This window comes from Caulobacter sp. X (genome assembly GCF_002742635.1).
In the GTDB taxonomy this organism is placed as follows: domain Bacteria; phylum Pseudomonadota; class Alphaproteobacteria; order Caulobacterales; family Caulobacteraceae; genus Caulobacter.
This window is the reverse complement of sequence record NZ_PEGF01000002.1, coordinates 107,645-216,094: the sequence shown is the minus strand read 5'-3', so window position 1 is coordinate 216,094 and position 108,450 is coordinate 107,645. Positions and strand designations below refer to the sequence as shown.

118 protein-coding genes, 3 pseudogenes and 1 riboswitch (2 of these 122 only partly in view) are annotated in these 108,450 nt (G+C 68.4%); of the genes and pseudogenes, 44 read left to right on the top strand and 77 right to left on the bottom strand.

Features of this window, described 5'->3' with window-relative positions:
* The 11 genes from CSW60_RS13440 to CSW60_RS13390 form a co-directional block, all read right to left on the bottom strand.
* Positions 1-597 carry the 5' portion of a response regulator gene (locus CSW60_RS13440; protein ID WP_099537861.1) on the bottom strand. 6 nt of this gene lie to the left of the window's left edge, so only the first 597 of its 603 coding nucleotides appear in the window; its start codon is at positions 595-597; the stop codon falls past the left edge of the window.
* A 5-nt stretch (positions 598-602) separates the two neighbouring features.
* Positions 603-983, bottom strand: a complete 381-nt coding sequence (locus tag CSW60_RS13435) for a chemotaxis protein CheU (RefSeq protein WP_099537860.1) — start codon at positions 981-983, stop codon at positions 603-605.
* A 4-nt stretch (positions 984-987) separates the two neighbouring features.
* The gene (locus CSW60_RS13430) at positions 988-1,557 is read right to left on the bottom strand and encodes a chemotaxis protein CheD (protein WP_066683076.1); all 570 of its coding nucleotides are present in this window, start codon (positions 1,555-1,557) and stop codon (positions 988-990) included.
* Positions 1,554-1,943, bottom strand: a complete 390-nt coding sequence (locus CSW60_RS13425; protein WP_007675655.1) for a response regulator — start codon at positions 1,941-1,943, stop codon at positions 1,554-1,556. Before CSW60_RS13425 ends, CSW60_RS13430 begins: the two co-directional genes overlap by 4 nt.
* Before the next feature lie 4 nt (positions 1,944-1,947).
* Positions 1,948-2,976 (bottom strand): chemotaxis response regulator protein-glutamate methylesterase, encoded by a 1,029-nt coding sequence (locus tag CSW60_RS13420; protein ID WP_099537859.1) that lies wholly within the window; start codon positions 2,974-2,976, stop codon positions 1,948-1,950.
* On the bottom strand, positions 2,976-3,848 hold the full coding sequence (locus CSW60_RS13415) for a protein-glutamate O-methyltransferase CheR (RefSeq protein WP_099537858.1): 873 nt from the start codon (positions 3,846-3,848) through the stop codon (positions 2,976-2,978). Before CSW60_RS13415 ends, CSW60_RS13420 begins: the two co-directional genes overlap by 1 nt.
* Positions 3,848-4,315 (bottom strand): chemotaxis protein CheW, encoded by a 468-nt coding sequence (locus CSW60_RS13410; RefSeq protein WP_099537857.1) that lies wholly within the window; start codon positions 4,313-4,315, stop codon positions 3,848-3,850. Before CSW60_RS13410 ends, CSW60_RS13415 begins: the two co-directional genes overlap by 1 nt.
* A 3-nt stretch (positions 4,316-4,318) precedes the next feature.
* Positions 4,319-6,646 (bottom strand): chemotaxis protein CheA, encoded by a 2,328-nt coding sequence (locus CSW60_RS13405; RefSeq protein WP_099537856.1) that lies wholly within the window; start codon positions 6,644-6,646, stop codon positions 4,319-4,321.
* A 67-nt stretch (positions 6,647-6,713) separates the two neighbouring features.
* A complete protein-coding gene (locus CSW60_RS13400) occupies positions 6,714-7,079 on the bottom strand; it encodes a response regulator (protein WP_013080817.1) in 366 nt (121 codons plus the stop codon).
* Positions 7,076-7,360 (bottom strand): STAS domain-containing protein, encoded by a 285-nt coding sequence (locus CSW60_RS13395; RefSeq protein ID WP_099537855.1) that lies wholly within the window; start codon positions 7,358-7,360, stop codon positions 7,076-7,078. The genes CSW60_RS13400 and CSW60_RS13395 overlap by 4 nt, the downstream gene beginning before the upstream one ends.
* The gene (locus CSW60_RS13390) at positions 7,360-9,333 is read right to left on the bottom strand and encodes a methyl-accepting chemotaxis protein (protein ID WP_099537854.1); all 1,974 of its coding nucleotides are present in this window, start codon (positions 9,331-9,333) and stop codon (positions 7,360-7,362) included. The genes CSW60_RS13395 and CSW60_RS13390 overlap by 1 nt, the downstream gene beginning before the upstream one ends.
* 345 nt (positions 9,334-9,678) lie before the next feature.
* Here CSW60_RS13390 and CSW60_RS13385 point away from each other — a divergent pair, with 345 nt between their 5' ends.
* Positions 9,679-9,990 carry a hypothetical protein gene (locus CSW60_RS13385; protein WP_066686217.1) on the top strand — a complete coding sequence of 104 codons (312 nt, stop codon included), beginning with the start codon at positions 9,679-9,681 and terminating at the stop codon, positions 9,988-9,990.
* A 150-nt stretch (positions 9,991-10,140) separates the two neighbouring features.
* Here CSW60_RS13385 and CSW60_RS13380 read toward each other — a convergent pair whose 3' ends face one another.
* The 5 genes from CSW60_RS13380 to CSW60_RS13360 form a co-directional block, all read right to left on the bottom strand.
* Positions 10,141-11,763, bottom strand: a complete 1,623-nt coding sequence (locus CSW60_RS13380) for a globin-coupled sensor protein (RefSeq protein ID WP_099537853.1) — start codon at positions 11,761-11,763, stop codon at positions 10,141-10,143.
* A 248-nt stretch (positions 11,764-12,011) separates the two neighbouring features.
* Positions 12,012-13,160, bottom strand: a complete 1,149-nt coding sequence (locus tag CSW60_RS13375; protein WP_099537852.1) for an acyl-CoA dehydrogenase family protein — start codon at positions 13,158-13,160, stop codon at positions 12,012-12,014.
* A gap of 99 nt (positions 13,161-13,259) precedes the next feature.
* A complete protein-coding gene (locus CSW60_RS13370; protein WP_099537851.1) occupies positions 13,260-14,684 on the bottom strand; it encodes an amino acid permease in 1,425 nt (474 codons plus the stop codon).
* A gap of 66 nt (positions 14,685-14,750) precedes the next feature.
* Positions 14,751-15,752 carry a putative sulfate exporter family transporter gene (locus CSW60_RS13365; protein ID WP_099537850.1) on the bottom strand — a complete coding sequence of 334 codons (1,002 nt, stop codon included), beginning with the start codon at positions 15,750-15,752 and terminating at the stop codon, positions 14,751-14,753.
* On the bottom strand, positions 15,749-16,006 hold the full coding sequence (locus CSW60_RS13360; protein WP_099537849.1) for a DUF6356 family protein: 258 nt from the start codon (positions 16,004-16,006) through the stop codon (positions 15,749-15,751). Before CSW60_RS13360 ends, CSW60_RS13365 begins: the two co-directional genes overlap by 4 nt.
* A 123-nt stretch (positions 16,007-16,129) precedes the next feature.
* Here CSW60_RS13360 and CSW60_RS13355 point away from each other — a divergent pair, with 123 nt between their 5' ends.
* The 3 genes from CSW60_RS13355 (at position 16,130) to CSW60_RS13345 (ending at position 18,388) form a co-directional block, all read left to right on the top strand.
* Positions 16,130-16,597, top strand: a complete 468-nt coding sequence (locus CSW60_RS13355) for an Lrp/AsnC family transcriptional regulator (protein ID WP_099537848.1) — start codon at positions 16,130-16,132, stop codon at positions 16,595-16,597.
* A 63-nt stretch (positions 16,598-16,660) separates the two neighbouring features.
* Positions 16,661-17,761 carry a histidinol-phosphate transaminase gene (locus tag CSW60_RS13350; protein WP_099539121.1) on the top strand — a complete coding sequence of 367 codons (1,101 nt, stop codon included), beginning with the start codon at positions 16,661-16,663 and terminating at the stop codon, positions 17,759-17,761.
* A 54-nt stretch (positions 17,762-17,815) separates the two neighbouring features.
* Positions 17,816-18,388 (top strand): hypothetical protein, encoded by a 573-nt coding sequence (locus CSW60_RS13345; RefSeq protein WP_143324182.1) that lies wholly within the window; start codon positions 17,816-17,818, stop codon positions 18,386-18,388.
* Positions 18,389-18,390: 2 nt separating this feature from the next.
* Here CSW60_RS13345 and CSW60_RS13340 read toward each other — a convergent pair whose 3' ends face one another.
* Entirely contained in the window at positions 18,391-19,020 is a 630-nt protein-coding gene (locus tag CSW60_RS13340) for a TetR/AcrR family transcriptional regulator (protein ID WP_099537846.1), read from the bottom strand.
* A gap of 274 nt (positions 19,021-19,294) precedes the next feature.
* Here CSW60_RS13340 and CSW60_RS13335 point away from each other — a divergent pair, with 274 nt between their 5' ends.
* Both CSW60_RS13335 and CSW60_RS13330 read left to right on the top strand, forming a co-directional pair.
* Positions 19,295-20,125, top strand: coding sequence for a UDP-2,3-diacylglucosamine diphosphatase (locus CSW60_RS13335; protein WP_099537845.1), 831 nt, complete (start codon positions 19,295-19,297; stop codon positions 20,123-20,125).
* Positions 20,125-21,216: a glycosyltransferase family 1 protein gene (locus CSW60_RS13330; RefSeq protein ID WP_099537844.1), complete on the top strand. Its 1,092-nt coding sequence runs from the start codon at positions 20,125-20,127 to the stop codon at positions 21,214-21,216. The genes CSW60_RS13335 and CSW60_RS13330 overlap by 1 nt, the downstream gene beginning before the upstream one ends.
* Before the next feature lie 559 nt (positions 21,217-21,775).
* Here CSW60_RS13330 and CSW60_RS24040 read toward each other — a convergent pair.
* Positions 21,776-21,886: a hypothetical protein gene (locus CSW60_RS24040; protein ID WP_236634279.1), complete on the bottom strand. Its 111-nt coding sequence runs from the start codon at positions 21,884-21,886 to the stop codon at positions 21,776-21,778.
* A gap of 197 nt (positions 21,887-22,083) precedes the next feature.
* Between CSW60_RS24040 and CSW60_RS13320 the strand changes: the two genes are divergently transcribed.
* On the top strand, positions 22,084-22,434 hold the full coding sequence (locus tag CSW60_RS13320; protein ID WP_099537843.1) for a YciI family protein: 351 nt from the start codon (positions 22,084-22,086) through the stop codon (positions 22,432-22,434).
* Positions 22,435-22,436: 2 nt separating this feature from the next.
* Positions 22,437-23,663 carry an RNA polymerase sigma factor gene (locus CSW60_RS13315; RefSeq protein WP_099537842.1) on the top strand — a complete coding sequence of 409 codons (1,227 nt, stop codon included), beginning with the start codon at positions 22,437-22,439 and terminating at the stop codon, positions 23,661-23,663.
* A 141-nt stretch (positions 23,664-23,804) separates the two neighbouring features.
* On the opposite strand, the gene CSW60_RS13310 is transcribed toward CSW60_RS13315, so the two are convergent.
* Both CSW60_RS13310 and CSW60_RS13305 read right to left on the bottom strand, forming a co-directional pair.
* Entirely contained in the window at positions 23,805-25,139 is a 1,335-nt protein-coding gene (locus CSW60_RS13310; protein WP_099537841.1) for a dihydroorotase, read from the bottom strand.
* A 63-nt stretch (positions 25,140-25,202) separates the two neighbouring features.
* Entirely contained in the window at positions 25,203-26,363 is a 1,161-nt protein-coding gene (locus CSW60_RS13305) for a glycosyltransferase family 9 protein (RefSeq protein WP_099537840.1), read from the bottom strand.
* A 109-nt stretch (positions 26,364-26,472) separates the two neighbouring features.
* Here CSW60_RS13305 and CSW60_RS13300 point away from each other — a divergent pair, with 109 nt between their 5' ends.
* From CSW60_RS13300 to CSW60_RS13290, 3 genes are all read left to right on the top strand, one after another.
* On the top strand, positions 26,473-27,264 hold the full coding sequence (locus CSW60_RS13300; protein WP_099537839.1) for a folate-binding protein YgfZ: 792 nt from the start codon (positions 26,473-26,475) through the stop codon (positions 27,262-27,264).
* A 41-nt stretch (positions 27,265-27,305) separates the two neighbouring features.
* A complete protein-coding gene (locus CSW60_RS13295) occupies positions 27,306-27,902 on the top strand; it encodes a DNA-3-methyladenine glycosylase I (RefSeq protein ID WP_099537838.1) in 597 nt (198 codons plus the stop codon).
* 191 nt (positions 27,903-28,093) lie between these two features.
* Positions 28,094-29,062 carry a DUF6624 domain-containing protein gene (locus CSW60_RS13290; RefSeq protein ID WP_143324181.1) on the top strand — a complete coding sequence of 323 codons (969 nt, stop codon included), beginning with the start codon at positions 28,094-28,096 and terminating at the stop codon, positions 29,060-29,062.
* Between the two features lie 98 nt (positions 29,063-29,160).
* On the opposite strand, the pseudogene CSW60_RS23685 reads toward CSW60_RS13290, so the two are convergent.
* The 3 genes and pseudogenes from CSW60_RS23685 to CSW60_RS13275 all read right to left on the bottom strand — a co-directional run.
* A pseudogene (locus tag CSW60_RS23685) lies at positions 29,161-29,235 on the bottom strand (helix-turn-helix transcriptional regulator); the annotation flags it as partial.
* Positions 29,236-29,469: 234 nt separating this feature from the next.
* A complete protein-coding gene (locus CSW60_RS13280) occupies positions 29,470-30,012 on the bottom strand; it encodes a hypothetical protein (RefSeq protein ID WP_099537836.1) in 543 nt (180 codons plus the stop codon).
* A 90-nt stretch (positions 30,013-30,102) separates the two neighbouring features.
* The gene (locus tag CSW60_RS13275; RefSeq protein WP_099537835.1) at positions 30,103-31,002 is read right to left on the bottom strand and encodes a glycoside hydrolase family 16 protein; all 900 of its coding nucleotides are present in this window, start codon (positions 31,000-31,002) and stop codon (positions 30,103-30,105) included.
* Between the two features lie 65 nt (positions 31,003-31,067).
* Between CSW60_RS13275 and CSW60_RS13270 the strand changes: the two genes are divergently transcribed.
* Both CSW60_RS13270 and ccrM read left to right on the top strand, forming a co-directional pair.
* Entirely contained in the window at positions 31,068-31,715 is a 648-nt protein-coding gene (locus tag CSW60_RS13270) for a ribonuclease HII (RefSeq protein WP_099537834.1), read from the top strand.
* Positions 31,716-31,803: 88 nt separating this feature from the next.
* Complete coding sequence (ccrM, locus tag CSW60_RS13265; RefSeq protein ID WP_099537833.1) at positions 31,804-32,880, top strand: adenine-specific DNA-methyltransferase CcrM; 1,077 nt, start codon at positions 31,804-31,806, stop codon at positions 32,878-32,880.
* 101 nt (positions 32,881-32,981) lie between these two features.
* Here ccrM and CSW60_RS13260 read toward each other — a convergent pair whose 3' ends face one another.
* A complete protein-coding gene (locus CSW60_RS13260; RefSeq protein WP_161495644.1) occupies positions 32,982-33,500 on the bottom strand; it encodes a hypothetical protein in 519 nt (172 codons plus the stop codon).
* Positions 33,501-33,642: 142 nt separating this feature from the next.
* The gene (gene mutY, locus CSW60_RS13255) at positions 33,643-34,707 is read right to left on the bottom strand and encodes an A/G-specific adenine glycosylase (protein ID WP_099537831.1); all 1,065 of its coding nucleotides are present in this window, start codon (positions 34,705-34,707) and stop codon (positions 33,643-33,645) included.
* Positions 34,708-34,755: 48 nt separating this feature from the next.
* Between mutY and CSW60_RS13250 the strand changes: the two genes are divergently transcribed.
* From CSW60_RS13250 to smc, 4 genes are all read left to right on the top strand, one after another.
* Positions 34,756-35,298 (top strand): DUF721 domain-containing protein, encoded by a 543-nt coding sequence (locus CSW60_RS13250; protein ID WP_099537830.1) that lies wholly within the window; start codon positions 34,756-34,758, stop codon positions 35,296-35,298.
* A 138-nt stretch (positions 35,299-35,436) separates the two neighbouring features.
* The gene (locus CSW60_RS13245) at positions 35,437-36,054 is read left to right on the top strand and encodes a DsbA family protein (protein WP_099537829.1); all 618 of its coding nucleotides are present in this window, start codon (positions 35,437-35,439) and stop codon (positions 36,052-36,054) included.
* A complete protein-coding gene (locus tag CSW60_RS13240; RefSeq protein WP_099537828.1) occupies positions 36,054-36,668 on the top strand; it encodes a thioredoxin domain-containing protein in 615 nt (204 codons plus the stop codon). The genes CSW60_RS13245 and CSW60_RS13240 overlap by 1 nt, the downstream gene beginning before the upstream one ends.
* Before the next feature lie 19 nt (positions 36,669-36,687).
* Entirely contained in the window at positions 36,688-40,131 is a 3,444-nt protein-coding gene (smc, locus tag CSW60_RS13235; RefSeq protein ID WP_099537827.1) for a chromosome segregation protein SMC, read from the top strand.
* Positions 40,132-40,258: 127 nt separating this feature from the next.
* Here the strand turns inward: smc and CSW60_RS13230 are convergent, their stop codons facing one another.
* A complete protein-coding gene (locus CSW60_RS13230) occupies positions 40,259-41,038 on the bottom strand; it encodes a TSUP family transporter (RefSeq protein ID WP_099537826.1) in 780 nt (259 codons plus the stop codon).
* A gap of 66 nt (positions 41,039-41,104) precedes the next feature.
* Entirely contained in the window at positions 41,105-41,494 is a 390-nt protein-coding gene (locus CSW60_RS13225; RefSeq protein ID WP_099537825.1) for a DUF6481 family protein, read from the bottom strand.
* A 359-nt stretch (positions 41,495-41,853) separates the two neighbouring features.
* Between CSW60_RS13225 and CSW60_RS13215 the strand changes: the two genes are divergently transcribed.
* From CSW60_RS13215 to CSW60_RS13190, 6 genes are all read left to right on the top strand, one after another.
* Positions 41,854-42,237, top strand: coding sequence for an AtpZ/AtpI family protein (locus tag CSW60_RS13215; protein WP_099537824.1), 384 nt, complete (start codon positions 41,854-41,856; stop codon positions 42,235-42,237).
* Positions 42,238-42,242: 5 nt separating this feature from the next.
* A complete protein-coding gene (locus CSW60_RS13210; protein ID WP_099537823.1) occupies positions 42,243-43,004 on the top strand; it encodes a F0F1 ATP synthase subunit A in 762 nt (253 codons plus the stop codon).
* A gap of 47 nt (positions 43,005-43,051) precedes the next feature.
* The gene (locus tag CSW60_RS13205; RefSeq protein ID WP_004615714.1) at positions 43,052-43,276 is read left to right on the top strand and encodes a F0F1 ATP synthase subunit C; all 225 of its coding nucleotides are present in this window, start codon (positions 43,052-43,054) and stop codon (positions 43,274-43,276) included.
* Between the two features lie 125 nt (positions 43,277-43,401).
* The gene (locus tag CSW60_RS13200) at positions 43,402-43,941 is read left to right on the top strand and encodes a hypothetical protein (protein ID WP_099537822.1); all 540 of its coding nucleotides are present in this window, start codon (positions 43,402-43,404) and stop codon (positions 43,939-43,941) included.
* A gap of 10 nt (positions 43,942-43,951) precedes the next feature.
* Positions 43,952-44,461, top strand: coding sequence for a F0F1 ATP synthase subunit B (locus CSW60_RS13195; protein WP_099537821.1), 510 nt, complete (start codon positions 43,952-43,954; stop codon positions 44,459-44,461).
* A gap of 169 nt (positions 44,462-44,630) precedes the next feature.
* Positions 44,631-45,077: a hypothetical protein gene (locus CSW60_RS13190; protein ID WP_099537820.1), complete on the top strand. Its 447-nt coding sequence runs from the start codon at positions 44,631-44,633 to the stop codon at positions 45,075-45,077.
* Between the two features lie 62 nt (positions 45,078-45,139).
* On the opposite strand, the gene CSW60_RS13185 is transcribed toward CSW60_RS13190, so the two are convergent.
* The 6 genes from CSW60_RS13185 to gcvT form a co-directional block, all read right to left on the bottom strand.
* Complete coding sequence (locus CSW60_RS13185; protein WP_099537819.1) at positions 45,140-45,583, bottom strand: hypothetical protein; 444 nt, start codon at positions 45,581-45,583, stop codon at positions 45,140-45,142.
* On the bottom strand, positions 45,580-45,999 hold the full coding sequence (locus CSW60_RS13180; RefSeq protein ID WP_099537818.1) for a hypothetical protein: 420 nt from the start codon (positions 45,997-45,999) through the stop codon (positions 45,580-45,582). Before CSW60_RS13180 ends, CSW60_RS13185 begins: the two co-directional genes overlap by 4 nt.
* Before the next feature lie 131 nt (positions 46,000-46,130).
* A complete protein-coding gene (gcvPB, locus tag CSW60_RS13175) occupies positions 46,131-47,708 on the bottom strand; it encodes an aminomethyl-transferring glycine dehydrogenase subunit GcvPB (protein ID WP_099537817.1) in 1,578 nt (525 codons plus the stop codon).
* Positions 47,705-49,051: an aminomethyl-transferring glycine dehydrogenase subunit GcvPA gene (gene gcvPA, locus CSW60_RS13170; RefSeq protein WP_099537816.1), complete on the bottom strand. Its 1,347-nt coding sequence runs from the start codon at positions 49,049-49,051 to the stop codon at positions 47,705-47,707. The genes gcvPB and gcvPA overlap by 4 nt, the downstream gene beginning before the upstream one ends.
* A 53-nt stretch (positions 49,052-49,104) precedes the next feature.
* Complete coding sequence (gene gcvH, locus CSW60_RS13165; protein ID WP_099537815.1) at positions 49,105-49,470, bottom strand: glycine cleavage system protein GcvH; 366 nt, start codon at positions 49,468-49,470, stop codon at positions 49,105-49,107.
* Between the two features lie 22 nt (positions 49,471-49,492).
* On the bottom strand, positions 49,493-50,602 hold the full coding sequence (gene gcvT / locus CSW60_RS13160; RefSeq protein WP_099537814.1) for a glycine cleavage system aminomethyltransferase GcvT: 1,110 nt from the start codon (positions 50,600-50,602) through the stop codon (positions 49,493-49,495).
* A 150-nt stretch (positions 50,603-50,752) separates the two neighbouring features.
* Positions 50,753-50,843: riboswitch (glycine riboswitch) on the bottom strand.
* 170 nt (positions 50,844-51,013) lie between these two features.
* Between gcvT and CSW60_RS13155 the strand changes: the two genes are divergently transcribed.
* A complete protein-coding gene (locus CSW60_RS13155; protein WP_099537813.1) occupies positions 51,014-52,855 on the top strand; it encodes a methyl-accepting chemotaxis protein in 1,842 nt (613 codons plus the stop codon).
* Between the two features lie 3 nt (positions 52,856-52,858).
* Here CSW60_RS13155 and CSW60_RS13150 read toward each other — a convergent pair whose 3' ends face one another.
* Together CSW60_RS13150 and CSW60_RS13145 are read right to left on the bottom strand one after the other, a co-directional pair.
* Positions 52,859-54,661 (bottom strand): arginine--tRNA ligase, encoded by a 1,803-nt coding sequence (locus CSW60_RS13150; protein ID WP_099537812.1) that lies wholly within the window; start codon positions 54,659-54,661, stop codon positions 52,859-52,861.
* Positions 54,658-55,350, bottom strand: a complete 693-nt coding sequence (locus CSW60_RS13145) for a Tat pathway signal sequence domain protein (RefSeq protein ID WP_099537811.1) — start codon at positions 55,348-55,350, stop codon at positions 54,658-54,660. Before CSW60_RS13145 ends, CSW60_RS13150 begins: the two co-directional genes overlap by 4 nt.
* Before the next feature lie 143 nt (positions 55,351-55,493).
* Here CSW60_RS13145 and ispH point away from each other — a divergent pair, with 143 nt between their 5' ends.
* From ispH to CSW60_RS13120, 5 genes are all read left to right on the top strand, one after another.
* Positions 55,494-56,453, top strand: coding sequence for a 4-hydroxy-3-methylbut-2-enyl diphosphate reductase (ispH, locus tag CSW60_RS13140; protein ID WP_099537810.1), 960 nt, complete (start codon positions 55,494-55,496; stop codon positions 56,451-56,453).
* A gap of 41 nt (positions 56,454-56,494) precedes the next feature.
* On the top strand, positions 56,495-57,448 hold the full coding sequence (thrB, locus tag CSW60_RS13135; protein WP_099537809.1) for a homoserine kinase: 954 nt from the start codon (positions 56,495-56,497) through the stop codon (positions 57,446-57,448).
* Complete coding sequence (gene rnhA, locus CSW60_RS13130) at positions 57,445-57,891, top strand: ribonuclease HI (protein ID WP_099537808.1); 447 nt, start codon at positions 57,445-57,447, stop codon at positions 57,889-57,891. Before thrB ends, rnhA begins: the two co-directional genes overlap by 4 nt.
* A gap of 77 nt (positions 57,892-57,968) precedes the next feature.
* Positions 57,969-59,171, top strand: a complete 1,203-nt coding sequence (locus CSW60_RS13125; protein WP_099537807.1) for a hypothetical protein — start codon at positions 57,969-57,971, stop codon at positions 59,169-59,171.
* 4 nt (positions 59,172-59,175) lie between these two features.
* Entirely contained in the window at positions 59,176-60,279 is a 1,104-nt protein-coding gene (locus CSW60_RS13120) for a glycosyltransferase family 4 protein (RefSeq protein ID WP_099537806.1), read from the top strand.
* Here CSW60_RS13120 and CSW60_RS13115 read toward each other — a convergent pair.
* Positions 60,276-60,722 carry a helix-turn-helix domain-containing protein gene (locus CSW60_RS13115; RefSeq protein WP_099537805.1) on the bottom strand — a complete coding sequence of 149 codons (447 nt, stop codon included), beginning with the start codon at positions 60,720-60,722 and terminating at the stop codon, positions 60,276-60,278. The two genes, CSW60_RS13120 and CSW60_RS13115, sit on opposite strands and share 4 nt — an antisense overlap.
* Positions 60,723-60,800: 78 nt before the next feature.
* Between CSW60_RS13115 and CSW60_RS13110 the strand changes: the two genes are divergently transcribed.
* Positions 60,801-61,658 (top strand): SDR family oxidoreductase, encoded by an 858-nt coding sequence (locus CSW60_RS13110; protein ID WP_099537804.1) that lies wholly within the window; start codon positions 60,801-60,803, stop codon positions 61,656-61,658.
* A gap of 88 nt (positions 61,659-61,746) precedes the next feature.
* Positions 61,747-62,220 carry a recombinase family protein gene (locus CSW60_RS13105; protein WP_099537803.1) on the top strand — a complete coding sequence of 158 codons (474 nt, stop codon included), beginning with the start codon at positions 61,747-61,749 and terminating at the stop codon, positions 62,218-62,220.
* Here CSW60_RS13105 and CSW60_RS13100 read toward each other — a convergent pair.
* From CSW60_RS13100 to CSW60_RS13080, 5 genes are all read right to left on the bottom strand, one after another.
* Positions 62,217-62,978, bottom strand: a complete 762-nt coding sequence (locus CSW60_RS13100) for an ABC transporter permease (protein ID WP_099537802.1) — start codon at positions 62,976-62,978, stop codon at positions 62,217-62,219. The genes CSW60_RS13105 and CSW60_RS13100 overlap by 4 nt on opposite strands.
* Positions 62,975-63,901 carry an ABC transporter ATP-binding protein gene (locus CSW60_RS13095; RefSeq protein ID WP_099537801.1) on the bottom strand — a complete coding sequence of 309 codons (927 nt, stop codon included), beginning with the start codon at positions 63,899-63,901 and terminating at the stop codon, positions 62,975-62,977. Before CSW60_RS13095 ends, CSW60_RS13100 begins: the two co-directional genes overlap by 4 nt.
* Before the next feature lie 112 nt (positions 63,902-64,013).
* Entirely contained in the window at positions 64,014-64,475 is a 462-nt protein-coding gene (locus CSW60_RS13090; RefSeq protein ID WP_099537800.1) for an NfeD family protein, read from the bottom strand.
* Between the two features lie 4 nt (positions 64,476-64,479).
* Positions 64,480-65,466: an SPFH domain-containing protein gene (locus CSW60_RS13085; protein WP_201723056.1), complete on the bottom strand. Its 987-nt coding sequence runs from the start codon at positions 65,464-65,466 to the stop codon at positions 64,480-64,482.
* 31 nt (positions 65,467-65,497) lie between these two features.
* Entirely contained in the window at positions 65,498-65,923 is a 426-nt protein-coding gene (locus CSW60_RS13080) for a TIGR02301 family protein (protein ID WP_099537799.1), read from the bottom strand.
* A gap of 167 nt (positions 65,924-66,090) precedes the next feature.
* On the opposite strand from CSW60_RS13080, the gene CSW60_RS13075 reads away from it, so the two are divergent.
* Complete coding sequence (locus CSW60_RS13075) at positions 66,091-66,300, top strand: hypothetical protein (RefSeq protein ID WP_066684114.1); 210 nt, start codon at positions 66,091-66,093, stop codon at positions 66,298-66,300.
* Positions 66,301-66,368: 68 nt separating this feature from the next.
* On the top strand, positions 66,369-67,127 hold the full coding sequence (locus tag CSW60_RS13070) for a Crp/Fnr family transcriptional regulator (protein ID WP_099537798.1): 759 nt from the start codon (positions 66,369-66,371) through the stop codon (positions 67,125-67,127).
* Between the two features lie 28 nt (positions 67,128-67,155).
* Here the strand turns inward: CSW60_RS13070 and CSW60_RS13065 are convergent, their stop codons facing one another.
* From CSW60_RS13065 to CSW60_RS13025, 9 genes and pseudogenes are all read right to left on the bottom strand, one after another.
* Entirely contained in the window at positions 67,156-68,121 is a 966-nt protein-coding gene (locus tag CSW60_RS13065) for a nitronate monooxygenase family protein (RefSeq protein WP_099537797.1), read from the bottom strand.
* A 76-nt stretch (positions 68,122-68,197) separates the two neighbouring features.
* Positions 68,198-68,385, bottom strand: a pseudogene (locus tag CSW60_RS13060) (hypothetical protein).
* A gap of 88 nt (positions 68,386-68,473) precedes the next feature.
* Positions 68,474-69,256, bottom strand: coding sequence for an SDR family NAD(P)-dependent oxidoreductase (locus CSW60_RS13055; protein WP_099537796.1), 783 nt, complete (start codon positions 69,254-69,256; stop codon positions 68,474-68,476).
* Between the two features lie 62 nt (positions 69,257-69,318).
* A complete protein-coding gene (locus CSW60_RS13050; protein WP_099537795.1) occupies positions 69,319-70,080 on the bottom strand; it encodes a site-2 protease family protein in 762 nt (253 codons plus the stop codon).
* 169 nt (positions 70,081-70,249) lie between these two features.
* On the bottom strand, positions 70,250-70,672 hold the full coding sequence (locus tag CSW60_RS13045; RefSeq protein WP_099537794.1) for an NUDIX hydrolase: 423 nt from the start codon (positions 70,670-70,672) through the stop codon (positions 70,250-70,252).
* Positions 70,669-71,730: a patatin-like phospholipase family protein gene (locus tag CSW60_RS13040; RefSeq protein WP_099537793.1), complete on the bottom strand. Its 1,062-nt coding sequence runs from the start codon at positions 71,728-71,730 to the stop codon at positions 70,669-70,671. The genes CSW60_RS13045 and CSW60_RS13040 overlap by 4 nt, the downstream gene beginning before the upstream one ends.
* A gap of 9 nt (positions 71,731-71,739) precedes the next feature.
* Positions 71,740-72,537: a 3-hydroxybutyrate dehydrogenase gene (locus CSW60_RS13035; protein WP_099537792.1), complete on the bottom strand. Its 798-nt coding sequence runs from the start codon at positions 72,535-72,537 to the stop codon at positions 71,740-71,742.
* A gap of 97 nt (positions 72,538-72,634) precedes the next feature.
* Positions 72,635-73,402 carry a peroxide stress protein YaaA gene (yaaA, locus tag CSW60_RS13030; RefSeq protein WP_099537791.1) on the bottom strand — a complete coding sequence of 256 codons (768 nt, stop codon included), beginning with the start codon at positions 73,400-73,402 and terminating at the stop codon, positions 72,635-72,637.
* A 50-nt stretch (positions 73,403-73,452) separates the two neighbouring features.
* Complete coding sequence (locus CSW60_RS13025) at positions 73,453-73,851, bottom strand: DUF1801 domain-containing protein (protein ID WP_236634278.1); 399 nt, start codon at positions 73,849-73,851, stop codon at positions 73,453-73,455.
* Between the two features lie 72 nt (positions 73,852-73,923).
* Here CSW60_RS13025 and CSW60_RS13020 point away from each other — a divergent pair, with 72 nt between their 5' ends.
* A complete protein-coding gene (locus CSW60_RS13020) occupies positions 73,924-74,238 on the top strand; it encodes a hypothetical protein (protein WP_099537790.1) in 315 nt (104 codons plus the stop codon).
* Here CSW60_RS13020 and CSW60_RS13015 read toward each other — a convergent pair.
* The 4 genes from CSW60_RS13015 to CSW60_RS13000 all read right to left on the bottom strand — a co-directional run bounded on the left by CSW60_RS13015 (position 74,213) and on the right by CSW60_RS13000 (position 78,564).
* Positions 74,213-75,622 (bottom strand): FAD-binding oxidoreductase, encoded by a 1,410-nt coding sequence (locus tag CSW60_RS13015; RefSeq protein ID WP_099537789.1) that lies wholly within the window; start codon positions 75,620-75,622, stop codon positions 74,213-74,215. The two genes, CSW60_RS13020 and CSW60_RS13015, sit on opposite strands and share 26 nt — an antisense overlap.
* Before the next feature lie 24 nt (positions 75,623-75,646).
* Positions 75,647-76,624 carry an L-threonylcarbamoyladenylate synthase gene (locus tag CSW60_RS13010; RefSeq protein ID WP_099537788.1) on the bottom strand — a complete coding sequence of 326 codons (978 nt, stop codon included), beginning with the start codon at positions 76,622-76,624 and terminating at the stop codon, positions 75,647-75,649.
* The gene (locus tag CSW60_RS13005; protein WP_099537787.1) at positions 76,555-77,859 is read right to left on the bottom strand and encodes a cytochrome b/b6 domain-containing protein; all 1,305 of its coding nucleotides are present in this window, start codon (positions 77,857-77,859) and stop codon (positions 76,555-76,557) included. Before CSW60_RS13005 ends, CSW60_RS13010 begins: the two co-directional genes overlap by 70 nt.
* Before the next feature lie 72 nt (positions 77,860-77,931).
* Entirely contained in the window at positions 77,932-78,564 is a 633-nt protein-coding gene (locus CSW60_RS13000; protein ID WP_099537786.1) for a YceI family protein, read from the bottom strand.
* 184 nt (positions 78,565-78,748) lie between these two features.
* On the opposite strand from CSW60_RS13000, the gene CSW60_RS12995 reads away from it, so the two are divergent.
* Positions 78,749-80,506 (top strand): acyl-CoA dehydrogenase, encoded by a 1,758-nt coding sequence (locus tag CSW60_RS12995; protein ID WP_099537785.1) that lies wholly within the window; start codon positions 78,749-78,751, stop codon positions 80,504-80,506.
* 79 nt (positions 80,507-80,585) lie between these two features.
* Here CSW60_RS12995 and CSW60_RS12990 read toward each other — a convergent pair whose 3' ends face one another.
* Together CSW60_RS12990 and CSW60_RS12985 are read right to left on the bottom strand one after the other, a co-directional pair.
* Positions 80,586-81,560: an alpha/beta fold hydrolase gene (locus tag CSW60_RS12990; RefSeq protein WP_201723054.1), complete on the bottom strand. Its 975-nt coding sequence runs from the start codon at positions 81,558-81,560 to the stop codon at positions 80,586-80,588.
* Between the two features lie 226 nt (positions 81,561-81,786).
* Positions 81,787-82,269 carry a peroxiredoxin gene (locus CSW60_RS12985; RefSeq protein ID WP_099537784.1) on the bottom strand — a complete coding sequence of 161 codons (483 nt, stop codon included), beginning with the start codon at positions 82,267-82,269 and terminating at the stop codon, positions 81,787-81,789.
* A gap of 148 nt (positions 82,270-82,417) precedes the next feature.
* Between CSW60_RS12985 and CSW60_RS12980 the strand changes: the two genes are divergently transcribed.
* Positions 82,418-83,008, top strand: coding sequence for a YqgE/AlgH family protein (locus tag CSW60_RS12980; protein ID WP_099537783.1), 591 nt, complete (start codon positions 82,418-82,420; stop codon positions 83,006-83,008).
* Positions 83,009-83,140: 132 nt separating this feature from the next.
* Here CSW60_RS12980 and CSW60_RS12970 read toward each other — a convergent pair whose 3' ends face one another.
* The 12 genes from CSW60_RS12970 to coxB all read right to left on the bottom strand — a co-directional run bounded on the left by CSW60_RS12970 (position 83,141) and on the right by coxB (position 94,849).
* On the bottom strand, positions 83,141-84,808 hold the full coding sequence (locus tag CSW60_RS12970; RefSeq protein ID WP_099537782.1) for a bifunctional diguanylate cyclase/phosphodiesterase: 1,668 nt from the start codon (positions 84,806-84,808) through the stop codon (positions 83,141-83,143).
* A gap of 35 nt (positions 84,809-84,843) precedes the next feature.
* The gene (locus CSW60_RS12965; RefSeq protein WP_099537781.1) at positions 84,844-85,416 is read right to left on the bottom strand and encodes a GNAT family N-acetyltransferase; all 573 of its coding nucleotides are present in this window, start codon (positions 85,414-85,416) and stop codon (positions 84,844-84,846) included.
* A gap of 17 nt (positions 85,417-85,433) precedes the next feature.
* A complete protein-coding gene (locus tag CSW60_RS12960; RefSeq protein ID WP_099537780.1) occupies positions 85,434-86,705 on the bottom strand; it encodes a pitrilysin family protein in 1,272 nt (423 codons plus the stop codon).
* Between the two features lie 149 nt (positions 86,706-86,854).
* Positions 86,855-88,252: a threonine synthase gene (gene thrC, locus CSW60_RS12955; RefSeq protein WP_099537779.1), complete on the bottom strand. Its 1,398-nt coding sequence runs from the start codon at positions 88,250-88,252 to the stop codon at positions 86,855-86,857.
* Complete coding sequence (locus CSW60_RS12950; RefSeq protein WP_099537778.1) at positions 88,252-88,938, bottom strand: SURF1 family protein; 687 nt, start codon at positions 88,936-88,938, stop codon at positions 88,252-88,254. The genes thrC and CSW60_RS12950 overlap by 1 nt, the downstream gene beginning before the upstream one ends.
* Entirely contained in the window at positions 88,931-89,293 is a 363-nt protein-coding gene (locus CSW60_RS12945; protein WP_099537777.1) for a DUF983 domain-containing protein, read from the bottom strand. Before CSW60_RS12945 ends, CSW60_RS12950 begins: the two co-directional genes overlap by 8 nt.
* 70 nt (positions 89,294-89,363) lie before the next feature.
* Positions 89,364-90,236: a cytochrome c oxidase subunit 3 gene (locus tag CSW60_RS12940; RefSeq protein WP_099537776.1), complete on the bottom strand. Its 873-nt coding sequence runs from the start codon at positions 90,234-90,236 to the stop codon at positions 89,364-89,366.
* Positions 90,237-90,303: 67 nt separating this feature from the next.
* Positions 90,304-90,978, bottom strand: a complete 675-nt coding sequence (locus tag CSW60_RS12935) for a cytochrome c oxidase assembly protein (protein ID WP_201723053.1) — start codon at positions 90,976-90,978, stop codon at positions 90,304-90,306.
* Positions 90,959-91,117, bottom strand: a complete 159-nt coding sequence (locus CSW60_RS23680) for a hypothetical protein (RefSeq protein WP_099537775.1) — start codon at positions 91,115-91,117, stop codon at positions 90,959-90,961. The genes CSW60_RS12935 and CSW60_RS23680 overlap by 20 nt, the downstream gene beginning before the upstream one ends.
* Entirely contained in the window at positions 91,114-92,127 is a 1,014-nt protein-coding gene (locus CSW60_RS12925) for a heme o synthase (RefSeq protein ID WP_201723052.1), read from the bottom strand. Before CSW60_RS12925 ends, CSW60_RS23680 begins: the two co-directional genes overlap by 4 nt.
* Before the next feature lie 109 nt (positions 92,128-92,236).
* Entirely contained in the window at positions 92,237-93,898 is a 1,662-nt protein-coding gene (ctaD, locus tag CSW60_RS12920) for a cytochrome c oxidase subunit I (RefSeq protein WP_099537774.1), read from the bottom strand.
* Positions 93,899-93,919: 21 nt separating this feature from the next.
* Complete coding sequence (coxB, locus tag CSW60_RS12915) at positions 93,920-94,849, bottom strand: cytochrome c oxidase subunit II (protein WP_099537773.1); 930 nt, start codon at positions 94,847-94,849, stop codon at positions 93,920-93,922.
* A 378-nt stretch (positions 94,850-95,227) separates the two neighbouring features.
* Between coxB and CSW60_RS12910 the strand changes: the two genes are divergently transcribed.
* From CSW60_RS12910 to tldD, 4 genes are read left to right on the top strand one after another with little or no spacing between them, the layout of a single operon-like run.
* A complete protein-coding gene (locus CSW60_RS12910) occupies positions 95,228-95,554 on the top strand; it encodes a PadR family transcriptional regulator (RefSeq protein WP_099537772.1) in 327 nt (108 codons plus the stop codon).
* Positions 95,551-96,114: a DUF1700 domain-containing protein gene (locus CSW60_RS12905; protein WP_099537771.1), complete on the top strand. Its 564-nt coding sequence runs from the start codon at positions 95,551-95,553 to the stop codon at positions 96,112-96,114. Before CSW60_RS12910 ends, CSW60_RS12905 begins: the two co-directional genes overlap by 4 nt.
* Positions 96,115-96,134: 20 nt before the next feature.
* Complete coding sequence (locus CSW60_RS12900) at positions 96,135-96,932, top strand: GIN domain-containing protein (RefSeq protein WP_099537770.1); 798 nt, start codon at positions 96,135-96,137, stop codon at positions 96,930-96,932.
* Between the two features lie 55 nt (positions 96,933-96,987).
* The gene (gene tldD / locus CSW60_RS12895) at positions 96,988-98,424 is read left to right on the top strand and encodes a metalloprotease TldD (protein WP_099537769.1); all 1,437 of its coding nucleotides are present in this window, start codon (positions 96,988-96,990) and stop codon (positions 98,422-98,424) included.
* Here the strand turns inward: tldD and CSW60_RS12890 are convergent.
* From CSW60_RS12890 to CSW60_RS24370, 3 genes and pseudogenes are all read right to left on the bottom strand, one after another.
* On the bottom strand, positions 98,421-98,918 hold the full coding sequence (locus tag CSW60_RS12890) for a GNAT family N-acetyltransferase (protein ID WP_099537768.1): 498 nt from the start codon (positions 98,916-98,918) through the stop codon (positions 98,421-98,423). The genes tldD and CSW60_RS12890 overlap by 4 nt on opposite strands.
* Positions 98,919-99,239: 321 nt before the next feature.
* Positions 99,240-101,108, bottom strand: a complete 1,869-nt coding sequence (locus tag CSW60_RS12885; RefSeq protein WP_099537767.1) for a peptide MFS transporter — start codon at positions 101,106-101,108, stop codon at positions 99,240-99,242.
* Between the two features lie 79 nt (positions 101,109-101,187).
* Positions 101,188-101,258 (bottom strand): annotated as a pseudogene (locus tag CSW60_RS24370) (hypothetical protein); the annotation flags it as partial.
* A 93-nt stretch (positions 101,259-101,351) separates the two neighbouring features.
* On the opposite strand from CSW60_RS24370, the gene CSW60_RS12880 reads away from it, so the two are divergent.
* Entirely contained in the window at positions 101,352-101,879 is a 528-nt protein-coding gene (locus tag CSW60_RS12880; protein ID WP_099537766.1) for a DUF427 domain-containing protein, read from the top strand.
* A 109-nt stretch (positions 101,880-101,988) separates the two neighbouring features.
* Positions 101,989-102,132 (top strand): hypothetical protein, encoded by a 144-nt coding sequence (locus CSW60_RS23675; RefSeq protein ID WP_099537765.1) that lies wholly within the window; start codon positions 101,989-101,991, stop codon positions 102,130-102,132.
* A gap of 3 nt (positions 102,133-102,135) precedes the next feature.
* Here the strand turns inward: CSW60_RS23675 and CSW60_RS12870 are convergent, their stop codons facing one another.
* Entirely contained in the window at positions 102,136-103,497 is a 1,362-nt protein-coding gene (locus CSW60_RS12870) for a glutamate--cysteine ligase (RefSeq protein ID WP_099537764.1), read from the bottom strand.
* A gap of 135 nt (positions 103,498-103,632) precedes the next feature.
* Complete coding sequence (locus CSW60_RS12865) at positions 103,633-104,349, bottom strand: 16S rRNA (uracil(1498)-N(3))-methyltransferase (RefSeq protein ID WP_099537763.1); 717 nt, start codon at positions 104,347-104,349, stop codon at positions 103,633-103,635.
* A gap of 46 nt (positions 104,350-104,395) precedes the next feature.
* Here CSW60_RS12865 and ppk2 point away from each other — a divergent pair, with 46 nt between their 5' ends.
* Positions 104,396-105,157, top strand: a complete 762-nt coding sequence (gene ppk2, locus CSW60_RS12860; RefSeq protein ID WP_099537762.1) for a polyphosphate kinase 2 — start codon at positions 104,396-104,398, stop codon at positions 105,155-105,157.
* Positions 105,158-105,169: 12 nt separating this feature from the next.
* Here the strand turns inward: ppk2 and CSW60_RS12855 are convergent, their stop codons facing one another.
* Both CSW60_RS12855 and CSW60_RS12850 read right to left on the bottom strand, forming a co-directional pair.
* The gene (locus CSW60_RS12855; RefSeq protein WP_099537761.1) at positions 105,170-105,958 is read right to left on the bottom strand and encodes an SDR family oxidoreductase; all 789 of its coding nucleotides are present in this window, start codon (positions 105,956-105,958) and stop codon (positions 105,170-105,172) included.
* Positions 105,955-106,248, bottom strand: a complete 294-nt coding sequence (locus CSW60_RS12850; RefSeq protein ID WP_236634277.1) for a nuclear transport factor 2 family protein — start codon at positions 106,246-106,248, stop codon at positions 105,955-105,957. The genes CSW60_RS12855 and CSW60_RS12850 overlap by 4 nt, the downstream gene beginning before the upstream one ends.
* Positions 106,249-106,350: 102 nt before the next feature.
* Here CSW60_RS12850 and CSW60_RS12845 point away from each other — a divergent pair, with 102 nt between their 5' ends.
* Positions 106,351-107,334: a LysR family transcriptional regulator gene (locus CSW60_RS12845; RefSeq protein WP_236634276.1), complete on the top strand. Its 984-nt coding sequence runs from the start codon at positions 106,351-106,353 to the stop codon at positions 107,332-107,334.
* A gap of 14 nt (positions 107,335-107,348) precedes the next feature.
* Here CSW60_RS12845 and CSW60_RS12840 read toward each other — a convergent pair whose 3' ends face one another.
* On the bottom strand, positions 107,349-107,732 hold the full coding sequence (locus CSW60_RS12840; protein ID WP_099537758.1) for an iron chaperone: 384 nt from the start codon (positions 107,730-107,732) through the stop codon (positions 107,349-107,351).
* 64 nt (positions 107,733-107,796) lie between these two features.
* On the bottom strand, positions 107,797-108,450 hold the end of the coding sequence (locus CSW60_RS12835; RefSeq protein ID WP_099537757.1) for a S10 family peptidase. Its footprint extends 855 nt past the window's final position; the window shows 654 of its 1,509 coding nt (coding positions 856-1,509); its start codon lies off the right edge, out of view — the gene reads right to left on this strand; it ends in the stop codon at positions 107,797-107,799.

The following is a 108,450-nucleotide window of genomic DNA, read 5'->3' as shown; positions in this document are numbered from 1 at the left end:
CTGCACCTTGGCTGGGCGCATCAGGTTTGCGATTTCGTCGTCGGACATGTTGGGCGTCTGCGCCTCGCCCACCTCCGGCGGAAGGTCGTCCTTGCGCCGCCCATCCGTCCCCGGCGGCGGCCCCTCGTGCTTGAAGCGCCGATCGGGTCCGACATAGGTGTCGCATTCAATAAAGGCGCGATCCTCGCGGGCCACCCAGAAGATGCGCTCCAGCAGCACCTTGGGGGTGATCGGCTTGGCCACCATGAAGTTGGCGCCGGCGTCGCGGACCTTGAAGATCTGCGAGGTGCGGGTGTGGCCGGTGACCAGGATGACGGGGATGTAGCGATTGGTCTCGCCGCCTTCGCGGCGGAGCCACTGGATGAATTCGATGCCGTCCGTGGTCGGCATCTGCACGTCGCTGATGATCAGGTCGAAGGTCTTGGTGCGGACCAGGCTCTGGGCGTCGGCGACACTTTCGGCGCGTAGCAACTGCTTGACGCCGAAGCCTGAGACCACCTGCGACAAAATGTCCAACGAGGGACCGTTATCATCCAGTACGAGCACCGTCGCCCGCTCGAGATTGATCCGCGTCGAGGGGAGAAGCGCGTCGCTCATCGGCGCTAGAAAAAGTCGAGTTCGCCGGCGACCGGACGCTCTTGGGTCTGCTCCTCGGCGCGCAGACGCTGGGCCATGTCGGCCAGGCCAAGACCGTTGAGGACGGGCGTGATCGACATGCTCCATTCGCCCGAGGCGTGATGGCCGATCCGTTCGAGAACTTCCGACAGGCCATGCAGCCTTTGGCTCAGCTCGTCGAGAGCTTGCAGACGGGCCAGGTTCTCGACCGTGGCGCCGCCATTGGCGAGATCGCCGGCCAGATGCTCACAGTCCCGGCAGATCGCCGCGGCGGAGGCCAACTCCACCGCCAGACGCCGCGACAGTTCACTGACCGGCAGATGCTCGGTCGTGTCAGTCGTCGGCGAAGGCAGCGGCGAAGGTTGCATACGATCAGAACAGATCCACGTCGCCGCTGGAGGCGGCGGGCATCGGGACGGGAGCGGGACGACGGACATCCTGCGGCGCGTTGTCGACGGCGACCAGGCGCTGGCGCACGCGGCCCGAGGCCGGCCAGAACTCGACCCGGCGAGCCGACACGCCGCCCGTGCTGGACGAGACGATCGGAATGCCTTCGTCGCGCAGGAAGCGCTCGGCGAACGCGGAGTTGCTGGCGCCGACGTCCGAGAGGCCGTCGAACAGCTTGGCGCCGCCGAAGATCTTGGCTTCCAGCCGCTCGCGGCGGGCGCCCTTCTTCAGCAGTTCGTTGATGAGCAGTTCCATGGCGTAGGCGCCGTAGCGAACCGCGTCCCCGCCGGTCCCGCGGCCGTCGCCGGCGTCGGGAAGCAGGAAGTGGTTCATGCCGCCGACGCCCGACTGCGGATCGCGGATGCAGGCGGCGATGCACGATCCCAGCACCGTGGTCATCACCACGTTGGGATCGGTCGTCACGTGGCTTTCGCCCTGCGTGACGTGCACCTTGATCGCGCGCTCGGTGTCTTCGGGAGGGTTGTGATGCGTCATGTCAGCTGTCCGAACACCTGTTCGATCTTGTCGCGCAGTCCCTGGACGGTGAACGGCTTGACGCAATAGTTGTTGACGCCGAACTGCACCGCGCGCTGGACCAGTTCACGGTCCGCGCGACCGGTCAGCATGACGAAGGCCGTCTGGCGGATCGGCGGGTGCGAGCGCACCGCGCGGAGCAACGCCAGACCGTCCATCTTCGGCATGTTGAAGTCCGAGATGACAAGGTTCGCCGGCTTGGCCAGGAGGTTCTTCAGAGCCTCCTCGCCATCGGGCGCTTCACGGATGTCCTTGAAGCCGATCTGCTGCAGAGCATTGCGGATCAGGGCCCGCATGGTCAGCTGGTCGTCGACGACGAGAACGGAGATGGTGCTTGCTTGTGGCATGGGTTCAGCGCCTCGCCGAGGCCAGATCGAGAATGGACTGGCCCATGGAGGACAGGGAAACCTGCTTCTCCACCGCGCCAAGTTCGTAGGCGGCTCTGGGCATGCCGTAGACGACGCAGCTGGACTCGTCCTGGCCGAGCGTCCGGGCTCCCGCCTTGCGCATCGCCAGCAGCCCCTGAGCGCCGTCGCGGCCCATGCCGGTCAGGATGACGCCGACGGCCTTGTCGCCCAAAGTCTGGGCGACCGAGTTGAACAGCACGTCCACCGACGGGCGGTGACCGCTGACCGGGTCGCCCTGGATCAGGCGGCAGCGCAGACCGGCCGAGCGCACGACTTCGAGGTGCGTGGCGCCGCCGGGCGCGACATAGACCTTGCCAGGCTCCAGCACCGCGCCGTCCGAGGCTTCCGCCACCTTGGCCCCGCTGGCGCGATCCAGGCGCGCGGCGAAGCTGGCGGTGAAGGTCGCCGGCATGTGCTGGGTGATCACCGTGGGCGGGCAGGTGTCGGGGAATTGCTGAACGATCGACAGCAAGGCCTCGACGCCGCCGGTCGACGAGCCGATCGCGACCAGGTCGCCCGAGGGCATGTAGTCCTTGCGGGGCGCCCGGGCCGGCGCCGCGTCGGCCTTGGTGCGGACCGAGGCGCGCGCCGCGGTCTTCACCTTGGTCACGATCTCGGCCAGCGCCTCCTGGGTGCCGGTCGCATCGGCCGGCTTGCCCACGCAATCCACCGCGCCCAGTTCCAGGGCCCGCAGCGTCATTTCCGCGCCGGCCTGGGTCAGGGTCGAGACCATGACCACCGGCATCGGCCGCAGGCGCATGATCTTCTCGAGGAACTCGATGCCGTTCATGTTCGGCATCTCGATGTCGAGGGTGACGACGTCGGGGTTCAGGGCCTTGATCATGCCCCGGGCTTCGAAGGGGTCGCCCGCGCCGCCGACGACCTCGATCTCGGGATCGCGGTTCAGGGCGGCGGAAATCAGGCTCCGCATCGTGGCGGAGTCATCGACGACGAGTACGCGGATCTTAGCCATTAGCGGCCCACCTTTCTGTAGGCGGTTAGACCGCAGCTTTCGAACGCGGTCACGGAAGCGCCAACGCGCTCGGAGTGGCCGACATAGAGTCGGCCGCCAGGGGCGACGAGCGGCGCGAAGCGGCTCCAGACGCGTTCCTGGGTAGGTTCATCGAAGTAGATCACGACATTCCGACAGAAGATGGCGTCGAACGGACCTTTCATAGGCCACGACGGACCGTTGAGATTTAGTTCCCGGAAAGCCACGAGGCTGCGGGCGGCCTCGCAGACGCGCCAGGCGCGACGATCGTTCGCATCGCGTTCGAAGAACTGGCTGCGGGTCGCGGCGGGAATGCCTTCCAGCAGCGCCTCGTCGTAGACGGCGGCGCGGCCGGTCGCCAACACGTTGGTGTCGATGTCCGTGCCCAGGATCCGGATGTCCAGGTCGGCGGCGTTCGGCCACACCGACAGCACGGTGAAGGCCATCGAGTACGGCTCCTGCCCCGAGGAGCAGGCGGCCGACCACAGGCGCAGGCGGCGACCCGCGCGCACCTGATCGGCGACCGGCTCCAGCACGTTGACGCGAAGGTCCTCGAAATGGTGCGGCTCGCGGAAGAAACGCGTGACGTTGGTGGTCAGCGCCCGGAGCATCTCTTGGCTCTCGTCCACGCCCTTGTCGCTGGCCACGAAGGCGCAGTAGTCGGCGAACGAGCGCAGACCCAGGGCGCGCAGGCGCTTGGCCAGGCGGGAGTAGACCAGCGTCGCCTTGCTGTCGGGCAGGCTGATGCCCGCCAGATCGTACAGCAGCGCGGCGATGCGCTTGAAGTCCTGGTTGGTGAAGGCGAACTCGCCATCGACGATGGCGTCTCGCTCGGTGAGGGCTGCGGCGGTCATTAGGCGGCCATCGCCTCCCGTTCCGGCAGGATGCGGTCCAGCGAGATTTCGCTGATCATCCGCCCCTCGATGGAGATAATGCCGCGCACGAAGCTGCGAACCGCGTCGCAGGCCACGTCGGGCGTCGGTTGGATCATGTCGTCGTTGACCGAGAGGATATCGGACACCGCATCGACCAGCAGGCCGACGGTGCGATCGCCCGCCTTGACCACGATGAAGACGCTGCGGACGGTCGGCTCCAGAACCGGCATGCCCAGGCGGCAAGCCAGGTCCATGATCGGCAGGACGGCGCCGCGCAGGTTGATCACGCCGCGCATGTAGCCGGGCGACTGCGGAAGGGTGGTCGCCGGGCTCCAGCCGCGGATTTCGCGGACGGCCATGATGTCGACGCAGTACTCCTGGTCGCCCACGCGGAACGAGATGAGTTCACGGCGATCAGCGCCGATGGCGGTGGCATGTTCGTCCATGACTTACTCCGCGGCGATGAGGGTGGGTTCGGTGGGACGGGGCGCGCCGCCTTCGCGGCGACGCAGATTGATCGTGGCGTCGACATCGAGGATCAGGGCCACGCGGCCGTCGCCCAGGATGGTCGCGGCGGCGACGCCCTCGACCTGCTGGTAGTTCTGCTCGAGCGACTTGATGACCACCTGGCGCTGGCCGTGGATGGCGTCGGCGACCAGGGCCGCGCGCGAGCCGTCCTCGCCCTCGACCAGCAGCACGACGCCGTCCGTCGGCGGCGGGCTCTCGTCGCGGTAGCCGAGCGTCAGGCCGACGTCGATCAGCGGCACGAAGCTGTCGCGGACGGCCAGCACCGAGCCGACCGGGCCCAGCGGACGAACCTCTTCCGGCTTCGGACGCAGGCTCTCGACGATGGCGGCCAGCGGCACGACCAGGGTCTCGCCAGCGACGTCGACCACCATGCCGTCCAGGACGGCCAGGGTCAGCGGCAGGCTGAGCGTGAAGGTCGAGCCCTGACCCGGGCGCGAGGTGATCGAAATCCGACCGCCCAGGGCCTGAACCGAGCGCTTGACCACGTCCATGCCGACCCCGCGGCCCGACACGTCCGAGATCTTGTCGGCGGTCGAGAAGCCCGGGAGGAAGATCAGGTTGTCGATTTCTTCGTCGGTCAGCTGCAGGTCGGGCGCGATCAGGCCCTTCTTGACGGCGATCGAGAAGACGCGTTCGCGGTTGATGCCTTTGCCGTCGTCCGAGACCTCGATGACGATCCGGCCGCTGCGGTGCAGCGCGGCCAGGCGGACCATGCCCTCGGGGTTCTTGCCGGCCGCCTTGCGCTCATCGGGGCTTTCCAGCCCGTGGTCGATGGCGTTGCGCAGCATGTGGGTGATCGGTTCGGCCAGACGCTCGATGACCGTCTTGTCGACTTCGGTGTTCTCACCGTCCATCACCAGACGGGCCTGCTTGCCCGTCATGTTGGCGACTTCGCGGACCAGACGCGGCATGCGCTGGAACACCGACTTCACCGGCTGGGCGCGGATGGCCATGACGCTGTCCTGGATCTCGCGCGTCAGCTGTTCCAGCTCGTCGAGGCCCATGGCCAGGTTGGAGGACGGGGCGATGCCGTATTCGCCGACGCGTTGCGCCAGCATGGCTTGGTTGATGACCAGCTCGCCGACGAGGTCGATCAGGCGGTCGATCCGCTCGGGATCGACGCGGATGACCGATTGGCCGGGACCGGGCACTTCGACCTGGGCGGCCTTGGCCGGCGCGGCGGCGGGCGCGGCCGGCGCCGCGGGTGCGGGGGCCTTCGGAGCCTCGGCGACCGGAGCGGGCGCGGGAGCCGGCGCGGGCGCTTCAGCGGGCTTGGCTTCGACGGACGCCGGCGCGGGCTCTTCAGCCACGACGGGCTCAGGCGCCGGCGGCGGGGTTTGAACCTCGGCGGCCGAAGGCTCGGTGGCGCTGATCAGCGCGGCGAGCTGCTCGACCGTGGCCTCGCCGCGGATGATGTCAAGATCGCAGTCGCCGTCCACGAATTCGAAGACTTCGCGGATCGCGGTCTCGTCTTCGTCGGTCTCGACGCGGACGTTCCAGGTGACGTAGGCCGCTTCGGGGTCCAGCTCGTCCAGCTCGGGAAGGTGGCGATCGTCCAGGGTGGCCTTGATCGGGCCAAGGCGGCTCAGCTCACGCAGCAGCAGAGCCGTCTCGTTGGCCTTGCGATACAGGTCCGACTTCGGACGGATCGACACCGTCCAGACGTTCTCGGGCGCCAGTTCGGCGTCGGCCGCCTGGGCCTCGACCGTGATGGTCTGGGGCACGAAGACGAAGCCGAGGTCGTCGTCGTCCATGGAGTCGTCGTCCGCGGGCGCGGCGGCGACGGGAGCGGCGGCGGCTTCGACAGACGCTTCGGCGGCGGGCGCCTCGGCGACCGGCGCGGCGGCGGGCGCGGGGCTGGCGTTCGGGTCGGTCCAATGCTCCAGCTCGGTCGCCATGGCGGCCGAGGCGGCCATGTCGACATCGCCCAGGCCGCGCGCGGCGCTGACGTGGTCGGCCAGGATGTCGGAGGCGCGCAGCAGGACGGCGGCCAGCTCGATCGTGCTGGGCACGGCGCCGGAGCGCACGGCGTCCAGCAGCGTCTCGAACACGTGGGCGAAGCGCACCAGCGGCTCAAGGCCGAAGGCGCCGGCGCCGCCCTTGATCGAGTGGACGGCGCGGAACACGGCGTTGACCGTCTCGAGGTCGCCGGACCCTTCCTGCATGGCCAGGAGACCGCCTTCGAGGTCGGCGAGGAGCTCCTCGCATTCCTGGAAGAAAGTGACCTTGATGGCCTCTAGCTCGTCCATTTCCCGTACGTCCTAATTCGCGTCTAGCAACGGGTAGTCAAATCAAAGCGGCGGAGTACTCGCCCGATCAGGCGGCGACGCGGCGAATGGCGTCGACCAGCTTTTCGGGATTGAAGGGCTTCACGATCCAGCCCGTGGCGCCGGCCTCGCGGGCCCGCTGCTTCTTGGCCGGGTCGCTTTCCGTGGTCAGGACCAGGATCGGGATGGCGCGATAGTCGTCGTCGACGCGCACCGCCTCGATGAAGCCGAAGCCGTCCAGCTTGGGCATATTGATGTCCGTGATGATCACGTCCGGACGGTGGGCCGAGAGGACCTCGAGCCCGTGCTCGCCGTCGACGGCCTCGACCACGTTGAAGCCCGCCCCGGCCAAAGCCATGCGAAGCATGTCCCTCATGGTGCGGGAGTCATCGACCGTAAGAACCGTCTGCGTCACGATTCAGCTCCTTGGAATTCCGCCGACAGGAGCGCCTTTTCGGCGCCGAACAGACGGGTGGTTTCTACGAAGGCCTCGGAAGGCCCCTTGATGGAAAAGGGTTGACCGTCGCGGTCCCAGGCCTTGCGGGCCGCCAGGAGGACCTGCAGGCACAGACCGCCGAAGCGGCGCACCTGGTCGGCCTCGATCTCGATCGGCGCGCCGCGGCGCGCCAGGAGCGCGGCCTTCAGCGGCGCAGCGGCCTTCAGGTCCAGATTTTCAGGCAGCGCAATGGCGGCCATTAGAATTCCTCCCAACCTTCCGTGACGGGGGCTTGAGCGACCGCCGCCGAACCGCTGCTCCGGCCCGGACGGGCGAAGGTGTTCAGACGGGCCTGCTGCTCGGCCACCGGGTTGCGCGCCGGAGCGTGCTGAGTCGCGTCGGCGGGGGCCGGACGCGAATAGGACGAGGCGGCCGCGCCCACTTGGAAGCGGGCCATCAGGCGAACCAGCTCGGCGGTCTCGCCCTTCAGCGAGTGCGTCGCGGCGGTCGACTGCTCGACCATGGCGGCGTTCTGCTGAGTGACTTGGTCCATCTGGTTCACGGCCGTGTTCACTTCGTTCAGACCGGTCGCCTGCTCCGCGGCGGAGGCCGCGATCTCGGTGACCAGGGCGTCGATCTCACCAACCTTCGCCACGATACGCTGCAGCGCTTCGCCGGTCTGGCCGACCAGGCTGACGCCTTGGCTGACCTGCTGGGTCGACGAGGAAATCAGGGTCTTGATCTCCTTGGCGGCCTCGGCCGAACGTTGGGCCAGAGCACGAACTTCCTGAGCCACGACGGCGAAGCCGCGACCCGCCTCGCCCGCCCGCGCCGCTTCGACGCCGGCGTTCAGGGCCAGAAGGTTGGTCTGGAAGGCGATCTCGTCGATCACGCCGATGATCTGGCTGATCTGGCCCGAGCTCTTCTCGATCTCCCCCATGGCGGAGACTGCCTGATGCACAACCTGGCCGGAATGCGTCGCTTCGCCACGGGTGGTTGAGACAACGTCCGAAGCCTGGCGCGCGCCCGAGGCTGTGCGACGAACAGTCGCGGTCAGCTGGTCCAGAGCGGCGGCGGTTTCTTCCAGGCTGGCGGCCTGTTGTTCGGTGCGGCGCGACAGGTCGTCGGACGCATGGGCGATCTCGTCGGCGCCGGTGCGCAGGCCGTCGGTCGAGGCGGCGATGACCTTCATCGTCTCCTGCAGCGAGCCCATGGCGGCGTTGAAGTCGTCCTTCAGCTTGCGATAGTCGCCGGGGAAATCGGCGCTGACGCGGAAGGTCAGGTCGCCCGAGGCCAGCTTCTCCAGGCCCTCGGCCAGGCTGGTGACCACCAGCGCGCTTTCCTGGGCGGCGGCGGCGGCGGCGGCTTCCTTGGCGCGGCGCTCGTCCGCGGTCAGGGCGGCCGACTTCTCCTGCTCGGCGCGCAGCTGCTCGAGGTGCAGCTGGTTGTCGCGGAAGACCTTCAGGGCCGACACGATGGCGCCCAGTTCGTCGCCGCGCGTCATCTTTTCCAGATCGATGCTGTTGTCGCCCTTAGAGAGCTTGTCGGTGGCGCCGGCGATGTCGTTGATCGACTTGCGGGTCGTCATCACGGTCAGGAACGCCAGGGCGCCGACGGCGGCCAGGGTGACCAGCGACAGGATGATGGTGACGCTCATCGCGGCGGTGGCTTCGGCCTGACGCTTGGCGGTCTCGTTGGCGACGCGCGTATTGGCCGCGGCGACCACCTGGTCGAGGATGCCCGTCATCTTGGCGTACTGTTCTTCGAACGGAGCGATGAAGCCGACAGCCATGTTGAAGTCGACGCCGATCATGCCGCTGACCGTGTCGATGGCGCTGTGGCACTCGTCGAGCGACTTGATCAGCTCGTTGATCTTAGGCTGTTCGGCGGCCGGCAGCTTGGCCTTCAGAGACATGAGCTCTTTCTTGACCGCGTCCGTCTCGGTCAGGATCGCCGCCATGCGGGCGTCGTTCTTGGCCACGTCGATGTTGCCCGCCTTGTGGGTCAACACGGTGTAGAGCTCGCCGTTGATGTTCGAGATGCGCTTGGAGATCTTCTGGATCTCCATGTTCTGGCGCATGTCGCTTTCGACGACCTGCTTCAGCGCAGCCGACTGGCTCTTCTGAACAATGATGGCTCCGCCGGCCATCAGGGCCAGCATGAGCAGCGCGAAAGCCGGCGCGAAGCCGATCTTAATGATCAACGGCAGATCGACGAGACGAAGGCGTTTCATCGTAGGTCCCCTCCAACCAGCGTCCCCGTGCCCACGGGTCGCCAAACTGAAGGGAGATAATCCAGATAGAGTCCTAACAGACTCTGACTTGGTTAAAAGGAATTCGAGATAAATACGCCCGAAAGCCTCGAAATGGGCGTTTGGTCGCAGCGTCCGCGAGCGGGATTCTAAGGAGTATCCCAACTAGCAAAGGCTCTCAGCCCCTCGACCGCCATGGTTACCTGGAAGTAAATCTCGAATATTCTTATGAGACTTAGAATATATTAACTGCCTTCTGAGAGTCTGCTCCTGCGTCCAGTTGGCGCATCGTCCACAGGACGTAGAAACACTACTAGGAGCAGCGGGATGAAATATCCGATCGCTATTGCCGCGGGAATCGCCGGCAGCTTTTTCGTCGCCCAGGCCGCTTCGGCCGCAGGTGGTTTCGAAGACCAGATGGGCCGTTGCCTGCAGCAGTTCGCGAACACCCGCGACGCCGCCCAAGTGATGCTGGAATGCAACGCCGCCGACGGCAAGCTGTCGGACTGCAAGGTCGTCGACAACAGCGCCGCCGGCAAGGGTTTCGACAAGGCCGCCATGTGCATCGCTGAAAAGCTGCCGATGGGCGCCAAGACCGGCACCGTGAAGGTTCCTTTCCGCTTCCCGGGCGGCGCGTAAGCGTCGCCGAGTTGGCGAGCAGATACTCAAGTCCTCGCCACCAAGCTGGAAATCAGAACGCCCTCGCCGATCGCTCGGCGAGGGCGTCTTATTGCGCGGACCAGAGCGCGGAACAGGCAAGACCTCTTCCGCGCCGGCGTCGCGCTCCCCCTAGAACTCTTCCCACTCGTCCTTGACGGCCACCGCGGCCACGCCGCGCGAGACAGGGGCTGACGCGCCTGGGCGGCTGGCTGGACGCGGAGCAGGCGCGGCGCGTGGCGTTGAGGCCGGGGCCGGGGCCGGGGCCGGGGCCGGGGCTTGCGCGGCTGGAGCCGAAGCGCGACCCGAGATCGAGAAGGTCGCCACCTGGCGAGACAGTTCCGCCGTCTGGCTCTTCAGCGAATGGGTCGCGGCCGTTGTTTCCTCGACCATCGCGGCGTTCTGCTGGGTCACCTGGTCCATCTGGTTGACGGCCGTGTTCACCTCCGAAAGCCCGCGCGCCTGGTCCTGGGACGAGGCCGAGATCTGGACGATCAGCTCGTCGATTTCGGCGACCTTGCCGACGATGCCTTTCAGCGCGTCGCCCGTCTGGCCCACCAGCCCCACGCCGGCCTCGACCTGCTTGGTCGAGGCGCCGATCAGAGCCTTGATCTCCTTGGCCGCCTCGGCCGAGCGCTGGGCCAGGGCTCGCACCTCCTGCGCCACCACCGCGAAGCCCTTGCCGGCCTCACCGGCGCGCGCGGCTTCCACGCCGGCGTTCAGGGCCAGCAGATTGGTCTGGAAAGCGATCTCGTCGATCACCCCGATGATGTTGCCGATCTCGCGCGAGCTGGTCTCGATCTCGCCCATGGCCGCGACGGCCTGGTCGACCACGATCCCGGACCGCTCGGCCTCGGACTTGGCGCCGGCGACCACGTCCTGCGCCTGCTTGGCGCCGTCGGCGGCCCGGCGGACGGTCTGGGTGATCTCGTCCAGCGCCGCGGCGGTCTCTTCCAGGCTGGCGGCCTGCTGCTCGGTCCGGCGCGCCAGATCGTCGGCGGCGATGCTGATCTCCTCGGTGCCCGAGCGAATGCCGTCCGTCGCCGCGCTGACGCCGCCCATCGCCTGATCCAGCAAGGTGACCGCGTTATTGAAGTCGTCTTTCAGCTTCTGGAAGTCCGGCTTTACGTCGATGTCCAGACGGGCCTGCAGGTCGCCCCGCGCCAGACGATCGAGAGACTCGCCCAGGGCCGCGACCATCTGCGCCTGGCACGCCTGGCTTTCCTGGCGCTCGGCCTCCAGCCGCTGGCGCTCCTTGTCGATGGTCTCCAGATAGATCGAGATGGCGAAGTCCATGTCCAGCAAAACAGCCTTCATCAGGGCGCTGAGCGCCTCGCCGGCCTGGGCCACGCCGCCCTTGCTCATGAAGCCCTTGGGCCAGACCGACTCCAGGACGGAGCGGATCAGATGGTCGCTAACCACCGCGTAGCCGCCGATATACCAGCGCGGCTCAAGGCCGATGCGGGCGTGGGTCTCGCCGATGGCGCGGACGGCCCGGACATAGTCGTCGCTGAATTCGGCCTGGACGATTCCGTCCCAATGGCTTTGCTGGCGCGCGTTGGCGGCCGCCATATGCTGGTCGTCCTTGAAGAACTTCCGCGTCTCGGGCGTCGCCGCCACCTTCGCATAGAAGCTCGCCAAGGCCGGTCCAATCGCCTTGGCGACGACGGGTCTGAGATCGCGCAAGGCGTCTCGCGCCCTGCCATCGATCCCCATGAACGCCACTCGCTCGTTGATCGCGTAATCGTGGCTCATCGCCGCTCATCCACTTGCTGGGGTGAAGCGGAAAGGCTCGCGGTCGCGTGCTTAATAGCGCCTTAAATATACCCGTCAGGCGTGCGTCAGCTTGCCGCGCTCGCCACACCCCGAAACCCGATGCGGGGACCGAAGTTCGATGCTCGCCAAGGCAGGCTTGGCAACGATTCCATCGGTCTCCATGCGGCGGGACGACGCAGGCTTGGCGGCGCGGGGCCCGCGACAAACCGCCACGCGTCCGAAAAGGCTCAGCCGCCCTGCTTGAGCGTTTCGCGCGCCACGATCAGCTGCTGAATCTGGGTGGTGCCCTCGTAGATCCGGAAGATCCGGACGTCGCGATAGAGCCGCTCGATTCCATAGTCGGCGACATAGCCGGCGCCGCCGAAGATCTGCACCGCGCGGTCGGCGACCCTGCCGACCATCTCCGAGGCGAACAGCTTGCTGGCCGCCGCCTCCAGCGTCACGCCAACGCCCGCGTCGCGCTTGCGGGCGGTCTCAAGGACCAGGGCCCGCGCGGCCAGCGCCTCGGTCTTGCTGTCGGCGATCATCGCCTGGATCAGCTGGAAGTTGGCGATCGGCTGGCCGAACTGCTTGCGCTCTGACGCATAGGCCACGCAGTCGGCGATCAGCCGCTCGGCCACGCCCACGCAGACGGCGGCGATGTGCAGACGGCCGCGGTCCAGCACCTGCATGGCGACCTTGAAGCCCTCGCCTTCCGCGCCCAGTCGGTTCTCCACCGGCACCCGCACGTTGTCGAAGGTGACGTCGTGGATGTGGGCGCCCTGCTGGCCCATCTTCTTCTCGGGCTTGGAGACCGACAGGCCCGGCAGGTCGCGCGGAACGAGGAAGGCCGACACGCCCCCGCCGCCCTTTATGTCGGGATTGGTGCGGGCCATCACCGTGAACAGCGAGGCCTTGCCGGCGTTGGTGATGTAGCGCTTGGCCCCGTTCAGGACATAGGCGTCGCCGTCCAGCGCGGCCCGGGTTTGCACCGCGCCGCTGTCGGAGCCGGCCTCGGGCTCGGTCAGGGCGAAGGACGTGACCACCTCGCCGGACGCGATCCCTGGCAGCCACTTGGCTTTCTGGGCGTCGTCGCCGAACATGACGAGGCCCTGGCTGCCGATGCCGACATTGGTGCCGAACACCGAGCGGAAGGCCGGCGAGGCGCGGCCCAGCTCGATGGCCACCAGCGTCTCGTCCTCCATGCCCAGGCCCAGGCCGCCGTATTCCTCCGGGATCGAGAGACCAAAGAGGCCGAGGGCCTTCATCTCCTCGACGACGTCGGCGGGAACGGCGTCGTCCTCGGCGACCTTGGCCTCGATCGGCCGCAGCCGCTCGGCGACGAAGCGAGCCACCGTGTCGAGCAGCTGCTCGCGGGTCTCCAGGTCGAGGGCCATGCGCTTTCTCCCGTTGTCCGGCCCTCGCTGGTCGCGAGGGGAGACGTCAAACACTTGTTTTGACCGAGACTGTAGCGATGGCCCCCGAGAATGGAAGCCTTACCCTGCGGCCTTCTCCTGCTGAGCCAGCACGCTCTTGCGCACGCCGTAGGCCAGGTAGATCGCCGCGCCGATCAGGTGCGCGTAGAGGAAGTAGACCTGGGTCTTCACCGGCAGGCTGATGAACAGATAGAGGCAGCCTAGGATGCCGGCCGGCGCCACGACCTGCCAAACCGGCGTCGAGAAGACGCGCGGACGATTGGGCTCGCGCAGGCGCAGCAGGATCACCGAGGCGCCGACGGCGATGAAGGCCCACAGTGTGCCGGCGTTGGCCAGCTCGGCGATGTCCTTCAGCGACAGCAGGCCCGACAGCACCGCCGACAGCGCGCCGGTCAGCAGCGTCATCAGCACCGGGGTGCCGGTCTTGGCGTTCACCCGCGACAGGGCGCGCGGCAGCAGGCCGTCGCGGGCCATGACGAAGAAGATCCGGCTCTGGCCGTACATGAAGGCCAGGATCACGGTCGGCAGGGCGATAACCGCCGCCAGGGCCACCAGCTGGGCGACCTTGGGATGGCTGAGGCTCTCCAGGATGAAGACCAGCGGCGCCTCGCTCTTGGAGAACACCTCGGCGCGCGAGGCGCCGATCGAGACGGCGGCGACGATCATGTAGATCGCCGTGCAGGCGGCCATCGAGCCGACGATGCCGATGGTCAGGTCGCGCTTGGGGTTCTTGGTCTCCTCGGCGGCGGTCGAGACCGCGTCGAAGCCGTAGAAGGCGAAGAAGATCAGGCTGGCCGCGGCCATGACGCCGATCTTCACCCCATCGGGGCCGGGCGTGGCCGAGAAGCCGTTGGGCATGAACGGCGTGAAGTGGCTGGCGTCGAAGGCCGGCAGGCACAGCACCACGAAGACGATCAGGGCCACGATCTTCACCGCCACCAGGACCATGTTGACCACGGCGCTCTCACGGGTGCCGATCGCCAGCAGGCCGGCCACCGCCATCGAGATGATCACGGCCGGCAGGTTGATCAGGCCGCCCGCGTGCGGGCCGGCCAGCAGCGCGTCCGGAAAGCCCATGAGCTTGAACAGGCCGTGCGCGTGGGCCGACCAGCCGACGGCGACGGCCGCGCAGACCAGGGTGTATTCCAGGATCAGGCTCCAGCCGACGAACCAGGCCACCGGCTCGCCCATGGCCGCGTAGCTGTAGGTGTAGGCGCTGCCCGCCGCCGGCATCAGGGTCGACAGCTCGGCGTAGCAGAGCGCGGCGCAGGCGCAGACCGCGCCGGCGATCAGGAACGACAGGATGACGCCCGGACCGGCCAGGCCCGCGCCGATGCCGGTCAGGGTGTAGATGCCGGTGCCGACGATGGCGCCGACGCCCAGGGCGACCAGATGCGGCCAGCTCAGGGTCTTCTTCAGCTGATGGCTGTCCGCGTGTCCCGCGGTGATGGTGTCGATGGCCTTTCGGCGCGTCCAGAAGCTCACTTGGGGTCCCTCCGACTCATGGACGCGACCATGGAGTCGGTTTCGTGCTCCGCCAAGCCTTGATCTTTAGAAGAATATTCTCGTCAGGGCGTAGGCCAGGACCGCGACGGCCACTGTGACCGTTCCCAGCATCACGGCCAGGCGCGGCTTGACCTGCAACAGGGCCTTGGGGCCCAGCTTGGCCGAAATCGCGCCGACGCCGGCCAGTAGCAGGAAGCTGGAGCAGGCGGCCAGGACCCCGACCAGGGCCGGCGGGATCAGGTTCAGGCCGCGCGCGGCCGCCAGGGCCGCGAAGCCGATTACGAAGGCCGGCGGCGCTTGCAGGCCCGAAACGCGTCCGCCCTCAGGGCTGCGGGTCAGGGCCAGGCCGATCAGCACCACCGCCGGACCCAGCCAGACGATCCGCGCCAGCTTGGCCAGGGCCGCCGTGCTGGCGGTCTCCGGCGACACCGAGGCGCCGGCGCCGGCCACCTGGGCGACGTCGTGGATGGATAGGCCGAAGAAGACGCCGGCCTGGTGCGCCGTCAGGCCCAGCGCGTGAGCCAAGGGCGGATAGGCCAGCATGGCGACGGTCGAGAGCAGGTTCACCCCGACGATGACCAGGGCCGTCGTGCGCTGATTGGCGGGGCTGGCCGGCGCGGCTTGCGAGGCGGCCAGGGCAGCGGAAGCGCCGCAGATCGAGCAAGCGGCGGCCGCGATCAGGGCCTCGGCGAACGGCAGTCCCAGCGCCAGACCAGCCGCAGCGCCGATGGCGAGGCCGCCCAGGACCACGACGCCGCTGGCCAGGATGGCGGGACCGCCCAGGGCGGCGAATTCGGCCCAGCTGATCTGGGCGCCCATCATGGCGACGCCCAGGCGCAGGCCGGGCTTGGCGAAGATGTCGAGACCCGCGCCCAGCTGAGCCTGCAGACCCATGGCGCCGAGCATCATGCCCAGCACCACGGCGATCAGCGGCGCGGGGGCGTGCAGGGTCTGGGACAGCAGCTTGGCGAGGATGGCGAGGCCCAGGCCGGCCGCCAGCCCCGGCGCCAGCTTGCCGGCGCTGAGACGCAGGGCGGCGGCCGTCATCCGCGGACGGTCTCGCCCGTGATCGGCGCGGCGGCGAAATGGGCGTCGGCGCGGGCGCAGCGGTTGGAGAGGCGCTCGTTCAGCTGGCGCACCGTGCGGCTGCCCGTCCGCTCGAAGGCGAAGGGCAAAAGGCCGTGCACGAGGCAGGCGAGACCGGCGCCGATCAGGGTGAAGCCGAAGCCCCAAGCCACGCCCATGTGCTGACCATAGCTTTCGCCGACCGAACGGGGATGACGGGTAAAGGACGCCAGCATCGGAACCTCGCGACTGTGCAGAGGCCCCTTAGGATGGCGAGGATTCGGGGAAAGGCATTACTGGATTACGCGCCAATCCGCGCGTAGAGAGAATTTCATTCTCGATCAACGCGGAAGGCGGAGATGATTGATCTCGATCATATCGATCGGCGCCTGCTGGCGATCCTGCAGGAAGACGCCACCGTTCCGATCGCCGATCTGGCCGAGCGCGTCGGCCTGACCCAGACCCCGTGCTGGAAACGGATCAAGCGCCTGCAGGAGTCCGGCGTCATCACCGCGCGCGTCGCCCTTCTGGACCGAGAGGCCCTCGACCTGCCGCTCACTGTCTTCGTCGCCGTGAAGACCGGCCGCCACGACGAGGACTGGCTGAAGCTCTTCGCCGAGGGAGCGAAGGCCCTGCCCGAGGTGGTCGAGTTCTACCGGATGAGCGGCGAGGTCGACTATCTGCTGAAGGTCGTCGTCAAGGACATCGCCGCCTATGACCGCTTCTACAAACGCCTGATCGCCACCGCGCCGCTCAGCGACGTGTCGTCCAGCTTCGCGATGGAGCAGATCAAGTTCACCACCGCCCTTCCCGTCGCCCCGACCTGAACCCTGTCTTGAGCCTGTCATCGACGGCGCTCTACTAGGCGCAGTTTTTTGATGGAGGCGTTCATGGACGCGACGCGGCGCGGACTTCTGATCGGTGGCGCGGCCCTGGCGCCAGGCTTGGCGCTGGCGGCCGAGACCTCGGTGGATCCGACCGCCCCGCCGGCGATCCGCGCCCACCTGGGCGTCACCGAGAACCCGTTCGGACCCTCCCCCGCCGCGCGCAAGGCCGCCGCCAAGGCCCTGGCCGAAGCGCCCTATTACGGCTGGGAGCTTGAGCCGCCGCTGGTCAAGCTGATCGCCGAGCATGACGGCCTCAAGCCCGAGCAGGTCGGGCTGTGCAACGGTTCGCTGGAGGCGCTGTCGCTGCTGTCGACGGCCTTCTCCAAGTCCGGCCCGGTGGTCTCGCCGCAGCCCAGCTACGCCACGCCCCTGCTCTACGCCCAGCGGCAGGGCGCCAACCTGGAGTGGGTCCAGCTGGCCGCCGACCAGCAGATCGACCTCCCCGCCCTCGCCGAGCGCGCCAAGGCCGTGAAGGCCGGCTGCGTCTATGTCTGCAATCCCAACAATCCCACCGGCCTGCTGCTCGACGCCGACGCCCTGCGCGCCTTCTGCGTCGAGGTGTCCAAGACCTGCCCGGTGATCGTCGACGAGGCCTATATCGAGATCAGCCCCGATCCCGTCCGAAATTCGATGATGGACCTGGTCCGCGCCGGCCATGACGTGATCGTCGCCCGCACCTTCTCGAAGGTCTACGGCATGGCCGGCCTGCGCGTGGGCTTCATCGCCGCCCGGGCCGACCGCGTCCGGACGCTGAAGAGCCTGATCCCGACCCACAAGGGCCGCCCGGGCCTCGCGGCGGCCGCCGCCTGCTATGGCGACCAAGCCTATCTCGCCGGCGCGAAGGCTTACCTGGAGGGCTGCCGCAAGAAGATCTACGCGATCTGCGAGGCCAACGGCCTGAACTACCTGCCGTCCTTCGGGACCTATGTCTTCGTCGACTGCGGCAAGCCCAATCTGGCGTTCCAGAAGACGCTGGCTTCGCTGGGCGTCGAGGTGAGGGTGTTCGACAGCCCCCGCCATCCGACCTGGATCCGCGTCGGCACGGCTAGTCCGGCCGAACTCGACTATTTCGCCAGCGCGCTGCCGAAGGCGCTGAAGGCCTGAGACGTCCAGAATGCGCGCTTGACGATGGACGAGGCGGCGGCTCAACCTCCGATCATGACCTCCAGACGTTTCCTCTTGCCGCTTTTCGGCGTCGCCGTCTTGGCCGGCGCCGCTCTGGTCCATGCTCGCGAGAACTCTGAACCGCCTCCGGTCTATGGCAGCGCGTTGGCGGCGTTCGAGGACGCCTGCGTCCGTCCATCCAGTCATGACGTGATCATGAGGAAGGTGCGAGCCACGCGATGGGAGCGTCTGGAGGGCGACTCCGCGCCGGCTGTGGTGAGCGGAAACGGCGCGGTTCGCTATGCCGAGGTGCGGCGCGGCGAAGTGGCGGGCGCTCCGGTGATACTGGCCATCGGCGAGTTCAGCGGCACGTCGTTCTGCCGGGTCTACTTCCGCGCCGTCGACACCGCGGAGATGCGTGGACGCTTGCGGGCGATGAACGTCTTGGGGGCCCCACTCGGCGAGCCAGACTTCGATGACAAACTTATCTCGCCCGATGGCTGGAAGGCGATCGGCTGGCACAAGTCTGTCAACGACCAATGGCGAGCGCTGCACTACAGCTTCGACGCTACGGGCCAAGGCCCCGATGCGGCTTGGCAGTCGATCGAGATCACCCGGAAGGCCTAAGCCTATTCCGGCCAGAGGTCCTGGATGTCGCCCTTGCGGTTCAGCATGTGCGTGGCGCGCTTGATCACGGCCAGCAGGCGATCCTTCCGGCCGTCCTTGTCGTAGGTCAGGGTCGTGCGGGCGAGGCCCTCCAGCATGAAGCGGGCGAGGTCGCGGCTGGCCTGGAAGCGGGGGCCGGCGCCGGCGTGCAGGATCTTCAGGAAGTGGTCGCCGGCCTGGGCGCGGTCGAACTCGGCCTGGGCCGGCGTCAGCAGCGCCTGGATGGCAGGGTCGGTGCGACCAGCGGCCTCCAGCTCGGCGAAGGCCTGGAACGGAACGCTGTGCAGCAGATCCCAATAGCTGTCGATCGCGTGCTCGGTGACGTCCGCGCCCGGCGGCAGGCTGTCGGCGGCGGCGCGAAACAGGGTCGAGCGCTCGGCCTGGATATGGGCGACGGCCGCCTCGACCAGGGCCTCGCGGGTCGGGAAGTGGTACAGCATCGCCCCGCGCGTCAGGCCCGCGGCGTCGGCGATCGCCGGGTTGGTGGCCGCGTGATAGCCGATCTCGGCGAACAGATGCATCGCGCAGTCCAGAATCCGCGCGCGGGTCTTCTGGGACTTGGGGGTATCCTTGGCGAGGCGGGCGGCGTCCATCGGCGTGATCTAGTGCGAGCGATGCTGCGCCGCAACAGGCTGGACAAGCCCATGCCCGCAAAGGCCTAGCTTGAGCGCCCAGATTTTTGACAAATGCGCCGAAAGTGGTCAATCGGCGGGCTGACCCTGCGTAACCCGAGACAGGTCGCGCCGGCCTAACAACCCTGCCCGCTTCATCAAAGCGACATGCAATCAGCTTAATCGCCTGCCGTTGGCCGCTGTCGCGCCGATCCGGGGACGGAGCGATCTTGCGGCGCCTAACGGGGGTACGACCATGAGCGCCGACATCGCCGTCCGCCGCTATCGTTCCGTCTTCATCAGCGACCTGCACCTGGGCACGCGGGGGTGCCAGGCCGAGCTGCTGCTGGACTTCATCCGCCATATCGAGTGCGACAAGCTCTATCTCGTGGGCGACATCATCGACGGCTGGAAGCTGCGCAGCGGCTGGCACTGGCCCCAGGCCCACAACGACGTCGTCCAGAAGATCCTGCGCATGGCCCGCAAGGGCACCGAGGTCATCTACGTCCCAGGCAACCACGACGATCGCGTCCGCGAGTTCTGCGGCGTCCACTTCGGCGGCGTGGTGGTGGCTCGCGACATCATCCACGAGGCGGCCGACGGCAAGCGCTATCTGGTTGTCCACGGCGACGAGTTCGATGGCGTCGTCCAGCACGCCAAGTGGCTCGCCTTCCTCGGGGATTGGTCCTATAGAACCATCCTCATGCTGAACACCCTGGTGAATCGCGCGCGTCGCCGCCTGGGGTTCGGATACTGGAGTTTTTCGGCCTATCTGAAGGTCAAGGTGAAGAACGCTTTGCAGTTCATCGAGAACTTCGAGGCCGCTGTGGCCGACGAAGCTCGACGTCGAGGGGTGGACGGCGTGATCTGTGGTCATATCCACAAGGCCGAGATGCGCGACATCGACGGCGTCGCCTATGTCAACGACGGCGACTGGGTCGAAAGCTGCACGGCCGTGGCCGAGCACGCCGACGGTCGCCTCGAGATCGTCGAATGGGCCAAGGTGCGCTCGTGGTCGGTCATCGACCGCGGCCGCAAGCTGCCGAGCCCGACCGAAGAGTCGCTGCCGGAGCCCGCCGTCGCCTGATGCGGATACTGCTTGCTACCGATGCCTGGGAACCGCAAGTCAACGGCGTGGTTCGCACCCTGACCCGGGTGGTCGACGAACTGCGCGCCATGGGCCACATCGTCGACGTCGTCAGCCCTGACCAGTTCCCGACCTTCCCGCTGCCGACCTATCCGGAAATCAAGCTGGCCATCGGCGCCTATGAGCCGGTGCAGGAGCGCTTCAAGCTGTTCGAGCCCGAGGCGATCCACATCGCCACCGAGGGCCCGATCGGCCTGGCCGCCCGCCGCATATGCCTGGAGTGGAAGCTGCCCTTCACGACCAGCTACCACACCAAGTTCCCCGAATACGTCTCGGCCCGCCTGCCGCTGCCGCTGGCGGCCGGCTACACCTACATGCGCTGGTTCCACAAGCCGTCGGGCCGCCTGATGGTGGCGACGCCGACCATGCGCGACGAGCTGGCCAAGCACGGCTTCCGCAACCTCTCGCCCTGGTCGCGCGGCGTCGACACCGACATCTTCAAGCCGCGCCAACCCGGCGATCCCGACATCTTCGAGGGCCTGGCCCGCCCGATCTTTCTCAATGTCGGCCGCGTGGCCGTCGAGAAGAATATCGAGGCCTTCGCCAGCCTCGATTTGCCCGGCACCAAGGTCGTGATCGGCGACGGCCCTCAGCGCGAGGAGCTGGCCGAGAAGTACCCCGAGGTGAAGTTCCTGGGCGCCAAGTTCGGCGAGGAGCTGGGCCGCTACTTCGCCGGCGCCGACGTCTTCTGCTTCCCGTCCCTGACAGACACCTTCGGCCTGGTGATCCTGGAGGCCATGGCCGCCGGCGTGCCGGTGGCGGCGTTCTCGGCCCCGGGTCCGGTGGACATCATCCCGGGCTCCAACGCCGGCGTCCTCGCCCCCGGCCAGACCGATGGGCTGAAGGAAGCCTGCCTGGCGTGCCTGGAGCTCGACCGGACGGTGGTGCGCAAGTTCGCCGAGAAGTTCTCTTGGCGCGCCTGCGCCGAAGAATTCTTCCGCAACCTGCAGCCCTATCCCGAGCCCGAAAAGACCCGTTTCTGGCGCCGGCTGCGTCGGCTGGCGCGGCTGCGCAAGAAGACGGCGGCTTAGGCTCTATTCACGGTTTCAAGTCGACACGGCGTCTCGGCTTCACGCGGCTGGCCGCTGAAGGCTCATGGGGAGGCGACGGAGCGGCCGGGCGAACCCGGTGACCGTAGGATTTGATTGCGTTTCGGCTCGACTGTCCGCTCCGCCAGGCTGTTCTTGCCCGTGAGGATGGGGGGCGTGAGCGTGTTTCAGCTCGGGACCCCACTAGCCCCCGGACGGGCGCGGACCAACTGGAGCGGCTACTTCCGTGTCCAGCCCGACGATCCGCGATAGGCGGCTTATACGATCACCGCCCTGTCGCTCCGCTTTCGACCTTGGTCCCGACCGTCCCGCCCACCCACGCGCGCTCCTAAAGAGTAAGCTGCGCGGCCTGCCGAAACGGACGGGGACCGAAAGCGGCCCCGCTCAACCTATCCCCGCCGCCGCATTGGGCCGGATCCATACGCCCTCCCCCGCGACGGGGATGGCTATGATTGTGCGCGCGGTTTCAACGCGGATCACAGAGCGGCGTGTAAAAGTGGGAAGTCGCTGAAAACGCTCACTTCGATTCCGGATACGCGGATCATAGAGCGCCGCGAACGCTCGTAGTCCTCTCTCTCCTCCCCCTCTGGGGGAGGGGGACCGCCGAACGGCGGTGGAGGGGCCAGCCGCGCCCGCCGCCATCACCGTCCATCAACCGTCCGACCACAGGATATACCCCCGCCTCACAGGGCCCCTCCACCAGCTTCGCTGGTCCCCCTCCCCCGGAGGGGGAGGAGAGGATTTTCGCCCCCCTCGACATTTTTCCGCGCCCGCTGTCGAATCCGCCCGAGCCGGCGCGTCTCTGGGTCGGAGCGCGCGATGGTCGCGGGCTCGCCTGGAGCAATCGCCATGAAATACGCCCTGCTGATCTTCGAAGACGAGAACGCCTTCCGCGACGAGCGCGGCCGCGCCTGGGAAGAGATCCTGGCCGCCCACGGCGCCTTCGCCGGCGAACTGGCGTCCAAGGGCATCCTCAAGGGCGGCGCGGGCCTGAAGACCAGCGACACCGCCACCTCTGTCCGCAAAACCTCGGGCCAGTACGCCCTGCACGACGGCCCCTATGCCGAGGCCCGCGAGCAGCTGGGCGGGTTCTACATCGTCGAGGTCGACAGCCTGGACGAGGCGCTCGCCCTGGCCAAGCGGGTGCCCCTGGCCGGCGACGGCTCGGTCGAAGTTCGCCCCCTGATTGACGAGGACTAGTCCTGGCGTCGCTCGACCAGACGTTCCGAGAGACCGGAGGCCGGATCGTCGCCGCCCTCGCGGCGGCGTTCCGCGACCTCGACATCGCCGAGGAGGCCTTCGCCGAGGCCTGCGCCAAGGCGGCGCAGGTCTGGCCGAGCGCGCCGCCGCTGGATCCCGCCGCCTGGCTCTACGCCACGGCGCGGCGCCGGGCTCTCGATATGATCCGTAAACGGACTATTAGGCGTCGCCTGGCGCCCGAGGCGCCCTTAGCCGAGCCTTCGGCCGAGGACATGCTGGTCTCCGACGCCCGCCTGATCCCCGACGAGCGGCTGCGGCTGATCTTCGTCTGCTGCCACCCGGCCGTGGCGCCGGAAGCCCGCGCCGCCCTGACCCTGCGCTTGGTCTGCGGGCTGTCCGCCCAGGAGATCGCCCGCGCCTTCTTGGTGTCGGAGCCCGCCATGCTGCAGCGCCTGACGCGCGCCAAGCGGAAGATCGCCGAAGCGGGCGTATCGTTCGAGGTTCCCGGTCCCGAGGCCTGGCCCGAGCGCTTGGCCGCCGTGCTGGCCACCCTGGAGGTCGCCTACGCCCGCGCCCACGAGGACGCCGCCGGCGCCGGGCCGCACGCGGGGTTCGCTCGGGAGATGCTGGGCCTGACCGCCGTGCTGGCGGAGCTGCTGCCGAACGAGGCGGACGCCTTGGCCTTCGCCGCCCTGGTCCGCTACGCCGAGGCCCGCAGGCCGGCGCGGCTCGACGCCGAAGGGGTCATGGTTCCGCTGGACCGCCAGGATCCGGCCCTGTGGCGCGGCGACCTGGTCGCGGAGGGCGAGGCCTTGCTACGCCGCGCGGGGAGCCTGGGACCGCCGGGGCCGATCCCGCTGCGCGCCGCCCTGCACAGCGCCTGGTGCGCGCGAGAGACCCTGGATGAGCCGCCGCCCTGGCCGGCGATCCTATCACTGTACGATGCGCTGCTGAGCTTCCGCGACGATCCGTTCGTCCGGATCAACCGCGCGGTGGCGCTGGCCGAGGTCTTCGGACCGGCGGCGGCGCTGGCGGACCTGGAGGCGCTGGACGCCGCGCGGCTGGCCGGCTTCCAGCCTTTTCATGCCGTGCGCGCGGACCTCCTGGCGCGTCTGGGACGGCGCGCAGAGGCCCTGGCGGCCTATGATCAGGCCCTGGCGCTGGGGCCAGCGGAGGCGGAACGGCGTTGGTTGGCGCGGAGGCGGACGGAACTGGGGAGGGGCGGTTGAGCGCCCCCTCCGTCACGATGCGCATCCGCATCGCGCCACCTCCCCCGCTGCGCGAGGGAGGATGAAGTTTTCCTCCTCACCCGTGAAACGGGGGAGGTGGATCGGCGCCGCCAGGCGGCGAGACGGAGGGGGCGCTCCCCCCTACCCCGCCAGCGTCTCCAGGAACCGCACCGGCTCCCCGCGCCCCTCGGCGATCACCTCGTCGTCGCGCATGACCACGATCCCGCGCACGATCGTCGCCTTGGGCCAGGCCTTGGCTTCGAAGCCGTCGAACGGGGTCCAGCCCGAGCGGGTGGCCATCCAGTCGTGGGTGATCACGCGGCGGGCCTTCATGTCGACGATGGTGAAGTCGGCGTCGAAGCCCTCGGCGATGCGGCCCTTGTCGGCCAGGCCGAAGATGCGGTTCACGCCGTGGCTGGTCAGGTCGACGAAGCGCTCCAGGGTCAGCTTCCCGTCGACCACATGGGTCAGCATGATCGGCACCAGGGTCTGGACGCCGGGCATGCCAGACGGCGAGGCCGGGTAGGGCCGGGCCTTCTCCTCGCGGGTGTGGGGCGCGTGGTCGCTGCCCAGCACGTCGGCGACGCCGGTGTCGACGCCGCGCCAGACGCCCGCCACGTGCTCGGCGTCGCGGATCGGCGGGTTCATCTGGGCAAAGCCCTTCAGGCGCTCATAGGCCTCCGGCGCGACCAGGGTCAGGTGCTGCGGCGTGACCTCGACCGAGGCGACGTCCTTGTTCTGGGCCAGGAAGTCGATCTCTTCCTTGGTCGTGACGTGCAGCACATGGATGCGCTTGCCGAGAGACTTGGCGATGCGGACCAGGCGGTGGGTCGACTGCAGGGCGGCCTGGGCGTCGCGCACCTCCGGGTGGCTGGTCCAGTCGCCGGGACGCGCCAGCGAGCGGCGCTCGGCCAGGCGGTACTCGTCCTCGGAGTGGAAGGCCGCGCGGCGATTGACGTGGCGCAGCACGTTCTCGACGCCCTCATCGTCCTGCACGAGGAGCGAGCCCGTCGAGGCGCCCATGAACACCTTGACGCCGCAGCAGCCGGGCAGGCGCTCCAGTTCACCCAGGAAGGCGGCGTTCTCGTGGGTGCCGCCGACATAGAAGGCGTGGTCGGTGTGCATCCGGCCCTTGGCGCGCGAGAGCTTGTCGGCCAGGGCGTCGGCGTCCGTGGTGGTCGGCTCGGTGTTGGGCATCTCGAAGACGGCGGTGACGCCGCCCAAGGCCGCGCCGCGCGAACCGCTTTCCAGGTCTTCCTTCCACTCCAGCCCTGGCTCGCGGAAGTGGACCTGGCTGTCGATGACGCCCGGCAGCACCGTCAGGCCCGCAGCGTCGAACACCTCGCCGGCGCTGGCCTGGGAGAGGTCGCCGATGGCGACGATCTTGCCGCCGCGCACGCCGATGTCGGCGAAGCCCCGGCCGGCGTGGTTCACCACCTCGCCGCCACGCACGATCAGGTCGAAGGTCTGGGTCATCGGGCGGCTCCTCGGAATGTTCGAGGCGATCTAGGACCGGTCCGCGCCCGAGGCAACCGGGAACTAGCCGGCGTCGCGCTTGGCCGTCCGCTTGCGGGCGGGGGGCTTGGCGGCGGGCTTGACCGCCGGCGCTTCGGCGGCGGCCTCGGCCGGGGCTTCCGAAAGGGCGTCGACGTCCTCGATGGGCTCGCCCCACGGCGAGGTCTCCGGCTCGGCCGCCTCGACCACCGCCTCGGGCTCGGAAACCTCGGCCGGCGGCGCAACGCGCGCCAGCAGCTCCTTGGCCGCCCGAACCACGGTGGGCACCGGCAGGTCGCTCATGTGGCGGATGGCCTGGGAAAGCTCGGGATCGACGGCCAGGAACTGCTGGAACGTGCGCGGGCCGCGCACGGCCACGGTCTTGTCGCCCCAGGGGCCATAGCGGCGCTCGTCCGAGGGGCCGAACAGGCCCACGGTCGGGCAGCCGGCCGCGGCGGCGATGTGCATCAGACCGGAGTCGTTGCCAATGAACAGGCTGGCGCGCTTCAGGCAGGCATAGGCCGTCAGCAAATCCACCTTGCCGGTCAGGTCGATGGTGCGGCCGCGCGCCGAGGCCATGCGCAGCTCCTCGACCATGCGGGTGTCTTCCGGCCCGCCCAGGATCAGCAGCCGACCGCCGGCCAGAGGTCCGTCCTTGTCAAGCAGCTGGGCGGCCGTCTGGGCGAAGCGCTCGATCGGCCAGACCTTGCCGATCCAGTTGGCGGCGGGGCCCACGGCCAGGATCGGACCTCCGGCGCCGAGCAGCTCGTCGGCCAGGGCCTCGACCTCGGGGGTGATGTAGAGATACGGCGCGGGCGGCTCGCCCTCGAGCTTGAGGGTGCGGGCGGCGTCGACGACCTTGTGCACCGGCTCGCCGGGCGTCTTCTTCCAGATGGCCCGCTTGTCGCGGCGCAGGAAGAGGGCGGTGGCGCTGCCCCGCAGGTCGACGACCAGGCCCCACTTCCTGTGGCGCACCTGGTTCCACAGCTTGAACCAGTGGCCCTTGCCCTTGCCCTTCTCCATCACGATCACCCGGTCGAGGCCGGGCACGTGCGCGAACAACGGCGCGGCCAAGGGTCCGGCGACGATCGTGAAGCGCGCGTTGGGGATTTGATCAGAGAGAAGTTTGATCAGGCCGGACGAAAGCACCGCGTCACCGATGCGCGTCGCCGTGATGAAGAGAATCGGGAAGGCCCGCTGTGTCATCGGTCCATGTATAGGGCCGTCGGCGAGTCGGCGCATCCCACGTTAACACTTCAGCTTTCCGCGATGTTCGGGACTGGCGCGAGCGTCGCCTCGGCGCCACATCTGGCCCATGACCACCCCGACCGTCGCCCGCCTGTCCTCCCGCGCCGTCATCGCCGTCTCCGGTCCCGACTGGCGAAGCTTCCTGCAGGGCCTGCTGACCCAGGACGTCGAGACCCTGGCGCCGGGCGAGCTGCGCTTCGCGGGCCTGCTGACGCCGCAGGGCAAGCTGCTGTTCGACCTGTTCGTGGCGGGAACCGAGGACGGGGCGCTGATAGACGTCCAGGCCGACCAGCGCGACGCCCTGCTGCAGCGCCTCTCCATGTACCGCCTGCGCGCCAAGGTGACGCTGGAAGCCAGCGATCGCCCGGTGCTGGCGGTGTTCGGCGGACAAATCACGGGCGACGGCCTCTACGCCGATCCGCGCCTGCCGGCGCTGGGCGCGCGCGCCTATGACGATCGTCCGGCCAACGCCGACGAGGAGGCCTACGAGGCGCATCGCCTGGCCCTGGGCGTGCCCGGCCCCGCCGACTGGGGCCAGGAGCGGACCTATCCGATCGAGGCCAATTTCGACCTCTTGGCCGGCATCGACTTCAAGAAGGGCTGCTTCGTCGGCCAGGAGACCACCAGCCGCATGAAGCGGCGCGGAACGATCAAGACCCGCATGCTGCCGATCACCTTCGACGGCCCGCCGCCGGCCTTCGGGGCCGAGGTGCTGGCGGGCGAGCTGCGCGCCGGCGAGGTGCTGGCCGGTCGCGACGGCCGGGCGATGGCCCTGCTGCGCCTGGACCGCATCGACGGCGCCGACCTGACGGTCGAAGGCCGACCGGTCCGGGTCGAGCGACCCGACTGGCTCGTTTGAAAGGGGCTTTTGTTCTCGAAAAGTTCTGCTAGCGTCAGCGTATGACCGAACCGACGCGATGCACCTGGCGCGGCATGAACGGCGATCCGTTCTACGAGGCCTATCACGACCACGAATGGGGCGTGCCCGAGTGGGACAGCCGCGCCCTCTGGGAGAAGCTGGTGCTGGACGGATTCCAGGCCGGCCTGTCGTGGATCACCATCCTGCGCAAGCGCGAGGCGTTCCGCGCCGCCTTCGCGGGCTTCGATCCGGAGAAGGTCGCCCGCTTTGGCGAGACCGACCGCGCCCGGCTGATGGCTGACGCCGGCATCATCCGTTCGAACGGCAAGATCGACGCGGCCATCGCCGGGGCGCGCATCTATCTCGACATGCGCGAGCGGGGCGAGGATCTCTCGACCTTCCTGTGGGACATCGTCGGCGGCGCGCCGATCCAGAACGCCTGGGAGCACGGCGGCCAGGTCCCGGCCCAGACGCCCCTGGCCGTCGACATGGCCAAGGCGTTGAAGGCCAAGGGCTTCAAGTTCTGCGGCCCAGTGATCGTCTACGCCTTCATGCAGGCCACCGGCATGGTCAACGACCACTTCGTGACGTGCTTCCGCCATGAGGCGTGCAAGGCGTTGGGGCATGGGCGCGGCTGAGGCGGCTATGGGTGGGAGCAGACATGCCTCAACCGAGCGGCGCTCGTGCCACAACATGCCCGGCTTGCGGAACCAAGCGCGCTCAAACTTCGGCCTCGATGAGTGAGGCGATCGCATCTTAGAATAAATTACAACTTGCATCACGCCTCACCACAATCACAATCTTGAATTGATTCATCAGGAGCGGGCGTGTGGCGGTGGTGAAATCTGCGATGGCTTTGGCGCTGGCCGTGACGGCCAGCTTGGGACCGGCCGATTTCCCCTTGCAGCAGTTGCTCAAGGATCCTGAAGCCGCCCGCACATTCGACTATTGGCGACTTCGGGAGGGCCGGGGCGCTGAAGCCATCCCTCCGCTACGCACCTTGTCCTACGCGACCATGGGGTTGAAGGAGGGCGCGCCTCTGACGCGCTGCTTCACCGACGCCGAGATGGAGGTGCAAGCGGGCCTGAAAGGCGTCGAGAGCGCCGCCTCAGCGCGGCAATGGCGAGAGGATCGCGATGCCGCCGCCGGGGCGGTCCGGCGGCTGGATCAAGCTCTAGCCGCCCTGATGGCTGGCGGTTCCAGCGGGGATGCCTCGCTGGATCGGGCGATCCGGCCCTTTCTCGACCGCTCCAAGACCGACAAGTCGGCGCGCGGTCGAGAACTGGCTTTTCGCGCCGCGAAGGATCAGGCCATCCGCCGAGCCTTCGGGAACGAGAGCCTGCTTGGCCCGCTTTCGCCTTTGGCAATGCTCCTGACGAACCGACGGATAGCCGCTCGCGCCTGCCGGATCGACGCCGATAACGTCGCGTGGATCAAGCGCGAGGTGCGTAGCCGTGGCTGGTTCGAGATTTCGCGCTACGGACGCGAGGCCGAGAAGGACGCTTGGCTACTGGCCCAGCACGCAGACGAAGACATCGCCTTCCAGACCGAGATCTTGGCGCGGCTCGACGCGCTGCGGACCAAGGGCGAGACCGATCCAAAGAACTACGCCTATCTCTATGACCGGGTCGCCATCAATAATGGGCGCCCGCAGCGCTATGGCACCCAGGGCGGATGTCGCGATGGCAAGCGCTTCACGTTCCCGCTCGAAGCTTCTGCCAATGTGGATCAACTACGGGCTGAAGTCGGCTTGACCACACTGGCCGAGTATAACTCTCGCTTCACCTGTCGCGACTGAATGGCGCCCAGCGGAGCGCGTGCGCCTTATTGTCTGGGTCCGGTCTGCCTGCCACCCAAGATGGAATGGGAATGTCCGCCAAGGATCGAAAGCCGCACCTACCCCGCCTCGACCAACTCCTCCATGAACAGCGCCATCAGCGCCGACTGTGACTCCACGCCGGCCAGGGCGTAGCCGACCCAGACGTGCGCGTCCGAGCCGTCCTCGGTGATCAGGCCGTTGGCGAGGATCGCCGCGACGACCGTCCAGTGGGTCAGTTTGACCACCGGATCTCAGCGGCGCGGCGAAGCAGTGTCGGTCGGCGTGGTCATTGCGGCGCCTCCCGTGCTGATGACGGGAAAAGCTGCGCCGCCCCATAGGCCGCGACCATTGGCGGGCGGCTTACAAGAGCCGGGATAAGCCCCTGCTTACAGCGCCCGCGCCTCGACGACCTGGCAGGTCCAGCGATCCCAGGGGCCGGCGGCCTGACCCAGGTTGATGGCGGCGAAGATCAACTCGCCGCCGACCGGAATGGTCCCCTCCACCACGGCCGAGACGGTCCCCGCCGCCGCGCGGCCCTTGGCCATCCGACAGGACAGGCGCGGGTCGGCGATCGGCAGGCCCGAGACGTTGGTCGCGCCGCCCGTCAGCAGGACGTCTCCCGCCTTGTTGCGGTCGGCCCTGACGCCGTCCAGCACGATGAACCGCTCGGGATGGGCGCGGACCTGGACCGGATCGGGCAGGGCCCGCGCGGCCGGCGCCAGCGGGGGCTTGGGCGGCGGAGCCTCTTCCTTGGGCCGCGAGACCGCCACCAGGACCGCGCCGCCCAGGAACATAGCCAGGAAGACCGCCAGGGCTCGCGCCGGGGTCGCGACGACGGGCCAGCGGGCGATCGGCCGGAACACCAGGGCGAACGCGGCGACCGAGGCGAGCAGCCAAAGCAAAGGCAAGGCGTTGGTCACGAACCCCATCGGAAATCCCTTCCGGCCTCGCTCGGCCGCCAGGCATGTAGAGCAAGCCCGCGCCCCTTTCCAAGCCCCGGAAAGAGGGGACGGCCGACGCTAACGCTGGCTGACCCGCACCCAATCGACCTCCATCGTCGCCGGCAGGGCCGTCTCATCGAAACCCTTGGCGTTGGCGCCTTCCGGCCAGCGGCCGCCGAAGGCGAGGTTCAGGATCAGGTGGAAGGGACGGTCGAACGGCGCGGGGCCGGCGTCGGCGTCATCGCGCTTCCAGTCCTTCTGGGCGGCGCGGGCGTATTCGCGGCCATCCACGGACCAGGTGATCGCCTCGGGCGTCCATTCGACCGCATAGACGTGGAAGCCGTCCGGCGAAGCGGGCATGGCGGTGCTCCCGCCCGCCTGGCGGTGCGCCCCGGCGGCGTCGGCGGCGAAGTGGATCGTGCCGAACACCCGGTTCTCCCGGCCGCCTTCGCAGATGTCGCCCTTGGCCTCGCAGGGCGCGCCCAGGTTCACCGTCTCGAGGATGTCGATCTCGCCGGACTTCGGCCAGCCGCCGTAGGTCGACAGTTCGGGCATCATCCAGATCGCCGGCCACACGCCCTGGCCGCCCGGAACCCGCGCACGGGCCTCGATCCGTCCGTAGAGCCAGCTGGCCTTGCCCTGGGTGACGATCTTGCCCGAGGCGTAGTCGCCGGTCTTCATCGGACCCGTCGGCCCCGCCCAGGGATTGGCCAGCCCCCGGGTCTTGCGCTTGACCGCCGTCAGGCGAAGCATGCCGTCCTGGACCGAGATGGCGTCGGGATCGGCGACGTAGCATTGGCGCTCGTCGTTGCCGCCGCCCCCGCAGTCGGCGGCCGGGGTCCAGCGGGTCAGGTCCAGCTTGTCGCCGTCGAACTCGTCCGCCCAGACCTGTTTCCATTCGCCCGTCTGGGCGAGCCCCACGGTCGGCGCGAGGCAGAGCGCCAGGACAAGAGCGAGGGTCGATCGGGAAGCATACATGGCGAGAGCCTAGTCCGGCCCGCCGGACATTCCCATCCCGCGCGAACCGGCTTAAAGACCGGTCCATGCCGTCCGGACCCGACATGATGCTGGAGCTGGCCTGCGGTCAGGGACCTGTCTGCGGGGTGGACGAGGCTGGGCGCGGGCCGTGGGCCGGCCCGGTCAGCGCCGCGGCGGTGATCCTGGATCCCGACCGGGTGCCCAAGGGCCTCAACGACTCCAAGAAACTCTCGGCCAAGGCCCGCGCCGCCCTGGAGGAGGAGATCAAGGCCGTCGCCATCGCCTGGTGCGTCGACATGGCCTCGATCGAGGAGATCGCCGAGTACAACATCCTGCACGCCACCGGCCGCGCCATGTGCCGGGCCATCGAGGGCCTGTCGGTGACGCCCGCCATCGCCCTGGTGGACGGCAACTATCGTTTCCCGCTGCCGTGCGACGTTAAGACGGTGGTCAAGGGCGACTCTCTGTCGTGCTCGATCGCCGCCGCCTCGATCCTGGCCAAGGAAGCCCGCGATCGGCTGATGATCGAGATGGACGCGGTCTATCCCGGTTACGGCTTCGCCAGCCACAAGGGCTACCACGCGCGGATCCATGTCGAGAGCCTGATCCGGATGGGCCCATCGCCCATTCACCGCTTGGGATGGGCGCCGGTGAAGGCCGCTCTGGCCGGCGAACTGACGCTGGAATTGCCCTTCGACGAGGCGGCCGAATAGCGGCGTTTACGTCTCGCTAACCACGTCCATACACACCGCGTTTACTAGAAAGACTCATGATTCCGTTCTCTTTCTTGAGGACGCGGACATGACCTTCGGGCCGGAAACCATCATCCTGGGCGACTGCATCGAGCAGATGAACGCCCTGCCGGAGAAGTCGGTCGACCTGATCTTCGCCGACCCGCCCTACAATCTTCAGCTGGGCGGCGACCTGCTGCGTCCCGACAACTCCAAGGTCGACGCGGTCGACGACCACTGGGACCAGTTCGAGAGCTTCGCCGCCTACGACAAGTTCACCCGCGAGTGGCTGAAGGCCGCCCGCCGCGTGCTGAAGGACGACGGCGCGATCTGGGTGATCGGCAGCTATCACAACATCTTCCGCGTCGGCGTGGCGGTGCAGGACCTGGGCTTCTGGATCCTGAACGACATCGTCTGGCGCAAGTCCAACCCCATGCCCAACTTCAAGGGCACCCGCTTCGCCAACGCCCATGAGACCCTGATCTGGGCCTCCAAGAGCCAGAACGCCAAGCGCTACACCTTCAACTATGACGCCCTGAAGATGGCCAATGACGAGGTGCAGATGCGCTCGGACTGGACCATCCCGCTGTGCACCGGCGAGGAGCGCATCAAGGGCGCCGACGGGAACAAGGCCCACCCGACCCAGAAGCCGGAAGCCCTGCTCTATCGGGTGATCCTGTCGACGACCAAGCCGGGCGACGTGATCCTGGACCCGTTCTTCGGCGTCGGCACCACCGGCGCGGCCGCCAAGCGCCTGGGCCGCAAGTTCATCGGCATCGAGCGCGAGGCCGAATATCTGGAGCACGCCAAGGCGCGGATCTCCAAGGTCACGCCGATCGCGCCCGAGGACCTGGAGGTCATGGGCAGCAAGCGCGCCGAGCCGCGCGTGCCGTTCGGCACGATCGTCGAGGCCGGCCTGCTGTCGCCGGGCGACACCCTCTACTGCGCCAAGGGCGAGCGGGTGGCCAAGGTGCGTCCGGACGGCTCGATCACGGTCGGCGACCTGTCGGGCTCGATCCACAAGATCGGCGCCCTCGTGCAATCGGCGCCGGCCTGCAACGGCTGGACCTACTGGCACTTCAAGACCGACAAGGGCCTCGCCCCCATCGACGTCCTGCGCGCCCAGGTCCGGGCGGGGATGAACTAGGACGCTTTGTGGGGAAGGGCGTCGGCTTAACTCGACGGCCGGGCGGCTTGGGAAGGTCGCCTGGCTGATCCGCTCGGCGGATCGCCTCCCCGCCGAGGCCTCTAGTGAACCGTCTCGGCGCGAAACGCATCGAACTCCGCCATCAGGCCGGCGAAGGGCTTGCCCTGGACGACGGCCCCTGCGGGCTCGATGTCGACACGTCCCAATCCCGTCATGACATCGTACTCGCCAAGGGCTTGGTCGAGCATCAGGAAGCCGATCATGTTCCGCTCGCGCTCATCCCAGTCCCCGCGAAGGTAGAGGGTCAGATCCAGCCTGCCGTCGCCGCCGTCCTCCGCGACGTAGCGGAGGTCTTCCATGCCAATATGAGCGTCGTAGATGCCAAGGCCTGGCTTGGACCAGCGCCGCCTGAAGGCGGTGAAGAGAAAGCCCTCAAGGCGCGGCGCGGCCCTGCTCAGGGCCAGAACGCCCGGAATGTTGGAGCGCATGCCGTCGGCGGAGAGGATGAGCTCTACAGTGTTGGCGTCAAATCGCCCGATCTCATGCATCACGCCGGGCGCGGCCTTTCCGATCCGGTCGCCCAGTTCATGGATGATGACCTTCTGATCCTGGCGGTTCACGGCCTTCGTGATGCGGCCAGCATTCTTCTCGAACCAGGCCCAGAACGCCTCGACCTCGTTTCGCTTCCGGAATAGGCCGAACATCCTGCCTCCACCCTGGATTGAGCATCTGAAGCATAGCCCTTGCGCCCGGCGCAAGCGGTCAGAGCAGGCGTTCGGCGGCCCGCGCCGCTTTCAGGAACACGCTCGGCAGGGCCGAAAGTCCGGCTCGCGAGGTCCAGACGAAATCGCCATCGTTCGCGCCGTCAGCCGCGAACACCCGCAGCGTCAGCGAGAAGTGCGTGAAGACATGCTCGACCGCACCAAGATCCCGCCAGGCGGCGGCGACCGGGGCGGCGGCGACCGCCTCGGCGTCGCCATAGGCCGTCGCGCGCCACGCCGAGGTCGGCAGGCCCAGCATCCCGCCCAGCAGGCCCTTGGGCGGACGGCGCACCAGAGCCACCGCGTCGCCGCGCGTCAGGACATAGGCGACGCCATGACGCCGAGGCCGATCGGCCTTCTTGGCCTTGCGCGGATAGGTCTCCGGCGCGCCGCCCTTGAAGGCCGCGCACCAGGTCGAGACCGGGCAGAGGTCGCACAGCGGCGCCTTCGGCTTGCAGACTGTCGCGCCCAGATCCATCAGCGCCTGGGCCCAGTCGCCGGGGCGCTCGTCGGTGACGAGGTCGCCGGCCAGCGCTTTGAGTTCGGGCTTGGCGTCGGGCAGCGGCGTCTCGACGGCGAACAGCCGCGACATCACCCGCTCGACATTGCCATCGACGACGTTGGCCGGCCGGTCGAAGGCGATCGCCGCCACCGCCGCGGCGGTGTAGGCCCCGACGCCCGGCAGAGCGCGAAGACCTTCCTCGGTGTCGGGAAAGATCCCGCCATGTTGGCCGGCCACCGCCCGGGCGCAGGCCAGCAGGTTGCGGGCGCGAGCGTAGTAGCCGAGCCCCGCCCAGGCCGCCATCAGGTCGCCGTCGTCCACGGCCGCGAGATCCGAGACCGTCGGCCAGCGCTCAGTGAAGCTCAGGAAATAGGGCGTGGCGTGCGGCACGGTGGTCTGCTGCAGCATCACCTCCGACAGCCAGACGCGGTAGGGATCGGGGCGGACGCCCGCGCGGCGGTCCTGTGGCGAGACCCGCCAGGCCAGGGTCCGGGCCTGGCGGTCGTACCAGGCCAGCAGGCTTGAGCGGAGGGCGGCCCAATTAGGAGGGATGCTGGGTTTCATCGCCCTCTCGCCTACCGCAAGCGGGCGCCCTCGTGCTAGCTTTCCGTCATGGCCCGCCGCCCCCTGCCCACCGCCGAAGAAGCGATCGCGATCCTTCGCCAGAAGCGGACCAAGCCGCAGCGCCGCCCGCCGCCCCCGGCCGGCAAGAGCCTGGCGCCGCTGCTCAAGGACCTGGAGAACCGCTTTGGCCAGGGCCCGGCCGCCCTGCAGACCCGCTGGCGCGAGATCGTCGGCGACACCCTGGCGCGGCGCACCGAGCCGGTCCGCATCATCAAGGGCCGCAACGGCGAGGGCGGCGCGCTGGAGCTGCGCGTCGATGGCCCCATGGCCTCGCTGATCCAACACCAGGCGCCGCAGATCACCGCGCGGCTGGACATGCTGCTGGGCAAGGGCGTGGTCACCCGCCTGCGCATCGTCCAGGGCCCCGTGAAGGCCGCCGCCGCGCCCGTCCCTCAGAAGCCTCGCCGCAAGCCGCCGCTGGACGCGGCGCTTGAGAAGGAATTGGCCGACAGCTTGGCCGAACAGCCCGACGGCGGGCTGAAGCAGGCGCTGCTGAAACTGGGCCGAGGGGTGCTGGCCTCCAACCGCTGAAACGCCATCGCCGGGCCCGGGCGAGGCCATTGACAACCACCGCCCGGTCGCGCTCTTGCCGTAGTCCGCGTCCAGCCCTTTTCCCTTCGAAACGAGAATCGGGCTTAAGTTTCCAATCGACCGCCGAAGGGCCATTTGATGCGTTCGCTGATCAGCCGAGTCACCCTTGTCGCCGCGCTCGCCGCCGGCCTCGCCAGCTGCGGTCCCAAGGGCGAGACCGTCACCGCCGACGACATGACCCAGGGCAACCCGAACGCCAAGGTCACGGTGGTCGAATACGCCTCGGCTTCGTGCGTTCACTGCGCCCGCTGGAACAAGGACGTCTATCCGGCCTTCAAGGCCAAATACATCGACACGGGCAAGGTCAACTACGTCTATCGCGAGATTATCACCCCGCCGAACGAAGTGGCCGCGGCCGCCTTCCTGATGGCCCGCTGCGCCGGCAAGGATAAGTACTTCCAGGTCGTGGACTCGGTCTATCGCGCCCAGGAGCAGATGTTCCAGACGGGCCAGTTCCGCGAGGGCCTGCTCAACGTCGCCCAGTCGGCCGGCATGACCGAAGAACAGTTCAACGCCTGCGTAACCAACGAAAAGGCGCTGAAGGACCTCAACGCCCGCGTCGAGAAGTACGGCAAGGAAGCCAAGATCCAGGGCACGCCCACCTTCGTCGTCAACGGCAAGAAGGTCGGCGCGGAAGAGGGCGGCGAGCGCACCCTGGCCGAGCTGGACGCGGCCATCGCGGCGGCCTCGAAGTAATGACCTTGGACCGGCGCGCCCTGATCGTTTCCGGCCTGGCCGTCACGGGATCGACGTTGGCGGCGCCGGCGCTCGCGCGCGCCGCGCCCCTGCCGCCGGTTCCGGGCGAGATGGTGCTGGGCTCGCCCAAGGCGCCGGTCCAGTTCGTCGTCTACGCCTCGGCCAGCTGCCCGCATTGCGCCCACTGGTGGGCCGACGTCCTGCCGCAGGTCCGCAAGGGCTTCATCGACACCGGCAAGGCGCGCCTCGTTTTCCGCGAGTTCCTGACCCCGCCGCCCGAGTTCGCCGCCGCGGGCTTCATCCTGGCGCGCCGGATTCCGGGCAAGTATTTCGAGGTCTTGACGACCATCTTCGAGAAGCAGGCGGCGATCTACGACAGCGAGAAGCTCTGGGAGGGACTGGAGGCGATCGGCAAGCAATACGGCCTGACCGCCCAGCAGTTCGCCGAGACCCTGCGCGATCCCAAGGCGCTGGAGGCCGTCAACGCCCGCTTCGCCCGCGCCCAGACGGACGGGATCGAGGGGACGCCGACCTTCTTCGTGAACGGCGCGCAGGTCGACGGCACGGATTTCACCGCCCTGTCGCGCGCCTTCGCCGTCGCGGCGAAGGGCTGAGGACGAAGGGGACCGCCTCGTGCAGTTCCAGCGCCTTCGCCTTTCGGGCTTCAAGTCCTTCGTCGAGCCGACCGAGTTCCGGATCGAGCCGGGCCTGACCGGCATTGTCGGCCCGAACGGCTGCGGCAAGTCGAACCTGCTGGAAGCCCTGCGCTGGGTGATGGGCGCCAATTCCGCCAAGGCGATGCGGGCCGGCGGCATGGACGACGTGATCTTCGCCGGCAGCGGCGCCAGGCCGCCGCGCAACCACGCCGACGTCGCCCTGACGATCGACAACGCCGACCGCACCGCACCGGCCCAGTTCAACGACGATCCCGTCCTGGAGGTCGTGCGCCGGATCGATCGCGGCTCGGGCTCGACCTACAAGATCAACGGCCGCGAGGTGCGGGCCCGCGACGTCCAGCTCTTGTTCGCCGACGCCTCGACCGGCGCCAATTCGCCCGCCCTGGTCCGCCAGGGGCAGATCAGCGAGCTGATCGGCGCCAAGCCGCAGAACCGTCGCCGCATCCTGGAAGAAGCCGCCGGCGTCTCGGGCCTGCATACGCGCCGGCACGAGGCCGAGCTGCGCCTGCGCGCGGCCGAGGCCAATCTGGCCCGCCTGGACGACGTGGCCCGTGAACTCGAAACGGCCCTGAACCGCCTGAAGCGCGAGGCCCGCCAAGCCGAGAAGTACAAGCGCCTTTCGGCCGAGATCCGCGCCGTGCAGGGCGCGGTGCTCTACACCCGCTGGACCGAGGCCCGCGACACGCTGGAGCGCACCCAGCGCGAGGCGACCGAGGCCGCGCGCCTCGTCGAGGAGACCGCCCGCGCCAGCGCCGCCGCCCAGGTGGCGATCACCGAGGCCGAGACCGCCATGCCGCCGCTCCGGGAGGAGGCGACGATCGCCCAGGCCATCCTGGGCCAGCTGGCCATCCAGAAGGACCGCGCCGAGCGCGAGGCCGAAGCCGCCGCCGCGGAGTTCGAACGCCTGAAGAACGACCTCGCCCGCATCGAGGCCGACCGCGCGCGGGAGAGCCAGGCCAAGGACGACGCCGCCGCCGCCCTCGCCCGCATCGACGCCGAGCTGGAGGAGGTCCGCGCCCTGGTCGCCGCCGCGCCCGAGCGCGGTCCCGAGCTGGAGGCCGCCGCCAAGGCCGCCGAGGCCGCCCGCGCCGCCGCCGAGACCCAGGTCGAGCAGCTGGCCGCCCGGGTCGCCGCCGAGGAAGCGCAGTTCCGCGCCGCCGCGACCCGCCTCTCCGAAGCCGACGCCCGCGCCAGCCGCACCAACCGCGCCCTCGACCAGGCCAAGGCCGAGCGCGCCGCCATCGGCCCCGAGGTCGATCCCGCCGCCGCCGACGCTCGCCAGCGCTTCGAGGGCGCCGAGGCCGCGCTCGCCGCCGCCCGCGCGGCGCTGGAGGAGGCCGAGGCCGAGCGCGTCAAGGCCGCCGAACAGGAGGCCCAGGCTCGCCAGCTGGCGCGGAGCGTCGAGGACCAGCTGGGCCGCCTGCGCACCGAGGCCCGAGGCCTGGCCCAGCTCACGGCCCCGCGCGCCAAGAGCGGCCATGCGCCGGCGCTGGATAGCGTCTCGCCCGACAAGGGCTATGGCGCGGCCCTGGCCGCCGCGCTGGGCGATGATCTCGACGCCGCGCTTGATCCCAAGGCGCCCTCCTACTGGGGCGGGGCGCAGGTCTCCTCGCCGGTGTGGCCCGAAGGCGCGCAGCCGCTCGTACCGCTGGTCAAGGCGCCGCCGGAACTGGTCGCCCGCCTCTCGCACGTGGCCGTGGTCGCCCGCGCCGACGGCGACCGGCTGCAAAAGGCGCTGAAGCCCGGCATGCGCCTGGTCTCGATCGAAGGGGACCTCTGGCGCTGGGACGGCTTCGTCGCCCGCGCCGACGCGCCCAAGCCCGCCGCCATCCGCTTGGAGCAACGCACCCGCCTGGCCGAGGTCGAGGCCGAGATCGACGTCCTGGCCCCGCGCGCCGAGGCTACGGCCGCCGCGCTGAAGGTCGCCGCCGACCGGATGCGCGCGGTCGAGGACCTGCTGCGCGACAGGCGCCGGGGGCCGCCGGACGCCGAGCGCCTGCTGACCCAGGCCCGCGAGCAGGTCGCCAGGTTCGAGCGCGAGCAGGCGCTGCGGGCCGCCCGCGCCCAGTCCCTGGACGACACCATCGCCCGCTTCGAGGCCGAGAAGGCCGAGGCCGACGCGGCCCTGGCGGAGGCCCGGGAAGCCCACGCCGCCGCCCAGACCTCGGGTGATCTGCAGCCCCAATTGACGGAAGCCCGCCAGGAGGCGGCCAAGGCTCGCGAGGCCGCCAGCGCCGCTCGCACCGCTCTCGACGTCGAGACCCGCGAACGCGCCGGCCGCCAGCGCCGCCTGGAGAGCCTGGAGCGTGACCGGACCGACTGGGCCAAGCGGGCCGAGACCGCCGCCAAGCGGGCGGAATCTCTTGAAGGCGACCGCGTGAAAGCCGCGGCCGCGCTTGAAGCGGCGCGCGAGGCGCCGACGGTGCTGCAGGAGAAGCTGGTCGCCCTGCTGGACGAATTCGCCGCCGCCGAGGCCCGCCGCGCCAAGGCCAGCAACGCGCTGGAGGCGGCCGAGACCAACCGCATCAACGCCGACCGCGCCGCCCGGGCCGCCGAACAGGCCGCCGGCGAGGCTCGCGAAAAGCGCGCGGCCCTGGTCGCCCACCTGGACGGCGCCCGCCAGCGCTACGCCGAGGTCGCCACCGCCATCCGCGAGCAGGCTCGCATGGAGCCCGAGGAGCTGGGCCGCCACGTCGCCGGCGAAGCCGTGGCCGTGCCGAAGGACGCCGCCGGGGTCGAGGCTCACCTGTTCGCCCTGGAGCGCGAGCGGGACGCCATCGGCCCGGTGAACCTGCGCGCCGAGGAAGAGGCGCAGGAATATGCCGGCCGCCTGGAGATCATGCGCACCGAGCGCGCCGACCTGTCGGGCGCCGTCACCAAGCTGCGCGCCGGCATCGAGGAGCTGAACGCCGAGGGCCGTGAACGGCTCTTGGCCGCCTTCGACGTGATCAACGCCAACTTCCAGACCCTCTTCCAGGCCCTGTTCGGCGGCGGCCAGGCCGAGCTGAAGCTGATCGAGAGCGACGATCCGCTGGAGGCGGGTCTGGAGATCTACGCCTGCCCGCCCGGCAAGCGCCTGGCCAGCATGAGCCTGATGAGCGGCGGCGAGCAGGCCCTGACCGCCAGCGCCCTGATCTTCGGTGTGTTCCTGGCCAATCCGGCCCCGATCTGCGTGCTGGACGAAGTCGACGCGCCGCTCGATGACGCCAATGTCGACCGCTACTGCAACATGCTGGACGAGATGCGCCGCCGCACCCAGACGCGTTTCATCGCCATCACCCACAACCCGGTGACCATGAGCCGGATGGACCGCCTGTTCGGCGTCACCATGGCCGAGCGCGGCGTCAGCCAGCTGGTCAGCGTGGACCTGAGCACGGCCGAGAAGCTGGTGGCGGCTTAGGCGGCGTAAATCCTCCCCCTCGCGGGGGAGGTGTCGGCTCGAAGAGACGACGGAGGGGGAATAGGCAAGGTCAGCAAGTCTTCCCCCTCCGGCGCTTCGCGCCACCTCCCCCGCTAGGGGGAGGATTTTAGAAGCCGATCGCCTGGCGAATGGGATTGGCCGGATCGGCCAGCAGCTTCACCGCCATCGCGCACGAGATCACCACCAGCAGCGGCCGGATCAGCTTGGGCCCAAAGCGCATGGCAAGCCTCGACCCCACCTGAGCGCCGAGGAACGCGCCCACCGCCATCGCCAGGCCCACCGGCCAGACGACCACGCCCTTCAGGGCGAACAAGGTCAGGCTGCCGAGGTTGCTGGCCGCGTTGGCGAGCTTGGTGTGGGCGGTGGCCTTCAGGACGCCGTAGCCCAGAAGGGTGACGATCGCGACCATGTAGAAAGCGCCGGCGCCGGGCCCGAAGATGCCGTCATAGAAGCCGACCAGCGGCGTGACGAAACAGGCGAACGGGATCAGCGCCATGCGCGGGGCGACATCCTCGCTCTTCAGGGCGCGCGAGAAGCCGAAATAGAGGGCGATGGCGATCAGCAGCACCGGCACGATCGCCCGCAGCAGCTGCGGCGACAGCAGGCTGGCGCAAAGGGCGCCGCAGAGACCGGCGATGGCGGCGGCCAGGGCGACCGGCCAGGCGGTCTTCCAGTCGATCAGGCCGCGCCGGGCGAAGGCGCTGGTCGAGGAGATGGCGCTGACCGCGCCTTGCAGCTTGTTGGTGCCCAACGCCTGCACGGGCGACAGGCCCGCCAGCAGCAACGCCGGCAAGGTCACGAGTCCGCCGCCGCCGGCGATGGCGTCCAGCGCTCCGGCGAGGGCTGCGACCACGAACAGGCTGGCGATGACGTCTAGGGAAACCATGAGCGGCTCATGGTCCCGTTCGACGCATCAGGCAAAGAAAAAGGGGCCCGAAAGGCCCCTTGATCCTTAACCCAGCAGGTGAGCCCACTGGTGGGCGCGCGACTGCTTGCTATTGGTCGACTTGCCCAAGGCGCGCAGTTCGTCGCGCTCCTTGGCCTTCTCTTCCTTGCGGACGCGCATCTCGGCGGCTTCGAGGGCCTTGCGCTCCTTGCGCTCGGCGCGCTTGGCGGCCATCAGCTCTTCCTGGCGAGCCAGGGCTTCGAGGCGGGCCTTTTCCTTGGCTTCGGCGCGGGCGGCGCGGACGGCTTCGAGTTCGGCGGCGCGAAGCTCTTCGCGCTTATCGAAATCCGGATCCTGGACCGTAGGCTTGGCCTTGAACTTGGCCAGCATGGCCTTCTTGGCTTCCTGTTGCGCGGCGAGGCGATCGGCGAATCCGGTGTTCTTCAGGTGCGACATGAATCTTCGTATTGTTTGGAGGCGGCGGCTCTAAAGCCCAGATCGACGAAAAAATCAATGCGTCATCGAGGCTCGACGCTCCGTGCCTAGGGGGAGCGGCGGCGAAAGAACGCCCGATAGATAGGGAGTCGTTCCCGATCCGAAAGACCCCGCCTCGCCCTCCCCGCCGGAAGATTGGGGTCGGTTTTGCCCGCCTGACGGAGGGGAAGGCGAAAAGCTCAAATATTCCGGCCACTTGCCTTACGACGCGGTCACCTTGACGCACCGCAGCGAGGTCTATAGGTTCCGCGCCGATCAAGCCGGCCGGAAAAGCGCTTTTTTATGGCGCGTCCTCGGCGCTTTCGGACCTGCCGCTTCCCATGCCCAAGGCCGACGAACCGAACGAGAGGGCTCCGCAGAGCCTCGACGCTCGGCTCGCCGCATTTGAGGCGCGGAAGGCGGCGGAAAAGCCGGTGAAAGCCGCGTCCGAAAAGGCCCAGCAGGACGGTTACCGCCTGCTGGCGGATCTGATCGGGGGCGTTTTGGTGGGTCTCGGCTTCGGCTGGCTGCTCGACCACTACGTCCACACGAGCCCCTGGGGCATGGTCGGCGGTCTGCTGATCGGCCTGGGGATCGCGATTTTCTCCATCGTCCGCAAGGCGATGAAACTGAGCGCGCAGGCGTCGGCCCCGTCTCCGGTTCCGGGGAAGGCCGACGGAGACACGGGAGACGGGCCTACCGTCCCCAAGCAGAAGAGAGACTAGGGCCGATGGCCGATCCGATGCACCAGTTCCAGATCCAGAAGATCGTGGAACTGCCCACCGTGACCGTTCCGGGCCTGGGCGCCATCGATCTTTCGATCACCAACTCCGTGGCCGCGATGATGTCGGCCGCCCTGCTGATCATCGGCTTCTACAGCCTGGCGGCCCGCAAGGCCGTGGTGCCCGGCCGCCTGCAGGCGGTGGGCGAGATGCTCTACGGCCTGGTCGACGGGCTGGCGGAATCCATCATCGGCCACGACGGCAAGAAGTTCCTGCCCTTCGTGTTCACGCTGTTCTCGTTCGTGCTGTTCATGAACATGCAGGGCATGTTCCTGGTGTTCACCTCGACCTCGCAGCTGGCCGTGACCCTGACGCTGGGCTTGATGGTCATCCTGACCGTCGTCGCCGTCGGCTTCGCCAAGAACGGCCTGAAGTTCTTCAAGCTGTTCGCCCCGTCGGGCGTGCCGTGGCCGCTGTACTTCCTGCTGGTGCCGATCGAGATCCTGTCGTTCCTGATCCGTCCGATCACGCTCGGCCTTCGTCTGTTCGGCAACATGCTGGGCGGCCACGTGGTGCTGAAGATCTTCGCCGGCTTCGTGATCGCCCTGGGCGGTCTCGGCGTGCTGGGCTGGGCGGGTTCCGCCCTGGCCCTGACCTCGGTCGTCGCCCTGACGGCCCTCGAGTTCATGGTGGCCTTCCTCCAGGCCTTCGTGTTCGCGGTGCTCACCTGCGTCTATCTCAACGACGTCGTGCACCTCGACAGCCACTGATCAACCTTTAGTCTTTCAACCAATACCCTTCTCAAGGAGTCTCAATCATGGACGCTGCTGCTGCTAAGTACATCGGCGCTGGTCTGGCCATGCTCGGCATGATCGGCGCGGGCGTGGGCCTGGGCGTGATGTTCGGCAACTACTTCCAAGGCGCCCTGCGCAACCCGACGGCCGCCGCTCAAGAGCGCCCGATGCTGTTCCTGGGCATGGCTCTGACGGAAGCCCTGGGCATCTTCGCCCTGGTCATCGCCTTCCTGATCCTGTTCTCGTAATCCGATCCCTGGGGCGCGGCGCTTCATCGGAAGCGACGCGCCCCAGTTTCTGTTTTCTCGCGCTTCCTGGAGCGGGCCGGATCACGGTCCGCTCCAAGCGCAATAGCTGAGAGGCGCCTTCGCCCATGGCGACGGAACATCACGGCACGACCGAGACGACGGAAGCCCCCAAGGGCCACGAAGGCGGCGGCGGTCTTCCGCAGCTGCAGTTCGAGCACTGGGGCGGTCAGATCGTCTGGCTCCTGCTCATCTTCGCCGTGCTCTACGCGGTGCTGTCCAAGGGCCTCCTGCCCCGCGTCAGCGGCGCGATCGAGGAACGCGGCGCCAAGATCGCCGGCGACATCGCCGACGCCCGTCGCATGAAGGACGAGGCCGAGGCTCAAGCCCGCGCGGCCGCCGCCGAGGTGGCGGAAGCCCGCGCCAAGGCCCAGAAGACGGCCGCCGATGCGAAGGCCAAGGCTTCGGCCGAAGCCGCCGAGCGTCAGGCCAAGGAAGAGGCCGTGCTGGCCGAGAAGCTGGCCGCGGCCGAGGCTTCGATCCAGACCGCTCGCGACCAGGCCATGAGCCAGGTCCGCGTGGTGGCCCAGGACACCGCCGGCGCGATCGTCGAGAAGCTGACTGGCAAGGCGGCCACCGCCGCCGAGCTCAAGTCGGCTCTGGCCTAAGGGACTGAAGATGGAACACGAATCCCTGTTCAGCCTGTCGAACCCGGAATTCTGGGTTCTGGTCGCCCTGGTGATCTTCTTCGGCCTGCTGGTCTTCTTGAAGGTCCTGCCGGGCGCCCTGTTCGGCGCGCTCGACAACTATTCGGCCAAGATCAAGGCCGAGCTGGACGAAGCCCAACAGCTGCGGGAAGAGGCCCAGGCTCTGCTCGCGGACGTCAAGGCCCAGCGCGAGGAGGCCGAGCGTCAGGCCGCCGCGATGATGGAGGCCGCCAAGGCCGACGCCAAGCGGATGGCCGAGGAAGCCAAGGAAAAGCTCGAAGAGCAGATCAAGCGCCGCGCCGAGATGGCCGAACGCAAGATCGCCCAGGCCGAGGCGCAAGCCGCAGCCGACGTGAAGGCCGCCGCGGTGGATCTCGCCGCCCAGGCCGCCGAAACGGTCCTCGCCGCCCGCCTGGCCGGCGCCAAGACCGACCCGCTGGCGGACGCCGCCATCGGCCAGATGGGCGCCAAGCTGCAATAGCGGCTGGTCACATCGGGTAGACATAGCGAAGGGCGCGGATCGCAAGGTCCGCGCCTTTTTCTTGGCTCGCGGATTGTCCCCAACCGGGCGACACCGCACCCGCGTCGATCAGCGGATCGACAACGCCTCGCATGCCGGCTAGAGAAGGCCAGCTCTTCCTGAGGTTGTCATGCGCCTAGCGATCGCCGCCTTCATCGCCGTGTGCGCCACAGCCGTCGCCGCTAGGGCGGAGCCCTGTGACGCCGTCAGTCTCACAGGCCTGTGGGAATTAACGTCCATCGACATCGCCGAGCCAGGAGCCTCCGCCTTCTATAAGGCCAACCCGTACGAATACCTTCGCTTTGGCGCCGACGGCCGCTTCGCCTACCTGGCTGGACCACGGAAAGCGAAGGACGTTGGCTCGATGAACGCGCTGCTGGATGGCGCCCAGGCCGCTGGCCCGCGCTACGACACCCGAGTGATCAACGCGACCACCCTGGTTATCTTCCGAAACGGCCAGCCTTTTCAGGGCTTCGTGTGCTCTGTCGACAAGGTTGGCGAAGCCGCGTCGGAAATGGTCTGGACCCAGATGGAAGGCGCCCCGTCCGTCAGGCGCGTGCATCACCGCCTGAAATAGCGCAGCGTCCCCGCAAGCGACGGGCCGAGGGCCCGCAAGGACTCCCCCCTGGGCAAGCTAGTTCACCCCGCCTTGGCCGTCTTCCGCGCCACGTAGCCTTTCACGCGCTTGCGCGTCTTGGCCAGCAGCCGCCAGCGGGCCTTGCGCAGAACGAGCTTCTCGGTGCGGAGCATCTGCTGCCAGACGACCAGCAGCACCTCGGGCTCGCGGCGCATCAGGCGGCGGATCGGGAACACCAGCTTGGGGTGGCGGCGCTGCCAGCGGATGAAGGTCTTCCGCGCCTGGAACGAGTAGCGCAGCACGATCATCAGCCCAATGACCAGCAGCGGCAGACCGACGTGGCCGGGCAGCGGCGTCAGCACGGCCCCGGCCAGGATCACCAGCGCGCCGAAGCCGATGGCGATCCAGCGGAACGCGCGGGCGGCGGACTCGCGCAGCAGCAGCGCCAGGCGCGCACGGCGCCGGACCCGGTGCTTGATATCGATCGTCGCGACCAAGGGGCTCACTGTCCGTTGCGCCTCGCCGCCCGACGCTTCAGAGACTTGCGCCAGCGGATGGCGACCCGGAAGCGACGCGGCACGACCAGGCGCTCGATGCGCAGCGCCTGTTGCCAGGCGACCAGCACGACCTCGGGCTCGCGGCGCAGCAGGCGGCGCAGCGGGAAGATCAACTTGGGGTGAGCGTGCTGGAAGCGCACGAACTGCTTGCGGGCCTTGAACGAGTTGCGCAGCACCAGCATCAGGCCCACGACCGTCAGCGGCAGGCCCATCGGGCCCGGCAGCGGCGCGATGACGATGCCGCCGATCACCAGCAGCACGCCCAGGCTCAGCAGGATCACGCGCAGGAATCGCGCGACGAGCTCACGGGCGAGGTCATCGGCGGTGCGGCGGGCGCGCGGCATGGCGAGGGCGATAGCGGTCATGGGAGGACAACGAGCTTGCGCGACGCATGCTCCCTGGATCAGCCAGCTCGCCCCGACGCGCCCCTCCGATATGTGGAGCCAAGAGGGCGCCGTAAAGGCGCCCTCTGGTCGCAAGGGGGGTATGGAGAATGCTATTCAGCCGCCAGTGGCGCCGCAGCCACAGGTTTCCACTTCAACCGGGGCTTGCGGGCCGCCTGGGTCTCGTCCAGGCGCCGGAGCGGGGCGTGGAACGGCGCGCCCTTGAAACGCTCCGTATCCCCCGCCTTGGCGGCGCCGGCCAGGGCGCGGAGCGCGGCGATGAAGCGATCCAGCTCCTGGCGGCTCTCGGTTTCCGTGGGTTCGATCAGCATCGCGCCGTGCACGACCAGCGGGAAGTACATGGTCATCGGGTGGAAGCCCTCGTCGATCATCGCCTTGGCGAAGTCGAGCGTGGTCACGCCGGTGCCCTCGAGCCAGCTGTCGTCGAACAGGGCCTCGTGCATGCACGGCCCCTCAGGGAAGGCCGGGCTCATCACGTCCTTCAGCCGCGCCTTGACGTAGTTGGCGTTGAGGACGGCGTCCTCGGCCGCCTGCTTCAGGCCGTCGGCGCCGTGGCTGAGCATGTAGGCGTAGGCGCGGACATACATGCCCATCTGGCCGTGGAAAGCGCTCATGCGGCCGAAGGCGGTCTTGGCCCCCTCCTCGCCGGCGTGCTCGACCAGGTCGAAGCCGTCCTCGCCGTGGGTCAGCCAGGGCGTCGGGGCGAACGGGGCCAGGGCCTCCGACAACACCACCGGACCCGCGCCCGGACCGCCGCCGCCGTGCGGCGTCGAGAAGGTCTTGTGCAGGTTGATGTGCATGGCGTCGACGCCCAGGTCGCCCGGACGCACCCGGCCGACGATGGCGTTGAAGTTGGCGCCGTCGCAGTAGAAGTAGGCCCCGGCCGCGTGGGTCAGGCGGGCGATCTCGACGACGTCGCGCTCGAACAGGCCGCAGGTGTTGGGATTGGTGACCATGATGGCCGCCACGTGGTCGCCGAGCTTGGACTCCAAGTCCTTCAGGTCGACGCGGCCGTCCTCGGTCTGGGCGATCTCGACGACGGTGTAGCCGACGAAGGCCGCCGTGGCCGGGTTGGTGCCGTGGGCGCTGGTCGGCGCCAGGACCGTCTTGCGGTGACCGTTGCCGGCCGCCTCGTGGGCGGCGCGGATGGCCAGCAGGCCGCACAGCTCGCCGTGGGCGCCGGCCTTGGGCGACAGGGCGACGGCCGGCATGCCGGTCAGGGTCTTCAGCCAGTGGGCCAGGCGGTCCATCAGCTGGAGAGCCCCCTGCACCGTCGAGGTCGGCTGCAGCGGGTGGATGTCGCTAAAGCCGGGCAGCCGCGCCATCTTCTCGTTCAGGCGCGGGTTGTGCTTCATCGTGCACGAGCCCAGCGGATACAGCGCCAGGTCGATGGCGTGGTTCTTTTGGCTGAGGCGCACGTAGTGGCGGACGGCTTCCGGCTCCGACAGGCCCGGCAGGCCGATCGGATCGGTTCGCAGCAGACCGGCGAGGTCGCTCGACGGCGCGGCGGCTTCAGGCAGGTCGACGCCGGTCTTGTTCCAGCCGTCCAGTTCGAAGATCAGGGCCTCGTCCTGCAGCAGGCCGCGCGCGCCCGTCAGGGTCTCGTGACCGGCGGGGGCGTCATTCGCGGCTTCAGGGCGCGTGGGGCGGCCGACGTTGTTCATGCTCATTGGCCCACCACCTTGGTCAGGAGCTTGGTCAGGAAAGTGATGTCGATGTCCATCGTCGTCTCGGTCGCGGCGACCAGCAGCACGTCGTCCATGCCCGCGCCGGCGTCGAGGCGCGAGAACGGCACACCGGCCAGCACGCCGTGGCTGGCGAGGGTCTCGACCAGTTCAGCCGCCTTACCCGGAACGCGGACCGCGAACTCGTTGAAGAAGCGCGGCGTCAGGATCTCGTAGCCGGGCACAGCCGCCAGGGCGTCGCGCAGGGCGACCGCCTTCTGGTGGTTCAGCGCCGCCAGTTTGCGCAGGCCGGTCTCGCCCAGCAGGCTCATGTGGATCGAGAAGGCCAGGGCGCAGAGGCCGCTGTTGGTGCAGATGTTGCTGGTCGCCTTGTCGCGGCGGATATGCTGCTCGCGGGTCGACAGCGTCAGCACGAAGCCGCGCTTGCCGTCGGCGTCGACCGTCTCGCCGCACAGGCGGCCCGGCATCTGGCGGACGAACTTCTCCTTGCAGGCGAAGAGGCCGACATAGGGGCCGCCGAAGTTCAGGCCGTTGCCGATCGACTGGCCCTCGGCCACGGCGATGTCGGCGCCCATCTCGCCGGGCGACTTCAGCAGGCCGTACGAGACGGCTTCGGTCGTCACCACGATCAGCAGCGCGCCGGCGGCGTGAGCGGCCTCGGCGATCTTGGTCACGTCGGTGACCGTGCCGAACACGTTCGGAGTCTGGACGACGACGCAGGCGGTATCCTGGTCGATCGCGGCGATCACCGCGTCCTCGGCGTCGATGGCCGCGGGCATGCGGGTCGTCTGGACGCCGGCGGCGTGGGCCAGGGTCTCGATCGCCCCGACATAGTGGGGGTGGACGCCGCCCGACATCACCGCCTTGTTCCGGCGGGTGACGCGCTGGGCCATCATCACGGCCTCGGCCGCGCCGGTCGAGCCGTCATAGAGCGAGGCGTTGGCCACCTCCATGCCGGTCAGGGCCGCGACCTGGGTCTGGAACTCGAACAGCACCTGCAGGGTGCCTTGGGCGATTTCCGGCTGGTAGGGCGTGTAGCTGGTCAGGAACTCCGACCGCTGGATGATGTGATCGACCGTGGCCGGCACGTGGTGGCGATAGGCGCCGGCGCCGCAGAAGAAAGGCCCCTCGCCCGCGGCGCGGTTGCGCTTGGCCAGGGCGGCCATCTCCCGCTCGACTTCCAGTTCGCCGACATGGTGCGGCAGGTCGACCGGCTTGTCGCGGCGGGCCGACGCCGGCACGTCCACGAACAGGTCGTCGATCGACTTCACGCCGATCACGCCGAGCATCTCGGCGCGGTCTTCGGGGGTGAGGGGGAGATAGCGCATATTTCGGTCCTTCTCCCTTCCCCCTCGACGGAGGAAGGGTCGGGGATGGGGTGTTACAGGGTGGCCAGGAACGCTTCGTACGCGTCGCGGTCCATCAGGGCGTCGACCTCGGCCGGGTTGGCCAGCTTGATCTTGGCGAACCAGCCGCCGCTTTCCGGCAGGGCGTTGACGGTTTCCGGGGCGTCCGACAGCTCGGCGTTGCCTTCGATCACCTCGCCCGAGACCGGGGCGTAGACGTCCGAGGCGGCCTTGACGCTCTCGACCACCGCCAGGCCGTCGCCCTGCTTCACGGTCTTGCCGGCTTCCGGAACCTCGACGAACACCACGTCGCCCAGTTGCTCGGCGGCGTAGGCGGTGATGCCGACGGTGGCGACGTCGCCCTGAACGACGACCCATTCGTGATCTTTGGTGAAACGCATCTCAATCGGCCCTTGGATTGGATTAGAGTTTACGGATGTAACGGTTCGGAACGAACGGGCTGGCGACCACCTCGGCGGCGGCCGCCTTCCCGCGAACGATGACCTTCAACTTCGTCCCGATCGCGGCGTAGGCGGGCGGGGCGAAGCCGATGGCGATGGGATAGCCCAGGCTGGGGGCGAAGCCGCCGCTGGTGACCTTGCCGATCACGGCGCCAGCCTCGTCGGCGATCTCGGCGCCTTCGCGGGCCGGAGCGCCTTCCAGCACCTTCAGGTTCACGCGGACGCGCGACAGCTCGCCGCCCAGCTCCTTGGAAATCCGGGCCGCGCCCAGATAGTCGCCGGCCTCGCGGCGCGACTTGCCGACGGCGAAGTTCAGGCCCGCCTCGATCGGCGAGACGGTCTCGTCCAGGTCGTGGCCGTACAGCGGCAGGCCCGCTTCCAGGCGCAGGCTGTCGCGCGCGCCCAGGCCGATCGGCTTGACGCGCTCGTCGGCCAGCAGGGTGTTCCACACCCGCTCGGCGGCGTCGGCGGGAACCGAGATCTCGTAGCCGTCCTCGCCGGTATAGCCCGAACGGGAGACGATCGCGTCGACGCCGAAGGCGGTCAGGGCCTTGGCGTCCATGAACACCATCTGGGCGGCTTGCGGGATGTGGGCGGCCAGCACCGCGGCGGCCTCGGGGCCTTGCAGCGCCAGCAGCGCGCGATCCTCAAGCCGGGTCACCGTGGCCTCGCCGGCCAGCTCGCGGGCGATGATGGCGTAGTCATTGTCCTTGCAGGCGCCGTTGACCACGACGAACAGGCCATCCTCGTCCGGACGCGCGGTCATCAGGTCATCGACGATGCCGCCTTCAGCGTTCAGCAGCACGCCGTAGCGTTGCTTGCCGGGCTTGAGGCCCTGATAGTCGGCCGAGACGACCTTTTCGAAAGCCTTGGCGGGGTTCTCGCCGCGGATGCGGGCCTGGCCCATGTGCGAGACGTCGAACAGGCCGGCGTGCTCGCGGGTCCAGAGGTGCTCCTTCAGCACCCCGTCCTTGTACTGCACCGGCATGGAATAGCCCGCGAACGGGACCATGCGGGCGCCCGCCGCCACGTGGGCGTCATAGAGCGGGGTCTTCTTGAGGTCTTCGGACACAGGTCGGGCTCCAAACGAGGTCGGCGACGGGACCGGCTCTCGCCGGTTGGTCGCGCCCCCGCTGTCCCTTGGGCCTGAGAGATTCCGGGACGTTCCGTCCCTTGCTCCTTCGGCGAGCCGCCCTTTCGGGAGGCCTCTTTCCAGCGTTCCTAAACTCGCGCGGTCCTTTTGCCTGAGCGTTTCCGGGGCGGTTGCGCCTTCGGCCTCGGGAGCGAATCCCGATGTCTCCCGCGAGGGTCATCGGCTCAATGCGGGAGGGGTCGATCGGAGTCAAGCGCGCGTCCCTCGTCCTCTGGACGAGGCGGGCGTTTTCCTCATCCGGCGCGACTGGGACATCAGGCCGCAGCCGAAACTTTCCGCACATTAACCGTCCACGGCGAAGCTTGCGGCGCTTTCACAGCAGGACCCTCCATGACCATCCGCATCCGCGACGCGCTCAACATCTTCGCCGGCTGCCTGCTGCTGGGATTCATCCTGGCCACCGCGACGGCGGTCTTCTCGCTGATGGAGCTGCGGGTCGGCGGCCCGCTGTCGAAGAAGCAGTCGCAGTCCTATGAGCTGCTGGCCGACCTGTTCCCGCCGCCGCTGTACCTGGTGGAGTCGATGCTGATCGTCCACCACGGCGCCGAGGATACGGGCCAGGCCGACGCCACGCTGAAGGCGTTGAACACCCTGCACCAGCAGTACGACGCGCGGCGCGCCTACTGGAAAGGCCTCGACCTGCCGGACGAGATGCGCGCGGGGCTCGACGCTTCCGACGTCGAGGTGCAGGCGTTCTGGAAGGTCGTCGACGGCGAATACGCCCCGGCGCTGAAGTCGGGCGACGTCATCGGCATCAACTCGACGATCGCCAAGCTCGAACCGATCTATGCGCGCCACCGCAAGGTCATCGACCAGCTGGCCGTGATGGCTCAGAAGGACGCGGAGGCCCAGGCGCGAAAGGTCGAAAAGGCGACCTGGTTCGTCATGGCCCTGCTCGCGGCCGTCACCGTCGCCATGCTGGCGATCGTGGTCGTCGGCGTCGGCGCGCTGCGCCAGTTCGTGGCCTCGCCGCTGTCGAAGATCACCGACTACATGGGCCGCCTGGCGACCGGCGATTACAGCCAGGACGTGCCGCTGCAGGCGCGTCCGGACGAGATCGGCGACATGGCTCGCTCGGTGGCGACGTTCCGCACCGCCGCCCTGGAGCGCCAAGCGGCGACCAAGGCCCAGCTGGAACACGAAGAGGAAGCGCGCCTGCAGAGCGCCGAAGCCGCTCGCGCAGAGGAGCGCGCCCTGCGTCAGCGCGTGGCCGACAGCCTTGGCGAGGGCTTGCGCCGCCTGGCCGCCGGGGACCTTTCGGCGCGCCTGAGCTCGCCGTTCCCCGAGGACTTCGAGGGCCTGCGCCGCGACTTCAACAGCTCGATGGAGACGCTGGAGCACGCGATCCGCCAGGTGCTGATCACCACCGGCGCGGTCGACAGCGGCTCGCGCGAGATCTCGACGGCCTCCGACGACCTGGCCCACCGCACCGAGCAGCAGGCCGCCAGCCTGGAAGAGACCGCCGCCGCGCTTGACCAGGTGACCGCCACGATCCGCAAGACCGCCGAGAACGCCGCCCAGGCCCAGGAGGCCGCCTCGGTCAGCCGCAAGCTGGTCGGGCAGTCCAGCGCCGTGGCCAACGAAGCGATGACCGCCATGGAGCGGATCGACGTCTCGTCCCAGAAGATCGGCCAGATCATCACCGTCATCGACGAGATCGCCTTCCAGACCAACCTCCTGGCCCTGAACGCTGGGGTCGAGGCCGCCCGCGCCGGCGAAGCGGGTCGCGGCTTCGCGGTCGTGGCCCAGGAGGTGCGGGCCCTGGCCCAGCGTTCGGCCGACGCGGCCAAGGAGATCAAGACCCTGGTCACCGACGCCTCGGACAGCGTGCAGAGCGGCGTCGGCCTGGTGGTCCGCGTCGGCGAGGAATTGGGCAATGTCGTCGACCATTTCGGCCGCATCGAGGACCTGATCAACGACATCGCCTCGGCCGCACGCCAGCAGGCGACGGGCCTGGCGGAGGTCAACACGGCCGTCGGCCAGATGGACCAGGTCACCCAGCAGAACGCGGCCATGGTCGAGGAGACCACCGCCGCCAGCCACACCCTCACCCGCGAGGCCGGGGAGCTGGGCGCGCTGCTCCAGCGGTTCAAGGTGGGCGAAGAGGCGGGCGCGGCGTCGGCGAAGACGCCGCAGCGCGGCCGCCCGGGCCAGGAGACCCAGGCGGCCTAAGCGCTACATGCGCTCGGGCGCTTCGATGCCCAGCAGATCGAGGGCCAGCTCCAGCTGACGCAGGGTCGTCTCAGCCAAGGCCAGGCGCGAAGCGCGCAGGGCGTCGCTGTCGGCGCTCATGATCGGGCAGGCCGCGTAGAACTTCGAGAACGACTGGGCCAGCTTGTAGGCGTGCTCGGCGACGAAGTTCGGGGCCTTCTTGTCGTAGGCCTCCTGCAGCGCGCCCTCGAAGGCGTCCAGCAGCATGGCCAGGTCCCGCTCGGCCTGTTCGCCGATGATGATCTCGCCGGCCGCCGCGCCGGCCTCGGCGGCCTTGCGCAGCACGCTCTTGATGCGCACCGACTGGTACAGCAGGTACGGGCCGGTCTTGCCCTCGAAGCTGGTGAAGCGGTCGAGATCGAAGACGTAGGACGTGCCGCGGAAGTTCTGTAGGTCGGCGAACTTCAGGGCCGCGACGCCGACCTTGTGGGCGGTGTCCTCGAACTGCTCTTCGGTGAGCTCGGCGCCCAGGCCGGCTTCGCGGAGGCGCTCGCGGGCCTTTTCGCGGGCCATCTCGATCAGGTCGTGCAGCTTCAGCACGCCGCCGGCGCGGGTCTTGAACGGCTTGCCGTCCGTCCCGTTCATCGTGCCAAAGCCGATGTGCTCCAGCGAGCCTTCCTGCGCGTAGCCGGCCAGATAGGCGGCGCGGAACACAGTCTCGAAGTGCAGGGCCTGACGCTGATCGACGCAGTAGAGGATCAGGTGCGGGTCGAACGACTGGCGGCGATCCAGGATCGTGGCTAGGTCGGTCGTGCCGTACATGGCCGAACCCTCGGACGAGACCACCAGCAGCGGCGGCACGTCCTGCTTGTCGTCCTCGCGCGAGACGCGGACGATGCGGGCGCCCTGGTCCTCGACCAGCAGGCCCTTGGCCTCCAGCTCTTCGACCATCGGCCCGATCAGGTCGTTGGCGTCGCTCTCGCCCTTCCACAGGTCGAAGTCGACGCCCAGGGCGTGGAACTCGCGCTCCAGGGCCACGCGGCTGACCTTGACGAAGTGGCTCCACAGCACGCGGTAGCCATAGCGGCCGTTCTGCAGCTCGGCGGTGGCCTTGCGGGCGCGCTCCTTGAACGCGGCGTCTTCCTTCTGGCGCAGCGAGGCGGCCGGATAGATGCGGTCGAGGTCGGCCAGGCTGATGCGGGCGTCGAGCTCGGCGTTCAGAGCCGCCACATCGGCCGGATCGGCGCCGGCGGCGGTCTCGGGCAGCTTGCCGACCAGAGCGGCGATCGTGGCGTCCTCGTCGAGGATCGCGCTGATCAAGAGGCCCATCTGGAAGCCCCAATCGCCGAAGTGGGCGTCGCCCAGCACTTCGTCGCCGCGGAAGCGGTACAGGCGCTTGATCGACTCGCCGATGATCGAGGCGCGCAGGTGGCCCACGTGCATCGGCTTGGCGACGTTGGGGCCGGCATAGTCGATCAGCACCCGGCGCGGCGCGTCCAGCACCTGGGCGCCGGTCCGATCGTCGGCGGCGATCTCGCGGGCGCGGACCGACAGGGCCTCGTCGCTGACCCGCAGGTTGATGAAGCCGGCGCCGGCGATCTCGACCGAGCTCAGGCGCGGATCGGCCTTGAGGATCTCGACGACCTGCGCAGCGATCTCGCGCGGATTGCGCTTGGCGCTCTTGGCCGCCGCGAGGGCGCCGTTGCACTGGAAATCGGCCAGGTCGGGACGGTCGGAGGCGGTGACGCGTCCGAACTCGGGAGGAAGTCCGGCGGCCTGGAACGCGGCCGAAGCCGCCTCGCTCAGGGACCGCTTCAAATCGTTCATTGCTTGGTGGAAGTCCCTGGTTGAACCTGGCCGGCCTGGACGCGGAAGCGCTTGCCGTCACGGTTGAAGGCCGCCATTTCCGGCGTCACGTCGAAGCCGATCAGGACCTCGAAATTGCCGCCGCTGACCTTGGCGTCAGCGCGCGGGATGGTGATCTGCTCGAGGGTCTCGGTGGCGTAGACGCGATCCTGGCCGGCCGGGAAGGTCACGGGCAGGTCGAAATATTCCTTGGCGATCACGGCCTGGTTCCGCTCGGTCACGGCCACCCAGTAGCGGTAGACGTGCTTGTCGCCCTCGGCCTGCGGACCACGGCCCAGCTGGAACAGAGCCTCGACGCGAATCTTGATCGGCTCGTCGCTCTTGTAGGCGCAACCCGAGGTCAGGCTTTGGATCTCGCCGGTGAAGCCGGCTTGCGACGCCGACTCCTTGCCGTCCTTGAACTCGACGTAGCGGCTGGCGTCGTACAGCACCTTCACGAACGGACACGGCCCCGCGTTGCGCAGCTGCTGCAGCGGCGCCTTGGGCTGGTTCCACTCTTCGTCGCGCTTCTTCTTCTTGGCGGCCTGGTCGTCGTCGCCGCCGCCCTGGTCGCCGCCGGGGCCGCGCTGGGCGTAAGCGGCCGTCGCCGTGGTCGCGGCGATCGAAACGGCCATCAGGGCGCTGAGGGCGAGCGTGATATTACGGCGCATGAAACGTCCGGTGCAAAGAAGACAGAGCCAAGCGGAGCCACGCGGCCCCTTCGGCGTCATGCAGCCTGATAAAGGCATATGCGTGACGTCGCAACGACGCAGACTCCTGGCGCCCGGCGGCCGGAACCACTAGTTTCCGCGCCATGAACGCCGAGACCCCGATCCGCCGCCCGATCTCGCTGCTGCTGGCCAGCCCGCGCGGCTTCTGCGCCGGCGTCGATCGCGCCATCCAGATCGTCGAGCGCGCCGTCGAGAAGTTCGGCGCCCCGGTCTATGTCCGCCACGAGATCGTCCACAACCGCCACGTCGTCGACCGCCTGAAGGCCTTGGGCGCGGTGTTCATCGAGGAGCTCTCCGAGGCGCCCGACGATCGCCCGGTCGTGTTCTCGGCCCACGGCGTGCCCAAGTCCGTGCCGGCCGAGGCCAAGTCGCGCGAGATGATCTATCTCGACGCCACCTGCCCGCTGGTCTCCAAGGTCCATGTCGAGGCCCAGAAGCACTACGACGCCGGTCGTGAGATCGTGCTGATCGGCCATGCCGGGCATCCGGAGGTGATCGGCACCATGGGCCAGCTGCCCGACGGCGCGGTGACCTTGATCGAGGATATCGACGACGCCGCCGCCTGGACGCCCAAGGACGCCAGCAACGTCGCCTTCCTGACCCAGACCACCCTGTCGGTCGACGACACCGCCGAGATGGTCGCTTTGCTGCGCGAGCGCTTCCCGGGCATCGCCGCGCCGCACAAGGAAGACATCTGCTACGCCACGACCAACCGCCAGGACGCGGTCCGACGCCTGGCCGAACAGGCCGAGCTCGTGCTGGTCGTGGGCTCGAAGAACTCGTCGAACTCGGTGCGCCTGAAGGAGGTCGGCCTGAAGGCCGGGGCCCGCGAGGCCCACCTGATCGACGACGCCTCGGGCATCGACTGGACCTGGTTCGAGGGCGTCTCGCGCGTCGGCCTGACCGCCGGCGCCTCGGCCCCCGAGGACCTGGTGCAAGGCGTCATCGACGCCATCGCGGCGCGGTTCGATACCACCGTCGAGGAACTGGTCGAGGCGCGCGAGACGATCACCTTTAAGCTGCCGCGGCTGCTGACGGCCTAACCGCGCTTGACCGGACGGCCTGCGTCGCGCATCCCCGCGTCATGGCCGTCTATACCGACATCACCGACGACGAACTCGCCGCCTTCCTGGAGGGCTACGACCTGGGCGCGCCTCTGGCGTTCAAGGGCATCGCCGAGGGCGTGGAGAACTCCAACTTCCTGCTGGAGACGGAGAAGGGTCGCTACATCCTGACCGTCTATGAGCGTCGGGTGAAGGCCGAGGACCTGCCCTATTTTCTGAATCTGCTGACCTGGCTGGCCGACAAGGGCTATCCCAGTGCGCGCCCGATCCCCACGCGAAGGGGCGCGACCCTGGCGACCCTGCGCGGCAAGCCCGCCGCCATCGTCGAGTTCATGCCGGGCCTGTCGGCGCGCAAGCCGACCGTCGCCCACTGCCGCGAGGCCGGCGAGGGTTTGGCCTGGCTGCACCTGGCCGGCGAGGGCTATCCCGCCCGCCGCGCCAACGACCTGGGCCAGGCCGCCTGGGCGCCGCTGTTCTCCAAGCACCGCAAGGCCGCCGAGGCGCTGAAGCCCGGCCTGGCGGCCACCATCGACCAGGACCTGGCGCAACTGGCCCTGATGTGGCCGCGCAACCTGCCGACGGGCACGGTCCATGCCGACTATTTCCCGGACAACGTCTTCTTCCACGCGGACGGCAAGTTCGCCGCGACGATCGACTTCTACTTCGCCTGCGACGACGCCTACGCCTACGACCTGGCCGTGACGCTGAACGCCTGGTGCTTCGAAGCCGACGGCAGCTTCAACGTCACCGCCGCCAAGGCGCTGCTGAACGGCTATGAGCGCCGTCGGCCGCTGAGCCCCGCCGAGAAGGAAGCCCTGCCGATCCTGGCGCGCGGCGCGGCGATGCGCTTCTTCCTGACGCGCCTGGCCGACTGGGGCGCGACGCCCGCCGGCGCGCTGGTGCGGCCCAAGGACCCGCTGGAGTACGAGCGCAAGCTGGCCGTCCACCGCGAGGGCCTCGTGCTGTTCGCATGACGCCGAAGGTCACGATCTATACCGACGGGGCCTGCAAGGGGAATCCCGGCCCCGGCGGCTGGGGCGCCATCCTGTTCTATGGCGACAAGAAAAAAGAGATCTGCGGCGGCGAGCCGGGGACGACCAACAACCGCATGGAGCTGATGGCCGCCATCCAGGCGCTGGAGCTGCTGAACCGTCCCTGCACCGTCGAGCTGCACACCGACAGCCAGTATGTGATGAAGGGCATCCAGGAGTGGATCCGGGGCTGGAAGGCGCGCGGCTGGAAGACGGCCGACAAGAGCCCGGTCAAGAACGACGACCTGTGGAAGCGGCTCGACGCCGCTCGCTCGCGCCACGATGTCGACTGGCGCTGGGTCAAGGGCCACGCCGGCCATCCGCTGAACGAACGCGCGGACGCCCTGGCCAATGAAGGTCTCCGACAGGCCAATCCGCGCTTCTGACGGCAAGGTCGATCGCCGCACGCGGTGATTGCGAAGCTTAGCTTGAGGTGGGCGCCAGCCGGCGTCGTCTTAAGGTTATGCGGATCGGCTTCCTCTTCAATCACGACCAGGTCCACCAGGTGGCGCACAGCCTGCCGATCGCCGTGGCCCTGGCGCGCGGCCGGCCGGATCTGGACATCGTGGTGGCCACCACCAATCCGCGCCTGAGCGCCGAGGTGATACGGCTCTCCGAAGGCATGATTGGCAAGGGCCTGTCCCTGGTCCAGCTTGGCCTGAAGCCGGGCGCCTCGAAGAGCCTGGCGGGTGTTCTGGAAGCGCTGATCCCCGCCACCAAGCTGCTGATCTATCGCGATAACCTCGACTTCTTCCGATCGCTCGACATCCTCGTGGTCGCCGAGAAGACCTCGTTGATCCTCAAGACCCGCTACGGCTTGACCGACCTGAAGATCGTCCACACCCGCCATGGCGCCGGCGATCGCGCGATCGGGTTCGACAAGGCCAGCGCGGGTTTCGACCACGTGCTGGTCTCGGGCCCCAAGATCCGCGAGCGCCTGATCAGCGAGGCGGGCGTGAAGCCCGAGACGATCTCGGTCGTCGGCTACCCCAAGTTCGACCTGGCCCCGCCGCGCCCGAACCTGCCGTTCGTCGACGATCAGCGTCCGGTGGTGCTGTACAATCCCCATGTCTCGCCGCACCTGTCGTCCTGGTACGATGAGGGCCGCGCGGTGCTGGACTGGTTCGTCGAGCATGACGAATATCAGCTGATCTTCGCGCCGCACGTGATGCTGTTCGAACGCCCCTTCGTGGTCACGATCGACAAGCTGCGCGTCGACCGCGCCGGCCATATCGACGAAAAATACCTGCGGGCCGCCAATATCCACATCGACCTGGGCAGCCGAGCCTCGACGACCATGACCTACACCCAGCGAGCGGATATCTACCTGGGCGACGTCAGCAGCCAGATCTACGAGTTCCTGCTGCATCCCCGCCCCTGCGTGTTCCTGAACAACCACGGATTCGACTGGCGCGGCGACGCCAATTTCGAGCACTGGCGCGCCGGCCCCGTCATCACCCGCGCCGCCGAGCTGGGCCCGGCCCTGGCCGCCGCCCAGGCGGACCACGCCGCCATCTGGCGTCCCGTGCAGCAAGCGCTGTTCGACCGCAGCTTCGACCTGACCGACGAGCCGTCCTCCTTGCGAGCGGCCCGCGCCCTGGCCCTGTTCGCGGGGCTCGACTGGACCGAAGCCCCCGCCCAGCCCGCGATCGCCGCCGTCGGCTAACGGCATGCGGATCGCCTATGTGATCAATTCGCTAGAGGGCGGCGGCGCGGCCGCGCCCGTCCCGGCCGTCACCCGCGTGCTGCGCGACCAGGGCGCCGAGGTCGAGGTCTTCGCCCTGCTCCGGCGCGACGGAAGGGCCCTGGCGGCGATGGAGGCCGACGGCCTGACGGTTCATATCCGCGAGGGCGCGGAGAAGGATCACCTCGCCGCCTTCGCCTGGCTGGACCGCAGCCTCGCGATGTTCAAGCCGGATCTGATCTGGACCTCGCTGACCCGGGCGACGCTTCTCGGACAGCTGGTCGGCCTGCGTCGGCGGCTGCCGGTGGTCAGCTGGCAGCACGCCGCCTTCCTGAAGCCCGCCAACAAGGTCCTGCTGCGCGCCACCCAGGGTCTCAGCCAGCTGTGGATCGGCGACTCCGACAATGTCACCCGCCTGACCGCCGAGCGCCTGGGGGTTCCGCCCGAGCGGTTGACGACCTGGCCTCTGTTCGCCGCCGGGGGCGAGGCGCCGGTCGCCAAACCCTGGACGCCGGGCCAGACCGTCGAGCTAGGCTCGCTGGGCCGGCTGCATCCGGTGAAGGGCTACGATGTCCTGATCGAGGCCCTGGCGCGACTGAAGGCGTCCGGCTTCGTCCCGCCGGCGCCATTCCGCGTGCGGATCGCCGGCGACGGCGCCCAGCGCGAGGCGCTGCTGGCCCAGATCGCATCGGCCGGGCTGGACACTGTCGAACTGATTGGCTTTCAGGCGCGGCCGCGGGCGTTCCTGGCCGATCTGCACGCCTATGCGCAGCCCTCCCGCTCGGAAGGCCTGTGCATCGCCGCCCACGAGGCCATGGAGGCTGGCCTGCCGGTCGTCGTCTCGGCGGTGGGGGAAATGCCGTTCACGGTGCTGGACCGGCGCACGGGCTACGTGGTCGCGCCCAACGACGCCGAAGCCCTGGCGGGCGCTCTGCGCGCGCTGCTGGCCGCCCCGGAAGAACTCGCGCGCCTGGGCCAGGCGTCCCGAGCGCGGGTGCTGCAGCGCTTCGGCGCCGACGCCTTCGCCCGCGCCGGGACGGAGATCTACGCGCGCTTGCCGGTCAGCCGCGCCCATCGCCAAGCCGACTAGGCCATGGTCTCCGGCGCGTAGGCGGCGAGGTTCTCGGGGTCCCAATGTTCCAGGATCCGCCCCAGATTGACCTGGATCCAGTCGGCTAGGCCCCGCACGCGTTCGGCGACCTCCAGGCCCAGGGGCGTCAGGCTGTACTCGACATGCGGCGGCACGACCTCGAAGGCCTGTCGGCGCACGAAGCCGTCGCCCTCGAGCAGCTTCAGCGTCTGGGCCAGCATGCGCTCGCTGACCCCGCCGATCTGCCGCTTGAGCTGGCTGAAGCGCAGGGTGCGGGTCTCCAGCGCCATCAACACCAGGACGCCCCAGCGGCTGGTGACGTGGTTGAGCACCTCGCGCGACGGGCAAGCGGCGGCCATCACGTCCGCGCGCAAGGCACCGTCCGTGACCATTTCGGAGAGCGGCCGGCGCGGCCCGGCCTTGGAGCGATCATCCTGTTCCATACTTACCTTCATGTACGTACTTACGAAAAGTAAGCAAGAGCCCTAGATGACGCGGGTCCGCTGAAAAGGAGCAGGAACATGACGATCATCGCCGTCACTGGAGCCACCGGCCAACTGGGCCGTCTGGTCATCGAGCAGTTGAAGGCCCGCGTGACGGCCAGCCAGGCCGTCGTGGCCCTGGTCCGGGATCCGGCGAAGGCGGTCGATCTGGGCGTGGAGGTCCGCACGGCCGACTACGACCAGCCCGCGACCCTGGCCGAGGCGCTGAAGGGCGTCGATGTCCTGCTGCTGATCTCCAGCAGCGAGGTCGGCCAGCGCGTCCCGCAGCATCGCAAAGTGATCGAGGCCGCCAAGGCCGCGGGGGTCGAGCGGATCGTCTACACCAGCGTGCTGCGCGCGGACTCCTCGCCGCTGGCGCTGAGCCAGGACCACCTGGCCACCGAGATCATGCTCGAGGAATCGGGCCTGTCGCACACCCTGCTGCGCAATGGCTGGTATCTTGAGAACTACGCCGGCGCGATCGGCGGGGCGCTGCACACGGGCGCCTTCGTCGGCGCGGCGGGCGATGGCCGCATCTCGGCCGCCGCGCGCGCCGACTACGCCGAGGCGGCCGCCATCGCCCTGACCGACGACGCTCACGCGGGGAAGGTTTACGAGCTGGCCGGCGACGACAGCTTCAGCCTCGCCGAGCTGGCCGCCGAGGTCTCGCGCCAGACCGGCCGGCCCCTGCCCTACAACGACCTGCCCGAAGGCGACTACGCCAAGATCCTGGAAGGCCTGGGTCTGCCCGCCCCGGTCGCGGCCATCATCGCCCAGGCGGACGCCGGCGCCGCGCGCGGCGGGCTGTTCGACGACAGCCGCCAGCTGTCGGCCCTGATCGGCCATCCGACCACGCCGCTGTCGGCCTTCGTCGCCGGCGTCGTGAGGCCTCACTAGACGCGAACCCACGCGACCGCCGACGAAGTCTGTGGGCGGTCGTGGTTTTCCGCTCGCCAGGGCGCGGCCGGTTTGCGATGGGCTGACGATGAAATTCGTCGGCTACTACCGCGTGCCGCCCGCGCCGGGGGTGTTCTTCAGTCCCGCTCAGGAAGAGCGTTTGCTGCTGCTGGGCTGCGAGCAGGTGTTCAGCGATCGCTGCCTGGCCTCGGGCGTGGTGCGGCCGGGGCTGGAGCGGGCCATGGCGGCGCTGGAGCCCGGCGGCGTCCTGGCCGCCCCCAGCCTTCACGCCCTGGGCGGCGACCTGGTGGCGGTGATGGACGCGGTGCTGAAGCTGCGCGCCCGCGACCTGCACCTGGTCGTCCAGCAGCCCGAGATCGACACCCGCGCGGATTCCGGCTTTTTCGACGCCTGCCAGGCGCTGACCGCCTTCAACGGTGAGCGCGCCATGATCCGCCGGGCCGAAACCGCCCTGGTCGCCAAGGGCGCCAAGGCGGGCGGCCTGAAGGGGCTGAAGGCGGCGCCCCCGGTCGAGGCCGAGGACGCCGAAGACGACGACTAGACCTTCAGGCGATAGCCGGTGCGGAAGATCCACCACACCGCCGTCAGGCAGACGGCGAGGAACACCGCCGTCATGCCCAGGCTGATCCCGACGCCGACATCCGACTGGCCGTAGAAGGCCCAGCGGAAGCCGCTGATCAGATAGACCACCGGGTTGAACAGGGTGATCTTCTGCCAGATCGGCGGCAGCATCTTGATCGAGTAGAAACTGCCGCCCAGGAAGGTCAGGGGCGTGACGATCAAAAGCGGCACGATCTGCAGCTTCTGGAAATCGTCGGCCCAGACCCCGATGATGAAGCCGAACAGGCTGAAGGTCATCGAGGTCAGGACCAGGAACAGCAGCATCACGAACGGGTGGGCGATCTCGAACGGCACGAAGATCCGCGCCGTGGCCAGGATCAGCAGGCCCAGGCAGATCGACTTGGTCGCCGCCGCCCCGACATAGCCCGCCACCGCCTCGAACCAGGCGACCGGCGCCGACAGCAGCTCGTAGATCGTGCCGGCCCACTTGGGCATGTAGATGCCGAACGAGGCGTTGGAGATGCTCTCGCTGAGCAGCGACAGCATGATCAGGCCCGGGACGATGAAGGCGCCGTAGCTGACGCCGTCGATGGCCTGCATGCGCGAGCCGATCGCCGAGCCGAACACCACGAAATAGAGACTGGTCGACAGCACCGGCGAGATGACGCTCTGGGCCAGGGTGCGGAACCACCGCGCCATCTCGAACTTGTAGATGGCCTTGATCGCGAACAGGTTCATTGCGGGGCCCTCACCAGGCTGACGAAGATGTCTTCCAGCGAGCTCTGGTCGGTCTTCAGGTCCTTGAACTCGACGCCCTGCTCGGCCAGGCGCTTGAGGAGGTCGGCGATGCCGGTGTCCTCGGCCTGGGCGTCGAAGGTGTAGACGAGGTCGGCCCCGTCATTGGCGAGCGTCAGGTGCGGGTCGGCTAGGGCCGCCGGCAGAGCCGTCAGCGGCTCCTTCAAATGCACGGTCAGCTGCTTCTTGCCGAGTTTCCGCATGAGGACGGTCTTGTCCTCGACCAGGATGATCTCGCCCTTGTTGATCACCCCGATCCGGTCGGCCATCTCCTCGGCCTCCTCGATGTAGTGGGTGGTCAGGATGATGGTGACGCCGCTTTCGCGCAGCTTGCGGACCATTTCCCACATGTCGCGGCGCAGCTCGACGTCGACGCCGGCGGTGGGCTCGTCCAGGAACAGGATGGTCGGCTCGTGGCTCAGCGCCTTGGCGATCATCACGCGGCGTTTCATGCCGCCCGACAGCGCCATGATCTTGCTGTCCTTCTTGTCCCACAAGGAGAGGTCGCGAAGGATCTTCTCGATCAGGGCGTCGTTGCGCGGCTTGCCGAACAGGCCGCGCGAGAAGCTGACCGTGGCCCAGACCGTCTCGAAGGCGTCGGTGTGCAGCTCCTGCGGCACCAGGCCGATCTTGGTGCGCGCGGCGCGATAGTCGCCCACTACGTCGTGACCGTCGGCGGTCACCGTCCCCTGGCTGGGGTTGACGATGCCGCAGATGATGCTGATCAGCGTGGTCTTGCCCGCGCCGTTCGGCCCCAAGAGGGCGAAGATCTCGCCCCTGCGGATATCGAGATCGATCGTCTTCAGCGCCTGATGGCCAGACGCATAGGTCTTGTTCAGACCCTTTACCGAGATGATGGAGGTCACGCCGTCTCCCTATGAGCGTGAAGCGGATGCGACTGAACGGTCGCTCGCGGCACAAATGGTGCGGCGACGCGCCGATAACAGGGGGGAGCGCCGCCTTTTGTCAGCAATGCGCTCAGTGAATGACGGGACGGACCTTCAGCACGGCGCCATCGACGCCGGTGACCACCACCGTCTGGTCGAGCTGGGGCGCCGGCTCGTCGGATTCGGCGGCCCAGTCCTTGCCGTCGACGAACACCCGGCCACGCCCCTGATCGAACGTCGCCATCGCCTGGCCATGCTGGCCGACGAGGCGTTGCAACGGATCATTGAGGTCGGGACTGGTGGGCTCCAACACCGGACGCAGGAAACGCCTGGCGAGATAGGTCGAGGCGATGGTCAGCACGGCGAAGATGCCGGCTTCGATCACCAGACCGGGGCGCAGCGCCTCGGCCAGCAGGCCGACGACGAAGGCGCTGGCGGCCGGCCACAGCAGCCAGCCGGTGCCCGTCGCCACCTCGATCGCCAGGAACAGCGCCGCCAGGGCCAGCCAGGGCCAGAACGGATGCGACGCATAGAGGCTTTCGACAGCGCCCATGATCCTAGGCTCCGCGCTTGCCGCCGGTCGGCGTGCTGGTGGTCGTCGAGGTCGAGCGCGGCGTCGCGGTCGGACGCGGCGCATCGGCGCCCAGGCTCTTGATCAGCTCGCCGACGCCCGCGACGGTCCCGGTCAGGCCCGCGAAGTCGGCCGGCACGATCACGGTCTTCTGCTGCGGGCTGCGCGCCAGCTCGCCGAAGGCTTCGACGTACTTCTGGGCGATGAAGTAGTTGATCGCGTTGACGTCGCCCTTCGAGATCGCCTCCGACACGAAGGCCGTCGCCTTGGCCTCGGCCTCGGCTTCACGTTCGCGCGCCTCGGCGTCGCGGAAGGCGGCCTCGCGGCGGCCCTCGGCCTGCAGGATGGCCGACTGCTTCTGGCCCTCGGCGCGGGCGATCTGGGACTGCTTCTCGCCTTCCGCCTCGGTGATCACCGCGCGCTTCTCGCGCTCGGCCTTCATCTGGCGGGCCATGGCGTTGGTGATGTCCGGCGGCGGAGTCAGGTCCTTGATCTCGATCCGCGCGACCTTGACGCCCCAAGGGCCGGTGGCGTGGTCGATGGTCGAGAGCAGGCGGGTGTTGATCGCGTCGCGCTGGCTGAGGACCTCGTCCAGCTCCATCGAGCCGACCACCGTGCGCAGGTTGGTCTGGGCCAGCTGGGTGATCGCGTAGATCAGGTTGTCGACGCGATAGGCGGCCGCGGCCGCGTCCATGACCTGGATGAAGACGATCGCGTCGACCTTCACCGACACGTTGTCCTTGGTGATGACCTCCTGCTGCGGGACGTCCAGCACCTGTTCCATCATGTTGACCTTGCGCCCGATCGTCTCGACGAACGGGGTCAGGATGCTGATGCCAGGCTTCAGGGTCCGGGTGTAGCGGCCGAACCGCTCCACGGTGAATTCGCGCCCCTGGGGCACGATCTTGATGACGCTGGCGACCAGGACGAAGGCCAGGACCAGCAGGATCAGAACAACTATAGAGACGCCCAAGACGCCCTCCTCCACAACCTTGCGGTTGAGGTTAGCGCGCCGTCTCGCCCTCCGCCACGGAATCCGGCGCCGGGGGCTCACGTCGAACCTGGATCGTCGATTGCGAGAGTTTCAGCGCCAAGGCCTGGCCGCGCCGGGCGGCTTGCGCTTCGGCATTGTGGCTGGCCTCGTCGCAGGCGGGATATTGCCCGCGCTTGGCGACAAAGCCGGCGTTGAAGCGCTCGCGCAGCTGGGTCTCCGGGGTTGGCCCCGGGCGCTCGACCTGGACGAGACGCATCATCCGCGCCCGCCAGTACTGGTCGCCCTCGCCTTCGCAGGCCTGCCGCAGCGCGTGGCTCTCGCCCAGCGCATAGGCCAGCTCCAGCAAGCGCTGACGCTGGTCGGCCGGACGATCCTGCGCCATGGCGCCGCCGACGAGCGCGGCCACGAGGATCCCTGAAAGCAGCGAACGGAACATGCCGCCGGTTATCGCCAATCAAAGGCCGCCTTGTCACCCGACCACGGACAAATCTTCGCCGCCTTGGGGATAAAGAGTCCACCGGTGTCAAAAAAGCGTTGGCGATAAAGGACTTGCGATAATCGTTAATCGGGGGTTCCCTGTGGATACTGCAAGGAGGTCTACCCATGACTGAGGTGCATTACGGCGTTGTCCGCGTTGGAGACCACTGGTCGATCATCGGCGACTACCTGCGTTTCGGCGCTTACGAGACGCGTGACGCGGCCCGGGCCGCGGCGCTTCGACTGGCCGAACACCCTGCTGGCCTGGGCCTTCCGGTCGTCATGCACGAGCAGGAAGACGACTGGGTCCTGCCCCACCCCAGGACCCTCAGCTAGGGCGTCTTTGGAGAGCTTCGGAAACTAAGCCGTGAGCTGTGCGCTTAAGCACGGTCACGGAGGTTTCCATGTCAGTTGCCGCCCGTCTTTCTCGGGGAGCCGCCGGGAGCGAAGACGCCCCGCCCTTCTCCGCCAACCGTCTGCTGGCCGCCCTGCGACCGGAGGCGTTGGAAGCCCTGTCGCCCTATCTGATCCTGGTCGACCTGCCACAGGACGAGGTCCTGTTCGACGCCGGCGAGGACGTCGAGCACACCTATCTGCCCTGCGGCCCGACCCAGGCCTCGCTGCTGGTCGTCACCTCGGACGGCCAGGAGATCGAGGCCGCCAGCATCGGCCATGAAGGCGCGATCGGCGGCATGGTCAGCGCCGGCTTCAAGCCCGCCTATGGCCGCGCCGTGGTGCGCGTGCCGGGTCACGCCTTCTGCGTTCCCACCGCGCGGCTGGAAGAGGTCAAGAGCCGCTCGGCGGTCGTGGCGGACCTGTTCGACCGATACGCTGACGTCTTCATCGCCCAGATGATGCAGGTGACCGCCTGCAACGCCCTGCACCCGATCGAGCAGCGCGCCTGCCGCTGGCTGCTGTTCGCCCATGACCGCTCGGGCGACGAGCCGATCCGCCTGACCCAGGAGACCCTGGCCCAGATGCTGGGCGTTCAGCGCACGACGATTAGCGCGGTCGCGCGGGCGCTGCAGGACTCCGGGCTGATCCATATCGGTCGCGGTCGCGTGGAGGTGCTGGACCGACCCGGCCTGGAGAAGCGCGCCTGCGAGTGCCACGACGCGGTCGAAGCGCACTTCCGCAGGATCCTGCCAAAGGTCGCGGACTAGAAATCCTCCCCCGCTAGGGCGAGGATTGTCAGACGCGATACGCGGCGGCCCGGTCCATCGCCGCCTCGGCCTCGGCCATCAGTCGGCGGACGATATCGCCGGCCGGCGGCGCGTCATGGATCCCGCCGGCGCTCTGGCCCATGGCGAAGCAGGACTTGTCGGGATCCAGACCGTCGATCTGGCCGCCAATGCCGCCCATCGCGCCGTTGCGGATCGAGACCATGGCCTGGTGTGGGAAGGGCTGGATGTCGGCGGGCCGCGCCTCCCAGTCCTCGACGTAAGCGTTCTTCTTCACCCGCATCGGCTTGCCCGAGTAGCAGCGAGTGCGGACGGTGTCCTCGTCGGACGCCGCGATCACGGCCTGGCGATAGAGGTCGCCGGCGTGCGCCTCGGCCGAGGCGATGAAGCGCGTGCCCATCCAAACGCCTTGCGCGCCCAGCGCCAGGGCCGCCGCCAGGCCCCGTCCATCATACAGGCCGCCCGCCGCCACGACCGGGATCCGCACGGCCTCGACCGCCTGGGCGACCAGCGGCAGCGTGCCGACGAGGCCCGTATGCCCGCCGCCCTCGCCGCCCTGGCAGATCACCGCGTCGCAGCCGGCGTCCTGCGCCTTCACCGCGTGCTTCACCGCACCGCAGACGACCATCACCTTGAGACCGGCCGCCTTCAGCCGCGCGATGATGGGCAACGGCACGCCCAGGCCCGCGATGAAGGAACTGGCGCCTTCTTCGATGATCACCTCGACACTGGCGGTCAAAGCGTCCGGAGTCGCCGCCAGCAGATCGACGCCGAACGGCTTGTCGGTCAGGGCGCGGACCTCGCGCATCTGGTCGCGGATGAAGTCCGGCGACGTGCCGGCCATGCCCAGCACGCCGTAGCCGCCGGCGTTAGACACGGCCGCCGCCAAGGGCGCGTAGGAGACGCCGCCCATGCCGGCCAGCAGGATCGGGTGTTCGATATCCAGAAGATCGCAGAGCGGCGTATGCAAGCCCATGCCCGTTCCTCCCTCGTTTTCCGGAAGGATCAGGGCGGGACCGCCGCCTCACAAGCCTGCCGCGAGGGCAGGGCCGCTAGTCTCGCTTGACCAGCGCGGTCTCGACGTCGGTGTCGTGCGTCCAGAAGCACGCCATCATGCCGGTGAAGGCCAGGGCCAGCATCATCAGGAAGCCGCGCGGCGGCGCCAGGCTGACAACGTCTTGTGGCGTCATCGTTTTCTCGTTTCCTCGTCGGCGCCCAAATCTGATGTCCAGGCTGCCAGAGGGGAAGCTTCTCACCGCCGCGCGGATTCCACAAGACCCTGTTTTCAATAGGGTTTCACTGGACTGAAGAGTCCAAGAAACGATCGCTTAGAAGATCGAGTATCCGCCGTCGATGACGATGGTGGTCCCGGAGTGGTAGCTCGAAGCGTCCGAGGCCAGATAGACGGCCATGCCGCCGAAGTCTTCCGGCTCGCCCCAGCGGCGGGCGGGGACACGCGGAATGACCTTCTCGGCGAAGGCGCTGTTGCCCTGCGCCCCGGCGGTCATGTCGGTGGCGATCCAGCCGGGCAGGATGGCGTTGGCGCGGACGCCGTAGCGGGCATGCTCGACGGCCACGGACTTGATCATCGAGATCACCGCGCCCTTGGTGGCGGCGTAGGCCTCGTTGCGCGCCGCGCCCTCGATCGCGGCCAGCGAGGCGATCCCGACCAGCGAGCCGCCCGGATCCCCGGCCTTGGCCCGCTCAACCATGTGGCGGCAGGCCTCGCGCAGGGTGAAGAAGACGCCATCCAGGTTCACCGACAGCACCTTGCGATAGACCTCGGTCTTCATCTCGACGAATGAGGGCGAGCCGTAGCCGATGCCGGCGTTGGCGAAGACGGCGTCGACCCGGCCCATGGCGGCGACGGCCTCCTCCATGCCCTCGGCGACCTGGCTTTCGTCGGCGACGTCCACCGTCTGGGCCTTCACCCGCACGCCCAGCCGGGTGAGTTCCTGCTCGGCGGCCTGGTTGCGCTCGGGATTGGAGCCCCAGATGACGATGTCGGCGCCGGCCTGGGCCATCGCCTTGGCCATGCCAAGGCCAATGCCGCGATTGCCGCCGGTGACCAGGGCCACCTTGCCCGACAGATTGAACGGCGCGTAGGCCATGGCGATCCTCCCCTTGTTATCTTGAACGCTTGTTTGAAGGGGAGGCGATCAGGCCTCGAAGGTCAAGACCCCCAGAAGTGGAAGGTCCGCCAGCCGTCGCCAATCGCCGTCCGCGGCACGCCGAGCAGGTCGGTGACCGTCAGGGCCGACTTGAAGATCAGGTCGCTGACGCCAGGGACGAAGAAGATCAGGGCGAACAGCAGCAGGACGCCGACCCGCTCGATCTTGATCATTCTCGCCCGGACGCCATCGGGCAGGAACGGCCGGATGACGCCGTAGCCGTCCAGGCCCGGGACCGGCAGCAGGTTCAGCACGAAGGCCGTCGCCTGCAGGAAGGCCAGCAGCGCCAGGGCGTGGCGAAGCGGCGGCGACGCGACGAACGGCAGGGCGGCGGCGATCACGATCAGCACGACCAGCGTCCCTAGAGGCCCCGCCAGCGAGGCCAGGGACCGCCAGCCGCGCGAGCGCATCAGGTCCTCGCGCAGATAAACCGCCCCGCCCGGAAAGCCGATGCCGCCCAGGGCCAGGGCGATCAGCGGAATGACGACCGTCGTGGCGAGGTCCGAGTACTTCAACGGATCGAGGGTCAGGTAGCCCTTCTCGACGATGGTCGTGTCGCCGGCCTTGTAAGCCGTCAGGGCGTGGCCGAATTCGTGGATTCCAACACTGAACACCCAGGCCGCGGCGACGAAGGCGAAGGTGATGATCCCAACGCGCGGAACCTGGGCGGCGACGGCCCAGCCCAGGCCGATACAGGCGGCGAGCAGGATCAGGGCGTTGGGGCTGATGGAGAAGCGGGGCGCGGGGGCGTCGATGAGGCTCATGCTGAAGATGTCGGGGGAATGAAGCGCTGACGCAAGCGCCCCCTCCGTCACGATGCGTTCCGCATCGCGCCACCTCCCCCGCTTTGCGGGTGAGGAGAGGGAGGAGCGTCATCCTCCCTCGTGAAACGGGGGAGGTGGATCGGCGCGCAGCGCCGAGACGGAGGGGGCGCTAAAGCGCAAACCGCTCATACGCCTCGGCGATCACCCGACGGGTCTCGTCCCACTCCACCAGGGCCATCGCCTCGTCCCGCGAGACGAACCGCGCGTCGGCCGCGTCATCGCCAGCCGCCGGCTCGCCGCCGGTCCAGCGGGCGGCGTAGTCGATCAGCACGTAGTGCCGGGTGATCTCGCCGCCGGGCCGCGCCGGAAACACCCCGTCGATCACGTCGATCAGCCCGAGCAGCTCGGCGTCGACGCCGGTCTCTTCCTTCAGCTCCCGCAGCGCGGCGACGGCCGTGGTCTCGCCCCATTCCAGCCGCCCGCCGGGCAGGCTCCATTGATGGAGACGCGGCGGCGTCCCGCGCTTGATCAGCAGCACCTGGTCGCCGCGCAGGCAGACCACGCCGACGGTTGGCACGGGATGCGGGCTCACGGGAAGCCGACCTTCAGGTCGATGCTGGACTTCACGCCGATGCAGGTCCCGCAGTCTGTCAGCCAGGCGTCGGCGGCGGTCCGCCCTCGCTCCTTCAGGTCGGACAGGAAACTCCACTCGGTGTTGAACTTGGTCGACAGCGACAGGTCCGCCAGCGGCTTGTCGGCGGTGATGGCGTGGACCAGCATCTTGCGGTAGCGGCCGCGCGCATTGTCCTTCAGCAGCCCCTCGTCCAGCAGCTTCTGCACGAAGCCGATGGCCCGCAGCTCCGAGGCCAATGACGCGTTGAAGGTGATCTCGTTCAGCCGGTCCATGATCTCGCCCGGCGTCTTGGGCGTTTCCTCGCGGACGAACGGATTGAGGCTGACGATCAGGATGTCGTCGGGCGTGTCCTCGTAGAACAGCGGCCACAACGGCGGATTGGCCAGGAAGCCGCCGTCCCAATAGGGCTCGCCGTCGATCTCGACCGCCTGGAACAGCTGCGGCAGGCAGGCGCTGGCCATGATGTGGCGCGCCGTCAGCTCGGTCTCGCGGAAGATCCGCGCCTTGCTGGTGTGGATCGCGGTGGCCGAGATGTAGAGCTTGACCGGCGAGCGCTCGCGCAGCTGCTCGAACTTGACCTCGGCCTCCAGCACGTCGTGCAGGGGGTTCAGGTTGAACGGGTTGAACTCGTAGGGGCTGAACGACAGCGCCAGGGTCTCGGCCATCCGCCAGCCGGGGGTGTTCTTCCACCAGTCGACGCCGCCGGAAAAGGCGCTGGTCCAGATCGAGGTGTCGCCGAAGACATTGCGGCCGCCGGCGCGGTTCACTTGCCGCCAGAACGACTCAAGCCGCGCCTTGGCCCCGGCCTTGCCGTCGTCGAGCATCCCCTGGGCCAGGCAGACGGCGTTCATGGCGCCGGCCGAGGCCGCTGTGACGGCCTGGATCTCCAGGTCCTCTTCCTCGAGCAGGCGATCCAGCACGCCCCATTCGAACGCGCCGTGCGCGCCGCCGCCCTGCAGCGCCAAACTCAGGGCGCGGCCGGTCGGCTTCTTACGCGTGAAGGGCGGGATGGGCACCCGCCGAGCCTATTGCGCGACCCAGCCGCCGTCGACCTGGAAAGCGGCGCCGTTGGCCGAAGCGCCGGCGTCCGACACCAGGTACAGCAGCATGCCCGAAAGCTGTTCGAAGGTGACGAACTGCTTGGTCGGCTGGGCGGCCAGGATCACGTCCTTCATCACCGCCTCTTCCGAAATGCCGCGCGCCTTGGCTTGGTCGGCGATCTGGGCCTCGACCAGAGGCGTCTTTACGAAACCCGGGCAGATGGCGTTGCAGGTGATGCCGTGAGTGGCGACCTCGAGGGCGACAGTCTTGGTCAGGCCCATGATCCCGTGCTTGGCCGCGACATAGGCCGACTTGAACGGCGAGGCGACCAGGGCGTGGGCCGAGGCGATGTTGACGATCCGCCCGCGCCCCTGCTCCTTCATGATCGGCACCGCCGCCTTGGTGGCGTGAAAGGCCGAGGACAGGTTGATCGCGATGATCAGGTCCCACTTGTCGTCCGGGAAGTCCTCGATCGGCGCGACATGCTGGACGCCGGCGTTGTTCACGAGGATGTCCAGCTCGCCGAACTCGGCCTTGGCGGCCTTGACCATGTCGGCGATCTCGATCGGCTTGGTCATGTCGGCGCCGTGATACAGCACCTCGACGCCGTGCTTCTCGGCCATTTCCGAGCGGGCGCGCTCGATGGCGTTCATTTCGCCCAGGCCGTTCATGACGATGTTGCAGCCCTGGGCCGCGAGCGCGTCGGCCAGGGCGTGTCCGATGCCGCTGGTCGAGCCGGTGACGATGGCGACCTGCCCCTGCAAACCGAAATCGACGGCCATTCGCGCGCTCCTGGATGACGCCCTAACGATGCTGCAGCGCAGCATATAGCTCGCCTCAGCGAAGGGCGAGCGGTTATAAATTCATCGATAGATGAATTTAAGGCTGCGGGCGAGCGAAAACCCAGTCGGCGCCCGTCGAGAGCGACGGCTGGAAGCGATAGCCGTCCAGGTCAAAGCCTTTCAGGCCCTCGACGCGGTCGATGCGGTTGTCGATCACGTAGCGCGCCATGCGCCCGCGCGCTTTCTTGGCGAAGAAGCCCAGCACGCGCAGCTCGCCGTGCTTCTCTTCCTTGAAGTGGCAGGTCACGACCGGCAGCTTCAGGGCCTTGGCGTCCACGGCGCCGAAATATTCCTGGCTGGCCAGGTTCACCAGCGTCGGGTCGGCGTGGCCGGCGGCGGCCGCGTTCAGGGTCTGCGAGATCGTCTCGCCCCAGTAGTCGTAGAGGTTATGGCCGCGCTTGGTCTTCAGCCGCGTGCCCATCTCCAGGCGATAGGGCTGCAGGGCGTCGAACGGGCGCAGCACGCCATAGAGACCCGACAGGATCCGCAGATGGTCCTGAGCCCACTCCAGCGAGGCCCGGTCCAGCTCGCGCGCGGCCAGCCCGGCATAGACGTCGCCGTTGAAAGCGATGATCGCCTGCAGACCGTCTTCCAGCTCGGAATCGAAGGCCTGGAACCGTTCGCGGTTCAGCTTGGCCAGGGCGTCGGAGATGTGCATCAGGCGCTTCAGGTCGGCGGCGGTCAGCTTGCGCGTGACCTTGGCCAGCTCGGCGATCTGGGCTTTCAGCTCAGGCGTCGTCATGGGCAGCGCCTGGGCGGGCGCGGTGAAGTCCAGCGACTTGGCGGGCGAGATGACCATCAGCATGGCCGGGGAGATAAAGCCTTCGACCGGGCTTCGCTAGCGGCGCCGCGCGACTATTCCCCCGCGTCGACCCGCGCGCGCATGTCGGCATAGGCCGCGATGAGCAAATCGCGCAGCGCCGCCTCGTTCGTAGGCGATCCCCAGCGCAGCTTCACGTGCCGCATTCGCTTTCCGCCGCCTTCGAGCAAGCGGGCCGGATCCGGCAGAGACGCGCCTTCGTAGAAGCCGATGCTGGCGTGGGCGCTGAAGGCGTCGACATAGGCGAAGGCCGCGTCCTCGACACAGGCCGTCGGATGGCCGTCGTGCAGCAGCTCCCGGACATCCGGACCCAGGCCGCGCATGACGTCGAACCAGGGCCGCACGACGACACGCATCGGATCGCGCCCCGCCAACCAGGCCTCGACCTCGGGATGCTGCGTCATCGCGCTGGAGAACCTGAACAGGCTGCTCATGCGGACAGATTGATCCAGTCCGGGCGCGTGTCGAGTCTCGACCTTGGCCCTTGGCGCGGCTATCCAACCCCCATGCAGACCCTAGGCCTCGCCGCCGCCCTCGCCTGGCCCATCCCAATGTTCGTCGCGCTGTTCTTCGTCCTGCGCGACCGGGGCCTGAAGTTCCGCCCTGTCTGGGCGGTGATGTGCTTCGTCGGCGTCGGGGCGTTCTGGATGGAGCAGACGACCGGCCGGTGGGGCTTCATCCCGTGGGCGATCAACCTGCTGCCAGGCTCGCAGCCGGGCTTCTACAGGGCCACGATCCCGGCCGGCGCCTTCGCGGTGATGGCCGTGCTGTTCCTGCGCGCCCGCAAGCGCGCCGCTAGAACAGCACCCGAGGGTTCATGATCCGCTTGGGGTCCAGCGCCTGGCGGATCGCCCGCAAGGCGGCGACCTCGATCGGGTCCTTGTAGGTCAGGGCCTCGGCCGTCTTCATCGCGCCCAGGCCGTGTTCGGCGCTGATCGAGCCTGCGAACCCGGCGGCGATGTCGTGGACGATCTTGGCGCCGGCCTCGCGCTGGACGTCATGGGCGTCGTCATCCGCGCCCACGGGCTTGAGCACATCGTAGTGGACATTGCCGTCGCCGACGTGGCCGAAGGCGATGATGCGCGTTCCGGGGAAGGCCTGCTCGATCGCCGCATCGGCGCGGGCGATGAAGTCTGGGATCTTCGAGACCGGCACGGACACGTCGTGCTTCCACACCGCCCCTTCGGGCTTCTGGCCGGCGGAGTGGCCCTCGCGGATGTGCCAGAAGGCCTTCATCTGCGTCTCGGTTTGGGCGACGGCGGCGTCGGCGATCAGGCCGCGCTCCAGAGCGCCGGTCAGCAGTCGCTCCAGCGCCGCCTCGGCCGCGCCCGGCTCGCCGCTGGCGATCTCGATCAGCACGTACCAGGGGTGCTCGGTCGGCAGCGGATCGCGCAGGCCCGGCACGTTGCGGATGGTCAAGGCAAAGCCCAGCAGACCCATCAGCTCGAACGCCTCGACCGAGCCGCCCGTCTCTTCCTTGGCGCGGGCAAGAAGCTGGATGGCGTCGGCCGGCGAGCCCAGGCCGACGATCGCCACGGCCCGCGAGGCCAGCGGCGCTTGAATCTTCAGCGACGCGGCGGTGACGATCCCCAGCGTGCCCTCGGCGCCGATCAACAGCTGCTTGAGGTCATAGCCGGTGTTGTCCTTGCGCAGGCGCTTGAGGCCATTCCAGACCTCGCCATTGGGCAGCACCGCCTCGAGGCCCAGCACCTGCTCGCGCATCATGCCGTAGCGAAGCACGGCCGTGCCGCCGGCGTTGGTCGAGATCAAGCCGCCGACCGTGCACGAGCCCTCGGACGCGACGCCAACCGTGAAGCGTCGGCCGACCTTGGCGGCCTGCTGATGAGCTTCGTAGAGCGTGACGCCGGCCTCCAGCACCATGGCGTCGTCGATCGGATCGACGTCGCGAACGGCGGTCAGCTTGCGGGTCGACAGCAGGATCTCGCCGTGCGGAATCTGGCCGGCGACGAGGCCGGTGTTGCCGCCCTGGGGGGTGATCGCCACGCCCTCGGCCGCGCAGATCCCGACCACGGCGGCGACCTCGGCGGTGTTGCGCGGCGTGACCAGCAGCGGCGTCTCGCCCTTCCAGCGGCCGCGCCACTCGACCAGCATCGGCGCGATCACGTCCGGATCCTGGCTCCAGCCGCCCTCGCCGAGCACGGCCTTGAGGCGGGAGACGACATCGGCGGGAACGGGCTTGGTCATGGTCGCTACCTTACGCTCGAAAGGTCAGCCGATGAAGCCGGCGGCGCGGCGCAGCCGGTCGTTGATCGCCTCGCCCAGCCCCTCTTCCGGGATGGGGGCGACGGCGATGGCCGAGGGGTGGGTGCGGTCGGCGGCGCGGAGATACGAGAACAGGTTCGCCGCGGCTTCGGCGAGGTCGCCCGTGGGGCTGAGGTTGAACACCCCCTCCCCGCTGGCGCCGCCGCCGAAGGCCAGGAACGCCTCGCCGGGCTTGGGCGCCTTGGCGTTGATCCGCACCGGGGCGTCGGGGGCGTAGTGCAACGCCAAGCGCCCGGGCGAGCGCTTGGCGTCGTCGTCGGCCTCGGCCAGGGGGCCGACGATTTGTTGCAACTGGACGCGGGTCACCGCGCCGGGACGCAGCAGGCGCGCCTGGCCGTCCAGCACCGAGACGACCGTCGACTCCAGGCCGACCGCGCACGGACCGCCGTCCAGCGTCGCGGCCGCCTTGTCGCCGGTCTCGGACACGGCGTCGGCATAGGTGGTGGGGCTGGGTCGGCCGGAGCGGTTGGCCGAGGGCGCGACGACCGCGCCGCCGAACGTCGCCAGCACGGCGCGGGAGAGCGGATGGCGCGGCACCCGGATCGCAACCGTGTCGAGGCCCGCGCGGGCCAGGTCGCAGACGGCCGAGGCGTCCTTGATCGGCGCGACGATGGTCAGCGGTCCGGGCCAGAACTCGCGGGCCAGGTCGCGGGCGCGCTGGTCGAAGTCGGCGATCCGTTCGGCGGTCTCCAGATCGGCGACGTGGGCGATCAACGGGTTGAAGCGCGGCCGGCCCTTGGCCTCGAAGATCGCGGCCACGGCGGCCGGATTGGCCGCGTCGGCGCCCAGGCCATAGACGGTCTCGGTCGGCAGGATGACCAGCCAGCCCGCGCGCAGGGCGCTGGCGGCCGCCTCTATTTCCGCTTGGCGGTCAGCGAGAAGCTGACCTTCACCTTGGCCGCGATCTGATCCGTAGACGCCCATTCGCCCTGTCCAACCCCGAACGTGGTCCGGTCGAGGGTGGTTACACCGCGCGCGGTCGCCGTGTCGCCGACGATCTTCAGGGAAAACGGCAGGCTGAGCGGCTTTTTCACGCCCCGCAGGTCCAGGGTTCCGTCGGCGACGTACTGGCCCTCGCCCGTCTTGCGGAACTTCGTCGCCGTGAAGGTCGCCTTCGGATGCTCGGCGGTGTCGAAGAAATCGCCGCTGGGCAGGCTCTGGTCGCGCTGGTCGTCGCCGGTCACGGCCGAGCCCATGTCGACGCCGACAGTCAGCTTCGAACGGTCCAGCGCCTCGGGCGAGAACAGGATGTCGGCGGTCCAGCGGTTGAAGCGGCCCTCGACCGGCGAGCCGGACCAGGTCGCCGAGAAGGTCAGGCTGGCGCCCTTCTGGACGGCCCAGGCGACGGGGTCCTTGAGGGCGGACGGCGCTTCGGCGGCGGCGGCTTCGGGCTTGGCGGCGTCGGCGGTCGGAGCGACCGGCTCTGTCGGCGCGGGGGTCGCGGGCTCGGCCGGAGCGGCCGCATCGGCGGGCGGCGGCGGGGCGACCGGCTTGGCGGCCTTCACCGTCGGGGTGAACAGGTAGGCGGCGGCGACCACGGCGGCGAGGCCGGCGGCGGCCAGCCAGGCGCGCGGCTCCTTCAGGCCGGGCTTGGAACCCGGGGCCATGTTCTGGAACACCTCGTCCTTGTCGAGGACCTGGTGCTTGGCGACGGCGCCGAGGTGCAGGAGCAGCAGCAGATAGGTCAGCTTGACCAGCACGCCGTGGCCGATCTCGCCGACCTCATTCCAGACGTGCTTGGGCCCGGCGGCCAGTTCGGGCAGGCCCGGCAGGTGCGGCCAGGGGACGACGCCCCACCACAGGGTCGGCACGACGACGCGGCTGGTCGAGACCAGGATCCAGCCGGTCAGCGGCAGGCCGATCATGATCACGTAGAAGCCGACGTGGACGATCTTGGAGGCCAGTTGCTCCCAGCGCGGCTGATGCGCGGGCGGCGGCGGGGCGGGATTGAAGATCCGCCAGGCCAGACGCGCCAGGCTGAGCAGCAGGATCGTGAAGCCGATCGACTTGTGCAGCTGGAACAGGGCGAAGGTGGTCGGCGAGCCCTTGGGCCCATCGCCCATGCGCCAGCCGATGATGATCTGGAAGATGATGGCCGCCGCGATCAGCCAGTGCAGGACAATCGCCACCGTTGTGTAGCGGGTGCGGGTCGCGGCCATCGGTAACTCCAGGCAGATAGATAGAAACGCATTGCGCCGATCCGACCGGACCGGCGCAAGACGCAAGGCAACTTACTTCTTGTCGAACTCGACTTCGATGCTCAGCGCGACGTCGTCGCTGACCAGCGGGACGTACTTGCTGACGCCGAAGTCCGAACGCTTGATCGTCGTCGTGGCCGAGAAGCCCGTCTTGACGCTGCCCGGGGCGAAGCTGCCGCCGACGCCGTTGAAGGTCACGTCCAGCACGATCGGCTTGGTCACGCCGTGCAGGGTGAAGTCGCCATAGACCTTGCCGGTCTGGCCCGCGCCCGGCTCGACCTTGGTCGAGACGAAGGTGGCGGTCGGGAACTTGCCCGCTTCCAGCCAGCCGTCGCCGGCCAGTTCCTTGTTGAACTTCAGGCCGAACTCGTCGGCGCCGGTCGCGGTGTCGATCGAGCCCGGATCGACGGTCACCTTGATCTTGGCGTCCTGCGGAGCCTTGGGATCGTAGTCGAAGCTGGCGTCGACCTTGGTGAAGCGAAACTGGTAGTTCGAGAACCCCATGTGCTTGATCCTGCCCACGACCGAGGCGTGGGTCTTGTCGAGCACGTAGTGACCGGCCGGCAGGTCGGCGGGCTTGGTGGAGGTGACGCCCGGAGCGGCCAGGGCGGCCGGGGCGGCGAGCAAGGTCGCCGCGAGGGCGGCATAGGCGTAGGGACGGAACATCGGGATGTCTCTCCTTCGAACTAGAACAGGACTAGTTACGGTTCCCCGACTTAAGCACTCCACCATAGCTTTGAAGGGCCGCCGGATCACGAGATCGTTACCTGGCGAACAAATCTGTGGCCGGCTTGGCGCGCGTAGCCCGCAAGCCTAAAGAGAACGCCGATAACCTGGAGCTTCGTCGGCCATGACCTTCCGCCCCCCCGTCCGCGACCTCGCCTTTTCGCTGCGCCACGCGGCCGGCTTCGATCGCTTGGCCGACGCCTTTCCCGAGGCCGACGCGGACACCGTGGCGGCGGTGCTGGAGGCGGCCGGCGCCTTCGCCGCCGACGTGCTGGCCCCGCTGAACCGCCAGGGCGACCTGGTCGGGGCCAAGCTCGAGAACGGCGTCGTCCGCTGCGCTCCGGGCTTCGCGGACGCCTACAAGCAGTTCGCCGAGGGCGGCTGGGCCGGTCTCGCCGCCGCGCCCGAGCATGGCGGCCAGGGCCTGCCCAAGACGCTGGAAGTCGCCGTGCTGGAGATGATCCAGGCGGCCAACATGGCCTTCGGTCTCTGCCCGATGCTGAGCCTGGGCGCGATCGAGGCGCTGGATCACCACGGCTCGGACCGCCAGAAGGCGCTGTACCTGCCCAAGCTGGTGTCGGGCGAATGGACCGGCACCATGAACCTGACCGAGCCGCAGGCCGGCTCGGACCTCGCGGCCCTGACCACCGTGGCCACGCCGGACGGCGAGGGCGGCTGGCGGATCACCGGCCAGAAGATCTTCATCACCTGGGGCGACCACGACGCGGCCGATAACATCGTCCACCTCGTTTTGGCCCGCACGCCCGACGCCCCGCCCGGCGTGAAGGGCATCTCGCTGTTCCTGGCCCCCAAGGTGCTGGTCGATGACGACGGCAAGCTCGGCGAAGCCAACGCCCTGCGGGTCGGCGGCCTGGAGCACAAGCTAGGCATCCACGGCTCGCCCACCTGCGTGATGCTGTTCGAGGGCGCCAAGGCCGAGTTGGTCGGCGGCCTGGGTCAGGGCCTGCCCAACATGTTCACGATGATGAACGCCGCGCGCCTGCAGGTCGGCACGCAAGGCACGGCCATAGCCGAGCGCGCCTACCAGCAGGCCCTGGCCTTCTCGCAAGATCGCGCCCAGGGCCGCTCGGCCTGGACGCAGGCCTATCCCTCGCGCCTGTTCGACCATCCGGACGTTCGCCGCTCGCTGGTGCTGATGAAGGCCCATATCGAGGCCGCGCGCGGGATCTGCCTGTCGACCGCCGTCGCCGCCGACCTCTCCCGCGCCGCCGCCGACGAGACGACCCGGACAAGCGCCAAGCTGCGCGAGGAACTGCTGACGCCGATCGCCAAGGCCTGGTCGACCGACGTCGGTGTCTGGGTCGCCTCGCAAGGCGTCCAGATCCACGGCGGCATGGGCTTCATCGAGGAGACGGGCGCGGCCCAGCACTATCGCGACGCCCGCATCGCCCCGATCTATGAAGGCACGAACGGCATCCAGGCCATCGACCTGGTCGGTCGCAAGCTGTCGCTGGGCGAGGGCCAGGCCGTCGCCGACCTGATGGACGACATCCGCGACACGATCGAAGACCTGAAGAGCTCGGATCTGAAGGCCGTCGGCCTGCGCCTGGAGGCCGCCCTCGACGCCGCCGCCGGCGCCACGGCCTGGCTGGTCGAGCGTCGCGCCAAGGCCATGCCCGACGCCCTGTCGGGCGCCACCGCCTATCTGAAGCTGCTGGGCGACGTGGTCGGCGGCTGGATGCTGGCCAAGGGCGCCCTGGCGGCGGCGGGCGAGGCCGATGCGGCCTGGGCCGAAAGCAAGCGCGCCCTGGCCCGCGTCTTCGCCGAAAGCGTCCTGGCCCAGGTCCCCGGCGCGGCGGCGGGGGTCATGCTGGGCGCGGCGGACCTCGAGGCAATGACGCCAGAGGTGCTGGGGGCCTAGGGACAAGCAAACATCGTGTCATCCCGGCCGCAGCGAAGCGGACAGCCGGGATGACACGCTTGGTGGTGTGGGCTTCCCCCTACGCCTTGAAGAAGGCCAGCAGGTCGGGGTTGATCACCTCCGGGTGGGTGGACGCCATGCCGTGCGGCAGGCCCGGATAGGTCTTCAGCGTCCCCTTCTTGACCAGCTTGATGGCCAGGTGGGCGCTGTCGGCGATCGGGACGATCTGGTCGTCCTCGCCGTGCATGATCAGGACCGGGACATCGACCTTCTTGAGATCGTCGGTGAAGTCGGTCTCGGAGAAGGCCTTGATGCAGTCGTAGTGGGCCTTGGCGCCGCCGGCCATGCCCTGGCGCCACCAGTTGTCGATCAGGCCCTGGCTGACCTTCGCGCCGGGACGGTTGAAGCCGTAGAACGGGCCTTCGGGAACATCGCGGAAGAACTGGGCGCGGTTGGCCAGCAGGGCCGCGCGGAAGCCGTCGAAGACCTCCATCGGCAGACCGCCGGGATTGGCGGGCGTCTTCAGCATGATCGGCGGCACCGCGCCGATCAGCACCACCTTGGCGACCCGGCCAGGCTTGGCGCGAGCGGCGTAGTGGATCGCCTCGCCGCCGCCGGTCGAGTGGCCGACGTGAATGGCATTCTTCAGGTCCAGATGATCGGTCAGGGCGATGACGTCGGCGGCGTAGGTGTCCATCTCGTTGCCGGTGTCGGTCTGGGTCGAACGGCCGTGACCGCGGCGGTCATGGGCGATGACGCGATAGCCCTTGAGCAGGAAGAACATCATCTGGGCGTCCCAGTCGTCGGCGCTGAGCGGCCAGCCGTGGTGGAACACGATCGGCTGGGCGGTCTTGGGACCCCAGTCCTTGTAGAAGATCTGCACGCCGTCCTTGGTCGTGACATAGCCGCTCTGGGCGCGATCGGCGGCGGACGGCTTGGACGCGGCCTTCGTCGTCGCGGCCTGAGCGGCCAGGGGCGCGGCGGCGGCCGCGGCGGCGAGGCCGAGACCAGCGGTCATCAGCCCGCGGCGGGAAGCTTGGTTCGACTGGCTCATCATCATCCTCATTTCATTTTGCGACAACGATTATCGCGATAACGATATAGTTAGGCGCGAGCTTCGCCAGTGTCCAGAAGATTCCTTATCGCGATATCTTTTTTTACTGTGGGGTGCGCGCCGATGGAGGCGCTGGGCGAGCATACTCCATGCCACGCCCCGAAGCGTCGCCGAAAAACGGCGAGGACGTCCCTCCCCCGCGCGGCGGGGGAGGGGGAAGCGAAGCTTACAGCTGCTCCAGCAGGTACTCGGCCGACGAGACCTTGAACTGGCCGGCTTCTTCGACGTTCAGCTGGGTGACGACGCCGTCCTTGGCGATCAGCGAATAGCGCTGCGAGCGCGCGCCCATGCCGAACTTGCTGCCGTCGAAGTCGAGGCCGATGGCGCGGGTGAAGTCGCCGTTGCCGTCAGCCAGCAGCAGGACTTCGCCGTCGATGCCCTGGTCCTTGCCCCAGGCCTTCATCACGAAGACGTCGTTGACCGAGACGCAGGCGATCGCATCCACGCCCTTGGCCTTCAGCTCGGCGGCCTTCTCCTTGAAGCCCGGCAGGTGCTTGGCCGAGCAGGTCGGGGTGAAGGCGCCCGGCACGGCGAACAGCGCCACGGTCTTGCCCTTGAAGATGTCGTCGGTGCTGATCGGCGCCGGCCCTTCGGCCGTGCTGGTCATGAAAGTCGCCGCGGGCAGCGTGTCGCCAACCTTGATCGTCATGGGCCGTGTTCCTCTATTGTGCGTTTGGGAAGGTCTTGGAGATATCCCCGCGCCGCGCCACCGCCAAGCCGCCGTTTTTGAAAACCGACGACACGGATTCTGATCGTCGCGACTTGAAAGCGTCACACGGACGGCCAATGCTCTCGCCATGGCCAGCATGATCGACGACGAGGATGAAGGCGAGTTCCTGACGGGCCGTCTTCTGGTGGCGATGCCAGGCATCGAGGACCCACGCTTCGAGCGGGCCGTGCTCTATCTGTGCGCTCATGACGAGGAGCAGGCCATGGGCCTGGCGGTCAATCGCCCGGTCGAAGGCCTGACCGTGTTCGAGCTGCTGGAGCGGCTGGGCGTGAAGTCCGACATCCAGGCGCCGAGCGACCTGGTGCTGCTGGGCGGACCGATCGAACGCGAGCGCGGCTTTGTCCTGCATACCGACGACTTCCACTCGCCAGACTCCAGCCTGCCCATCGCCGAGGGGCTCAGCCTGACGGCCACCCGGGATGTGCTGGACGCCATGGCCAACCCGATGCGACGCCCGCGCAAGGCGATCCTGGCGCTAGGCTACGCCGGCTGGGGCCCTGGACAGCTGGAGCAGGAACTGCGCGACAACATCTGGCTGATCTGCGACGCCGACGAGGGTCTGCTGTTCGACGAGGACCACGAGCACAAGTGGACCCGGGCGCTGGCCAAGCTGGGGATCACGGCGGATCACCTGTCGGCGACGGCGGGGCGGGCTTGACATAGTTGCTCCACCGCGATGCGGGGGAGCTGTCGCGGAGCGACTGAGGGGGCAAGCTGGGCAAAGACGGCATTGGCCCCCTCCGGCCCTATGGGCCACCTCCCCCGCTACGCGAGGGAGGATCTAGATCCTTCAACCCCGCGCCTTCACCGGCGCGGCGCCGTCGACATAGGCCTCGTTCAGATAGACCTCGGCTTCCTGCGGCGACAGCGCCGGGGCGTAGCCGAAGCCCTGGCCGTAGTCGCAGCCCAGGCCCTGCAGCGCGCGGGCCATTTCGGCGTTCTCGACGCCCTCGGCGACGACTTCGAGATCGAGATCCTGGCCCAGCTTGACGACCGAGCGCACGATCTTGGCCGAGCCGGCGTTGGCGCCCATGGTCCGCACGAAGTAGCGGTCGATCTTCAGCGTGTCGAACGGCAGGCGCGTCAGATAGGACAGCGACGAGAAGCCGGTGCCGAAGTCGTCCAGCGCCAGGCCGGCGCCGGCCTCGCGCAGCGTCCGCAGCACGACGGCCGCGCGTTCGGGATCGCGCATGATGTCGCTTTCGGTGACCTCAAGCTTCAGCGCGCCGCGCGGCAGGTTGTTGTCGCGCAAGGTCTGGGCGACGTCGTCCACCAGGCCCGGACGATCGATCTCGCCGGTCGACAGGTTGACGCTGACGGTCATGGCGCTCATCGCCGGATGGCAGTCACGCCAGATCGACAGCTGGCGGGCGGCGGCGTGCATCATGTGCGCGCCCAGCTCGCTCATCAGCCCCATCTCTTCGATCAGCGGCAGGAACTCGTCCGGCGGCAGCATGCCCCGGCGCGGGTGGATCCAGCGGGCCAGGGCCTCGAAGCCGGACAGCGCGCCGGTCGACAGGCGCACCACGGGCTGGAAGTACGGAATGATCTCGCCGCGCCCGATGGCGCCGCGCAGGTCGGCCTCCAGCGCCAGGCGCGACAGGCCGTCGGTCTCCATCGAGCGGCCATAGGCGGCGGCCCCGCCGCGGCCGGCGGCGGCGGCGGCCTCGACGGCCAGCTCGGCGCGGCGCAGCAGTTCGGCCGGATCGGGCGCCTCATGCCCGCCCTCGGCCGAGACGGCGCCGACCGACAGCGTGGGGTGGATGTCGAAGCCGGCGATGCGCAGCGGCTGCTCCAGCGCCTCGCGCAGCATCTCGGCCGGCTCGTAACCGTCGGGCTTGCACAGCACGGCGAACTCGTCCTCGCCGATGCGGCCCAGCACCGCGTCGGCGGGGAAGGCAGCGATCAGGCGCGAGCCCAGGGCGGCCAGGACCAAGTCGGCGCGGTCATGGCCTAGCGCCTCGTTCAGGCGGCGCAAGCGGTCGAGGTCGGCGACGACCAGCTCATGCGCGCCCGGCTCGGCCAGACGCTCGCGAGCGCGGGTGATGAAACTGCGACGATCGAGCAGGCCGGTCAGGTCGCAGCGTTCGGAGGCGGCGAACTTGGTTTCGGCGGCGACCACGCCCGCGGCGCGCACGCCCTCCTCCAGCCAGACGCCGCGCCACAGGCAGACCTCGCCGCCGCGCACGCGGAAGCGGGCGACCACCGGCTGGCCAGGCTCACGGACTTTCAGGACTTCCTCGGCTTGGGCGCGGTCCTGCGGCAGGGCCAGGGCGCGGAAGGCGGCGGAAGAGCATTCGGGAGCCAAGGGGCCCAGGCCCAGGGCGCGGGCGGCGCCGTTCAGGCGCAGGCGATCGGATTCAGGCTCCCAGATCCAAAGCGCGACATCGGCCCCGCCCAACGCTTCGAGCGTCGCGGTCGTGTCCCAAATCCGCCGTTCGCCTGTCCGAAAAGACATTCCCGTCCCGCCGCGTCGGCCGCAGTCGCCCTAACTCACTCGGGCGCCACCAAGCCGAACAGACGATGGTCTCGCCAATCGCCGTTAATTTTCAAATAAGCGCGGGCGTATCCTTCCTCGGAAAAGCCACATTTCAGCAGAAGCGCGGCCGAGGGCGCGTTCTCCGGCATGCACGCGGCCTCCAGCCGATGAAGGCCTAAGCCCTTGAAGGCGAAGCGGATCAGGGTCTCGACGGCGTCGCGCGTGTGGCCTTGGCGCGCGAAGGGCTGGCCGATCCAGTAGCCGATGGTCCCCGTCTGGGCGACGCCACGCCGCACGTGGAAAAGGCGCACGCCGCCGACCAGGGCGTCGTCGGCGCGTCGGAAGACGAAGAACGGATAGGCCTCGTCCAGCTCCATCTCGCGCGCATAGGCCGCCAGGCGCGCCCGGAACGCGGCGCGGGTCAGGTCATGTTCCGGCCAGACCGGCTCCCACGGCTCCAGGAACGATCGCGACCGCCCCCGCAAGCTGGCCCAGGCGCGATGGTCGCTCGCCTTCGGCGGCCGCAGATAGACGGCGCGGCCTTGCAGACGGAGCGCGGGGCGGGGCCTGAGGAACGACGGGAGCATCGGCGCGTCCTCCGATGTCAGGCGGCGGAGAATAGCGTCTTGTCGAACGCCTCGCCCGCCTTCAGCGAGGTCTTGGCGCCCAGCACCGCCGAGGCGACACGCCGGCCGGACAGCAGCCGGCGGCCTAGCCGCGCCACGTCGGCGGCCGTCACCGCGTCCACCTCGGCGGCCAGCTCCGACGGCGCATAGAGGCGATCGAACAGCAGCACCTGCCCCGCCCCCTGCTCGGCGCGCGACAGCGGCTGCTCGCGGGCCATGAACATGTGGGCCTTCAGCTGGGCCTTGGCGCGGGCCAGTTCGGCGTCGTCGATATGCGCGACCAGCTTGGTGAGTTCGCCGGCGCAGACCTTGGCCGTCTCGACCGCGTCCGACGCCGCGCAGCCGGCGTAGATGCCCAGCGCGCCGTGGTCGGCATAGGTGTCGGCATAGGCGTCGATGTTGTAGGCGAGGCCGCGCTTCTCGCGCGCCTCCTGGAACAGGCGCGAGGACATGCCCCCGCCCAGCACCTCGGCGAAGATGCGCAGGGCGAAATAGTCCCGGTCGCGCGACCCGCAGGCGGGCAGCATGAAGACGAGGTGGCTCTGTTCCAGCTTGCGGGCCTCGGCCTGCGGACCGCCCACGAAGTCGGCGGCTTGCGGAACCGCCGCGCCTGGCTCCGCCGGCAGGTCGCCGAACGCGCGCTCGGCGGCGGCCATCAGCTCGGCCTCCTCGACCGCGCCGGTGGCGCTGATCACCAGCCGATCGGCGGCGTAGAGCGCGGCGCGCCACTCGGACAGGGCCTCGACGTTGGCGGCCTCGACCGTCGCGTCGCTGCCCAGGATGGGCCGGCCCACCGGATGGTCGCCCCAGCTGGCCCGCTGGATCAGGTCGAAGACGTAGTCGTCGGGCGCGTCGGCGGCCTCGGCGATCTCCTGGGCGACAACCTGCTTTTCGCGGGTCAAGTCGGCGGGATCGAGCGTCGGACGCCGCACGAGGTCGGCGATGACGTCCATGCCGAGGTCCAGGCCGCCGCGCAGCGCCCGCACCTGGAAGCTGGTGCGCTCATAGCCCGTGGCGGCGTTGATCGAGCCGCCGGCGCTTTCGATCACCTCGACGATGTCGCGGGCCGAGCGCTGGCCCGCGCCCTTGAACACCATGTGCTCCAGAAGATGGGACCAGCCCGACCGGGCGGGATCCTCATAGGCCGCGCCGCGGCCGGCCACCACGCTGAGCGCCAGGGTCTCGAGGCCCGGCATCGGATCACAGACGACGCGGACGCCGTTCTTCAGGGTGCGGAGGGTGGCGGTCATTCAGCTCATTATTGTCCTCACCCGTGCAACGGGGGAGGTGGATCGCTGCGGATACGCAGCGAGACGGTGGGGGCGCTGATATAGGCTCAAAGCGCCCCCACCACCAGCTTCGCTGGTCCCCCTCCCCCGTTTCACGGGTGAGGAGAAGATCAGGTCGTGGCCGCGAAGGTGCGCACGAAGGCTTTCACGGCCGCGCCGTCGGCGGGCAGGCGCTCGAACTTCTCCGGCTTCTTGGAGAGGTCCGGCGTGGCGCGCGGCGTGACCGGCGGGACGCCGGTGGCGGCCTCGACGGCTTCAGGGAACTTGGCCGGGTGAGCGGTCGACAGCACCACGACCGGCACCGACGGCTTGACGTCGACGCCGCGCGCGGCGGCGAGGCCCACGGCGGTGTGGGGATCGACGATCTCGCCGGTCTCGTTCAGCGTCGAGAGCATGGTCTTGGCGGTGTCGGCCTCGCTGACAGAGGCGCCGCGGAACAGCTCGCGCATCCAGGCGTGGGCGGCGGGCGGGATGTCCAGCAGGCCGGTGTCGGCGAAGGCGCGGAAGGCGCGCTCGGTCTCGGTGGCGTCGCGGCGCACGGCCTCGAAATAGAGGCGCTCGAAGTTGCTGGCGACCTGGATATCCATCGCCGGGCTCTGGGTCGCGGCCACCGCGCCGCGCGCATAGCGGCCGGTCTCGAAGGCCCGGGCCAGGATGTCGTTGGAGTTGGTCGCCGCCGTGATCGAGCAGATCGGCAGGCCCAGCTTCTTGGCGACGAAGGCGGCGTAGGCGTCGCCGAAGTTGCCGGTCGGCACCACGAAGGCCACTTCGCGGGCCGGCGCGCCCAGGGCGACGGCGGCGGTGAAGTAGTAGACGCTCTGGGCCGCGATCCGGGCCCAGTTGATCGAGTTGACGCCCGACAGGTCGACGCCGTGGCGGAACTGGTCGTCCTGGAACGCCTGCTTGACGATCGCCTGACAGTCGTCGAACGAGCCCAGCACCGAGATGCAGGCGACATTGGCGTCGGTCGCCGTCGTCATGAACCGACGCTGCACGGCGCTGATCCTGCCTTCGGGGAAGAGGGCGACGATGCGGGCGTTCTTGCGGCCGCGGAAGGCCTCGACGGCCGCGCCGCCGGTGTCGCCAGAGGTGGCGCAGATGATGGTCATCTTCCGCGACTGGCGCTCGAGCACGTAGTCGTAGAGGCGGCCCAAGAGCTGCATCGCGACATCTTTGAAAGCCAGGGTCGGGCCGTGGAACAGCTCCAGCAGGAACTGATTGGGACGCAGCTGCTTCAGCGGGACGACGGCGGTGTGGGCGAAGGTGGCGTAGGCCTCCTCGCACATCTGGGCCAGGTCTTCCTTGGGGATGTCGTCGCCGACGAACTTGCCGACCACGGCCGCCGCGACCTCGGCGTAGGTCTTGCCGGCGAAGGCCGCGATCTCGGACGAGCGGAAGCTCGGCCACTCGGACGGCACATACAGGCCGCCGTCGGGGGCCAGGCCGGCCAGCACCGCATCCAGGAAGCCGATGGGCGCGGACTGCCCGCGGGTAGACACGTAACGCATCAGGGTCTCACTCTTCGCCAGAGCATGGCGGCATAGATAAACAGCAGGGTTACGGCAAGACCAAACCACGTCAGGGCGTATTCGAGGTGCCGATTGGAAATTTCTGCCGGAAGCGGCGCCGGAGAGATCCCGGCCGGCGCGGGGGTCTCGGTCTCGGCCATCAGCACCAGGGGCGCGGGCTTGCGGCCGGGGAAGCGCTCCAGCACCTTGGCGCGGTCGCCGCCCAGCTGGGCGATCGGCGTCAGCACGCCGACGACCCGGCGCGGCGGGTCGAACGCGCGCTGCGGCGGCGCGACCTGGCCGTTCAGGACTGGGACCAGGCCCCGGTCGATCAGGATCATGTTGTAGGGGCCGGCCAGCACGGCGCACGGCGCCTGGGCGCGCCAGACCACGTCGCCGTCACGGACGCCGTAGACCAGCGGCAGCGGCTCGCCGGCGACATCGCCGCAATCGACGCTGACGCGGGTCCAGGCCAGGTCCTCGGGACGGGCCTTTTCGGTCAGCACCTGGACCAGCGGCATGGCCGGCGCGGTCTTCAGGGCCTCGATCCGCGCCAGGACGCCTTGCTTCCAATGCAGTCGCTGGACCTGCCAGGCCCCCAGGCCGCAGAGGATGGCGAAGGCGACCGCCGTGGCGATGGTCAGGCCGGCCGGGAAGCCGGCCTTCTTGGGCGAGACGTCAGACATGGTCACGGCCGGCCTCGGAAGCCTTCTGCGCGACCTGGGCGGCGACCATAAGCCCCTTGGCCGGCCGCATCAGCCCCAGGGTGATCACGAAGACCGCCGGCAGCCAGACCAGCAGCAGCAGCCAGACGGGCCAGTTCCAGGCGAACATCGAGAACAGCGCCCCGAAGGCGCAGACGGTCCCGGCGATCAGGATCACGAAGGTCGCCGCGCCGTCGCCAGTCTCGTACTTGCCCAGCTCGAAGCCGCAGGCCTCGCAGACCGGAGCCACCTTGAGGAAGCCGTCGAACAGATAGCCCTCGCCGCAGTGGGGGCACAGGCCGCGCGCGCCGGCGGCGTAGGGGTTGGTCTTGGTCATGACCTAAGCCTTTAAACGAAAAAGGCCCGGAACGCTGATCGGCGTTCCGGGCCCCTCGGGATCTTTCGATCTAGTGGGCCGAGGCCCCGAAGATCACGTAGATGAACGCGAACAGGAACAGCCAGACGACGTCGACGAAGTGCCAGTACCAGGCGGCCGCTTCGAAGCCGAAGTGCTGCTTGGGCGTGAAGGCGCCGTTCATCAGGCGGATCAGGCAGACGATCAGGAAGAGCGTGCCGACGAACACGTGGAAGCCGTGGAAGCCGGTGGCCAGGAAGAAGGTCGAACCATAGAGGCCCGAGTTGGCGGCCGCTTCCGAATAGAACAGCTGCTCGTGATTGATGTGGCTGTACTCATAGACCTGGATGGTCGTGAACAGCACGCCCAGCAGGATGGTCAGGATCAGACCCCACTTGGCGCCCTTGCGGTCGCCGACCTGCAGCGCGTGGTGCGCCCAGGTCACGGTCGTGCCCGACAGCAGCAGGGTCAGGGTGTTGACCAGCGGCAGGTGCCAGGGCGAGACGGTCTCGACGCCGGCGGGCGGCCAGGTGGCCCAGGCGGTGCGGACTTCCTCGATCGCCGACAGCGTGCGGTGATGATGGAACAGCGCCATCTCGAAGAACATCCAGAACCACGCCACGAAGAACATCACTTCCGAGGCGATGAACAGGATCATGCCGTAGCGCAGGCCGATCGAGACGACCGGGGTGTGGTCGCCGGCCTTGGCTTCCTTGGCCACGTCCGACCACCAGCCGAACATGGTGTAGAGCACGCCCGCGATGCCGGCGGCGAAAATGGCCCAGTTGCCCTTCTCGATACCCAGGACGCCGCCCTTGATCCAGCCGATCAAGCCGATGGCCATGACGGTCGCGGCCATCGAGCCGACGAACGGCCAGGGGCTGGGCGGAAGGATGTGGTAGTCGTGTTTGACGGCGCCGGCCATGTTGCTGCTAACCCTTATATCCCTCTGAGCGCGGCGCTGGTCCCCCCTCGCCGCGATCTTGTTGAATCTATAGCCCTCTCGACGGCTTGCCGCCAAGAGGTTCGACGATGCGGGGCGTCGTCGCGGCCGCGACTTGGCCCGTCTTGCCTTTGCCGTCTTCGACGGCCGGGAAGAACGTGTAGCTGAGCGTGATTTCGCTCTTGCCCTTGGTCTCGGGATCGTCCGCGAATTGGGGATCCACGAAGTAGACGACCGGGAACTCCACCGTCTGGTGGGGCTGGATCGTCTGGTTGGAGAAGCAGAAGCACTCCAGCTTCTGGAAGTATGGCCCCGCCGACTCCGGCACCACGTTGTACAGCGCCCGGCCGGTGATCGGCTTGTCGGTCGGATTGGTGACCTTGAAGAAGGCCAGGCCCGTATCGCCGATGCGGACGTCCTGGCTGGCCTGCATCGTCTGGAACCGCCAGGGCAGGTCGCGGAGATTGGCGTCGAAGCGGATGGTGACCTTGCGGTCCAGGATCCGCGTCGGCTTGGCCACGGCCTTGCGGACCGTGCCGTCGAAACCGGTGACCTGGCAGAACAGCTTGTACAGCGGCACGGCGGCGTAGGCCGCGCCGACCATGCCGAAGAAGGCCGCCGCGCAGATCAGAGCCACCCGGCCGTTGCGGCGGGCCATGGCTTCCTGCGGGGTCAGCGGCCCCTTGCCCGCCTTCGGGGACGCCTTAGGGGTGCGGGTGAACATTGCCGGCAAGCCTCACCAGGGTGACCACGAACACCAGCACGACGAAGGCCGCCAGACCCAGGCCGATGGCGATGTTGCGGCCATCGCGCGCCTTCTTGGCGGCCAGCTTCTCGGCGTCCTTGTCGATCGACTTGTTCACTTCAGAAGCTCCAGCGCCCGGACGCCCATGACGGCCTCGCCCAGCAAGGCGGCGAACAGGGCGAACAGGTAAAGAATCGAGAAGGCGAACAGATTGCGCGCGGCCTTGGCGCCGGCGGCGCGTTCGTCTTCGGTGACTTCGTAGAGCGCTCGGTCCGCCACGCGCGGATCGGCCGCGTCGCCGGCCTTGCTGGCGAAGACCCGCGCCGCCAGCAGCAGGAACACGGCGCCGCCCAGAGCCGCGACGGCCAGATAGAACGGACCGCCCAGGCCCGTCAGGACGGGCGCCAGGCAGATCGGGACGAAGACCAGGCTGTAGAGCAGGATCTGCTTGCGGGTCTCGCGCGCGCCCTTGACCACCGGCAGCATGGGCACGCCGGCCTTGGCGTAGTCGGTGGTGACGTACAGCGACAGCGCCCAGAAGTGGGGCGGGGTCCAGAAGAAGATGATGGCGACCATCAGCCAGGCGTTCAGCGGCGCATGACCGGTCGCGGCCGCCCAGCCGATCGCGGGCGGCAGGGCGCCGGCGAGGCCGCCGATGACGATGTTCTGCGCCGTCCAGCGCTTGAGCCACATCGTGTAGACGACGGCGTAGAAGATGATGGTGAAGGCCAGCAGGCCCGCCGCGAACCAGTTGATCGCGAAGCCCAGGAACATCACCGAGAGCAGGCTAAGGACCACGCCCAGCGAGGCGGCCTCCTCGCCCTTGACCTTGCCGGCCGGAACCGGACGGCCGCGGGTGCGGCGCATCTGCTGGTCGATGTCGGCGTCGTACCACATGTTCAGCGCGCCCGAGGCGCCGGCCCCGATCGCGATGCACAGCACCGCCACCGCGCCCAGGATCGGATGGATCGGGGCGCGGGCGGCCAGAAGCCCCGTCAGGCCGGTGAAGACCACAAGCGACATGACGCGCGGCTTCATCAGCTGGAAATAGTCCTGCCAGCGCGCGGCTTGCGAGGCGTCCGCCGTCGAGGTCGAGGCGGTTTCCGGGGTCATGGCGGCGGTCTTCATCGGTGTACGATACTGAGCTTTTCTGTCTCGCTCGATGGGCGAAGGGCGCGGCCAAGACCCTGCTTGGATCCCGACCGCGCCCCCGCTTGGTCCAGTCCGGACGACCCTCTTAGTGGTGGTCGTCCGCCTTGATCACCGGCGGTTCGCTGAACTGGTGGAACGGCGGCGGCGAGGACAGGGTCCATTCCAGCGTGGTGGCGCCTTCGCCCCACGGATTGGCCTCGGCCTTGCGACGACGGATCGCCGCTTCGATCAGCACCAGCATGAAGATGGCGACGCCGACGACGGTGATCATGTAGCCGACCGACGAGACGTAGTTCCACTTCGCGAAGGCTTCCGGATAGTCGATGTAGCGACGCGGCATGCCCTGCAGGCCCAGGAAGTGCTGCGGGAAGAACACCAGGTTCACGCCGACGAACATCACCCAGAAGTGGGTCGCGCCGAGGAACTCGTTGTACTTCACGCCCCACATCTTCTCGAACCAGTAGTAGAAGCCCGCGAAGATGGCGAAGACCGCGCCCAGCGACAGCACGTAGTGGAAGTGGGCCACCACGTAGTAGGTGTCGTGCAGGCTGTAGTCGATGCCGGCGTTCGACAGGACGACGCCGGTGACGCCGCCGACCGTGAACAGGAAGATGAAGCCGATGGCCCACAGCATCGGCGTCTTGAAGTCCAGCGAGCCGCCCCACATCGTGGCGATCCAGCTGAAGATCTTCACGCCGGTCGGGACGGCGATGATCATCGTGGCGGCCACGAAGTAGGCGCGCAGGTTGATGCTCATGCCGACGGTGTACATGTGGTGCGCCCACACGACGAAGCCGACGAAGCCGATGGCGACCATCGCGTAGGCCATCGCCAGGTAGCCGAACACCGGCTTCTTGGAGAAGGTCGAGACGATGTGGCTGATGATGCCAAAGCCCGGCAGGATCAGGATGTACACTTCCGGGTGGCCGAAGAACCAGAACAGGTGCTGGAACATGACGGGGTCGCCGCCGGCGGCCGGGTCGAAGAAGTGGGTGCCGAAGTTGCGGTCGGTCAGCAGCATGGTGATGGCGCCGGCCAGGACGGGCAGCGACAGCAGAAGCAGGAAGGCGGTGATCAGCACCGACCAGGCGAACAGCGGCATGCGGTGCAGGGTCATGCCCGGCGCGCGCATGTTGAAGATCGTGGTGATGAAGTTGATCGCGCCCAGGATCGACGACGCGCCGGCCAGGTGGAGCGACAGGATCGCCAGGTCCATGGCCGGACCCTTGTGGCCGATCGTGGACAGCGGCGGATAGATCGTCCAGCCGCCGCCGAAGCCGTGGCCCGGGCCGCCGTCGACGAACATCGACACGCAGAGCAGGATCCAGGCGGCGACCAGCAGCCAGAACGAGATGTTGTTCATCCGCGGGAAGGCCATATCCGGCGCGCCGATCATGATCGGCACGAACCAGTTGCCGAAGCCGCCGATCATGGCGGGCATGACCATGAAGAAGATCATGATCAGGGCGTGGGCGGTGACCACGGCGTTGTAGCCGTGCTTGCCCTTGAACAGGCCCATCTGAGCCAGCAGGCCGGTGTCGGAGAACACCTGGATGCCCGGCTCCATCAGCTCCCAGCGGATCAGACCCGACAAGGCGCCGCCGACGATGCCCGCCATGATGGCGAACAGGATGTACAGCGTGCCGATGTCCTTGTGGTTCGTCGAGAAGAACCAGCGGGCGAAAAAGGGCGGCTTGTGATCGGCGTCGTGGCCGTCGTGGTGGTCGATGTCAGCGGCGTGAGCCATCGGACTTTATCCTGCGAGTTCTTAAGCCGCCGGCGCGGCGGGCGCCGCGGCCGGAGCGGAAGCGGGAGCGGCGGCCGGGGTCGCGGCCGGAGTCGCGGCGGCCGGGGCGGCCTCGGCGGGGGCGGCGGCCGGAGCCGGCGGGGCCGTCTTCGACTTCACCCAGGTGTCGAACTGAGCCTGAGTCACCACCCGGATCTCGATCGGCATGTTGGCGTGGTCGACGCCGCACAGCTCCGAGCACTGACCGTAGAAGACGCCGGTCTTCTCGGCCTTGAACCAGGTTTCGTTCAGGCGGCCGGGGATGGCGTCGGTCTTCAGGCCGAAGGCCGGCAGGGCGAACGAGTGGATCACGTCGGCGCCGGTGACCTGCACGCGGACGACCTTGCCCACGGGAACGACCATGGCGTTGTCGGCGGCCAGCAGATACGGGACCTTCTTGGCGGTCGCCTGCTCCTTGGTGAGCGGCAGCGACACGATCTCGCTGATCTTCTGGTCGGGATATTCGTAGCCCCAGTACCACTGATAGCCCGTGGCCTTCACGGTCATGTAGGGCTTGGGCATGTCGTTGTAGTGGAACAGCAGCCGGAACGAGAAGATGGCGATGACCATCAGGATCAGCACCGGCACCAGGGTCCAGATGATCTCGATCGTGGTGTTGTGGCTGAACTTGGCCGGAACCGGGTTCGCCTTCTTGTTGTAGCGGACGATGATCCAGATCAGCAGGCCCAGCACCAGCAGGGTGATGGCCGTGATGATCGGCAGCAGGATCACGTTGTGGAACCAGATCGCGTGGTGCTTCAGCTCCGACGCGGCCGGTTGCAGATCGATCGCCCCCGGCGTCGGCTGCCCCAAAAGATCCTCGGCGAGGGCGTGCCCCGCGAAAACGACACTGGCGGCGAGCGCGCTGGCGCCCGTCAAGACCCGCCGAATCCCCGAAAATTGCGCCTTCATATCCCTCACGGCCCGTTTCGGCGGCGATTTGGCGTTGACCGTTTGACGTCGATCAATGTCACGCCGCGCCGACTTGCTTATGACGACCCCCGATGCGGTCGTGCGAGCGACGGCGTCCAACAAGACGCAAAGTCACACGCAGCCCGCCCCGAAAAAGGCCGTTCTGAGGCTGCATACGCGCATCGCCAGCCGTTGCCAAGCGCCAGAGACCACACTCTGTGCGCGGTCTTGCCGTGCGCGCGTTTCCTCCCGCCCGAACTCAGCCGCCTCTCCACGCTTCCCGCCATTTCCGCATCATTACGTATCGTTCATGGATAGGTACCTTGCGATACTCAGTACCATGCGGTACTAGGGAGCATCCAAGGAGGCCAGGACGACGTGCCGGAAGCCATTGAAATCCAATTGAAGAAAGGCGTGCTGGCGCTGTGCGTGCTGGCCCTGCTCTCGCACGCCGACAGCTACGCCTACGAGATCGCCAGCAGGCTCACGAGGGACATCGATATGGGGGAAGGGACGATCTATCCGCTGATGCGCCGCATGCAGTCGGATGGGCTGGTCGAGACCTATCTGGTGGAAAGCCAGAGCGGTCCGCCGCGCAAATACTACCGCTTGACGGCGCAGGGCCGCCGCAGCCTGGAGCAGCAGAAGACCGAGTGGGTCGCCTTCACCCAGGCCGTCAACGCCATCGTGGGAGCCGCCGCATGACCCGCGCCGAATTCATGACCCGCCTGCGGCGCGGCCTGGCCGGCCTGCCGGTGACCACGATCGCCGACATCGTCGCCGACCACGAGGCCCACTTCGCCGACGCCGAGGCCGCCGGCCGCAGCGAGGCCGAGGTGGCCGCCGCCCTGGGCGATCCCGACCGTCTGGCCCGCGAGCTGCGCGCCGAGGCCGGCCTCAAGCAGTGGGAGGAGCGCAAGAACCCGTCCAACGCCATGGCGGCGGTCATCGCCCTGCTGGGCCTGGGCGCCATCGACGTGCTGATCCTGCTGCCCGTGCTGATGGGCGTGCTGGGCGCGCTGTTCGGGGTGCTGGTGGCCGTGGTCGCGGTGTTCTTCGCCGGCGGCGTGGTGTTCGCGGCCGGTCCTCTGACCGGACCGCCCGGCGGGCCGATCACCGCTTTCCTGGCGGGCCTGGGCCTGATGGGCGTGGCGACCTGCCTGGGCGCCCTGCTGACCCTGGTCACGGTCGGCGTCTTCAACGCGGTCGTCTGGTACGCCCGCCTTCACTACCGGCTGCTCAAGCCGGCCATCGAACAGGCCTGAGGGGAAAAGGAGGGGACACTATGCTGATCCGCAACTCGCTCATCGTCGCCGCGGCCAGCTTCGCGCTCGCCGTCGGCTGTTTCGCCGGGGTGGCGGTCATCGCCGGCCCGCAGTTCCTGAACGAAGGCTGGACGTTTCCGCTGAAGGACACCGTCGTCATCCACAAGGACGGCAAGGTGATTCGCACCGAAAGCGTCTCGGTGAAGACCTCGCCGGTCGTCGACCGCACCTTCGCCTGGACCGGCAAGGACACGCTGCAACTGGACCTGCCGGCGGACGTCGTGTTCGTCCAGGGCCCGGAGGCCAAGATCGTGGTGTCCGGCCGACAGTCCTATGTCGACCGCCTGCGCGTCGAGGGCGGCCGCATCAGCCTGGACGACACCAACTACGTCGATCATGGCCGCGTGACGATCAATGCGCTCGGCGTGCATGTCGAAAGCGACTCCGAGCAGGTGAGGATCACGGTGATCGCTCCGGACGTCACCAAGTTCGACGTGCGCGGCTCGGGCGATCTCGACATCCGCCGCTATGACCACCCGACCATTTCGGTCGACGTCAGCGGCAGCGGCGACGTCGAGGCGGCCGGCCGGGTCGAGACGGCCTCGATCGACAGCTCGGGCTCCGGCCACGTCGATCTGTCGGGCCTGAAGGCCAAGACAGCGATCGTGGACGTCTCGGGCAGCGGCGGCGGCGCGATCTTCGCCACCGACAAGGCCAAGATCGACATCTCCGGCAGCGGCGACGTCGAGCTGCGCACCGAACCCAAGACCGTCACGAGCGAGATCACCGGTTCGGGCGAAGTCCGCCGCGAATACTGATCCGCGACAAAAGGGGCGGGGTGACGGACGCGTTCGGAAGGCCTACCTGTAGGCCATGAACGCTCCCTTCCCCGCCTCTTCCCTGTCGTTGTTGGACGCCGCGGGCGTCGATCCCGAACGCGCCCGCCAGGTTCTGGGCGAGGCCCTCGCCGGCGCCGACGACGGCGAACTCTTCCTCGAACGCTCCGAAAGCGAGTCCTTCGTGTTCGACGACGGACGGCTGAAGAGCGCCTCCTACGACAGCGGCGAAGGCTTTGGCCTGCGCGTTGTGGCCGGCGAGACGGCCGGCTACGCCCACGCCGCCGAGATCTCCGAAGCCGCCATCCGTCGCGCGGCGGACTCGGCCAGCCTGGCCAAGCGCGGCCACGCCGGCGTCGCGGCCGAGGGTCCCCGCGCCACCAACGAAAAGCTCTACGGCGAGGACAATCCGGTTTCCTCGCCCGACTTCTCCGACAAGGTCGCCCTGCTGCAGGAGATCGACGCCTTCGCCCGCGCCCGCGACCCGCGCGTCGTGCAGGTGATGGCCTCGCTGGCCGGCGAGCGCCGGGTGGTCGAAATCCTGCGCGCCGACGGCCGCCTGATCCGCGACGTGCGCCCGCTGGTGCGGGTCAATGTCCAGGTCACGGTCGAGAAGGACGGCCGGCGCGAGACCGGCAGCTCCGGCGCCGGCGGCCGCGCTGGCTTCGCCGCCTGGATCAGCCCGGACAAGTGGCGGGAGCAGGTCGAGGAATCCCTGCGTCGGGCGCTCGTCAATCTCGACGCCGTCGCCTGTCCCGCTGGCGAGATGGACGTGGTGCTGGGCCCGGGCTGGAACGGCGTGCTGCTGCACGAGGCGGTCGGCCACGGCCTGGAAGGCGACTTCAACCGCAAGGGCATCAGCGCCTTCTCGGGCCGCATTGGCGAGCGCGTCGCCGCGCCGGGCGTCACCGTGTTCGACGACGGCTCGATCGCCGGCCGCCGCGGCTCGCTGACCGTCGACGACGAGGGCACCCCGACCGAGCGGACCATCCTGATCGAGGACGGCATCCTCGTCGGCTACATGCACGACCGGATGAGCGCCCGCCTCATGGGCATGAAGGCCACCGGCAACGGCCGTCGTCAGTCCTACGCCCACATGCCGATGCCGCGCATGACCAACACCGGCATGCTGGCCGGCAAGGATGATCCCCAGGAGATGATCGCCTCGCTGAAGCGCGGCCTCTACTGCGCCAATTTCGGCGGCGGCCAGGTCGACATCACCAACGGCAAGTTCGTCTTCCAGTGCACCGAGGCCTATCTCGTCGAGGACGGCAAGATCACCGCGCCGGTCAAGGGCGCGACCCTGATCGGCGACGGTCCCAGCGCCCTGACCAAGGTGACGATGATCGGCGACGATTTCGACTTCGACCCCGGCATCGGCGTCTGCGGCAAGTCCGGCCAGGGCGTGCCGGTCGGCGTCGGCCAGCCGTCGCTGAAGATCACCGGCCTGACGGTCGGCGGGACGGCGGTCTAGAGCCGCCGCTCCAGATAGGTCACCGTCTTCTTGCCGCCGTGGATCTCGGCCGTTCCCACCGGAACGAACCCGAGCGCGGCGTGGAAGGCGTCCGACGCGGGATTGGGCGGGTCGGAATTGACCTCGCAGACGATCCGCGCGTGGCCGGCGGCGCGGGCGGCGGCGAAGAGGTCGGCGTACAGGCGCCGCGCCAGCCCTCGCCCGCGCGCGGCGTCGGCGACCACCACCCGATCGACATAGACGAAGCGGTTGAAGCGCTCGCGGAACCACAGGAAGTTGACGCTGTCGTAGTCGGCGTCCTGGTCGAAGGCCAGGAGCAGGGCGTCGGCGACGCCGACGCGACGCGCGACGAACGCCTCGCCGACCAGCTGGACGAGCCGTTCCGGCGCCAGCCAGGACAGCTCCAAGGCGTGGGCGTTGTTGAGAGCCAGCAAGGCCTCGCCGGAGAAGCCCGCCAGATCGTCCGGGGTCAGGGTCGTCGTCGCGTCGTCCATACCGTCTCCGCCAGCCTTTTCTGTCGAAGGTTTAATCCAGATTTCAGGCTTGTAACTTCTCCCGCGCCGCCTGTTTCGGCACGCTGCCCGCAAGTCCGGCGACCGTCACAATAGTCGCAAAGACCTCGGCTAGGTCGGCCCACGGACTTTCAGAATCGCGCGGCGCGAGGCGCCGCGCCTTGGGCTTCGGGTAGGAGCGGAAAGCGGTCCGGCGATTTGAGCCATCGCCGGGCCGTTCCCACCTGGAGTAGGGACGCGGCCCCTCTGCGTCCCGGGAAGGGCCCCGGAATCGTCGCCGGGGCCCTTCGTTCGCTCGGAGGGTCAGGCGGTCACCTCGTCGGCGCCGTGCGACCACTTTTTCAGGATTGGCGACAGGGCCAGGAAGCCGACGCCGATCACGACGGCCACGAGGCCGATCACGTTGAAGACCTTCAGCGACGAGGCCAGGGCCAGGGCCGGATCGAGGACCTGCCCGCCAACCGTTTCGGTCGCCGCCAGGCCGGCGACCTTGCCGCCGACCCACTGGGCGATGGCCAGGGCCAGGAACCAGACGGCCATCATGAACGACACCATCGACAGTGGCGACAGCTTGGTCATCTGCGAGAGGCCGACCGGCGACATGCACATCTCGCCGGTGGTGTGCAGCATGTACATCAGCACCAGGAAGACCAGCGGCAGGCGGAACGCGCCGTCGGCGAAGGTCGCGCCCCATTGCAGCAACAGGAAGCCGGCGCCGACCTGGATCAGCGCCAGGCCGAACTTGATCACGGGGTTCGGATCGCGCCCGCGCGCGCCCAGGAAGGTCCACAGCGCGGCGAAGACCGGCGCGAAGATCAGGATCCAGCCCGCATTCAGCATCTGGGTCTGGGGCGCGTTGAAGCTGGTGTTGACCCAGAAGGTCGACGCCGGATCGATCGCGGCCGCCTTCAACTGTTCCAGCGTGCCCAGGGTGATCGCGCCGCCCAGCAGGCGCACGGGCTCGCGCACCAAGTCCAGCTGGACGTTGGTCGCGGCGAACAGGCTGAGCGACGAGCCGGCCTGCTCGAACAGGGTCCAGAACACCACCGCTCCGAAGATCAGGAACACCGCCAGCGCCAGCCGCTCGCGCTCCGCCTTCGCGCACTGCGTCATCATGAACCAGCCGATATAGGCCAGCGAGGCGATGATGCCGACGTTCAGGGCCATGCCGACGACGCCGTTGAACTGCACCAGGAAGAAGATGCCGACGAGGCCCAGCAGCGAGACGGCGTAGATCGCCGTCTCCAGGCTGAGCGGGCCCAGGACCTTCGTCTTGAGGGCCTCGGGATGGGGCGGCTCGGCCTTGTTCTCCAGCCAAGGCTTGCCGAGCACGAAGACGATGAAGCCGGCCAGCATGCCCAGACCCGCCAGGCCAAAGCCCGCCCACCAGCCGACGCTGACGCCCAGCAGGCCGCACAGGATCGAGGCCCAGAACGAGCCGAGATTGATGCCGTAGTAGTAGAGGGTGAAGCCCGGATCGCGGCGCGGATCACCCTGCGGATAAAGCTGGCCGACGATCGTCGAGATGTTGGGCTTGAGGAAGCCGACGCCCAGAATGATCAGCGACAGGGCGAACCAGAAGACGTTCAGATAGAACGGGTCGCGGGCGGTCACATCCAGCTTGTAATCGGCCTTGGGCAGCACGGCCGGCAGCGGCGCGCCGGCAGGCAGGCCCTCGATCTCAAAGTCGCCCGTCTTGGTGGCGGCGACCTCGTAGGGCTTGCCGGCGACGACCAGACGCGACACGCGCTCCTGGCCCCGGCCTTCGGACTGGAACTCGTAGGTCGCGCCGCCATAGGTCAGCGTCTGCACCGCCGGCTTGCCCTCGACCGCCATGGCCAGATGGCCGGCCACCAGCAGCAGAGCGCCGAACGCCACCGCCTTGCGCGTGCCCAGCCACTTGTCGGCCAGCATGCCGCCCAGCAGCGGCAGCAGGTATACCAGCGAGGTGTAGGAGCCGTAGTGGCCTGATGCGGTCTTCGGATCGAACAGGAAGTGCTGCGTCAGATAGAAGATCAGGATCGCGCGCATGCCGTAGTAGGAGAACCGCTCCCACATCTCGGCCAGGAAGCAGATGATCAGGCCGCGCGGATGGCCCTTGAGCAGCTGGATAAGGACGGGAATTCCGGTCACGAGCGTGATCAGGACGCCCGCGGCGATAACGATGTTCATACCCAAGCCTTGCCCAAGCTTTTAAGAAACGTGACGAGCCGCGCGGACCGTCCCGGTGCGCCTCCTCGGCGCGGTCCGGGTCAAATCGCCCTCGCCGACCCCAATGGGCGGGGAGAAGATCACGCGGCCGGGCGTTTCACAAGCAACGGCATGCCGTTCCAGCGCGCGTCACGCCCCAACGCGGGAGCTTGGCCGCGTCTCCGCGCGTTGTTCGTCCGACGTTTTGTTTCCCGGGAGCCGAAGATGAAGATCCCCGACGCCAGCCATCCGATCACGATCGACCCCGTCCCGGGCGTGGTGCGGGTGATCTTCGAGGGCCACGAAATCGCCGACAGCGACGACGTGCTGGTGCTGCGCGAGGCCGACTATCCGCCGGTCTACTACTTCCCGCGCGACAGCGTGCGGACGCCGTTCCTGCGCCGCACCGACAAGGTGACTCACTGCCCCTACAAGGGCGACGCGGCCTATTTCACCATCTATCGCGACCGCCAGATCATCGAGAACGCGGCCTGGTCCTACGAGGACCCCTACGCGGCCGTCGGGCCGATCGCCGGGCGCATCGCCTTCTATCCCGAGCACGTGGAATTCCAGCTGAACGACCGCTCTCCCGCCGAGACCGAGGCGATGGATGTCGACGAGGTTGTCCTGCACACCGACAGCGGCTCGGGAAACAGCCAGGCCGAGCGCTGGCCGCCGAACGTCGACATGCCGGAGACCGAAAACACAGAGTCCGACCTCGACCCGCCCAACAAGGGCGTGGGCGCCATTTAGCCGCACCCTCCGGCCGTTTGGTCGCATCCCGCCGGACTTAAGCCCGCGTTAAGAGCTGCTGGCGCGACCCTATGGTCGAGCTCCCGGCAGAGGGGCGCGGAGGAAACCCATGGCCTACGTTTCTTTCAATCACGCGGACGCCGTTCACGCCGCGGCCGACCGTCCCCGCATCGCCTGGGGCCGGCTAGCGGCGGTGGCCTTCGCCATCGGCTCGTGGGCGGCCATCATCGCCGCCGCCCGAGCGATCTTCTAGGCCCTAGTAGGCGCAGTCGGTGAACACCCGGCTGATGTCGCCCTTCCAATCGCCGTTGTAGAGCGCCAGCAGGCGCTCGGCGGGGGTGATACCGCTGTCGGCGATCTCTTCCAGCTCGCCCATGTAGATCGTCTCGTCCAGAAAGCCGCCGTTCAGCTGGGCGCGGTTCTTCAAGCCCGACTTGGCGATGGCGACGAAGTCCTTGGCCACGTCCTGAGCCGTGCGGCCGGCGACCTTGGCCTTCAGACCCAGGCGCGGCACGTCGCGGCGCAGGCCCTCGCGGTCCTCGATCGTCCAGGCCTTGCAGAGATCCCACGCCGCCGCCAGGGCGGCGTCATCGTAGAACACGCCGGTCCATAGCGCCGGCAGGGCGCATAGACGGCTCCACGGACCGGCGTCGGCGCCGCGCATTTCCAGATAGGTCTTCAGGCGCACTTCCGGGAAGGCGGTCGTCGTGTGGTCGGCCCAGTCCTTCATCGTGGCGATCTCGCCCGGCAGCTCGGGCAGCTCGCCCTCGATGAAGTCGCGGAAGGATCGGCCGGCCACGTCGATGTACTTGTCGCCGCGCTTGACGAAGTACATCGGCACGTCCAGCGCGTAGCGGGCGTAGCGCTCGAAGTCGAAGCCGTCCTCGAACACGAAGGACAACAGGCCCGTGCGGTCGGCGTCGGTGTCCGTCCAGACATTGGCGCGGGCCGACAGGAAGCCGTTGGGCTTGCCTTCCGTGAACGGCGAATTGGCGAACAGGGCCGTGGCGATCGGCTGCAGGGCCAGGCTCATGCGGAACTTGGCGGCCATGTCGGCTTCGCTGGAGAAGTCCAGATTGGCCTGCACCGTGCAGGTGCGCAGCATCATGTCGAGGCCGAGCTTGCCGACCTTGGGCATGTAGTTGCGCATGATCACGTACCGGCCCTTGGGCATGACCGGCACCTCCTCGCGCTTCCACAGCGGCGAGAAGCCCAGGCCCACGAAGCCCAGCCCCAGCTCGTCGGCGACGGTCTTGACCTCGTCCAGGTGCTTGCCGGTCTCGTCGCAGATGTCGTGCATGGTCTTGAGCGGCGCGCCCGACAGCTCGAACTGGCCGCCCGGCTCCAGGCTGACATTGGCGCCGTTGCGCTCCAGCCCGATGATGGTCGGGCCTTCCATGACAGGCGTCCAGCCGAAGCGTTGCAGGCCGGTCAGCAGGGCGTGAATCCCCTTGTCGCCCTCATAGGGAACAGGGGCGTGCGAGTTCAGGTAGAAGCCGAACTTCTCGTGTTCCGCGCCCACGCGGAAAGCGTCCTTGGGCTTGCAGCCCCGGGCGAAATAGTCGGTCAGGTCGGAGAGCGTCAGCGGACGCTCCTGGACGCTAGCGGTGTCGGCCATGCAAGCCGTCCCTCCCCAGGGGTTGCGATGCTGCGGGTGGAGAGGGCCCTTCTCTCCGCCGACGGCGATACTACTCGGTCACGCCCAGTTGGGCGTTTTCTTTGCGAACCTCAAGGGGCGACCTTGAGCTTAATTCTATCTCCAGTCCCCGGCCGCCGCCTGCCAAAGGGTCATGGCCGAGATCGCGGCGGTGTCGGCGCGCAGGATGCGAGGCCCCAGCGACACCGGCGTGACGAAGGAAAGCCCCCGCAGCCGTTCGCGTTCCTCGGGCGCGAAGCCGCCCTCCGGCCCAATCAGGATCGCGGCCGGCCCGCCCGTTCCCGCGAGCGCCTCGATGGCCCGCTTGGCGTCGCCGCCCTCGTCACAGAACACGAGACGCCGCGCGGGGTCCCAGCCGTCCAGGATCTTGTCCAGCTTCTCGGGATCGACGATCTCGGGCACGTCGAGACGGCCGGTCTGCTCGGCCGCCTCCATGGCGATGGCGTCGAGGCGTCCCAGCTTGACGAAGTCGACATTGGTGCGGCGCGTGATCGTCAGGCGAACGCGGCGCGCGCCCAGCTCGGCGGCCTTCTCGACGATCGTCTCGACCCGCCCGCGCTTGACCATGGCGATGATGAGATCGAGGTCCGGCCCGATGTGCATCGGTCGGGTTTGCTCTTCGGCCTTCAGCAGGCAGCCGCGCTTGGTCGCCTCGACGATGCTGGCGCGCCACTCGCCGTCGCGGCCGTTGAACAGCAGCACCGCGTCGCCGACCGACAGGCGCATGACCGAGGTCAGGTAGCGGGACTGGTCGACGGTGGGGACGACGCCGGCGCCGGCCGACAGGTCGTTGGGAACGAAAAGACGGATCATGGCGTCCTTCTAGCCTAATCAAGACCTTCGGGGGTAGGCTCGCCCAATGAGCAAGTCCGACGACTACGACAACGAACTGGTCCAGCTGCAGTTGGCCCTGATCGCCATGCAGAAGAAGGCCATCAAGGACGGCTGGAAGATCCTGGCCGTGTTCGAGGGCCGCGACGCCGCTGGCAAGGATGGGACGATCTCCCGCATCGTCGAGCATCTCTCCAAGCGCGCCACCACGGTCGTGGCCCTGCCAAAGCCCACCGATCGCGAAGCCAGCGAATGGTATTTCCAGCGCTATGTCGAATATCTGCCGGCGTGCGGCGAGGCGGTGCTGTTCAACCGCTCCTGGTACAACCGCGCCGGGGTGGAGCGGGTCATGGACTTCTCGACGCCCAAGCAGCAGGAGCAGTTCCTGCGCGACGTCCCCGCCTTCGAACGCATGCTGGTCGAGAACGACACCCGCTATGTGAAGTTCTGGCTGGACATCAGCCGCGAGGAGCAGGCCAAGCGCCTGAAGGCCCGCCGCGAGGACCCGCTGAAGGCCTTCAAGACCAGCGACCTCGACAGGGTCGCCGAGGAGAAGTGGGACGACTACACGAAGGCCCGCGACGAGATGCTGATGCGCACCCACAGCGACGTCGCGCCGTGGATCTGCGTCCGCGCCGATCACAAGAAGGCCGCCCGGCTCAACGTCATCCGCTGGCTGCTGCACGCGGCCGGCGACAAGAAGATCGCCAAGGGCGTAGCCAAGCCCGACCCCGAGGTGATCTTCTCGTTCGAGCCCAGCGCGCTAGAGGATGGAAGGTTGGCGCGCTAGGACGAACCGGTTCTAGACGGTCGGCGTCGTCCCGCCATCAATGACGAACTCCGCGCCGTGGATCGCGGCGGCGCGAGCCGAGGCCAGATAGGCGATAAGGTCCGCGACTTCATGAGGGTCGGCCGGACGCCCGATCGGAATGCCGCCGAGGCCGTCGAGGACTGACCGCCGCGCATCCTCGATCGTCCCTCCGTTGGCGGCCTGGATGCGCTGCAGGAAATCCACGGAGGCCTCGGTCATGATCCAGCCGGGCGAGACGGCGTTCACCCGCACGCCTCTGGGACCCAATTCCTTCGAGATCGACTTGCTGTAGGTTCGGAGCGCGGCCTTGGCGGCGGCGTAGGCCGTGGTCGTCTCGGGGAGCGGCAGCGCCGCCTGGATCGAAGCGACGTGCACCACCGCGCCGGCGCCCCGCTCGACCATCTGCGGAATCAGCAGACGATCAAGGCGGACCGTCGCCAGAAGGTTCAGGTTCAGTTCCGAGAGCCAGTGATCGTCCGTCAAGGCGACAAAGCCGCCGCCCGGGGTTTTCGAGCCGCCGATCACATGGGCGAGAATGTCGACGCCGCCCAGACGTTCGAGCGCGGCCTTGGCCAGCATCTCGCCGCCCTCGACCGTCGTCAGGTCCGCCTGGACGAACTCGACGCCGTCGATGGACTCCAAGTTACCGCGGGCGGCGGTGATCACCCGGGCGCCGCCGGCCAGGAAACGATCGACGGTGGCGCGGCCCAGGCCCTTGGAGCCGCCGCTGACAAGCACGCGCTTGCCCGCGAATTCGGTCGGATCAGCCTTGAGGGTCATGCCGTGATCTCCAGGGCTTTGATGAGGCCCTCTTCAAGGGTGAAGCGGTAGGTGAAGCGGATCGGACTGCCCTTGAAGTCGCCTCGGGCGGGGCCTTCGACGACGACCTGCCCGTCCTCGCGCCGGACGGTGTCGGGCGTAAAGATCGCCTTCACCGGGATCACGGCTTCTTCAAACAAGCCGCCGATCTCGGCGCGCCCCCGAAAGACAGCGCCGTTGTCGACAAGGACGGCGTCAGCCGCGAACGGTTGAAGCATGGCGGCGGCGTCGAGACGGGCGTTGGCGTCCACATACGCGCCGATCGGCGATGGAAGTTCGAGCGACATCTTTCCTGTCCTCCTTCAGCGGTCGCAGCCGGGCGGCCGCCAGTGCGCTTGCCAGACAAGGTAGAGATGGCCAGGTTGCGTGATAATCAGGCCAATTCGGGACGTTTCATTTCGAAAGTCGGGACAATGATGCAAAGCAGCCTGACGGAGTTGGACGCTGTTCTCATGGTCGCCCGGCGAGGCAAGTTTCGCGCGGCCGCGCTTGAGCTTGGGGTTTCAACGACCGCGCTGAGTAACGCGATCGCGAAGCTGGAGCGCACTCTGGGCGTACGGCTCTTCAACCGCACGACGCGAAGCGTCTCCTTGACGGAGGCCGGGCGGCAGTTTGTCTCGCAGGTCGCGCCCGCCGTGCGGGACATTCACGAGGCGATGGACATTGCCCGCTCTCAAAGGACCGCTCCCTCGGGCACGCTGCGGATCAACGCCTTTCCAACGGCGGCGCGGGAGATTTTCTCCTGGCTCGTCCTACCGTTCCTGCGCGTGCACCCTCAGGTGCATATCGATGTCGTCACAGAGGGTCGGCTGGTGGACATTGTCGAGGGCGGCTTCGACTTCGGCGTCCGCAGCGCGGACTTCGTGCCGGCCGACATGATCGCGGTCCCGTTAGGCGGTGCGCGGCGCAATGTCGTGGTGGGCGCGCCGAGCTATCTGAAAGCGCGCGGCATCCCGGTGGTCCCCCAGGACCTCGCCCAGCATTCCTGTCTCCGCGTTCGGCTTCCGAATGGCGCGATCTACCGCTGGCCGTTCGAGAAGGATGGCCAGTCGGTCCAGGTCGACGTGGAGGGCGCCCTAACGCTCGACGAAGCGAGCCTCGCACGCACCGCGGCCCTGGCCTCCGTCGGTCTGGCCCTGGCGATGGAGTCCGACGTGAGAGACGATATCGAGGCCGGCCGCCTTGCGCCCGTACTCGAGGATTGGACGCCGACCCTGTCGCCTCTGAGCCTCTACTATCCCAGCCGACGCAATCCGACGGCCGCCTTCAAGGCGTTCGTCGACTTCGCGCGACGGCATGGGGAAACCCGCGACGCGCTTAGGCCGTCGATCGGTTGAAAAGCGCGGCGCGCCTATCGCGTCTTCCGCGCCTTCCGCTCGGCCGCGATCGCGGCGTTCTGGGCGACGCGATGGCGGACGATGTCGGCGATCAAGTCCGGCGGCAGCGGCGCGTCCGGCTGGAAGCGGATCGTGCCCTTGGCCGTCTCGAAACCCTTCAGGCGATCCTGGAACTGCGTGACCACCGCCCCCGGATAGAAGGCGCAGTGCTTCGCGGCCGCGCCGAAGTGCACGAGATTGCCGTTCAGCTTGAAGGTCGGCAGGCCATAGCTGATGGCCTCGGTCGCCTCGGGGGCGAGCGCGCGAATCTGGCCGCGGAGAACCTCCAGCGCCGCCCGCTGGTCAGCGGGCAGCTTGGAGAGGTAGTCGTCGACGGACGCGGCGGGGGGCTTCATCATCGGTCGTTCCTCGATCGCTAGACCTCAGGACGTTCGCGGAAGCTCCCCGCCGACAGGCCTTCGATTATTTCGCCCCGTACAGCGCCATCACGTCCTTGCGGAACGCCGCGCCGCTGTCGGGACGGCTGTAGAACATGTGGCCGCCCGGATAGTTGGACAGGGTCACCCGGCCGGCGGCCGTGGCCGGCATGGCGTCGACGACCAGGCGCGAGGCGAAGAACGGGCACGACAGGTCGTTGTAGCCGTGAACGATCAGCACCTTCAGCTTCGGATCGACCGAGACGGCCTTGCGCAGGTCGGTGACCGACTCGGTGTCGGGGCCCCGGCCGCGATCCCACAGGCGGTTGACGGTGTTCGACAGCGCCTCGTAGCGCGCTTCCGGCTTCCAGCCGACGATGCGGGTGGTGAAGTCGACGATGGCGCTGGTCGTGGGGGCGATGATCGCGTCGAGGATCGGGTCGTTGACCTCCTGCTCCGGCGCGAACGGGAAGGGATCCAGCGAGGTGACGTTGCTGTCGTAGCGGCTGCCGAGGCGCCCCTTGTCGCGGAACACCTCGCGCAGGAAAGACTGCGTCTCCAGGCGCCCCCCGGCGCGGCGGACATAGTCGGGATCAAGGCCGGTCATGGCCGAGACCTTGGTCGTCAGGCGCTGGAGAGCGGCCGGGTCCGAACCCTTCATCAGGTCGACCATGTATTCCCCGCGCGTATAGTCCTCGAC

Bases quoted from the DNA above. Each gene is read 5' to 3' on its own strand.
- CSW60_RS13435 (WP_099537860.1), bottom strand. From the start codon at position 983: ATGCAACCTTCGCCGCTGCCTTCGCCGACGACTGACACGACCGAGCAT.
- CSW60_RS13430 (WP_066683076.1), bottom strand. From the start codon at position 1,557: ATGACGCATCACAACCCTCCCGAAGACACCGAGCGCGCGATCAAGGTG.
- CSW60_RS13425 (WP_007675655.1), bottom strand. From the start codon at position 1,943: ATGCCACAAGCAAGCACCATCTCCGTTCTCGTCGTCGACGACCAGCTG.
- CSW60_RS13420 (WP_099537859.1), bottom strand. From the start codon at position 2,976: ATGGCTAAGATCCGCGTACTCGTCGTCGATGACTCCGCCACGATGCGG.
- CSW60_RS13415 (WP_099537858.1), bottom strand. From the start codon at position 3,848: ATGACCGCCGCAGCCCTCACCGAGCGAGACGCCATCGTCGATGGCGAG.
- CSW60_RS13410 (WP_099537857.1), bottom strand. From the start codon at position 4,315: ATGGACGAACATGCCACCGCCATCGGCGCTGATCGCCGTGAACTCATC.
- CSW60_RS13405 (WP_099537856.1), bottom strand. From the start codon at position 6,646: ATGGACGAGCTAGAGGCCATCAAGGTCACTTTCTTCCAGGAATGCGAG.
- CSW60_RS13395 (WP_099537855.1), bottom strand. From the start codon at position 7,360: ATGGCCGCCATTGCGCTGCCTGAAAATCTGGACCTGAAGGCCGCTGCG.
- CSW60_RS13390 (WP_099537854.1), bottom strand. From the start codon at position 9,333: ATGAAACGCCTTCGTCTCGTCGATCTGCCGTTGATCATTAAGATCGGC.
- CSW60_RS13385 (WP_066686217.1), top strand. From the start codon at position 9,679: ATGAAATATCCGATCGCTATTGCCGCGGGAATCGCCGGCAGCTTTTTC.
- CSW60_RS13380 (WP_099537853.1), bottom strand. From the start codon at position 11,763: ATGAGCCACGATTACGCGATCAACGAGCGAGTGGCGTTCATGGGGATC.
- CSW60_RS13375 (WP_099537852.1), bottom strand. From the start codon at position 13,160: ATGGCCCTCGACCTGGAGACCCGCGAGCAGCTGCTCGACACGGTGGCT.
- CSW60_RS13365 (WP_099537850.1), bottom strand. From the start codon at position 15,752: ATGACGGCCGCCGCCCTGCGTCTCAGCGCCGGCAAGCTGGCGCCGGGG.
- CSW60_RS13360 (WP_099537849.1), bottom strand. From the start codon at position 16,006: ATGCTGGCGTCCTTTACCCGTCATCCCCGTTCGGTCGGCGAAAGCTAT.
- CSW60_RS13355 (WP_099537848.1), top strand. From the start codon at position 16,130: ATGATTGATCTCGATCATATCGATCGGCGCCTGCTGGCGATCCTGCAG.
- CSW60_RS13350 (WP_099539121.1), top strand. From the start codon at position 16,661: ATGGACGCGACGCGGCGCGGACTTCTGATCGGTGGCGCGGCCCTGGCG.
- CSW60_RS13345 (WP_143324182.1), top strand. From the start codon at position 17,816: ATGACCTCCAGACGTTTCCTCTTGCCGCTTTTCGGCGTCGCCGTCTTG.
- CSW60_RS13340 (WP_099537846.1), bottom strand. From the start codon at position 19,020: ATGGACGCCGCCCGCCTCGCCAAGGATACCCCCAAGTCCCAGAAGACC.
- CSW60_RS13335 (WP_099537845.1), top strand. From the start codon at position 19,295: ATGAGCGCCGACATCGCCGTCCGCCGCTATCGTTCCGTCTTCATCAGC.
- CSW60_RS13330 (WP_099537844.1), top strand. From the start codon at position 20,125: ATGCGGATACTGCTTGCTACCGATGCCTGGGAACCGCAAGTCAACGGC.
- CSW60_RS24040 (WP_236634279.1), bottom strand. From the start codon at position 21,886: ATGGACGGTGATGGCGGCGGGCGCGGCTGGCCCCTCCACCGCCGTTCG.
- CSW60_RS13320 (WP_099537843.1), top strand. From the start codon at position 22,084: ATGAAATACGCCCTGCTGATCTTCGAAGACGAGAACGCCTTCCGCGAC.
- CSW60_RS13310 (WP_099537841.1), bottom strand. From the start codon at position 25,139: ATGACCCAGACCTTCGACCTGATCGTGCGTGGCGGCGAGGTGGTGAAC.
- CSW60_RS13305 (WP_099537840.1), bottom strand. From the start codon at position 26,363: ATGACACAGCGGGCCTTCCCGATTCTCTTCATCACGGCGACGCGCATC.
- CSW60_RS13300 (WP_099537839.1), top strand. From the start codon at position 26,473: ATGACCACCCCGACCGTCGCCCGCCTGTCCTCCCGCGCCGTCATCGCC.
- CSW60_RS13295 (WP_099537838.1), top strand. From the start codon at position 27,306: ATGACCGAACCGACGCGATGCACCTGGCGCGGCATGAACGGCGATCCG.
- CSW60_RS13280 (WP_099537836.1), bottom strand. From the start codon at position 30,012: ATGGGGTTCGTGACCAACGCCTTGCCTTTGCTTTGGCTGCTCGCCTCG.
- CSW60_RS13275 (WP_099537835.1), bottom strand. From the start codon at position 31,002: ATGTATGCTTCCCGATCGACCCTCGCTCTTGTCCTGGCGCTCTGCCTC.
- CSW60_RS13270 (WP_099537834.1), top strand. From the start codon at position 31,068: ATGCCGTCCGGACCCGACATGATGCTGGAGCTGGCCTGCGGTCAGGGA.
- ccrM (WP_099537833.1), top strand. From the start codon at position 31,804: ATGACCTTCGGGCCGGAAACCATCATCCTGGGCGACTGCATCGAGCAG.
- mutY (WP_099537831.1), bottom strand. From the start codon at position 34,707: ATGAAACCCAGCATCCCTCCTAATTGGGCCGCCCTCCGCTCAAGCCTG.
- CSW60_RS13250 (WP_099537830.1), top strand. From the start codon at position 34,756: ATGGCCCGCCGCCCCCTGCCCACCGCCGAAGAAGCGATCGCGATCCTT.
- CSW60_RS13245 (WP_099537829.1), top strand. From the start codon at position 35,437: ATGCGTTCGCTGATCAGCCGAGTCACCCTTGTCGCCGCGCTCGCCGCC.
- CSW60_RS13240 (WP_099537828.1), top strand. From the start codon at position 36,054: ATGACCTTGGACCGGCGCGCCCTGATCGTTTCCGGCCTGGCCGTCACG.
- CSW60_RS13230 (WP_099537826.1), bottom strand. From the start codon at position 41,038: ATGGTTTCCCTAGACGTCATCGCCAGCCTGTTCGTGGTCGCAGCCCTC.
- CSW60_RS13225 (WP_099537825.1), bottom strand. From the start codon at position 41,494: ATGTCGCACCTGAAGAACACCGGATTCGCCGATCGCCTCGCCGCGCAA.
- CSW60_RS13215 (WP_099537824.1), top strand. From the start codon at position 41,854: ATGCCCAAGGCCGACGAACCGAACGAGAGGGCTCCGCAGAGCCTCGAC.
- CSW60_RS13210 (WP_099537823.1), top strand. From the start codon at position 42,243: ATGGCCGATCCGATGCACCAGTTCCAGATCCAGAAGATCGTGGAACTG.
- CSW60_RS13205 (WP_004615714.1), top strand. From the start codon at position 43,052: ATGGACGCTGCTGCTGCTAAGTACATCGGCGCTGGTCTGGCCATGCTC.
- CSW60_RS13200 (WP_099537822.1), top strand. From the start codon at position 43,402: ATGGCGACGGAACATCACGGCACGACCGAGACGACGGAAGCCCCCAAG.
- CSW60_RS13195 (WP_099537821.1), top strand. From the start codon at position 43,952: ATGGAACACGAATCCCTGTTCAGCCTGTCGAACCCGGAATTCTGGGTT.
- CSW60_RS13190 (WP_099537820.1), top strand. From the start codon at position 44,631: ATGCGCCTAGCGATCGCCGCCTTCATCGCCGTGTGCGCCACAGCCGTC.
- CSW60_RS13180 (WP_099537818.1), bottom strand. From the start codon at position 45,999: ATGACCGCTATCGCCCTCGCCATGCCGCGCGCCCGCCGCACCGCCGAT.
- gcvPB (WP_099537817.1), bottom strand. From the start codon at position 47,708: ATGAGCATGAACAACGTCGGCCGCCCCACGCGCCCTGAAGCCGCGAAT.
- gcvPA (WP_099537816.1), bottom strand. From the start codon at position 49,051: ATGCGCTATCTCCCCCTCACCCCCGAAGACCGCGCCGAGATGCTCGGC.
- gcvH (WP_099537815.1), bottom strand. From the start codon at position 49,470: ATGCGTTTCACCAAAGATCACGAATGGGTCGTCGTTCAGGGCGACGTC.
- CSW60_RS13155 (WP_099537813.1), top strand. From the start codon at position 51,014: ATGACCATCCGCATCCGCGACGCGCTCAACATCTTCGCCGGCTGCCTG.
- CSW60_RS13150 (WP_099537812.1), bottom strand. From the start codon at position 54,661: ATGAACGATTTGAAGCGGTCCCTGAGCGAGGCGGCTTCGGCCGCGTTC.
- CSW60_RS13145 (WP_099537811.1), bottom strand. From the start codon at position 55,350: ATGCGCCGTAATATCACGCTCGCCCTCAGCGCCCTGATGGCCGTTTCG.
- ispH (WP_099537810.1), top strand. From the start codon at position 55,494: ATGAACGCCGAGACCCCGATCCGCCGCCCGATCTCGCTGCTGCTGGCC.
- thrB (WP_099537809.1), top strand. From the start codon at position 56,495: ATGGCCGTCTATACCGACATCACCGACGACGAACTCGCCGCCTTCCTG.
- rnhA (WP_099537808.1), top strand. From the start codon at position 57,445: ATGACGCCGAAGGTCACGATCTATACCGACGGGGCCTGCAAGGGGAAT.
- CSW60_RS13125 (WP_099537807.1), top strand. From the start codon at position 57,969: ATGCGGATCGGCTTCCTCTTCAATCACGACCAGGTCCACCAGGTGGCG.
- CSW60_RS13120 (WP_099537806.1), top strand. From the start codon at position 59,176: ATGCGGATCGCCTATGTGATCAATTCGCTAGAGGGCGGCGGCGCGGCC.
- CSW60_RS13115 (WP_099537805.1), bottom strand. From the start codon at position 60,722: ATGGAACAGGATGATCGCTCCAAGGCCGGGCCGCGCCGGCCGCTCTCC.
- CSW60_RS13110 (WP_099537804.1), top strand. From the start codon at position 60,801: ATGACGATCATCGCCGTCACTGGAGCCACCGGCCAACTGGGCCGTCTG.
- CSW60_RS13105 (WP_099537803.1), top strand. From the start codon at position 61,747: ATGAAATTCGTCGGCTACTACCGCGTGCCGCCCGCGCCGGGGGTGTTC.
- CSW60_RS13100 (WP_099537802.1), bottom strand. From the start codon at position 62,978: ATGAACCTGTTCGCGATCAAGGCCATCTACAAGTTCGAGATGGCGCGG.
- CSW60_RS13090 (WP_099537800.1), bottom strand. From the start codon at position 64,475: ATGGGCGCTGTCGAAAGCCTCTATGCGTCGCATCCGTTCTGGCCCTGG.
- CSW60_RS13080 (WP_099537799.1), bottom strand. From the start codon at position 65,923: ATGTTCCGTTCGCTGCTTTCAGGGATCCTCGTGGCCGCGCTCGTCGGC.
- CSW60_RS13075 (WP_066684114.1), top strand. From the start codon at position 66,091: ATGACTGAGGTGCATTACGGCGTTGTCCGCGTTGGAGACCACTGGTCG.
- CSW60_RS13070 (WP_099537798.1), top strand. From the start codon at position 66,369: ATGTCAGTTGCCGCCCGTCTTTCTCGGGGAGCCGCCGGGAGCGAAGAC.
- CSW60_RS13065 (WP_099537797.1), bottom strand. From the start codon at position 68,121: ATGGGCTTGCATACGCCGCTCTGCGATCTTCTGGATATCGAACACCCG.
- CSW60_RS13055 (WP_099537796.1), bottom strand. From the start codon at position 69,256: ATGGCCTACGCGCCGTTCAATCTGTCGGGCAAGGTGGCCCTGGTCACC.
- CSW60_RS13050 (WP_099537795.1), bottom strand. From the start codon at position 70,080: ATGAGCCTCATCGACGCCCCCGCGCCCCGCTTCTCCATCAGCCCCAAC.
- CSW60_RS13035 (WP_099537792.1), bottom strand. From the start codon at position 72,537: ATGGCCGTCGATTTCGGTTTGCAGGGGCAGGTCGCCATCGTCACCGGC.
- yaaA (WP_099537791.1), bottom strand. From the start codon at position 73,402: ATGCTGATGGTCATCTCGCCCGCCAAGTCGCTGGACTTCACCGCGCCC.
- CSW60_RS13025 (WP_236634278.1), bottom strand. From the start codon at position 73,851: ATGAGCAGCCTGTTCAGGTTCTCCAGCGCGATGACGCAGCATCCCGAG.
- CSW60_RS13020 (WP_099537790.1), top strand. From the start codon at position 73,924: ATGCAGACCCTAGGCCTCGCCGCCGCCCTCGCCTGGCCCATCCCAATG.
- CSW60_RS13015 (WP_099537789.1), bottom strand. From the start codon at position 75,622: ATGACCAAGCCCGTTCCCGCCGATGTCGTCTCCCGCCTCAAGGCCGTG.
- CSW60_RS13010 (WP_099537788.1), bottom strand. From the start codon at position 76,624: ATGGGCGTCTACGGATCAGATCGCGGCCAAGGTGAAGGTCAGCTTCTC.
- CSW60_RS13005 (WP_099537787.1), bottom strand. From the start codon at position 77,859: ATGGCCGCGACCCGCACCCGCTACACAACGGTGGCGATTGTCCTGCAC.
- CSW60_RS13000 (WP_099537786.1), bottom strand. From the start codon at position 78,564: ATGTTCCGTCCCTACGCCTATGCCGCCCTCGCGGCGACCTTGCTCGCC.
- CSW60_RS12995 (WP_099537785.1), top strand. From the start codon at position 78,749: ATGACCTTCCGCCCCCCCGTCCGCGACCTCGCCTTTTCGCTGCGCCAC.
- CSW60_RS12990 (WP_201723054.1), bottom strand. From the start codon at position 81,560: ATGAGCCAGTCGAACCAAGCTTCCCGCCGCGGGCTGATGACCGCTGGT.
- CSW60_RS12985 (WP_099537784.1), bottom strand. From the start codon at position 82,269: ATGACGATCAAGGTTGGCGACACGCTGCCCGCGGCGACTTTCATGACC.
- CSW60_RS12980 (WP_099537783.1), top strand. From the start codon at position 82,418: ATGGCCAGCATGATCGACGACGAGGATGAAGGCGAGTTCCTGACGGGC.
- CSW60_RS12970 (WP_099537782.1), bottom strand. From the start codon at position 84,808: ATGTCTTTTCGGACAGGCGAACGGCGGATTTGGGACACGACCGCGACG.
- CSW60_RS12965 (WP_099537781.1), bottom strand. From the start codon at position 85,416: ATGCTCCCGTCGTTCCTCAGGCCCCGCCCCGCGCTCCGTCTGCAAGGC.
- CSW60_RS12960 (WP_099537780.1), bottom strand. From the start codon at position 86,705: ATGACCGCCACCCTCCGCACCCTGAAGAACGGCGTCCGCGTCGTCTGT.
- thrC (WP_099537779.1), bottom strand. From the start codon at position 88,252: ATGCGTTACGTGTCTACCCGCGGGCAGTCCGCGCCCATCGGCTTCCTG.
- CSW60_RS12950 (WP_099537778.1), bottom strand. From the start codon at position 88,938: ATGTCTGACGTCTCGCCCAAGAAGGCCGGCTTCCCGGCCGGCCTGACC.
- CSW60_RS12945 (WP_099537777.1), bottom strand. From the start codon at position 89,293: ATGACCAAGACCAACCCCTACGCCGCCGGCGCGCGCGGCCTGTGCCCC.
- CSW60_RS12940 (WP_099537776.1), bottom strand. From the start codon at position 90,236: ATGGCCGGCGCCGTCAAACACGACTACCACATCCTTCCGCCCAGCCCC.
- CSW60_RS12935 (WP_201723053.1), bottom strand. From the start codon at position 90,978: ATGTTCACCCGCACCCCTAAGGCGTCCCCGAAGGCGGGCAAGGGGCCG.
- CSW60_RS12925 (WP_201723052.1), bottom strand. From the start codon at position 92,127: ATGAAGACCGCCGCCATGACCCCGGAAACCGCCTCGACCTCGACGGCG.
- ctaD (WP_099537774.1), bottom strand. From the start codon at position 93,898: ATGGCTCACGCCGCTGACATCGACCACCACGACGGCCACGACGCCGAT.
- coxB (WP_099537773.1), bottom strand. From the start codon at position 94,849: ATGAAGGCGCAATTTTCGGGGATTCGGCGGGTCTTGACGGGCGCCAGC.
- CSW60_RS12905 (WP_099537771.1), top strand. From the start codon at position 95,551: ATGACCCGCGCCGAATTCATGACCCGCCTGCGGCGCGGCCTGGCCGGC.
- CSW60_RS12900 (WP_099537770.1), top strand. From the start codon at position 96,135: ATGCTGATCCGCAACTCGCTCATCGTCGCCGCGGCCAGCTTCGCGCTC.
- tldD (WP_099537769.1), top strand. From the start codon at position 96,988: ATGAACGCTCCCTTCCCCGCCTCTTCCCTGTCGTTGTTGGACGCCGCG.
- CSW60_RS12890 (WP_099537768.1), bottom strand. From the start codon at position 98,918: ATGGACGACGCGACGACGACCCTGACCCCGGACGATCTGGCGGGCTTC.
- CSW60_RS12885 (WP_099537767.1), bottom strand. From the start codon at position 101,108: ATGAACATCGTTATCGCCGCGGGCGTCCTGATCACGCTCGTGACCGGA.
- CSW60_RS12880 (WP_099537766.1), top strand. From the start codon at position 101,352: ATGAAGATCCCCGACGCCAGCCATCCGATCACGATCGACCCCGTCCCG.
- CSW60_RS23675 (WP_099537765.1), top strand. From the start codon at position 101,989: ATGGCCTACGTTTCTTTCAATCACGCGGACGCCGTTCACGCCGCGGCC.
- CSW60_RS12870 (WP_099537764.1), bottom strand. From the start codon at position 103,497: ATGGCCGACACCGCTAGCGTCCAGGAGCGTCCGCTGACGCTCTCCGAC.
- CSW60_RS12865 (WP_099537763.1), bottom strand. From the start codon at position 104,349: ATGATCCGTCTTTTCGTTCCCAACGACCTGTCGGCCGGCGCCGGCGTC.
- ppk2 (WP_099537762.1), top strand. From the start codon at position 104,396: ATGAGCAAGTCCGACGACTACGACAACGAACTGGTCCAGCTGCAGTTG.
- CSW60_RS12855 (WP_099537761.1), bottom strand. From the start codon at position 105,958: ATGACCCTCAAGGCTGATCCGACCGAATTCGCGGGCAAGCGCGTGCTT.
- CSW60_RS12845 (WP_236634276.1), top strand. From the start codon at position 106,351: ATGGCCAGGTTGCGTGATAATCAGGCCAATTCGGGACGTTTCATTTCG.
- CSW60_RS12840 (WP_099537758.1), bottom strand. From the start codon at position 107,732: ATGATGAAGCCCCCCGCCGCGTCCGTCGACGACTACCTCTCCAAGCTG.